This is a genomic window from Gilliamella sp. M0320, from assembly GCF_016101635.1.
GTDB classification, from domain to species: Bacteria; Pseudomonadota; Gammaproteobacteria; order Enterobacterales; family Orbaceae; genus Gilliamella; species Gilliamella apis.
Map to the genome: position 1 here is coordinate 115,344 of NZ_JACFQD010000005.1, position 114,936 is coordinate 230,279.

General features: G+C 35.4%; 96 protein-coding genes, 1 tRNA gene, 1 other RNA gene and 2 pseudogenes (1 of these 100 cut by a window edge). 54 read left to right on the forward strand and 46 right to left on the reverse strand.

All coding sequences use genetic code 11. From position 1 onward, the window contains the following. The 4 genes from H3T83_RS07730 to H3T83_RS07745 form a co-directional block, all read left to right on the forward strand. Nucleotides 1-719 carry the 3' portion of a pyrimidine-nucleoside phosphorylase gene (locus H3T83_RS07730; RefSeq protein ID WP_198215480.1) on the forward strand. 583 nt of this gene lie to the left of the window's left edge, so 719 of the gene's 1,302 nt are visible here — the last part of the coding sequence; its start codon lies beyond the left edge, outside the window; it ends in the stop codon at nucleotides 717-719. 29 nt (nucleotides 720-748) lie between these two features. After that, complete coding sequence (gene ushA / locus H3T83_RS07735; RefSeq protein ID WP_198215481.1) at nucleotides 749-2,434, forward strand: bifunctional UDP-sugar hydrolase/5'-nucleotidase UshA; 1,686 nt, start codon at nucleotides 749-751, stop codon at nucleotides 2,432-2,434. 130 nt (nucleotides 2,435-2,564) lie between these two features. Continuing rightward, nucleotides 2,565-4,112, forward strand: coding sequence for a YjjI family glycine radical enzyme (locus tag H3T83_RS07740; protein WP_198215482.1), 1,548 nt, complete (start codon nucleotides 2,565-2,567; stop codon nucleotides 4,110-4,112). After that, entirely contained in the window at nucleotides 4,087-4,953 is an 867-nt protein-coding gene (locus H3T83_RS07745) for a YjjW family glycine radical enzyme activase (RefSeq protein WP_198215483.1), read from the forward strand. Before H3T83_RS07740 ends, H3T83_RS07745 begins: the two co-directional genes overlap by 26 nt. Nucleotides 4,954-5,165: 212 nt before the next feature. Here the strand turns inward: H3T83_RS07745 and H3T83_RS07750 are convergent, their stop codons facing one another. Then, the gene (locus tag H3T83_RS07750; protein ID WP_198215484.1) at nucleotides 5,166-6,650 is read right to left on the reverse strand and encodes a hypothetical protein; all 1,485 of its coding nucleotides are present in this window, start codon (nucleotides 6,648-6,650) and stop codon (nucleotides 5,166-5,168) included. Nucleotides 6,651-7,285: 635 nt separating this feature from the next. Beyond that, nucleotides 7,286-9,455, reverse strand: a pseudogene (locus H3T83_RS07755) (Tex family protein); the annotation flags it as partial. A 44-nt stretch (nucleotides 9,456-9,499) separates the two neighbouring features. Here H3T83_RS07755 and greB point away from each other — a divergent pair. Together greB and H3T83_RS07765 are read left to right on the forward strand one after the other, a co-directional pair. After that, entirely contained in the window at nucleotides 9,500-9,985 is a 486-nt protein-coding gene (gene greB, locus H3T83_RS07760; RefSeq protein ID WP_198215486.1) for a transcription elongation factor GreB, read from the forward strand. Nucleotides 9,986-10,077: 92 nt separating this feature from the next. Next, nucleotides 10,078-11,178 (forward strand): YcbX family protein, encoded by a 1,101-nt coding sequence (locus H3T83_RS07765; protein WP_198215487.1) that lies wholly within the window; start codon nucleotides 10,078-10,080, stop codon nucleotides 11,176-11,178. 249 nt (nucleotides 11,179-11,427) lie between these two features. Here the strand turns inward: H3T83_RS07765 and H3T83_RS07770 are convergent, their stop codons facing one another. Together H3T83_RS07770 and ilvC are read right to left on the reverse strand one after the other, a co-directional pair. Then, a complete protein-coding gene (locus tag H3T83_RS07770; RefSeq protein ID WP_081300010.1) occupies nucleotides 11,428-12,009 on the reverse strand; it encodes a cell division protein ZapC in 582 nt (193 codons plus the stop codon). A gap of 293 nt (nucleotides 12,010-12,302) precedes the next feature. Further along, a complete protein-coding gene (gene ilvC, locus H3T83_RS07775) occupies nucleotides 12,303-13,781 on the reverse strand; it encodes a ketol-acid reductoisomerase (RefSeq protein ID WP_065650927.1) in 1,479 nt (492 codons plus the stop codon). A 177-nt stretch (nucleotides 13,782-13,958) separates the two neighbouring features. Between ilvC and H3T83_RS07780 the strand changes: the two genes are divergently transcribed. The 7 genes from H3T83_RS07780 to ruvC all read left to right on the forward strand — a co-directional run bounded on the left by H3T83_RS07780 (nucleotide 13,959) and on the right by ruvC (nucleotide 19,357). After that, nucleotides 13,959-14,186, forward strand: a complete 228-nt coding sequence (locus H3T83_RS07780; RefSeq protein WP_034901581.1) for a YhdT family protein — start codon at nucleotides 13,959-13,961, stop codon at nucleotides 14,184-14,186. Between the two features lie 11 nt (nucleotides 14,187-14,197). Then, nucleotides 14,198-15,649, forward strand: coding sequence for a sodium/pantothenate symporter (gene panF, locus H3T83_RS07785; RefSeq protein WP_198215488.1), 1,452 nt, complete (start codon nucleotides 14,198-14,200; stop codon nucleotides 15,647-15,649). Continuing rightward, nucleotides 15,624-16,490, forward strand: a complete 867-nt coding sequence (gene prmA / locus H3T83_RS07790; protein WP_198215489.1) for a 50S ribosomal protein L11 methyltransferase — start codon at nucleotides 15,624-15,626, stop codon at nucleotides 16,488-16,490. The genes panF and prmA overlap by 26 nt, the downstream gene beginning before the upstream one ends. A gap of 35 nt (nucleotides 16,491-16,525) precedes the next feature. Beyond that, nucleotides 16,526-17,524, forward strand: a complete 999-nt coding sequence (gene dusB / locus H3T83_RS07795; RefSeq protein ID WP_082205056.1) for a tRNA dihydrouridine synthase DusB — start codon at nucleotides 16,526-16,528, stop codon at nucleotides 17,522-17,524. Between the two features lie 16 nt (nucleotides 17,525-17,540). Beyond that, nucleotides 17,541-17,837, forward strand: coding sequence for a DNA-binding transcriptional regulator Fis (gene fis / locus H3T83_RS07800; protein WP_034883623.1), 297 nt, complete (start codon nucleotides 17,541-17,543; stop codon nucleotides 17,835-17,837). Between the two features lie 288 nt (nucleotides 17,838-18,125). Continuing rightward, nucleotides 18,126-18,869 (forward strand): YebC/PmpR family DNA-binding transcriptional regulator, encoded by a 744-nt coding sequence (locus tag H3T83_RS07805; protein WP_034901594.1) that lies wholly within the window; start codon nucleotides 18,126-18,128, stop codon nucleotides 18,867-18,869. After that, nucleotides 18,869-19,357 carry a crossover junction endodeoxyribonuclease RuvC gene (gene ruvC / locus H3T83_RS07810; RefSeq protein WP_034901596.1) on the forward strand — a complete coding sequence of 163 codons (489 nt, stop codon included), beginning with the start codon at nucleotides 18,869-18,871 and terminating at the stop codon, nucleotides 19,355-19,357. Before H3T83_RS07805 ends, ruvC begins: the two co-directional genes overlap by 1 nt. A 179-nt stretch (nucleotides 19,358-19,536) precedes the next feature. On the opposite strand, the gene H3T83_RS07815 is transcribed toward ruvC, so the two are convergent. Both H3T83_RS07815 and H3T83_RS07820 read right to left on the reverse strand, forming a co-directional pair. Continuing rightward, the gene (locus tag H3T83_RS07815) at nucleotides 19,537-22,746 is read right to left on the reverse strand and encodes an efflux RND transporter permease subunit (RefSeq protein ID WP_198215490.1); all 3,210 of its coding nucleotides are present in this window, start codon (nucleotides 22,744-22,746) and stop codon (nucleotides 19,537-19,539) included. 19 nt (nucleotides 22,747-22,765) lie between these two features. Then, nucleotides 22,766-23,959 carry an efflux RND transporter periplasmic adaptor subunit gene (locus tag H3T83_RS07820; protein WP_198215491.1) on the reverse strand — a complete coding sequence of 398 codons (1,194 nt, stop codon included), beginning with the start codon at nucleotides 23,957-23,959 and terminating at the stop codon, nucleotides 22,766-22,768. Between the two features lie 367 nt (nucleotides 23,960-24,326). Between H3T83_RS07820 and zipA the strand changes: the two genes are divergently transcribed. The 4 genes from zipA (at nucleotide 24,327) to H3T83_RS07840 (ending at nucleotide 28,292) form a co-directional block, all read left to right on the forward strand. Continuing rightward, nucleotides 24,327-25,259, forward strand: coding sequence for a cell division protein ZipA (zipA, locus tag H3T83_RS07825; RefSeq protein ID WP_065650995.1), 933 nt, complete (start codon nucleotides 24,327-24,329; stop codon nucleotides 25,257-25,259). A 177-nt stretch (nucleotides 25,260-25,436) separates the two neighbouring features. Next, on the forward strand, nucleotides 25,437-27,509 hold the full coding sequence (gene ligA, locus H3T83_RS07830) for an NAD-dependent DNA ligase LigA (protein ID WP_065650932.1): 2,073 nt from the start codon (nucleotides 25,437-25,439) through the stop codon (nucleotides 27,507-27,509). Nucleotides 27,510-27,578: 69 nt separating this feature from the next. After that, the gene (luxS, locus tag H3T83_RS07835) at nucleotides 27,579-28,094 is read left to right on the forward strand and encodes an S-ribosylhomocysteine lyase (protein WP_198215492.1); all 516 of its coding nucleotides are present in this window, start codon (nucleotides 27,579-27,581) and stop codon (nucleotides 28,092-28,094) included. A gap of 9 nt (nucleotides 28,095-28,103) precedes the next feature. Further along, nucleotides 28,104-28,292: a 2-hydroxymuconate tautomerase gene (locus tag H3T83_RS07840; protein WP_034901609.1), complete on the forward strand. Its 189-nt coding sequence runs from the start codon at nucleotides 28,104-28,106 to the stop codon at nucleotides 28,290-28,292. A 128-nt stretch (nucleotides 28,293-28,420) separates the two neighbouring features. Here H3T83_RS07840 and ribA read toward each other — a convergent pair whose 3' ends face one another. Beyond that, complete coding sequence (gene ribA, locus H3T83_RS07845; RefSeq protein WP_034901611.1) at nucleotides 28,421-29,026, reverse strand: GTP cyclohydrolase II; 606 nt, start codon at nucleotides 29,024-29,026, stop codon at nucleotides 28,421-28,423. A gap of 101 nt (nucleotides 29,027-29,127) precedes the next feature. Between ribA and H3T83_RS07850 the strand changes: the two genes are divergently transcribed. The 6 genes from H3T83_RS07850 to H3T83_RS07875 all read left to right on the forward strand — a co-directional run bounded on the left by H3T83_RS07850 (nucleotide 29,128) and on the right by H3T83_RS07875 (nucleotide 34,851). Then, complete coding sequence (locus H3T83_RS07850) at nucleotides 29,128-29,847, forward strand: phosphatase PAP2 family protein (RefSeq protein WP_065578424.1); 720 nt, start codon at nucleotides 29,128-29,130, stop codon at nucleotides 29,845-29,847. A 77-nt stretch (nucleotides 29,848-29,924) separates the two neighbouring features. Then, nucleotides 29,925-30,230, forward strand: coding sequence for a LapA family protein (locus H3T83_RS07855; RefSeq protein ID WP_034901614.1), 306 nt, complete (start codon nucleotides 29,925-29,927; stop codon nucleotides 30,228-30,230). 11 nt (nucleotides 30,231-30,241) lie between these two features. After that, nucleotides 30,242-31,420 carry a lipopolysaccharide assembly protein LapB gene (lapB, locus tag H3T83_RS07860; protein WP_198215493.1) on the forward strand — a complete coding sequence of 393 codons (1,179 nt, stop codon included), beginning with the start codon at nucleotides 30,242-30,244 and terminating at the stop codon, nucleotides 31,418-31,420. An 11-nt stretch (nucleotides 31,421-31,431) separates the two neighbouring features. Continuing rightward, complete coding sequence (locus H3T83_RS07865) at nucleotides 31,432-32,214, forward strand: YchF/TatD family DNA exonuclease (RefSeq protein ID WP_198215494.1); 783 nt, start codon at nucleotides 31,432-31,434, stop codon at nucleotides 32,212-32,214. Then, nucleotides 32,207-33,319 carry a cupin domain-containing protein gene (locus H3T83_RS07870; RefSeq protein ID WP_198215495.1) on the forward strand — a complete coding sequence of 371 codons (1,113 nt, stop codon included), beginning with the start codon at nucleotides 32,207-32,209 and terminating at the stop codon, nucleotides 33,317-33,319. The genes H3T83_RS07865 and H3T83_RS07870 overlap by 8 nt, the downstream gene beginning before the upstream one ends. 290 nt (nucleotides 33,320-33,609) lie before the next feature. Then, entirely contained in the window at nucleotides 33,610-34,851 is a 1,242-nt protein-coding gene (locus H3T83_RS07875; protein WP_065650936.1) for an MFS transporter, read from the forward strand. 61 nt (nucleotides 34,852-34,912) lie between these two features. Here the strand turns inward: H3T83_RS07875 and H3T83_RS07880 are convergent, their stop codons facing one another. The 3 genes from H3T83_RS07880 to H3T83_RS07890 all read right to left on the reverse strand — a co-directional run bounded on the left by H3T83_RS07880 (nucleotide 34,913) and on the right by H3T83_RS07890 (nucleotide 37,317). Beyond that, nucleotides 34,913-35,392, reverse strand: a complete 480-nt coding sequence (locus tag H3T83_RS07880) for a hypothetical protein (protein WP_065650937.1) — start codon at nucleotides 35,390-35,392, stop codon at nucleotides 34,913-34,915. Between the two features lie 180 nt (nucleotides 35,393-35,572). Continuing rightward, a complete protein-coding gene (locus H3T83_RS07885) occupies nucleotides 35,573-36,460 on the reverse strand; it encodes an SDR family oxidoreductase (RefSeq protein WP_198215496.1) in 888 nt (295 codons plus the stop codon). A 419-nt stretch (nucleotides 36,461-36,879) separates the two neighbouring features. Continuing rightward, nucleotides 36,880-37,317 (reverse strand): hypothetical protein, encoded by a 438-nt coding sequence (locus H3T83_RS07890; RefSeq protein ID WP_198198558.1) that lies wholly within the window; start codon nucleotides 37,315-37,317, stop codon nucleotides 36,880-36,882. Between the two features lie 492 nt (nucleotides 37,318-37,809). Here H3T83_RS07890 and ilvG point away from each other — a divergent pair, with 492 nt between their 5' ends. The 5 genes from ilvG to ilvA all read left to right on the forward strand — a co-directional run bounded on the left by ilvG (nucleotide 37,810) and on the right by ilvA (nucleotide 44,321). After that, nucleotides 37,810-39,486, forward strand: coding sequence for an acetolactate synthase 2 catalytic subunit (ilvG, locus tag H3T83_RS07895; RefSeq protein ID WP_198215497.1), 1,677 nt, complete (start codon nucleotides 37,810-37,812; stop codon nucleotides 39,484-39,486). A gap of 3 nt (nucleotides 39,487-39,489) precedes the next feature. Beyond that, the gene (ilvM, locus tag H3T83_RS07900; protein ID WP_065578432.1) at nucleotides 39,490-39,720 is read left to right on the forward strand and encodes an acetolactate synthase 2 small subunit; all 231 of its coding nucleotides are present in this window, start codon (nucleotides 39,490-39,492) and stop codon (nucleotides 39,718-39,720) included. Between the two features lie 157 nt (nucleotides 39,721-39,877). Continuing rightward, a complete protein-coding gene (locus H3T83_RS07905) occupies nucleotides 39,878-40,807 on the forward strand; it encodes a branched-chain amino acid transaminase (protein WP_198215498.1) in 930 nt (309 codons plus the stop codon). A 123-nt stretch (nucleotides 40,808-40,930) separates the two neighbouring features. Then, nucleotides 40,931-42,781 (forward strand): dihydroxy-acid dehydratase, encoded by a 1,851-nt coding sequence (ilvD, locus tag H3T83_RS07910; RefSeq protein WP_065578434.1) that lies wholly within the window; start codon nucleotides 40,931-40,933, stop codon nucleotides 42,779-42,781. A gap of 1 nt (nucleotide 42,782) precedes the next feature. Then, nucleotides 42,783-44,321: a threonine ammonia-lyase, biosynthetic gene (gene ilvA / locus H3T83_RS07915; protein ID WP_370528023.1), complete on the forward strand. Its 1,539-nt coding sequence runs from the start codon at nucleotides 42,783-42,785 to the stop codon at nucleotides 44,319-44,321. Between the two features lie 1,012 nt (nucleotides 44,322-45,333). Here the strand turns inward: ilvA and H3T83_RS07920 are convergent. Then, nucleotides 45,334-46,731: a hypothetical protein gene (locus tag H3T83_RS07920; protein WP_198215500.1), complete on the reverse strand. Its 1,398-nt coding sequence runs from the start codon at nucleotides 46,729-46,731 to the stop codon at nucleotides 45,334-45,336. 980 nt (nucleotides 46,732-47,711) lie between these two features. On the opposite strand from H3T83_RS07920, the pseudogene H3T83_RS11400 reads away from it, so the two are divergent. Next, nucleotides 47,712-48,044 (forward strand): annotated as a pseudogene (locus tag H3T83_RS11400) (CbrC family protein). A 213-nt stretch (nucleotides 48,045-48,257) separates the two neighbouring features. On the opposite strand, the gene H3T83_RS07935 reads toward H3T83_RS11400, so the two are convergent. Continuing rightward, nucleotides 48,258-49,181 carry an L-lactate dehydrogenase gene (locus H3T83_RS07935; RefSeq protein WP_065578437.1) on the reverse strand — a complete coding sequence of 308 codons (924 nt, stop codon included), beginning with the start codon at nucleotides 49,179-49,181 and terminating at the stop codon, nucleotides 48,258-48,260. A gap of 235 nt (nucleotides 49,182-49,416) precedes the next feature. Between H3T83_RS07935 and H3T83_RS07940 the strand changes: the two genes are divergently transcribed. The 5 genes from H3T83_RS07940 (at nucleotide 49,417) to H3T83_RS07960 (ending at nucleotide 55,291) form a co-directional block, all read left to right on the forward strand. Next, a complete protein-coding gene (locus H3T83_RS07940; protein ID WP_065650942.1) occupies nucleotides 49,417-51,429 on the forward strand; it encodes an autotransporter outer membrane beta-barrel domain-containing protein in 2,013 nt (670 codons plus the stop codon). 387 nt (nucleotides 51,430-51,816) lie between these two features. Beyond that, nucleotides 51,817-52,695 (forward strand): metal ABC transporter substrate-binding protein, encoded by an 879-nt coding sequence (locus tag H3T83_RS07945; RefSeq protein ID WP_086321044.1) that lies wholly within the window; start codon nucleotides 51,817-51,819, stop codon nucleotides 52,693-52,695. Then, entirely contained in the window at nucleotides 52,695-53,591 is an 897-nt protein-coding gene (locus H3T83_RS07950) for a manganese/iron ABC transporter ATP-binding protein (RefSeq protein WP_065650944.1), read from the forward strand. Before H3T83_RS07945 ends, H3T83_RS07950 begins: the two co-directional genes overlap by 1 nt. Then, complete coding sequence (locus H3T83_RS07955; protein WP_065578440.1) at nucleotides 53,592-54,458, forward strand: metal ABC transporter permease; 867 nt, start codon at nucleotides 53,592-53,594, stop codon at nucleotides 54,456-54,458. It abuts the gene before it with no gap. Further along, nucleotides 54,455-55,291 (forward strand): metal ABC transporter permease, encoded by an 837-nt coding sequence (locus H3T83_RS07960; RefSeq protein ID WP_065650945.1) that lies wholly within the window; start codon nucleotides 54,455-54,457, stop codon nucleotides 55,289-55,291. Before H3T83_RS07955 ends, H3T83_RS07960 begins: the two co-directional genes overlap by 4 nt. Before the next feature lie 59 nt (nucleotides 55,292-55,350). Here H3T83_RS07960 and dnaB read toward each other — a convergent pair whose 3' ends face one another. Genes dnaB through H3T83_RS07975 form a run of 3 tightly spaced genes read right to left on the reverse strand, consistent with a single transcriptional unit; the run spans nucleotide 55,351 to nucleotide 58,610 of the window. Then, complete coding sequence (dnaB, locus tag H3T83_RS07965; RefSeq protein WP_086321043.1) at nucleotides 55,351-56,775, reverse strand: replicative DNA helicase; 1,425 nt, start codon at nucleotides 56,773-56,775, stop codon at nucleotides 55,351-55,353. 49 nt (nucleotides 56,776-56,824) lie between these two features. Next, nucleotides 56,825-57,616, reverse strand: coding sequence for a tRNA pseudouridine(38-40) synthase TruA (gene truA / locus H3T83_RS07970; RefSeq protein ID WP_198215501.1), 792 nt, complete (start codon nucleotides 57,614-57,616; stop codon nucleotides 56,825-56,827). After that, nucleotides 57,603-58,610: an aspartate-semialdehyde dehydrogenase gene (locus H3T83_RS07975; protein WP_198215502.1), complete on the reverse strand. Its 1,008-nt coding sequence runs from the start codon at nucleotides 58,608-58,610 to the stop codon at nucleotides 57,603-57,605. The genes truA and H3T83_RS07975 overlap by 14 nt, the downstream gene beginning before the upstream one ends. Before the next feature lie 177 nt (nucleotides 58,611-58,787). Here H3T83_RS07975 and H3T83_RS07980 point away from each other — a divergent pair, with 177 nt between their 5' ends. Continuing rightward, nucleotides 58,788-59,837: a LacI family DNA-binding transcriptional regulator gene (locus H3T83_RS07980; RefSeq protein ID WP_198215503.1), complete on the forward strand. Its 1,050-nt coding sequence runs from the start codon at nucleotides 58,788-58,790 to the stop codon at nucleotides 59,835-59,837. Between the two features lie 29 nt (nucleotides 59,838-59,866). Here H3T83_RS07980 and truB read toward each other — a convergent pair whose 3' ends face one another. The 11 genes from truB to H3T83_RS08035 all read right to left on the reverse strand — a co-directional run bounded on the left by truB (nucleotide 59,867) and on the right by H3T83_RS08035 (nucleotide 72,998). Next, a complete protein-coding gene (gene truB / locus H3T83_RS07985; RefSeq protein WP_198215504.1) occupies nucleotides 59,867-60,769 on the reverse strand; it encodes a tRNA pseudouridine(55) synthase TruB in 903 nt (300 codons plus the stop codon). Nucleotides 60,770-60,835: 66 nt separating this feature from the next. Further along, nucleotides 60,836-61,213, reverse strand: coding sequence for a 30S ribosome-binding factor RbfA (gene rbfA / locus H3T83_RS07990; RefSeq protein ID WP_034882735.1), 378 nt, complete (start codon nucleotides 61,211-61,213; stop codon nucleotides 60,836-60,838). Between the two features lie 66 nt (nucleotides 61,214-61,279). Then, complete coding sequence (gene infB / locus H3T83_RS07995; protein ID WP_086321001.1) at nucleotides 61,280-63,931, reverse strand: translation initiation factor IF-2; 2,652 nt, start codon at nucleotides 63,929-63,931, stop codon at nucleotides 61,280-61,282. Nucleotides 63,932-63,948: 17 nt separating this feature from the next. Beyond that, nucleotides 63,949-65,424, reverse strand: coding sequence for a transcription termination factor NusA (nusA, locus tag H3T83_RS08000; RefSeq protein WP_065614089.1), 1,476 nt, complete (start codon nucleotides 65,422-65,424; stop codon nucleotides 63,949-63,951). Nucleotides 65,425-65,440: 16 nt separating this feature from the next. Beyond that, complete coding sequence (gene rimP, locus H3T83_RS08005) at nucleotides 65,441-65,902, reverse strand: ribosome maturation factor RimP (RefSeq protein WP_065578449.1); 462 nt, start codon at nucleotides 65,900-65,902, stop codon at nucleotides 65,441-65,443. Nucleotides 65,903-66,092: 190 nt separating this feature from the next. Then, nucleotides 66,093-66,169, reverse strand: a tRNA-Met gene (locus tag H3T83_RS08010). A 217-nt stretch (nucleotides 66,170-66,386) separates the two neighbouring features. Further along, a complete protein-coding gene (trpA, locus tag H3T83_RS08015; RefSeq protein ID WP_086356791.1) occupies nucleotides 66,387-67,193 on the reverse strand; it encodes a tryptophan synthase subunit alpha in 807 nt (268 codons plus the stop codon). Next, nucleotides 67,190-68,383: a tryptophan synthase subunit beta gene (gene trpB / locus H3T83_RS08020; RefSeq protein WP_110453657.1), complete on the reverse strand. Its 1,194-nt coding sequence runs from the start codon at nucleotides 68,381-68,383 to the stop codon at nucleotides 67,190-67,192. Before trpB ends, trpA begins: the two co-directional genes overlap by 4 nt. 23 nt (nucleotides 68,384-68,406) lie before the next feature. After that, complete coding sequence (gene trpCF / locus H3T83_RS08025) at nucleotides 68,407-69,789, reverse strand: bifunctional indole-3-glycerol-phosphate synthase TrpC/phosphoribosylanthranilate isomerase TrpF (RefSeq protein WP_232351137.1); 1,383 nt, start codon at nucleotides 69,787-69,789, stop codon at nucleotides 68,407-68,409. A gap of 15 nt (nucleotides 69,790-69,804) precedes the next feature. Beyond that, complete coding sequence (trpD, locus tag H3T83_RS08030) at nucleotides 69,805-71,436, reverse strand: bifunctional anthranilate synthase glutamate amidotransferase component TrpG/anthranilate phosphoribosyltransferase TrpD (RefSeq protein WP_198215506.1); 1,632 nt, start codon at nucleotides 71,434-71,436, stop codon at nucleotides 69,805-69,807. Next, nucleotides 71,436-72,998, reverse strand: coding sequence for an anthranilate synthase component 1 (locus H3T83_RS08035; protein ID WP_065578454.1), 1,563 nt, complete (start codon nucleotides 72,996-72,998; stop codon nucleotides 71,436-71,438). The genes trpD and H3T83_RS08035 overlap by 1 nt, the downstream gene beginning before the upstream one ends. A gap of 403 nt (nucleotides 72,999-73,401) precedes the next feature. On the opposite strand from H3T83_RS08035, the gene H3T83_RS08040 reads away from it, so the two are divergent. Together H3T83_RS08040 and H3T83_RS08045 are read left to right on the forward strand one after the other, a co-directional pair. After that, nucleotides 73,402-74,310 carry an SPFH domain-containing protein gene (locus H3T83_RS08040; protein WP_065578455.1) on the forward strand — a complete coding sequence of 303 codons (909 nt, stop codon included), beginning with the start codon at nucleotides 73,402-73,404 and terminating at the stop codon, nucleotides 74,308-74,310. Between the two features lie 103 nt (nucleotides 74,311-74,413). Next, entirely contained in the window at nucleotides 74,414-74,878 is a 465-nt protein-coding gene (locus tag H3T83_RS08045; RefSeq protein WP_198198573.1) for an NfeD family protein, read from the forward strand. A 229-nt stretch (nucleotides 74,879-75,107) separates the two neighbouring features. Here H3T83_RS08045 and H3T83_RS08050 read toward each other — a convergent pair whose 3' ends face one another. The 7 genes from H3T83_RS08050 to dapD form a co-directional block, all read right to left on the reverse strand. Continuing rightward, the gene (locus H3T83_RS08050; RefSeq protein ID WP_198215507.1) at nucleotides 75,108-76,787 is read right to left on the reverse strand and encodes a bifunctional UDP-sugar hydrolase/5'-nucleotidase; all 1,680 of its coding nucleotides are present in this window, start codon (nucleotides 76,785-76,787) and stop codon (nucleotides 75,108-75,110) included. 247 nt (nucleotides 76,788-77,034) lie between these two features. Then, on the reverse strand, nucleotides 77,035-79,182 hold the full coding sequence (locus H3T83_RS08055; protein WP_232351138.1) for a carbon starvation CstA family protein: 2,148 nt from the start codon (nucleotides 79,180-79,182) through the stop codon (nucleotides 77,035-77,037). 285 nt (nucleotides 79,183-79,467) lie between these two features. Next, nucleotides 79,468-80,187, reverse strand: coding sequence for a two-component system response regulator BtsR (gene btsR / locus H3T83_RS08060; RefSeq protein WP_065614083.1), 720 nt, complete (start codon nucleotides 80,185-80,187; stop codon nucleotides 79,468-79,470). Next, nucleotides 80,187-81,881 (reverse strand): sensor histidine kinase, encoded by a 1,695-nt coding sequence (locus H3T83_RS08065; protein ID WP_065650958.1) that lies wholly within the window; start codon nucleotides 81,879-81,881, stop codon nucleotides 80,187-80,189. Before H3T83_RS08065 ends, btsR begins: the two co-directional genes overlap by 1 nt. A gap of 53 nt (nucleotides 81,882-81,934) precedes the next feature. Further along, on the reverse strand, nucleotides 81,935-84,211 hold the full coding sequence (gene bglX / locus H3T83_RS08070; protein ID WP_110453662.1) for a beta-glucosidase BglX: 2,277 nt from the start codon (nucleotides 84,209-84,211) through the stop codon (nucleotides 81,935-81,937). A gap of 260 nt (nucleotides 84,212-84,471) precedes the next feature. After that, entirely contained in the window at nucleotides 84,472-84,963 is a 492-nt protein-coding gene (locus tag H3T83_RS08075) for a YajQ family cyclic di-GMP-binding protein (protein ID WP_034903574.1), read from the reverse strand. A 103-nt stretch (nucleotides 84,964-85,066) separates the two neighbouring features. Next, on the reverse strand, nucleotides 85,067-85,891 hold the full coding sequence (dapD, locus tag H3T83_RS08080; protein WP_198215508.1) for a 2,3,4,5-tetrahydropyridine-2,6-dicarboxylate N-succinyltransferase: 825 nt from the start codon (nucleotides 85,889-85,891) through the stop codon (nucleotides 85,067-85,069). A gap of 218 nt (nucleotides 85,892-86,109) precedes the next feature. Here dapD and H3T83_RS08085 point away from each other — a divergent pair, with 218 nt between their 5' ends. Genes H3T83_RS08085 through H3T83_RS08100 form a run of 4 tightly spaced genes read left to right on the forward strand, consistent with a single transcriptional unit; the run spans nucleotide 86,110 to nucleotide 87,880 of the window. After that, entirely contained in the window at nucleotides 86,110-86,586 is a 477-nt protein-coding gene (locus H3T83_RS08085; RefSeq protein ID WP_198215509.1) for a prepilin-type N-terminal cleavage/methylation domain-containing protein, read from the forward strand. After that, a complete protein-coding gene (locus H3T83_RS08090; RefSeq protein ID WP_086365094.1) occupies nucleotides 86,580-87,143 on the forward strand; it encodes a prepilin peptidase-dependent protein in 564 nt (187 codons plus the stop codon). The genes H3T83_RS08085 and H3T83_RS08090 overlap by 7 nt, the downstream gene beginning before the upstream one ends. A 40-nt stretch (nucleotides 87,144-87,183) precedes the next feature. Continuing rightward, nucleotides 87,184-87,564 (forward strand): DUF2509 family protein, encoded by a 381-nt coding sequence (locus tag H3T83_RS08095; RefSeq protein ID WP_165754933.1) that lies wholly within the window; start codon nucleotides 87,184-87,186, stop codon nucleotides 87,562-87,564. Further along, nucleotides 87,557-87,880 (forward strand): prepilin-type N-terminal cleavage/methylation domain-containing protein, encoded by a 324-nt coding sequence (locus H3T83_RS08100; RefSeq protein ID WP_198215510.1) that lies wholly within the window; start codon nucleotides 87,557-87,559, stop codon nucleotides 87,878-87,880. Before H3T83_RS08095 ends, H3T83_RS08100 begins: the two co-directional genes overlap by 8 nt. On the opposite strand, the gene H3T83_RS11455 is transcribed toward H3T83_RS08100, so the two are convergent. Further along, entirely contained in the window at nucleotides 87,852-87,986 is a 135-nt protein-coding gene (locus H3T83_RS11455; protein ID WP_255518727.1) for a hypothetical protein, read from the reverse strand. The genes H3T83_RS08100 and H3T83_RS11455 overlap by 29 nt on opposite strands. A 183-nt stretch (nucleotides 87,987-88,169) precedes the next feature. Then, a complete protein-coding gene (locus H3T83_RS08105; protein ID WP_198215511.1) occupies nucleotides 88,170-88,919 on the reverse strand; it encodes an alpha/beta fold hydrolase in 750 nt (249 codons plus the stop codon). Nucleotides 88,920-89,040: 121 nt separating this feature from the next. Here H3T83_RS08105 and H3T83_RS08110 point away from each other — a divergent pair, with 121 nt between their 5' ends. From H3T83_RS08110 to H3T83_RS08170, 13 genes are all read left to right on the forward strand, one after another. Continuing rightward, the gene (locus tag H3T83_RS08110; RefSeq protein WP_198215512.1) at nucleotides 89,041-90,981 is read left to right on the forward strand and encodes an exoribonuclease II; all 1,941 of its coding nucleotides are present in this window, start codon (nucleotides 89,041-89,043) and stop codon (nucleotides 90,979-90,981) included. A gap of 186 nt (nucleotides 90,982-91,167) precedes the next feature. Next, nucleotides 91,168-91,410: a YecH family metal-binding protein gene (locus H3T83_RS08115; RefSeq protein ID WP_065578465.1), complete on the forward strand. Its 243-nt coding sequence runs from the start codon at nucleotides 91,168-91,170 to the stop codon at nucleotides 91,408-91,410. 168 nt (nucleotides 91,411-91,578) lie between these two features. Next, nucleotides 91,579-92,244, forward strand: a complete 666-nt coding sequence (locus H3T83_RS08120) for a hypothetical protein (RefSeq protein WP_086320990.1) — start codon at nucleotides 91,579-91,581, stop codon at nucleotides 92,242-92,244. A 71-nt stretch (nucleotides 92,245-92,315) separates the two neighbouring features. After that, nucleotides 92,316-93,824: a glucan biosynthesis protein G gene (locus H3T83_RS08125; RefSeq protein ID WP_065578513.1), complete on the forward strand. Its 1,509-nt coding sequence runs from the start codon at nucleotides 92,316-92,318 to the stop codon at nucleotides 93,822-93,824. A gap of 21 nt (nucleotides 93,825-93,845) precedes the next feature. Beyond that, nucleotides 93,846-96,206 (forward strand): glucans biosynthesis glucosyltransferase MdoH, encoded by a 2,361-nt coding sequence (gene mdoH / locus H3T83_RS08130; RefSeq protein ID WP_198215513.1) that lies wholly within the window; start codon nucleotides 93,846-93,848, stop codon nucleotides 96,204-96,206. Nucleotides 96,207-96,269: 63 nt separating this feature from the next. Continuing rightward, nucleotides 96,270-97,244: an elongation factor P--(R)-beta-lysine ligase gene (gene epmA, locus H3T83_RS08135; protein ID WP_065650967.1), complete on the forward strand. Its 975-nt coding sequence runs from the start codon at nucleotides 96,270-96,272 to the stop codon at nucleotides 97,242-97,244. Nucleotides 97,245-97,246: 2 nt separating this feature from the next. Continuing rightward, nucleotides 97,247-98,620 carry a DNA recombination protein RmuC gene (rmuC, locus tag H3T83_RS08140; protein ID WP_198215514.1) on the forward strand — a complete coding sequence of 458 codons (1,374 nt, stop codon included), beginning with the start codon at nucleotides 97,247-97,249 and terminating at the stop codon, nucleotides 98,618-98,620. Between the two features lie 118 nt (nucleotides 98,621-98,738). Continuing rightward, nucleotides 98,739-98,984 (forward strand): exodeoxyribonuclease VII small subunit, encoded by a 246-nt coding sequence (gene xseB, locus H3T83_RS08145; protein ID WP_065578470.1) that lies wholly within the window; start codon nucleotides 98,739-98,741, stop codon nucleotides 98,982-98,984. Then, on the forward strand, nucleotides 98,977-99,846 hold the full coding sequence (gene ispA / locus H3T83_RS08150; RefSeq protein WP_086361517.1) for a (2E,6E)-farnesyl diphosphate synthase: 870 nt from the start codon (nucleotides 98,977-98,979) through the stop codon (nucleotides 99,844-99,846). Before xseB ends, ispA begins: the two co-directional genes overlap by 8 nt. A gap of 12 nt (nucleotides 99,847-99,858) precedes the next feature. Next, nucleotides 99,859-101,724: a 1-deoxy-D-xylulose-5-phosphate synthase gene (gene dxs, locus H3T83_RS08155; protein ID WP_232351140.1), complete on the forward strand. Its 1,866-nt coding sequence runs from the start codon at nucleotides 99,859-99,861 to the stop codon at nucleotides 101,722-101,724. A gap of 7 nt (nucleotides 101,725-101,731) precedes the next feature. Next, nucleotides 101,732-102,016, forward strand: coding sequence for a cell division protein ZapA (zapA, locus tag H3T83_RS08160; RefSeq protein ID WP_034903801.1), 285 nt, complete (start codon nucleotides 101,732-101,734; stop codon nucleotides 102,014-102,016). A 65-nt stretch (nucleotides 102,017-102,081) separates the two neighbouring features. Then, nucleotides 102,082-102,264: non-coding RNA, 6S RNA (gene ssrS / locus H3T83_RS08165), on the forward strand. 28 nt (nucleotides 102,265-102,292) lie between these two features. After that, nucleotides 102,293-102,832, forward strand: a complete 540-nt coding sequence (locus tag H3T83_RS08170; protein ID WP_086354071.1) for a 5-formyltetrahydrofolate cyclo-ligase — start codon at nucleotides 102,293-102,295, stop codon at nucleotides 102,830-102,832. 31 nt (nucleotides 102,833-102,863) lie between these two features. Here the strand turns inward: H3T83_RS08170 and H3T83_RS08175 are convergent, their stop codons facing one another. From H3T83_RS08175 to H3T83_RS08225, 11 genes are all read right to left on the reverse strand, one after another. After that, nucleotides 102,864-103,472: a zeta toxin family protein gene (locus H3T83_RS08175; RefSeq protein ID WP_110453670.1), complete on the reverse strand. Its 609-nt coding sequence runs from the start codon at nucleotides 103,470-103,472 to the stop codon at nucleotides 102,864-102,866. Between the two features lie 11 nt (nucleotides 103,473-103,483). Then, nucleotides 103,484-104,341 (reverse strand): class II fructose-bisphosphate aldolase, encoded by an 858-nt coding sequence (locus tag H3T83_RS08180; RefSeq protein WP_065578474.1) that lies wholly within the window; start codon nucleotides 104,339-104,341, stop codon nucleotides 103,484-103,486. Nucleotides 104,342-104,352: 11 nt separating this feature from the next. Next, entirely contained in the window at nucleotides 104,353-104,754 is a 402-nt protein-coding gene (locus H3T83_RS08185) for a hypothetical protein (RefSeq protein ID WP_198215515.1), read from the reverse strand. A 13-nt stretch (nucleotides 104,755-104,767) separates the two neighbouring features. Further along, nucleotides 104,768-106,057 (reverse strand): PTS sugar transporter subunit IIC, encoded by a 1,290-nt coding sequence (locus tag H3T83_RS08190; RefSeq protein ID WP_086320981.1) that lies wholly within the window; start codon nucleotides 106,055-106,057, stop codon nucleotides 104,768-104,770. 20 nt (nucleotides 106,058-106,077) lie between these two features. After that, nucleotides 106,078-106,380 carry a PTS sugar transporter subunit IIB gene (locus H3T83_RS08195; protein ID WP_034901817.1) on the reverse strand — a complete coding sequence of 101 codons (303 nt, stop codon included), beginning with the start codon at nucleotides 106,378-106,380 and terminating at the stop codon, nucleotides 106,078-106,080. A gap of 21 nt (nucleotides 106,381-106,401) precedes the next feature. Further along, nucleotides 106,402-108,498 (reverse strand): BglG family transcription antiterminator, encoded by a 2,097-nt coding sequence (locus tag H3T83_RS08200; RefSeq protein ID WP_198215516.1) that lies wholly within the window; start codon nucleotides 108,496-108,498, stop codon nucleotides 106,402-106,404. Nucleotides 108,499-108,777: 279 nt separating this feature from the next. Then, nucleotides 108,778-109,371 (reverse strand): hypothetical protein, encoded by a 594-nt coding sequence (locus H3T83_RS08205; protein WP_034901813.1) that lies wholly within the window; start codon nucleotides 109,369-109,371, stop codon nucleotides 108,778-108,780. A 13-nt stretch (nucleotides 109,372-109,384) separates the two neighbouring features. After that, complete coding sequence (gene rlmB, locus H3T83_RS08210; RefSeq protein WP_065650974.1) at nucleotides 109,385-110,137, reverse strand: 23S rRNA (guanosine(2251)-2'-O)-methyltransferase RlmB; 753 nt, start codon at nucleotides 110,135-110,137, stop codon at nucleotides 109,385-109,387. 3 nt (nucleotides 110,138-110,140) lie between these two features. Next, nucleotides 110,141-112,582 carry a ribonuclease R gene (gene rnr, locus H3T83_RS08215; protein WP_198215517.1) on the reverse strand — a complete coding sequence of 814 codons (2,442 nt, stop codon included), beginning with the start codon at nucleotides 112,580-112,582 and terminating at the stop codon, nucleotides 110,141-110,143. A gap of 249 nt (nucleotides 112,583-112,831) precedes the next feature. Further along, on the reverse strand, nucleotides 112,832-113,335 hold the full coding sequence (locus tag H3T83_RS08220) for a hypothetical protein (RefSeq protein ID WP_065650976.1): 504 nt from the start codon (nucleotides 113,333-113,335) through the stop codon (nucleotides 112,832-112,834). Between the two features lie 33 nt (nucleotides 113,336-113,368). Beyond that, complete coding sequence (locus H3T83_RS08225; protein WP_034901806.1) at nucleotides 113,369-114,649, reverse strand: hypothetical protein; 1,281 nt, start codon at nucleotides 114,647-114,649, stop codon at nucleotides 113,369-113,371. Between the last annotated feature and the right edge of the window lie 287 nt (nucleotides 114,650-114,936).

Sequence of the window (114,936 nt, forward strand, 5' to 3'; positions counted from 1 at the left end):
CTATTGTTTTAGATGTTAAAACTGGTGACGGTGCTTTAATGAAAAGCATGGAAGACTCAGAAAAATTAGCTCATGAAATGGTCAATATTGGTAATCAAATTGGTCGTAGGACTATGGCGATTATCTCTGATATGTCTCAACCGTTAGGCTATGCTATTGGTAATGCATTAGAAGTTAAAGAAGCCATAGATACTTTAAATGGCCATGGCCCTGCTGATTTAACTGAACTCGTTTTAACGCTTGGCAGTCAAATGGTGGTATTAGCCAATAAAGCTAAAACATTAGATGAAGCAAGAGAAAAACTACAAGAAGTGATTAAAAATGGTAAGGCTATTGAAAAATTTAAAACGCTAATTGAGGCTCAAGGTGGTGATAGTTCGGTGGTTGATCATCCGGAAAAATTAGCTAATGCTCCTTACCAAATTGATTTACCAGCGCAAAAAGCAGGTTATGTATCACGGATTATTGCAGACCAAATTGGTATTGCTGCGATGCAACTGGGTGCAGGTCGAGCAACTAAAGAAGATGTTATCGATCCTGCGGTTGGTATCGTACTACATAAAAAAGTCGGCGATAAAGTTGAAATAGGTGAAGCACTGTTAACTATTCACGCAAGTAGTGATCGTATTGATACAATAAAACAAAAACTGTATGACAATATTACTATTAGTGATAGCGCTGAACAGCCACAATTAATTTTTAAAGTAATTACGGAATAGCTTTAATAAATACGGATTCAGGAGGCATCATGCATCGTTTAAAATTAAACAAAAAACTGTCACTACTTGTTATTTTAAGTCTGTTTTCAGTCAATTCATTCGCAGCTGTTGCTACCAAACAGTCTACGGCACCTGCTTGGGAAAAAGACAAGTCCTACTCTTTTACTATTTTACATACTAACGATCATCATGGCCGTTTTTGGCAAAATGATATTGGTGAATATGGTTTAGCAGCACAAAAAACTGTTGTTGACCAAATAAGAAAAGAAGTAGCAGAAAAAGGCGGAAAATTACTTTTACTTTCTGGCGGTGACATTAATACTGGTGTTCCTGAATCTGATGTGTTACAAGCAAAACCCGATTTTATCGGTATGAATGAGGTTGGCTATGATGCAATGGCAGTAGGTAACCACGAATTTGATCATCCGTTAGCAATTATTCGTGAACAACAAAAATGGGCTCATTTCCCATTTTTATCAGCAAATACTTACTTCAAAAATACCGATAATCGTGTTTTTGATGCCTATAAAATATTTGATTTAAATGGTATTAAAGTTGCAGTATTTGGTTTAACTACTGATGACACTATTTTCCTTGCTTCGCCTAAAAATACCGATGGTGTTGAATTTCGTAAAACGCTACCAGAAGCTGAAAAAGTTATTAGCCAAATTAAAAGCAGTGAACGTCCAGATATGATTATTGCGGTTACTCATATGGGGCATTATGAAAATGGTGAGCATGGTTCAATGGCTCCAGGTGATGTTGAACTAGCCCGAGGATTAAAAGCTGGTGAACTAGATATGATTGTCGGTGGCCACTCGCAAAACCCAGTATGTATGGCTAGCCCTAATAAACGTATTACCGAATATGTCCCAGGAACACCTTGCGCTCCAGATCAACAAAATGGTACGTGGATTGTTCAAGCACATGAATGGGGGAAATATGTTGGTCGTGCTGACTTCGTATTCTTAAACGGTAAAATTACCCTCAAAAATTATCAGTTAATTCCAATTAATTTAAAAAAAGAAGTTGATAACGGTAACGATACCAAACGTCTTGAATATTACACCAGTGAAATCGAACAGGATAAAAAATTGTTGGAAACACTAAAACCCTATCAGGAACAAGGTAAACAACAATTACTCATTAAAAGTGGTGAGTTAACCGGTCGTTTAGAGGGCGATCGTAACGTAGTTAGATATCAACAAAGTAATATGGGGCAACTATTACTTAGTGCCTTTATTGAAAAGACGAATGCCGATATTGGTATTATGTCTGGTGGTATGATTCGTGACTCACTTATAGAAGGCGATATTACTTATCGAGATATTTTGAAAGTTGAACCATTTGGTAATAGTGTTGTTTACTTTGAATTAACCGGCAGTGAATTAATCGATTATCTTAAAGTTGCATTAGGCAAAAAACAGGGTTCAGGTGGTTATACTCATTTAAAAAATATTAGCCTAACTAAAACTGGCGATATTATCAGCGACATCAAAATTAATAATGAACCAATTGATTTGCAAAAATCATATCGAATTGCAACATTAGACTTTTTAGCCGCTGGTGGGGATGGTTACCCTATCGTCAACAACTCGCCAACTTATGTAGATACAGGTTATCGAGATGCCGATGCAGTAAAACAATATTTTGAAGCACATTCACCAATTAATGCAGCCGATTATCAACCGTCTAACCTTATTTTAGAAAAATAATTTTACGGTTTAAAACAGAAATATAAAAACTAATAGCACTGATAATCATAATTCTCAGTGCTAATAATTAAATGATTAGTCATAAAGATTTAATTTTTGCTCTCAGCATATAGGTAATATAGAGGTATTTATGAACATGACAGAATTTCAAAAGAATTGTTACGATATAGTGACCGATGCCAATTTGTCACCTAAACAAAAAGCGAACCTTCTCGCATTAGCCGCAGAAAATAATTTACCCTATGTTGATTTAGATAGTGAAACACAAAATGCGCTCAATGAACGGGTAATTTGTGATATGTACGAAGGACATGCACCGTATAAACCTCGTTATGTATTACCGGATTATGCAAAATTTCTTAAGCAAGGATCGGAATATTTAGAACTTGAACCAGCAAAAAACTTTGATGATGCACTAAATATGTTAACCATTGCTTATCATCATGTTCCTTCTGTCACTGGTATGCCGGTTTATTTAGGCTGTTTAGATCAAGTGTTACTTCCTTATGTTGGCAATTTAACAGAAGAAGAGCTCTATCCACGGTTAAAACGTTTTTGGATTATGCTAGATCGTAATCTTCCTGATGCCTTTATGCATGCTAACATTGGTCCAACCGATAATGTGATCTGTCGGGTTATTTTACGTGTTGATCGCGAACTTAAACAAGTTGCACCTAATTTAACCTTTATTTATGACGAAGATATTACACCAGAATCTTTACTTAACACCGCAATTGAGAACATTTGCCACACAGCCAAACCACATATTGCTAATAATATGATGATTAAAAAGGATTTTGATGACAAAGGTTATGGTGTTGTGAGTTGTTATAACTCTCTTCCTGTTGCTGGTGGTGGTAGCACTTTATCAAGAATCAATTTAAAAGAGGTTGCGTTAAAAAGTAAAAGCATCACTGACTTTTTACAAAATACTTTACCTTATTATTGCCAATTGCAATTAAATTTGATCAAAGCAAGATCAGAATTTCTTTATGAAAAATCTAATTTCTTCCAAAATAGTTTTTTAGTGAAGGAAGGATTAATTGACGCTACCCGATTTGCACCAATGTTCGGTATTTATGCCATGGCTGAAGCAGTCAATATTCTCCAAGAAAAATCTAACTTAGCCGGTCGTTATGGCGTCGATAAAGATGCTAATCAACTGGCCACCACTATTTCTCAACAATTAGCCGACTTTATTGACAGCCATACAATTAAGCATGCATGGCAAGGTAAAGCAATGTTACATGCACAATCAGGTATCAGCTCAGATAGAGGCGCTACGCCAGGTTTACGTATTCCTTATGGTCATGAACCCGATCCAGTAACCCATATTATGGCATTATTCAAACACCATAAATATTATACTTCTGGCATTAGTGATATTTTAACGGTTGATGAAACAATAAAAAACAATCCTCTAGCCTTAGTACAAATTTGTAAAGCCGCGTTTAAATTTGGTTTTCGTGAATTTACCGCTAATATCAGTGGTAATGATCTGGTACGTGTAACTGGCTATATGGTGAGATTATCAGATATCAAAAAATACAAACAAGAGGGATCGCGAATTAATACCACCTTTTTAGGTAGTGAAGCGGCCGAAGATACTGAAAATAACAGCTACCTATGCCGAACACCTCGGGTAATCAGTCATGAACAAGTCATGGGCAATCGTTAATAAACTGTTACCCTTTTCTTGTGTTGATGGACCGGGAAACCGGTTAGTCATCTTTTTACAAGGCTGTAATTTCAAATGTTTAAATTGCCACAATCCTTATACCATTTCACGGTGTAAGGATTGTGGTGATTGCGTTACGACCTGTCCACATCAAGCGTTAACATTTATCAATAACAAAGTGATTTGGCAATCTTCAAATTGTCAGCAATGTGATACCTGTATTAATACTTGTAGTTATCAATCCACACCAATGACCTATAACTACAATGTTGAAGATATTCTACTCGAAATTCGTAAATACTTACCTTTTCTAAATGGCATTACAATTAGCGGTGGTGAAGCGACATTACAATTACCTTTTATTAAAAAATTATTTCAAGCAATTAAACAAGCAGATGATTTAAAACACCTGACTTGTTTTATTGATAGTAATGGTTACTTAGCAAAAACTGGCTGGCAAAAAGTTGAAAGAGTCATGGATGGTGCGATGATCGATCTGAAAGCTTGGGATACTCAAGTGCATAAAAAACTTACTGGTCGGGATAATGATCGCGTCAAACAGACCATTGAATATCTTGCCCAAATAGAAAAACTGCATGAAGTCCGGTTTTTAGTGATTCCTGCGCATACTGATTTGCAAAACAGTGCTAAACAACTTGCTGATTTTCTAATAAGACTCAATCCACAAATTAAAGTCAGAATTAATGCTTTTCATAATCATGGTGTACATGGCATAGCCAAAACATGGCCAGCGGCTACACAACAGCAAATCGAATCTTTTGCTGCTAAATTAAAACATTATGGATTACAGAATATTATTTTGCCGAGTGTATATTTGTAATATTTTGAAAACAAGATCATAAACGAAGCGACTAGTGGCAATAACTATCTACCTTAAAAGGTCTACAAGCTCAAAAAATTGAAGTTTTTCGTTTGGCTATAATATTAAGAATATATTAGAGTAATAAATTTATTTAACTAAAACGCATCAAAAGAAGTTTCATTACAAAATATTAGCAATTTTGTAATGAAACATAAAATATCGCAAAATTATCAGTACTTAACACACATAGTAAAAGCGGAATCTGGCTCTACAATAACATTACCTTCAACAGAACCAATACTATAACGCCTTGTCCAACCATTGTTATCTTTTAATTGCGACAATTCGTAAGTGAAATAAAAGTCATAAGCAACAAAGTGTTTTAAAGAATTCGTTATATCTGCCATCATATCTCTTCCTGAATTATCAATACCATTAGGCGCATATGGATACAGTTTTCCCCACTCGGATATTAATCCTTCACCGATAGCTCTTTTATAACCGTTTTGAGGTATATACCAATTTTCATTATTTGTTACACCAGTAGCTAAAAATGAATTGGTTAATTCGGCTCTAGATGGTAATCGGTCGTTATTAGCAGTGCACAACCTTTCAGCGGTATTATAATCTACCCAATTTAACTGTTGTTGGTATATATACATCCAATGATTTAATGAAAAACGATAATAAAACTGAGCTTTAGTCTGATTATTCTTTACCAATATTATAAATTGATCATCTTTTGCGGGAGCATTGTCAGTAAATTTAAATTCACTTTTTGAATCTGGATTTGAACTCCTTGCAGTACTTATTAAAGCACCATTAGGATTTTTAACTAATGTATAAGTATAATTAGATATTGCATTTACGGGTACAATTCTAAATCTTGCTTCAGGAAATGCAGTAGTAGGGAAATGATGACCTGTTGAATCAGTAGCTGAAGCTTTAAATCCTGAATGTAAAACAAATTGATCTGGATTGTAAGCATCTGTACGATTGATAGTATCTGCACCGTACGACAACCAATTATCCGTTTCGCTCCAACCACCTTTTGCAATTATGGCTAATACCCCTGGTCTAATATAACAAATACCATCGTTAGCTTTTACGGTAAATGTTTTTGAAATTTCTTTAGGCTGGGATTCGGCGGGATTACCATACTGAGTTTTAGCAGAAATACTAAAAGTAAGTTTTAGTGTTGAATCACCTTTATAAGTAGCTGAATTACAAATATTACTACCTAATGGAGCTGTTGAATCAGAAGGAATTATATTATTATTACTATCACGCCATTCAGCTGTTACACTATCCACTTTAAAATTATTGCTACTTCCCAAATAATCACCGTCAATATCAATAATATCATCATTAGTCATAGTCGAAAAATCAACATCAAACGAATACATACTTGGTGAAGTATCAAAGGCAACTGATATTTGATTAGATGAACCAGGAGTAATAACTAGAGGATCACTGTTTGGTACCTGCAATTTTAGTTGAATACCATTAAGCGCTTTTGTACCACCTGACACTTGAATCTCAGGAGCATTACCATGAATATACATTTGCGTAGTCACGGAGAATGATAAAATTGCAAATAGATTATTGGAAAAAATCAATAACATTAATAGAAATAATCTCTTTTTGAAAAATAATTTCAAAGAAATTTTTTTTAAAACAACAGTACAATTATTCATCGCTACTCCTCTACTCATAAACTTCTCCGCCTATCCGAATAAGATTATTGATTTGAAGCATTAGTGAATTAACAATTTTTATAAGTTGTTCAAAAATTGTTACCCGTTAATATCAGAGCTAAGACAATTAAAATCGTTATTTTTCTAACAGAAATTCATCCATATCTAATACACGGCTCGAACAAAATAATTTGACTACAACAATTTGATTGTTGTTTAAGACTTAAATCGTAACATCCTAAATTTTAAAACTTGTAAAATAAGAACATCAGACAAAATTTGGAAAAGCTAAAAAGGTAAGACTCAATAAAGAAACTGAATTTGAAAACAGTTAATAATTAATTCAAATTCAGTAGTAACATTATTATATATGATTATACTTTGATAAGGGAATAGTAAAAAAAATTATTTTCCGTTTATTAATACTAATTCATTGAAGAATTTAAAATTAAAGATACTAATTAAGTTATATCTCAATAATCAAAAAGGGGATAAATCCCCTCTTTTTATTTTGATATATAATTACTTGCCTTTTTTAAATGCCGCAGCAAATGCATTCCCCATAGCACTGTTAGTCAGCGTGGCAGCAGATTGATTTTTATTAGATACCTTATTGTTAGCCGATCTGCTACTATCAAGTTTCGGCGTAGCTGTATCATCTAAACGCATTGATAAAGCAATACGTTTTCGGGCAATATCAACTTCTATTACTTTCACTTTAACAATATCGCCTGCTTTTACTATGCTTCGCGGATCATCAACAAATCGATCTGATAATGCTGAAATATGAACTAGACCATCTTGATGCACACCGATATCCACAAAAGCGCCAAAATTAGTCACATTAGTTACCGCACCTTCCATAACCATACCGATTTTTAGGTCTTCCATTGTTTCAATATTATCGGCAAATTGTGCAGTTTTAAATTCTGGCCGAGGATCGCGCCCTGGTTTATCTAATTCTTTAATAATATCCGTTACTGTCGGCACACCAAAATGGTCATCGACATAATCAACCGCTTTTAATGATTTTAGATAGTTTGAATCACCTAAAATATCTTTTAAAGATTTATGGTTTTTAGCTAAAATTCGCTCAACCACAGGGTAAGCTTCCGGATGAACAGCCGATGCATCAAGTGGGTTAGTACCTTCCATAATTCTTAAAAAACCGGCACATTGTTCAAAAGCTTTGGGACCTAATCGTGGCACTTTTAATAATTGTTTTCTATCGGCAAATTTACCGTTTTCGTTACGCCAATCGACAATATTTTGAGCAATTACTTTATTAAGGCCGGCAATACGTGCAAGTAGCATCATTGAAGCGGTATTTAAGTTAACCCCTACCGCATTAACCCCATCTTCAACCACCGCATCAAGTTTTTTCGCAAGTTGAGTTTGGCTTACATCATGTTGATATTGACCAACACCTATCGATTTTGGATCAATTTTCACTAATTCAGCTAATGGATCTTGTAAGCGTCGAGCAATTGAAACTGCTCCCCGAATTGATACATCTAAATCAGGAAACTCTTGTGCCGCAAGTTCTGAAGCCGAATAAACAGATGCACCAGCTTCACTTACAACTACTTTTTGACCTTTGACTTCTGGATATTTTTTCTGAACATCAAGATAAAAACGTTCAGTCTCTCGTGAAGCAGTACCATTACCGATTGCGACAAGTTCAACTTGATATTTTATACATAACGCAGCAACAACCATTGCCGCTTTATCCGCCTGACCGGTATGAGGATAGATAGTTTCGGTAGCAACTAATTTTCCGGTGGCATCAACAACGGCAATTTTAACACCAGTTCGCAAACCTGGATCCATCCCCATGGTGACTTTCATGCCCGCCGGTGCCGCCATTAACATATCGTGTAGATTAGCGGCGAAAACATCAATAGCTTCTTCTTCGGCTCGTTCTCGCAGCGTAGTCATAAGTTCAGTTTCCATGTGCATTAAGATTTTAATGCGCCATGTCCAATTGATCACAGCTTTTCGCCATTTGTCGGCTAATTGATCATTAAATCTAATGCCTAAATGTTCGGTGATAATCTGCTCACAATAGCTTTCTTTAGGTGCTTCTTCATATTGAGGATCTGCATTTAAAGAAAGTTGTAAAAATCCTTCATTTCGACCACGAAACATGGCTAAGGCCCGATGTGAAGGCACTTTTGAAATAAGTTCACTTTGAGCAAAATAATCTCTAAATTTAGCGCCTTCTTCCTCTTTACCGGTAATAACTTGAGAAACAAGGTGGGCATTATTCCAAAGATAATGACGAACTTTAGCGAGTAAAGTCGCATCTTCAGCAAAACGCTCCATTAAGATATAACGCGCACCATCTAATGCTGATTTAGTATCAGCTACGCCTTTTTCTGGATCAATATATTTTTCAGCTTCTGCTTCTGGATTGAGATCTGGGCGTTGCCATAAATCATCAGCAAGTGGCTCAAGACCCGCTTCTATGGCTATTTGTCCGCGTGTGCGACGTTTTGGTTTATAAGGGAGATAGAGATCTTCTAATTCGGTTTTACTAAGTGTTTGAGTGATTTTTTGACTTAATTCGGGAGTTAATTTTCCTTGTTCCTCAATTGATTTTAAAATCGTCTGTTTACGATCCTCTAGTTCTCGCAAATAACTTAAACGACTATCCAAAGTACGTAACTGGGTATCATCTAATCCTCCCGTTACCTCTTTACGATAGCGAGCAATAAATGGCACGGTGCTTCCATCGTCTAATAATTGAATGGCTGCTAAAACTTGTTCTGGTTTTACGGTTAATTCACCCGCTATAATATGGCTAATTTGATTATTTATCATGGTATCTCTGTATATCTTGTCGATTAACGGAATTTAAATTCATCATGCAAAAAGCTAATTATATAACAAGAGAAGGCTACTTGGCACTCGATCGTGAACTGAAATATTTATGGAAAGAAGAAAGACCAAGAGTAACCCAAGCGGTATCTGATGCGGCCGCACTTGGCGATCGTAGTGAGAATGCCGAATATATCTATGGAAAAAGACGACTAAGAGAAATTGATAGACGAGTACGATTCTTGACTAAACGCTTAGAGATCTTAAAAATTGTCGATCCTGATCCGCATCAAGAAGGTAAGGTTTTTTTTGGCGCATGGGTCAAATTAGAAGATGAATTTGGAGAATTGCACATTTATCGTATTGTTGGCGCTGATGAATTTGATCCGAAAAAAAATTGGATATCAATTAATAGTCCTGTTGCTAGAGCGTTAATAGGTCATAAAATTGACGATGAAATATCAGTTGTAACACCTAATGGTAAAACGTATTACGTTATTGTTGATATCAGTTATCAAAAATTAGATGATTAAGTAAATTAAAATAATTTACCGTATTTATTCTGCTACTATGAGAAATTGGCTATATAATTTTATTTAATAATAAATTTAAATTTTTAAACATAATGATCAAAGTTAACCAACTATTTATCTATCCGATTAAATCAATGCAAGGTATTGCATTAACAGTAGCCAATAGTATTGATGGTGGTTTTGAACATGACCGCGTTTTGATGTTAAGTGAACCTGATGGCACTTTTATTACGGCTAGACAATATCCAGAACTGTTGAAACTAAAAACCAAATTACACAATAATCAGATAGAGGTTTCGCTGCCAACTAACGAATCAATAATTATTGATTTTGATGAGTTTTCATTAAGCAATGAAGCCACAGAGGTCTGGGGAAATCACTTCACTTCCCATATTGCACCAATAAAAGTTAATCAATTTTTTAGTAATATTCTCGAAAAAGATGTACAAATACGCTGGATAGGTAAACATCTAACCAGAAAAACTAAACGCTATCCTGATGTACCGGTAAGCTTTGCTGATGGTTATCCTTATTTATTATTAAATCAAGCTTCATTCAATTATCTGGAACAACAGTGCTCGGAAAAATTAGATATTCGCCAATTTCGTGGCAATATTATTATTGATGGAGCTACTCCGTTTGCTGAAGATGGCTGGAAAACGATTAAAATAGGCGAAGTAATTTTTGATATCGTTAAACCTTGTACTCGTTGTGTATTAACCACATTCAATATCAATTCAGCCAAAGCATTAGCTAATAATGAACCATTGAGAACTTTAAGTTACTTTAGAGCGGATCGAGAAGGTAAAATCGATTTCGGCATGAATATGATTGCTCGCAATCATGGCACTGTATCTATTGGTGATAAAATTGAGATACTTGAGCGGCAACCAACTAAAAATTACATAAAAAACTTTCCTAAACAAGCAACAAAAGACTCTCAACCGTGTACAATTACATTCGAAGATAAAAAAATTGTTGGTAATAATCAGCAAACAATTTTAGAACAACTTGAACAACATCATATTTCACTACCTAATTCTTGTCGAGCCGGTGTATGTGGTCGCTGCTCAGTATTATTAAAAGAAGGGAATGTAAAATCATTAACTCAATCAGCAGTAAAACAAAATAAACGTATTCTTGCTTGTAGTTGTATACCAAAAGGTGATATCACTATAGAACTGTCAAAATGAGAATAACTTTTCTTGCAGAACGAGAAATTTATTAAAATTATAATATAGATAAAAGGTTATTATGGATGTTTAGAAAGTTATTTTTATTTATATTTCTGTGTTCGCGCTCTACAGCTGTAGTTTCTTTGAATCATTATAAAATGCGATTTAAGCTTTTTTTCAATAATATTAAATTGATACTAAGATTACCATGTTATAAATGAATAAATGAGTAGAGGTAGCTACTCATTTAAAATAAAATTATGTTAATTAAGAAATAGCTTTTAATTCTAATTGTTCATGCTCAGAACCTATTGAATTTTCTGTTTCTACTAGTGTGTTAACTAAAGCTAATCTGTCATTCATCACTTTGATTGCTTCTGAAAAGTAAAAGGTTTTGTTCATCGCTATAAACGTTGGTTGAGCAATAATACAAAGTGAGGCGTTCTCACCCGCTTCAACCACCAATAAACATATTTGTTGGCCTGTTTCTTGCATATTTACAGTAACAATATCTGCCACTTTAGGCTGGTAGAGCATTGGCTGTTGAGAAAAATACCAGCTTTTAGGCATTTGTGGCTTTAAAAAGTTTGCGGCAACAATTGCATTAATGGATAATTCAATTTTTTGTGAGTCAGTTAACGCCAATGATTGACAGCTATCATAAAACTGGTAGTAAGCCGTTGCATCATCAACTGAAAAAGAAAACTCATTAAATACATCTGGGATTAATATTTTGCTAGCATAATTACAACGAAATAGCATTTCAGATGAAATTTCAAGCATTAAACTGTCATATTCATTATCAAAATACCAACGCCAGCTATCTGTTGGTCGAAAAGCCATTTTCATTGATATTTTATCCTTTCAAATTGAACTAAATTTGAACAAAATATACCATAATTTATATAAAAAATAAATAAAAATTTAAAATAAAAAAATTTTAATTATTTAATTTTTAAAAATTTTATTGCAATTCATCAAAGATCCAAATGATCTAAGTTAGATCCAAATATAGATCTTAATGATCCTTTCGGATCAAATTTAATTTGAATAGAAATAGTACGTTCATATAATTGTAATTAACAAATTTTTAGCATAAAAAAAGGTGCTATTTAGCACCTTTTAGTAATCAGTTGATAAAATTAACTTGCAACATTAATACGCTTCATATCAGTCATATAGCTACGAAGTTTACGTCCAATAACTTCGATTGGATGATGACGAATAGCCTCGTTAACATCACGTAATTGCGCATTATCAACACTGCCTTCAGGGATTGCTTTACCTAAATCACCTGCTTGTAACATTGGCATAAATTTCTCTTTTAATAATGGTACAGCAGCATTGGCAAATAAATAGTTACCATATTCAGCGGTGTCTGAAATAACAACATTCATTTCATATAGTCGTTTACGGGCAATAGTATTTGCAATAAGTGGTAACTCATGTAATGATTCATAATATGCTGATTCAGGTAAAATTCCAGACTCCAGCATAGTTTCAAATGCTAGTTCAACACCAGCTTTAACCATAGCAACCATTACAACACCTTGATCGAAATAAGCTTGTTCATCGATCTTACCTTGATATTCTGCCGCTTTTTCAAATGCAGTTTCACCAGTTTCTTTACGCCATTTCAATAAATTAACATCATCATTAGCCCAATCTCTCATCATAGTAGATGAAAACTCACCAGAAATGATGTCATCCATATGTTTACGATAAAGATCAGTCATGATCACTTTTAATTCTTTAGCTAATGCATTAGCACGTAATTTAGCTGGATTTGATAAACGATCCATCATTAAGGTAATACCACCTTGTTTTAATGCTTCAGTGATCGTTTCCCAACCAAATTGCAATAATTTACACGCATATGCAGGATCTACGCCATCAGCGACCAATTTATCGAAACAAAGTAATGATCCAGTTTGTAACATTCCACATAAAATAGTTTGTTCACCCATTAGATCTGATTTAACTTCAGCAACAAAAGAGGATTGTAAAACACCGGCACGATGACCACCTGTTGCAGCCGCCCATGCTTTAGCAATTGCTAGACCTTCGCCTTTCGGATCATTTTCTGGATGCACAGCAATCAAGGTTGGGACGCCAAATCCACGTTTATATTCTTCACGAACTTCTGTTCCTGGGCATTTTGGCGCAACCATAACAACAGTAATATCTGGACGGATTTTTTCACCAACTTCAACGATATTAAAACCATGTGAATAACCTAATGCCGCATCTTTTTTCATTAATGGTTGTACAGCTTGTACTACAGCAGAATGTTGTTTATCAGGAGTAAGGTTGATAACCAAATCAGCTGTTGGAATTAATTCTTCATAAGTTCCTACTTTAAAACCATTTTCAGTAGCTTTTTTCCATGATGCTCTTTTTTCATCAATGGCTTCTTTACGTAATGCATAAGCGATATCTAAACCAGAATCACGCATATTTAGTCCTTGGTTAAGACCTTGTGCACCACAACCTACGATGACAATTTTTTTGCCTTTTAAAAAATTAGCTTCTGATGCAAATTCATCACGCGCCATAAAACGACATTGACCTAATTGTTCTAATTTTTCGCGTAAATTTAGTGTATTAAAATAATTTGACATTATTCTCTCCATGAGTTGAGTTACTTATAATCAAGTTGTAAGAACTATACCGTAAAAGTATAATTGCGGAAATTGATATATTTAAAATATTATGTTGCATAAATTGCAACATACTTGCTAAGTTAACTACTTTCTTTTACTCTAAGCCACCCCAAATCACTTAACCATTTATTTAATATGGATACTCGTTACAAGCAAGCTAATAAAGAAGCAAAACTTTCATTGCTACTGACTATCATTTACTTCGCTGCATGGGTAATTACTGCATATACTGTCAAAAATCAAACCGGATTTTTGGGTTTACCATTATGGTTTGAACTATCCTGTATATTTGTACCATTGGGTTTTATCTTGCTGTGTTTTGCTATAGTAAAAAAACAATTTAAAAATATTCCACTAGAATAGGCCAGTAAACCGTGCAACTAGATATTATTCTCCCTCTTGTTATTTATCTTATATTTGTATTTGCGTTATCAATTTATGCATATGCAAAACGAAAAAAAATGAACCAATTTACTGATTATTTTATTGGTAATCGGACTATGGGCGGTTTTTTACTGGCAATGACTTTAGCTGCAACTTATATCAGTGCCAGTTCTTTTATCGGTGGACCAGGGGCTGCTTATAAATATGGTCTCGGTTGGGTTCTGTTGTCGATGATTCAAGTTCCAACCGTATTATTATCACTTGGTATTCTTGGCAAAAAATTCGCAATTCTAGCGCGTAAATACAATGCAATAACGCTAAGTGATATGCTCTATTCTCATTATAAAAGCAAGCTAATTGTATGGTTTGCCAGTATAGCTCTTATTGCGGCTTTTATTGGTGCAATGACCGTACAATTTGTCGGTGGGGCCCGATTGTTACAATCATCTGTAGGTATTCCCTATGATATAGGATTACTTATTTTTGGTATCGGTACAGTAATTTATACTGCCTTTGGCGGGTTTAGAGCCAGCATATTAAATGATGCATTTCAAGGGTTGGTAATGATAATTGGCGCTATTTTGCTATTAGTTGCCATTATTTATGCTGGTGGTGGCATTACAAATATTATGGATCGTTTAAATCAGATCGATCCTGCTTTATTAACACCTCAAGGCCCTGACAATTTTATGGACTTCCCTTTTATGGCTTCGTTCTGGGTTCTAGTCTGCTTTGGGGTTGTTGGTTTACCACATACTGCTGTTCGTTGCATGGCTTATAAAGATAGTAAAGCGGTTCATCAAGGCATTATTATTGGTACTACAGTTGTAACAATCATCATGTTAACTATGCATTTATCTGGTGCCCTTGGAAGAGCAATAATAAGTGATTTAACGATTCCAGACCAAATTGTGCCAACATTAATTATAAAGGTTTTACCACCTTTAGCCGCAGGAATTTTTTTGGCAGCACCATTATCAGCAATTATGTCCACCATTAATGCACAATTATTACAAGTTTCATCAGTAATTATTAAAGACCTATTCTTAACGATGAGACCAAATACTAAATTTAGTGATAAAATGCTTACTCGCATATCAATTATCATAACCTTTATTTTTGGTGGTTTATTAATTGTCGCTGCATGGAACCCACCAGAAATGATTATATGGCTAAATTTGTTAGCTTTTGGTGGACTTGAAGCGGTATTTTTATGGCCTCTAGTACTCGGACTATATTGGAAAAAAGCTAATTCAACAGGGGCATTGTGCTCGATGATTTCTGGTGCTATAAGCTACACACTACTTGCTGTTTATAACATTAAAATTTATGCTTTCCATCCAATAGTACCTTCATTACTTATTGGATTAGTTATATTTATTATTGCCAATCATTTGGGCCAAATAGGAAAAAATTATGCCTTGGATTCAACTCAGAATTAACACTACTAGTGATTTAGCTGAAAGCATTAGCGAACAATTAGAAGAATCAGGGGCAGTGTCAGTCACTTTTCAAGATACTTTTGATAACCCTGTTTTTGAACCTTTACCTGGCGAAACAAAACTTTGGGGGAATACCGATGTTGTCGGATTATATGATGCTGAAACAGATATTGACGAGTTAAAAGCAATTTTAAATCTTGAGCAATACTCTTATAAAATCGAACAATTGGAAGATAAAGACTGGGAACGAGAATGGATGGATAATTTCCATCCAATGCAATTTGGTAAACGATTGTGGATCTGCCCTAGCTGGCGTGAAATACCAGATCCCAATGCGGTTAATGTAATGTTAGATCCAGGTTTAGCCTTCGGTACAGGTACTCACCCTACGACAGCTTTATGCTTAACTTGGCTAGATAGTCTCGATCTTAATAACAAAATTGTGATCGATTATGGATGTGGTTCAGGTATTTTAGCCATTGCTGCGTTAAAATTAGGGGCAGCAAGAGTTATAGGCATTGATATTGATCCTCAAGCGATCCAAGCAAGTCGAGACAATGCTGAGCGCAACAAAGTAAGTAGAAAGATTGAGCTTTATTTAGCAAAAGATATTCCTGATAATTTACAAGCGGATGTGGTAGTAGCTAACATATTGGCTGGACCATTGAAAGAACTTAAACCACAGATTAGTAAATTAGTAAAACCATCAGGAGAACTTGGACTATCTGGTATCTTAGCTAATCAATCGCAAAGCGTATGTGATGCATATCAAGCTGAGTTTGTACTTGATCCGGTTATTGAACAAGATGAATGGTGCCGTATAACTGGTAAAAAATTATAAAAAATTAACATTACCCCTTTTAACTTCGAGAAAAAATGCGTAATATAGCCGGCCTTAATTCGCTTAGTATCGGAAAGGTCAACTTAAAAAACAATCTGATTGCAGCCCCCATGGCAGGAATAAGTGACAAACCGTTTCGCAACTTATGTCACAAATTTGGTGCAGGGATGACTGTCTCTGAAATGTTTTTAGCAAATTCTGACGTTTGGCATACTGATAAATCAGCATTAAGAATGATTTCAAGTGATGATGTCGGTATACGTGCAGTTCAAATCGTTGGCTCAGACCCGGATGAAATGGCAAGAGCTGCTGAATTTAACGTCAAGCATGGCGCTCAGTTAATTGACATCAATATGGGATGTCCGGCTAAAAAAGTGAATAAAAAATTAGCTGGATCTGCTTTAATGCAGTATCCAGAACTGATAAAAACTATTTTGCAGAAAGTTGTTGGTGCTGTTGATGTACCAGTAACATTAAAAACTCGGACTGGATGGGATAAAAATAATAGAAATTGCATTGAAATCGCACAAATTGCGCAAGATTGTGGCATAAAGGCCATTACTATTCATGGGCGAAGTCGTGCATGCTTATTCAATGGAAAGGCCGAATATGAATCCATTAAAGCAGTTAAAGAAAAGGTAACTATTCCGGTAATTGCCAATGGTGATATTTGTACCCCAGAACAAGCAAAAGATGTTTTTAAATATACGCAAGCTGATGGTATAATGATCGGCCGAGCGGCACAAGGGCGACCTTGGATATTTGAAGAAATTGCATTCTATTTAGCACACGGACAGTTAAAGAAAAATAAGTCAATTGATGAAGTTGAGCAAATAGTGTTAACACACCTTGAAGAACTTTATCAATTCTATGGAGAATACAAAGGATTACGGATTGCCAGAAAGCATGTAAATTGGTATACCAAGAACTATGCTGGCAGTGATCAATTCAGGCGCTTATTTAGTGTACTTAGCAATACAAGTGAGCAAGTAAAAACACTAAAAGCATTTTTTAGTCAAATTAGAAACAAATAAAAGAGTTAAATATACTATGTCAGAACAACGCGTTACAGCTGCAGCACTTAAATTTACAACTGTAAACTCACAAGACCAAATAACACAAAAACCTTTGCGGGATTCGGTAAAACAAGCTTTAAAAAACTATTTATCACAATTAAATGGTGAAGATCCTACTGATCTATACGAATTAGTGTTAGCTGAAGTTGAACACCCATTCCTTGATATGGTTATGCAATATACTCGTGGCAATCAAACTCGAGCAGCAAATATGCTTGGTATCAACCGTGGTACTTTACGCAAAAAATTAAAACAATATGGAATGAGTTAGTCGATACTTAAACATATATTGTTAGATAATTTAAAAGCGCCTAATCAATAAGGCGCTTTTTGTTTGTTAATTTTTTTCCTATGCTATATTTCTCTTTGTTGATAAGAAATAAAAATTAAATTTACCTTTTGATGAAAATCAGTTCATTTCATTTTCATACTTTAAGTGTAAATAAGAAAAATTCTGATTATATTCAAGTATAAAATCAATAAATAGATTGATAATGAACTTTAGTTAAAAGTTTGTTAAAATAGCACGATTTTTAAATTATTTAATCTGGAGAATTTTATGGCAGGTCATAGTAAATGGGCCAATACCAAACATCGCAAAGCAGCTCAAGATGCTAAGCGCGGTAAAATCTTTACCAAAATTATTCGCGAACTTGTAACCGCAGCAAAACTTGGTGGTGGCGATCCAGCGTCTAACCCTCGTCTACGTGCTGCTATGGACAAAGCATTATCTAACAACATGACTCGAGATACCATGAACAGAGCAATTGCTCGTGGTGTCGGTGGTGAAGATGATACAAATATGGAAACTATCATCTATGAAGGTTATGGACCTGCAGGTACTGCAGTAATGGTTGAATGCTTAAGTGACAACCGAAACCGAACTGTATCTGAAGTTCGTCACGCTTTTACTAAAACTGGTGGTAACTTAGGTACTGATGGTTCAGTGTCTTATTTATTTACTAAAAAAGGTGTGATCTCTTATCCTGCTGGAACTGATGAAGATCAAGTAATGGATGCTGCGCTTGAAGCTGGTGCGGATGATGTGGTTACTTATGATGATGGTGCAATTGATGTATTTACTACACCAGAATCATTCGGTGAAGTTAAAGATGCACTTGATGCAGCCGGTTTAGTAGCTGAATCTGCCGAAGTTTCAATGATTCCAGCAACCAAAGTTGATCTTGATATTGAGTCTGCACCAAAACTACTACGTCTTATCGACATGCTTGAAGATTGTGATGATGTTCAAGAGGTTTATCATAACGGAGAAGTGTCAGACGAAGTTGCTGCAACACTCTAATGACTATCATTCTGGGTATTGACCCAGGCTCTCGTTTGACGGGTTATGGCGTAATTCGTCAGACGGGACGACAACTTACCTATCTTGGCAGTGGCTGTATTCGCACTGCTGTCGATGATTTACCCACACGATTAAAACGTGTCTATGCAGGTGTAAGTGAAATTATTCTTCAATTTCAACCGGACATGTTTGCTATAGAACAAGTCTTTATGGCACGTAATGCCGATTCTGCTTTAAAATTAGGCCAAGCACGAGGATCTGCAATTGTTGCTGCAGTCAATCATGATTTACCTGTTTTTGAATATGCTGCTCGCTTGGTTAAGCAAAGTGTGGTTGGCACTGGGGCTGCCGACAAAAAACAAGTTCAACATATGGTTAAACTACTATTGAAATTACCAGCAAGTCCTCAGGCGGATGCGGCAGATGCACTAGCCATAGCAATTACCCATGCCCATATGAGTCAACAATTAATCAAATCACATAGATAACCTGAAACTATTCTTTATTAATGTCCTGCTTTTATAGCCTAAAAACCCCTTTCCTCAACTTTTATTTCAACCGAATAAAAACATTAAATTAAAATATCAAATAAGCAATCAATTAAAAGTTAGATAAAAAAAAGCACCAATATTATTGGTGCTTCAAGTTCATATTAATTATTCATTAACTATTTCTCTGTTTTACCAGTATAGTTAGCTGGCAACACCACTTTATTCTTATGTTTAGTGAATAATTTCGTTATAAATAAGAAGAATAACGGAACATAGAATATTGCTAAGAACGTTGCCGTTAACATACCACCAATAACCCCTGTACCTACCGCTTTCTGACTTACAGAACCGGCACCGCTACTGGTAGCCAGTGGATAAACACCGAGGATAAAGGCAAATGAAGTCATTAAAATTGGGCGTAAACGTAAGCGACAAGCTTCTAATGTTGCATCAATTAATGACTTACCTTCTTTTTCTAACGCATCTTTAGCAAATTCTACGATCAAAATAGCATTCTTAGCTGATAGACCCATCGTTGTTAATAGACCAACGATAAAGTAGATATCATTATCAAGGCCTCTAAACATAGTTGCATATACGGTACCAATAATACCTAATGGGATAACGAACAAGATAGAAATAGGTACAGTCCAACTTTCATATAATGCAGCTAATGATAAGAACACTACAATAAGTGAGATAAGATAAAGTGTTGTCGTTTGTGAACCTGTTTGACGTTCTTGGTAAGAAATATCTGTCCAATCATACGAGAAACCTTTTGGTAAGTTTTTAGATAATTTTTCCATTATTGCCATAGCTTGTCCAGAACTCATACCTGGTGCAGCTGATCCACTGATGCCCATCGCTGCAACTCCATCATAACGAACTAAAGATGGCGAACCATAACTCTTAGTTGTAGTGGCAAATGCATCATAAGGAACCATTTCACCTTTTTGATTTTTAACATGCCAAAAGCTGAAATCATCAGGTAACATTCGATAAGCTGAATCAGATTGTAAATAGACTTTTTTAACCCGATTGTTATAAACAAAATCATCAATATAAGCAGAACCCAATGCTGTTGAGAGTACGGTATTTACGCTACTTACTGCAACACCAAGTGCTTGGGCCGTTTCAAAATCAACATTAATCTTATATTGTGGAACATCTAGCATACTACCTGGACGAACTTGTTGTAGATTAGGATTCTGTGCAGCTTGACCCAATAATTGGAAAAATGCCCCCATCAGTGCCTCATGGCCAAGTCCAGCGGTATCTTTTAACATGTAAGAAAAACCATTTGCCATACCAAGTGATGGCACAGCCGGTACATTAGTAATAATGACACGACCTTCAGTAACAGTAGAAGCAAATCCCCAACCACTACCAACTAATGCATCCACTTTTTGATCCGGGCGTTTCCGTTCATCCCAATCTTTTAAGCGAATAAAACCTAGTCCCATGTTTTGTCCACGACCAACCATACTAAAACCAGCAACGGTAAAGATTTCCTTAACTGAATCAGCTTTTTCATTCATATAAAATTGAGAGGTTTTGTTCAATACACCCATGGTTTGTTCTAATGTCGCACCAGGTGGTAACTCAACCATTACAATCAACACCCCCTGATCTTCATTTGGTAAGAAACCAGTTGGTAAACGGTTAAAGCCAAACACTAAGCCAACAACTATTAAGACATAGCAAACAAATGAAATCAACGGATAACGAATAAATTTAATCACACCTTTTTCATAGGCATGTAAACTCTTGTTATATAAATTATTAAACTTATTAAAAAACCATTTAGTTCCGATTGAAAGCCAGCTAAATGGAGGTATGCTTTCTAATTTTTCGCCTAACGTAGTTATCTTAACTTTATTTTTCGATGGTGCTTTTAAAATTTGCGCACAAAGAGCTGGTGTTAATACAATTGCCATCAATACTGATAAAGCCATCGATGTTACAATTGTGATTGAAAATTGACGATAGATCCCCCCTGCTGCACCACCATAAAATGCCATTGGTACAAATACCGCTGATAGTACCACGGCGATACCCACTAGTGCCGAAGTAATTTGTTCCATCGATTTGACAGTAGCATCATAAGGCGAAAGTCCTTCGTCATGCATAATACGTTCAACGTTCTCAATTACCACGATGGCATCATCGACCAGAAGACCGATAGCAAGCACCATAGCAAACATGGATAACGTATTAATGGTAAATCCACATATATATAAAACTGCAAACGTACCTAACAATACAACTGGTACGGTGATAGTTGGAATAAGTGTAGAACGCAGATTTTGTAAAAAAACATACATAACGATAACAACCAATATGATTGCTTCAATTAATGTATGAACTACGTTATTAATCGATAACTTAACGAACGGAGTTGTATCATAAGGATAGGCAAATTTGATATCCTCAGGAAAAATCTGTGATAACTCTTGAATTTTTTGGTCAACTTTTGCTGATGTATCGAGCTGGTTTGCACCTGTCGCCAAATAAATACCTAAACCAGCTGATGGTTTACCGTCATAACGTGAAAGAAAGTTATAATCAGCCGCGCCAATTTCAACCTTGGCGACATCTTTTAATAAGATGTTTGAACCATCTGTGTTAACTCGAACTAAAATATTTTGAAATTGCTCAGGTGTTTTTAACCGTGATTGAGCTGTAATGGTTGCATTAAGCTCTTGTCCTTCCGTTGCAGGTAAAGCACCAAGTTGCCCTGCTGTAACCTGCGCATTTTGCGCCTGAATGGCAGCAATAATTTCTTCAATAGATAGATTAAAATAATTAAGTTTGTTTGGATCTAACCAAATACGCATTGCATATTCAGAACCAAATAACTGAGTATCACCGACTCCTTGTACACGACGTATCTGATCTTGTACCGTTGAATAAATAAAGTCAGCAATATCTGCTTGTGTTTTTTGAGGATTAGTAGAATAGAAACCAATAACTTTTAAGAAGTTGGTATTATTTTTAGCAACCGACACCCCATTTTTTTGCACACTTTCTGGCAGACGTGATTTTATACTCTCTACTTTATTTAAAACTTGCACTTGCGCAAAATCAGGGCTAGTACCCGGTGCAAAGGTCAAAGTTGTTTGTACAACCCCCTGGGCACTACTGGTTGATTTCATATAAATCAAATTATCCAAACCAGTTAAGTTTTGCTCAATTAATTGGGTAACCGTATTTTCAATGGTTTGTGCATCAGCCCCTGGATAAACAGCAGAAACAGTAACAGCTGGCGGCGCGATATCAGGATATTGTTCAACAGCGAGTAGCTTAATACATAAAGCACCGCCCAGCATCATCATGATAGCAATTACCCATGCAAAAACAGGTCTATCAATAAAAAACTTAGCCATAATTAACTCTACCCCTGTTTTATTTCACGCTGCTTTTGATGATATTGTCTAATTGCTCTTGAGAAAGCGTAGCTGGTTTGTCTACCGCTTGAGCCTTCATTGGTTGCCCCCTTTCTACTGCGGTTAAATTAAGTAAACCTGTAGTAATCACTTGTTCACCAACATCAATACCACTGGTAACAACCCAATAACCACTTATACCTGTATAAATTTTAATGTCTTGACGATATTCAACAGTATTATCTGGTTTTAAAATCTTAGCAGTATACTGACCTTTTTGGTTACTAGTAATGCCTTGTTGCGGAACCAACACCGCATTTTTAATTGTACCTAATGTCAATTGTGGTTTTACAAACATCCCCGGTAAGATTTTTCCTTCAGCATTAGAAAATTGCGATCGTAGAGTAACAGTTCCTGTCGTTTCATTAACCGTCATATCTGAAAATTTAATATTTCCTGGTAAAGCGTATTTTGAACCATCATTAAAAAATAACTCAACATTGTCACCTTGAGCTGGCTCATAAATAATATTTTCATCTTGAAGATATTTATTATAACGAGTTGCAGCTTCAGTCATATCAACATAGATAGGATCAAGTTGTTGTACCAAAGCTAATGGAGCAGGTTGTCCTGCTGATACTAATGCCCCTTCTGTCACACTTGATTTACCAATATAACCATCAATTGGCGAGTATACTTTAGTGTAGTCTAAATTAACTTTGGCAGCGTGCTCTGCTGCTTGAGCAACTAAAACACTTGCCTCAGCTTGTTTGGCATCAGCAGCAGCTTTATCATATTCTTGTTGACTGATTGATTTGGTATTCAAAAGTCCTGCGTAACGTTTTAAGGTTAGTTGAGCTATATTAGCGTTAGCTTTAGCGCTAGCTACACTGGCCACTGCACTATCATAATTAGCTTGATAAATAGCAGGATCAATTTGATAAAGTGATTGACCAGCTTTAACGTTTGAACTTTCTTCAAATTCTCGATTTAGTACAATCCCACTAACCTGTGGTCGGATTTCAGCGATTTGGGAAGCAACAACCCGTCCAGGTAAGTTTATTTTTAGGGTATAGTTTAAAGGTTCAACTTTAAAAACAGTTACCTTTGGTAATTGGCCAGCACCATCTTGTGATTGATTATTATCACAACTGGCTAATAATAGACTAGTTAATGCCACTGGCAGAGTAAGTAATAGCTTATTAAATCTCATATAAAAAAGACCTCGGTAACTTAATAATTATTTTTTAAATAAAAACAATGAATATTATTCAAAAGTGATCGGAGATTTTACAAAAAATATGCATAGATTGTAAGAGTCTTAACGCCTTAATAGCACAGAGTTCTAAAAATTAACTGACTTATTGGATTTAAAAGCGAATTTATAAAAAATTTCTATTGATAATTATGATTATTTGTAGAAATAAAGTAATATATACAAATAGTTTTTCGCGCTGTAATAAGTAAGTATGGATTTAACTTAAAAGTAAAAAAATTTCATTATGGTATTTTTTAATCCTTTTTTTTCAATTATATTATTGAATAATTTGAATCTATATTTAATTTAATTCTGAGTGGGTATTATGGATAATTTACGTACTGTTCTAATTGTGGTTGCATCCTTGGTCATTATTGCATTATTAATTCATGGGCTTTGGATCAATAAAAAAGAACGTTCTTCTTTATTTAAGTTAGGCAAAAAAGATAAATTCACAACACATACTCAGCAATATGAAGACATCTATAATGATGATGAAGATGATGTGATTTTACTAACGCCAAAAAGCAAAACAAAACAGGATGATACTAATGTCCATGTTAATGAAGGATTAGTAAAAGAAGAAGAACAACTGCCTCGTCAAGTCGACCTGTTTTCAGATGATGACGACCAACAACCGAAAATCGATATTAAGGTTTCTAATGAATCGACTAGCGATTTTCAATCGAATAGCTTTACTGCTCAACCAGTTAAAGAAAATACTGAAAATGAAAAACCAACTAAAAAAGTTGGTGAGGATATCATAACCGAGCATTCTCAATCGGATGAAAAACTTGAAAAACAAGAAAAAATTACGATAGACGATAGTGAAGAAGCTAAAACTGAAATTATTGTATTAAATGTTACTGGCTTAAATGGCAAGGAACTACAAGGTGATATGCTATTAGCTAGCATCATGCAATCAGGATTCCAATTTGGTGATATGCGTATTTTTCATCGCCATGTTGACCCTGCCGGTAATGGACCAATATTATTTAGTTTGGCGAATATGATCAGTCCAGGACATCTAGATCCTGAAACTATGCACGAATTTACAACACCTGGCGTATCGATTTTTATGGTTGCGCCAACTCATGGAAACAATCAACAAAATTTCAAATTAATGCTACAAACTGCGCAACGTATCGCTGATGATGTTAATGGTGTAGTTTTAGATGATGAACATCACATGATGACACCACAAAAAATCGATAGTTATAAAGAACGCATAAAGAAAGCTTGTAATGAAATTTAAGCTAGCAGTTTAAAATTCCTCATTTTTGCTACTATTCCGCTAAAAAATTAGCGGAATAGTCTGGCTTATATTAGTTAATTGACAATTTTTATTAAAATCTATTGTTCTAAAATACCTATAAATACTATTTTATTAATAAATTTAAAAACCTTCATGTTAATTTAAGAGTTTAAAATCATGCCACAATCAAATATAACTGAACATTCAGTATCGCAATCTGGATCTCACCAAAATGTAATAAAACAGATCTCGACTTTACGTAACCTGATAAGACATCATGAATACTGTTATTATGTGCTGGATACACCTGAAATACCAGATGTGGAATATGATAAATTAATCAAACAGCTACAAAATCTAGAGCTCACTCATCCCGAACTCATTACCCCTGACTCACCAACTCAACGTGTTGGGGGAGCCCCATTATCACAATTTTCTTCGATCAAACATCAACTGCCTATGTTATCTCTGGATAATGTTTTTGATGAATCAAGTTTTATCGCTTTTAATAAAAGAATAAAAGATCGCTTAGAGCTAGATGAAGATCAAGCCGTTGAATACTGTTGCGAGCTAAAACTTGATGGATTAGCTGTAAGTCTGATATATGAAAATGGCCAATTTATTCAAGCTGCTACACGAGGTGATGGCACAACTGGCGAAGATATTACCGCCAATGTACGAACCATAAAAACCATTCCTCTCGTATTGCAAGGTGAAAATATACCACCTCGTTTAGAAGTTCGTGGTGAAGTGTTTATGACACATAAAGGCTTTACTAAATTGAATGCAGAGGCGGAAAAACGCAACGAAAAAATATTTGCGAATCCAAGGAATGCTGCGGCAGGTTCATTAAGACAGTTAGATCCAAAAATCACAGCCAAAAGACCGCTTACTTTTTTCTGTTATGGCGTTGGTATTTATGAAGGAGCTGACTTACCGAATACTCATTATGCAAGACTAATGCAATTTAAAGCTTGGGGTCTACCAGTAAGTGACAAAGTTCAAATTCGCCATGGTGCAGAAGAAGCACTAGATTATTTTAAGCAAATTGGCGAGCAAAGAATGTCATTAGATTTTGATATTGATGGTGTTGTAATTAAAGTAAATAGCATTGCTGAACAAGAACAACTTGGTTTCGTTGCTCGTGCACCTCGTTGGGCTACCGCATTCAAATTTCCAGCACAAGAAGAAGTAACAAAGCTAAATAAAGTCGACTTTCAAGTTGGGCGTACTGGTGCGATAACGCCTGTGGCAAGATTAGAGCCAGTTTCAGTTGCAGGTGTAATTGTAAGCAATGCCACACTGCATAACAGTGATGAAATTATCCGTTTAGGTATTCGTGAGGGTGATTATGTCACCGTTCGTCGAGCTGGCGATGTTATTCCTCAAATTGTCGCAGTAATTAAAGATCGAAGACCTGTTGATACTAAAGAAATTATTTTTCCAACTCACTGCCCGATTTGTGGTTCAATCATTGTCCGTGATGAAGGAGAAGCGATATCTCGTTGCGCCGGAGGATTAATTTGTCAGGCACAACGTAAAGAGGCCTTAAAACATTTTGTTTCTCGCCGAGCAATGAATGTCGAAGGTTTTGGCGATAAAATAATTGAACAATTGGTTGACAAAGAATATGTCAAAACACCTGCAGATCTTTATAAACTCACAGTACCAATTTTATGTTCATTAGACAAAGTTGGTGAAAAATTAGCTAATAATTTAATGAACGCATTAGATAAATCAAAAAATACGAGTTTAAATCGATTTATTTTTGCACTTGGTATTCCTAATGTTGGTGAAGTAACTGCAGAAAATTTAGTTAATCAATTAGGAAATTTAACAGCAATTGAAAACGCATCTTTGGAACAATTACAATCGGTAAATGATATTGGTGCTGTAATTGCAGAAAGTATTATCGACTTCTTTCAAGAACCTCATAACCGCACGGTAATTGATCAATTAATTAGTGAGGAAATTGGTATACACTGGCCAGATGTAGAAGTAGAACTGTTAACAACAGATTCTCCGTTTTCTAACAAAACCATTGTGTTAACAGGAACTCTATCATTATTAACGCGCGATGAAGCAAAAACCAAATTAAAACAACTTGGTGCTAAAGTAACGGGTAGTGTTTCCAAAAAAACCGACTTAGTAATTGCTGGAGAGTCAGCCGGTTCAAAATTAGCCAAAGCGCAAGAACTTGGAATAAAAGTGATTGATGAACAAGAATTGATAAATTTATTAAATCAATGAATATAAAATAGTGGAATATATTAAGCTAATCAAGCAAAATGGCTTAATCCCAAACTCAAGGAGAAAATTATGCCTTTATTAGACAGTTTTAAAGTTGATCATACTAAAATGAAAGCGCCTTTTGTGCGAATCGCTAAAACCATGGCAACCCCAAAAGGTGACGATATTACAGTATTTGATCTTCGCTTTACTATACCTAATAAAGCACTACTACCTGAAAAAGGTATTCATACTTTAGAGCACTTATTTGCAGGCTTTATGCGTGATCATTTAAATAGTGATAAAGTTGAAATTATTGACATCTCACCAATGGGCTGCCGAACCGGTTTTTATATGAGTTTAATTGGTAAACCAGAAGAATCTTTAGTTGTTAATGCATGGTTACAGGCTATGCATGATGTTATGAATGTAAAATCTCAATCGCAAATCCCAGAGCTGAATGAATATCAATGCGGAACTTATACCATGCACTCTTTAGATGAAGCCAAAGTGATTGCTGAAAAAATTATCCAAACTGGAATTGAAATATGTCATAATCAAGACATTGCATTAACTGATGAGCAACTTGCCACCATTAATAATTAGGAAATATTCATGCCAAATGTAGTTATTGATTTTTTAGAAGGACGCACCATTGAACAAAAACGTGAAATGGCTAAACGAGTAACTGATGCAATTGTTGAAACGCTTAACTGTAAACCAGAGGCGGTACAAATTATTATGCATGAAGTATCAAAAGACCAAATTGCCAATGGTGGCGTACTAAGATGCGACAAAGATTAATAAATTAATTTATTTGTAAATAAAAATTAACCTCAAAATCGATAATAGATTTTGAGGTTAAACGATTAAATAATTACAACAACTAAATTAAAAATATAGCAACTCCGTAAAATTCTCTTTTTAAAGAGTTAATGATTACAGTGGTGTAAATGTAGTATATGTCCTAATTTATTAGCTTTAGTCGCTAAATAATGTTCATTGCTTGGATTTTCTCCCACTTCTAAAGGCACTCGTTCAGTAACGTTAATTCCCGCTTGTTCAAGAACTTTTATCTTTTCCGGATTGTTAGTTAATAATCGAACTTGAGACACATTTAGTAACCTAAGCATATCTGCACATAAGGTGAAATCACGTTCATCAGCAGCAAAGCCTAATTGTTCATTGGCCTCAACCGTATCTAAGCCCTGATCTTGTAGGGCATAAGCCCTAATTTTATTTAGCAAACCAATATTACGCCCTTCTTGACGATGATAAATCAAGACACCTTTACCCTCTTTAGCTATCTGCTTCAATGCAGCTTCTAATTGAAAACCACAATCACATCGTAAACTAAATAATGCATCGCCCGTCAAACATTCAGAATGAACACGTGTTAATATGGATGAATGATCATTAATGTCACCAAACACTAATGCGACATGATCCTTACCTGTTGCAATTTCTTCAAAACCAACAATAGTAAAACATCCCCACGGGGTTGGTAGTTTAGCTTGTGCAACATGTTTTAATTGCATTATTATCTCCAAGTTTCATCACAACATGATTAAGATTTTTTAAAAGAAAATCGTGTTTCCATGTTAAAATAAATAAAATTTTATGCTTAATTGAGTTTTAAATGGGGTTAGTAATAAAAAAAACAATAGTGCCATTGATCTTATTTCTGATTATACCGTTATCTGTTATAACCGTAAATTGGCAGTGGCAACCAACGTCAATAAATAATATATCTAAATATTTATTTTGGGTAACTGAAACAGCTAGTTTTCCGTGGGCAATAATAACATCTGGGCTGTTTTTTTTACTCTTTTACCTAAAACTTGTTAATAAAAATAAAAAAACATTATTACTATTATGGTTAGTTTTAGTCAGTGCAATGTTAGGTGGGCAAGTTGTTAAGAGTATCATCAAACAACAAACTGCTGAATCCAGACCTTATGTTATATGGTTAGATAAAGAGTTTAATCTTGATGAAAAGCAATTTTATTCACAAACAAGAGCAGAACGTAAAGCTAATATTGAAAAATTATTAGCCAATTCAACCATTATTCCTACATGGTTATCTAATCATTGGCAAAGTGAAACAGGTTATGCTTTTCCTTCTGGGCACACTTTATTTGCAGCCACTTGGGCTTTATTAGCCATAACGCTACTAAGTTTTAAACGACATTTTTTTATTGTATCAATCATTACTATTTGGTCATTGCTCATTGAAACGAGTCGACTATTATTAGGCATGCATTCAGCTTATGATTTAATATTAGGGATATTGCTAGCTTGGTTAATTTCACTTATCTGCTGTTTTTATGTTAAAAAATGGCATATAGTAATGGAATAAAGCAAAAGAAAAGAATAGTTTTAAAGAAAAGAATTAGGTAATATCAATTTTTTAATAAAAATAATAAGGTTAGCATTATGAAATTAGTAATATCAATTTTATTGATAATTCTTATTTTCGCCATTTCGATAACTATAGGTTCAGCTAATAATCAAATAGTAACTTTTAACTATTTAATTGCTAAAACTGAAGTCAGATTATCTGTATTACTGGCAATATTATTTGGTTCAGGTTTTTTAGTTGGCTGGATATTAACTGGAATATATTTCTTAAAATCTAAATTCCAACATTCATCGACGAAACGTAAATTGAATAAATTGCAAAAAAGATATGATGAAGACATATCTAATCATCAGAAAATGAATTTAACCAATACCAATTAAAATAGGTAATTATGTTTGAATTGTTATTTCTGTTACTGCCAATAGCCGCTGCCTATGGCTGGTATATGGGTGACAGAAATGCCAAACAAAAATATTTAAATCAATCGAATCGATTATCTCGAGAATACGTGGATGGTCTAAATTTTCTTTTGTCTAATCAAAAAGATAAAGCTGTTGATATTTTCCTTGATCTACTTAAAGAAGATGAAGGTACCCTCGAAGCGCATCTAACACTAGGAAACCTATTCCGTTCACGTGGCGAAGTTGATCGCGCTATACGTATTCACCAAGCATTAATGGAAAGTTCATCATTAACATTTGATCAACGATTATTAGCAATTCAGCAACTTGGACGAGACTATATGGTTGCGGGGCTTTATGACCGTGCCGAAGAGATGTTTTTACAATTAATTGATGAAGAAGACTTCCAGCAACATGCTCTACAACAGTTACTTATCATTTATCAATCTACAAGCGAATGGAACAATGCGATTAATATCGCAACCAGACTGGTAAAACTTGGCAATGAAAAATATAAGATCGAAATCGCCCAATTTTACTGTGAATTAGCAGCACTCGCTATCGCTGATGATGATTTAGAACAAGCATACAACCTATTAAAAAAATCTGCTACTGCCGATGCTAATTGTGCTCGTACTTCATTAATGCTTGGACGAGTATTCATGGTTCAAAACAAACTCGAACAAGCAATTGAATCTTTCCAACAAATAATAAACCAAGACAAAGCTTTTATTGGCGAAGCCTTACCTCTATTAAAAACATGTTATACTCAAATAAGTCAGCCACAACTATTCAAACAGTTTTTAGAAATTTGTGTCAAACAAGACACTGGTAATGTAGCAGAACTGATGCTTGCCGATATTGTTGAAAAAAATAATGGGCTAGATGCGGCTCAATATTACCTTTATCGTGAATTATTAAAACACCCAAATCTTAAAGGTTTTTACCGATTAATGGATTACCATGTAGCTGATGCTGAACAAGGAAAAGCCAAACAAAGTCTATTACTTCTTCGAAATATGGTAGGCGAACAAATAAAATCAGTTCCTAATTACCGGTGTCAAAAATGTGGATTTACCGTTAATACTCTCTATTGGTTGTGCCCAAGTTGTCGCTCATGGTCAACCATAAAACCTGTTCGTGATTTCGAACATCATTCAAATAATTAAAAGAGTTTAATATGTTTCTAATTGATTCGCACTGTCATTTAGACAGTTTGGACTATACTAATAAAACGCTTGATAGCGTTTTGCAAGAAGCACTACACAATGATGTGAAACATTGTCTAAGTGTTGCAACAACATTGTCAGGTTATGAATCGATGAAAGCAATGCTAATGCCATATAAAAAACAGTGCTCGTTTTCATGTGGTATTCACCCACTTAATTTAGATGATGAACCTTACGACACCGAGCGTTTTGCTCGTCTTGCACAAGAAGATAATGTTATCGCTCTTGGCGAAACAGGTCTTGATTATTACTATCAACAAGATAATCTTGAATTACAGCAATACAATTTTATACAACACATTCACTTAGGTAAACAATTAAAAAAACCAATAATCGTCCATACCCGTAACGCCAAACAAGATACCCTAAAAATATTAAAAGAAGAGCAAGCTTACGCGGGTGTCTTACATTGTTTTACTGAAGATATTGATACAGCTAAAGCTTTATTAGATATTGGTTTTTATATTTCATTTTCAGGGATTATCACCTTTAAAAATGCCGAATCTCTGCGAGAAGTAGCAAAATTTGTGCCTTTAGATCGCATTTTGATTGAGACTGATTCTCCCTATTTAGCGCCCGTTCCCTATCGAGGGAAAGAAAATCAGCCCGCTTATGTTAAAGAGGTAGCTAATTATTTAGCTGCACTAAAAGGTGTAACTCTTGATACTATTGCACAACAAACTACAACAAACTTTTGTCAATTATTCAATTTAAAAGGAGTAATTAATGAGTAACAAATTAACAATCAATTGGGATGATTTTTTAACTAATTATTGGCAAAAAAAACCAGTTATTTTACGTAATGCTTTTAGTAATTTTATCGATCCTATCTCCCCTGAAGAACTAGCTGGTCTTGCCATGGAAGAAGAAATTGAAAGTCGAATTGTTACTAACAAAAATGGAAAATGGGACGCAAAATATGGGCCATTTATTGACTATAGTGACTTAGGTGAAGATCATTGGAGCCTACTGGTCCAAGCTGTCGATCATTGGCATGAGCAAGCAGCTACTTTAGTTGAACCGTTTAAATGCATTCCACAATGGCAATTTGAAGACCTAATGATATCTTATGCAACCCAAGGTGCTGGCGTTGGCCCTCATATTGATAATTATGATGTATTTATCATTCAAGGTAAAGGCCGCCGTCGTTGGCAAGTTGGTGATCGTAATCCTAATTATAAACAATTTAGTGCTCATAAAGCTTTATTACATGTTGAAGATTATCAACCTATTATTGATGAGGAAATTACTGCTGGAGATATTTTATATATTCCAATTGGTTTTCCACATAATGGGATATCGATTGGCGAATCACTTAGTTATTCGGTAGGATTTAGAACCCAAACATCACAAGACTTATTAAGTGGATTTGCTGATTATGTAATTGATAACTTACCTAATGGCATCTTCTATCAAGACCCTGACTTAAAGTTACCTAGCGATCCGTATCTAATCCAACCATATGAAATTGAAAAGCTTAAAAGTCAAATGATTGATTTAATAAATAATCCAGCTTTATTTAATGATTGGTTTGGTAAACATATCACAATGCCTATGCATGAACTAAATATCATTCCTGTTGAACCAGCTTATGATTTAGATGAATTCGAAGCAATTCTCAAAGCTGGAGCTGAACTCTACCGAGTTCCTAGTATCCGTATCTTAAAAATCGGTGATAGCGCTTATATCAACGGAAAAAAAATACCTTTACCAATGACAACAATTAATTTGTTATGTGAAACTGAAGTACTTTGCTATGAGCAAATACAAGACGATGTAACCTTAGATGTCATGTTAAAATTTGTTAATCTTGGTTATTGGTATTTTGCCGAAGAATAAAATTTTCATCTTAACAAAATCGGTTACTAAGCTATCGGCTAACATCCGTAAAATGGCAAAATTATCGACTAATTTGTCTAAAAAATTAGATATTTTTCAATATTAAACAGATAATTTTGCCAAAACAACAATAAATAAAATAAAAGCTGATATTTTTGGATTTTCATTTAGCTTTTTACCATTTTTAAGTATATACTTGCCCCCGCTTTTTGAGCCCCTTCGTTTAATGATGAGTTAAACAAAATAACGCTTAGATTGAACCACTATCTTTTTATTGACTTGAGGTAAACATGAATATTAATGCAAGCATGACCAACCAAGCTGAGAGTGAAAGCGCACAAACAACTCCTTATCAAAAACGTACTTTATTTGCATCAACAGTAGGATATGCATTAGACGGTTTAGATATGATGATTTTAGGTGTTTGTTTTAGCCTAATTGCAACTACTTTTAACCTAACCAAATCCGATCTAGGTACATTAACTTCGGCGACATTATTAGGGGCTGTATTAGGTGGAATTCTTTTCGGCGTACTTGCTGATAAATTTGGCCGTGTTAGAGTATTTTCATGGACAATTTTAATCTTCTCATTATTTACGGGCCTTTGTGCTATTTCACCAAATTATGAAAGCTTTTTAATTTTTCGCTTTCTTAGTGGCCTTGGTTTGGGAGGTGAATTTGGTATAGGCATGACATTAGTATCAGAAAGTTGGCCTAAAAACAAACGTTCCAGAGCAACTTCAATTGTGGCATTAGGCTTTCAAGTGGGGATAATTCTTGCCGCCCTAACGGTTAATTTTATTGGTGAAGTGCATGGTTGGCGCTGGGCATTTGCCATGGGTGTATTACCTGCACTATTTGTTGCATGGACGCGTAAAGGTTTAAAAGAGCCTGAAATTTGGCAAAACTTAAAAGATCAAAATAAAAATAAAATAGCCATCGGAAAACTATTTAAAACCCCTAGAATCACAGCTACCACTATAGGTTTAACTATTGCTTGTGCAGTACAAAATTTTGGGTTTTATGGATTAATGGTTTGGATGCCTAATATGATTGCGACTGAATTAAAACTACCATTCAAAAATACGATGTTTTGGACCATATCAACCACGATTGGTATGTCATTAGGAATCTTAATTTTCGGTTGGTTATGTGATAAATTTGGTCGTCGCCCATCTTATATAATATTTTTACTTATATCAGCTATTTCAATATGGTTCTATTTTCACCAAACTGATATGTTAGTTTTAATACTATTTGGTTCAGTTATTGGCTTTTTTGTTAATGGTATGATGGGTGGATATGGAGCTTTGTTGGCTGAACATTATACAACGGATGCCCGTTCAAGTGCTGAAAACATTATATTTAACGTTGGTCGTGGTATTGCGGGTGTATCGCAAGTACTCATTGCCTATTTAGCGACTGTTTACTCCATCAGTTATGCATTAGCACTACTTTCTGGAGCTTACTTGTTATCAGCAATAGCCTTTATCTTCTTAATTCCAGAAACCAAAGGCAAAGCATTAGAGTAATTACATAAAAAAACAGGGCTTTTAGCCCTGTTTTGCTAATAAAAATACTAATTATTTTTAACTATTTTGCATCACAATCAGCTGATTTTAAGTGTATACTAAACACCATTTCATCTTTAATATAATAATTGTGAATCGCACCATCGGGGAAAGCATTTTTAAAGTCTTTCATTTCGCTATTATCTGAACAATAAAGAGTTTTTAATGCATCAGCAGTAACTTTTTTACTTTGGTCAATATCCAAATCATCTTTAGATACATCCATTACATATTTATAGTTAATTGAATTATTCTCTTTATAAAGATCAACTAGGTTAGAATATTCATTCACTTTTACTGGTAGTAAACGTTTAGCTTCACTAATATATTTATCCTGAGCTTTACTTAGATCTGGCTTAGTTGCCTGCGTATCATTTGAAACTGGTGCAGTTTTTGCTGGCTCACTATTAGTACTATTATCAGCTGGTTTAGATTTTGAATCATCACAACCAAATAGAGCAGCAGCTATAAAGATCAATGCTGAATATTTTAAACCTTTCATATAAATTCCTTATTATAAAATTAATTAATCACTTAATTAGATGAAGAAGACTATTAAATTGTAAATTATAACTATAAAAAAATACACAACTTTAATAGTAAAGAAGAAAGAAAAAATCATTTTTATACAATATATAAAAAGGGCTACAATAGCCCTTTAACATATTGTAATTATTATAAATTAATTAATATGCATACCACCAGTTACACCATATACTTCGGCGGTGGTATAGCTTGATTCTTCTGATGCTAAATGCACATACACGCCAGCTAGTTCTACCGGTTGCCCCGCACGTTTTAATGGTGTTTGTTTACCAAACTCTGGAATCACTTCACTTGGTTGACCACCACAAATTTGTAATGGTGTCCATACTGGACCTGGTGCTACACAATTAACACGAATACCTTTACTACCTAATTGCGCAGCTAAGCCACGAGTGAACGCGATAATCGCCGTTTTGGTTGAAGCATAATCCAATAAGTTACCACTTGGTTGGTAAGCTTGCACCGAAGAAGTGGTAATAATCGTCGAACCTGGTTTTAAATAACCCAATGCGTCTTTGGTTACCCAAAATAGTGAAAACACATTGATTTCAAAGGTTTTAATGATTTGTTCCGTAGTCAATTGCATAATATCTTCTACAGCTGTTTGTTTACCAGCCACTAAGGTTAGATTATCAAGCCCACCTAATTTTTTATGCGCTTCATCAACTAATTTTTTGCAAAATACCTCATCACTTAAATCGCCTGGAATCAACACTGCTTTACGCCCTACAGATTCGATAACTTTCGCTACATCTTCAGCATCTTTTTGTTCCGCCGGCAAATAGTTAATTGCTACATCAGCACCTTCTTTTGCATAAGCAATAGCTGCTGCACGACCAATCCCTGAATCACCACCAGTAACCAACATTTTTCGACCTTCTAACCGTTGATGACCTTGATAACTTTTTTCGCCACAATCAGGCACTGGATTCATTTCATATTGTAAGCCAGGAGGAGTTTGTTTTTGTTTAGGAAACTTGTCATGATGATATTTGGTTGTGGGATTATAGGTTTGCTTACTCATAATTTTCTCCTAAGTTAGACATGTATTTGTAGACAAATTCAATATAACTTAAATAAAATCAATTAATAATCACAAAATCCTATTGCCAGACATATTTTATATCTTTAAAATACTTAATTAATTCAATTAATTATATTAACCGATAACACACTGTAAAAAATAATAACCATTGATAACCAAAAAAATTTGAGAATAAAGTAACAGTGACTTCCTTGAATGGCCTAGCGAGGACAGAAGAAACTTATGCTAAAACCATGACTGATGATAAATTGAACAACAAAAATAGTGTAACAAATAAATTAACATTAAGCTAGCAATGCAAGTTTAATAATAATTATTTATTAGTTGGGCAATTAGTCACAACTACTGTTAGCACTCTTTACTCATCTATATATAAGATTATTTCTAATTACTTTTACTTAACTCCCATGACAATCTGCTGGGGTTAATTCAACCACGATAATCTCTTTATTATCAATAAAATAATGATAGTTTGCACCATCCGGAAATGCTGTTTTTAACTGCTGCATTTCTTCATTATTTTCACAATAAGCCTTAAACAAGGCTTGACGGATAGTATCAAGAGTACTTGGCAATAATAACGTATATTCAGAGGTATTTTTAACCTCATATTGATAATTGACGATATTACGATCTTTATCTTTATCGATACCAATTAAAGTCGTTAACTCATCAATCGCAATGGGTAAAGATTTCTTGATAGGTTCAATCATTGCATTTTGTACCGCAACAAGTGATTCATCATTAACATTATCTACGGTATTTTCTTTCGCTTTCTCACAGCCAAACATTAAAACACTTACCAGCAAAAATGTAACCAATTTAAGTATTTTCATATAGGTATCTCTTAATGAGTAATAAATAATGATTAGCAATACAAGGTTAAAAAAGTTAGTTTACTTTTAAGCTCAATGATTGATATTTATACACTAACCAGCCATAAAATGCCAAACTAAAACCAAAATTAATCTTTTTTAAGACTTAAAAAACCCCTTTCCTCAAAAATTTTTTCAAACAATAAACATACTAATTAAAACTGCTTTTAAAAAAAGCATAAAAAAGAGTTGCACTTTTTTTTAAAACGAGTATTTTGATTAAATATTTTTAAAAAATGACAAAATAATTACAAAAAAATTATGAATTTTTCACTCATCCTCGTCCTCATTAACATTATTGTCAGCGTGGTCATTATTCCAACGCGGGGGCGTCTTTTGAGTTAAATATATGGTTACCATATTTCAAAAACCCCCGCCCCAAAAAGCGGGGGTTTTTTTATGAACAATTTTGACATTAAAAATAAATGAGCAAAAGTAACAAGTGAGGAATAAATGTTAGGAACACAGTGGATAGTAAAAACCTTAAAAGAAAAAGGCATTACCACCGTTTTTGGATATCCTGGTGGTCAAATTATGCCTCTATACGATGCACTTTATGATGGTGGAATTGAACACGTACTATGCCGTCATGAACAAGGTGCCGCAATGGCAGCCATTGGTTATGCTCGCGCTACCGGCAAAATTGGAGTTTGTATTGCAACATCAGGCCCTGGTGCAACCAATATTATTACAGGCCTTGCTGATGCATTAATTGATTCAGTACCCGTTATAGCCATTACCGGACAAGTTCCAACTACATTAATTGGCACTGATGCCTTTCAAGAAGTTGATGTTTTAGGCTTATCCTTAGCTTGCACCAAACATAGCTATTTAATTGATGATGCCACCCAGTTGCCGAATACCTTACAAGAGGCTTTCAATTTAGCCAATTCGGGCAGGCCGGGACCAATATTAATTGACATCCCAAAAGATATCCAACTTGCCGAACATGATTACCAAACCTATTTAACACCGACAACCATAAAAACTCCTTCTGATAATAGTCAATTATATCCAATTTCATCTAACGAGATTGCCCTTGCTAAACAAATGATTTGCCAAGCCGAAAAACCAATGCTTTATATTGGTGGTGGCGTTGGACTATCGAATGCAATTGCAGAAATGCGCGAGTTTATGAACTCAACGCAAATACCTAGTGTATCGACATTAAAAGGACTCGGCGTTGCTGATCTTAACAATCCTTATTACTTAGGATTAATAGGTATGCATGGCGCCAAAGCAGCTAATTTAGCAGTGCAAGAATGTGATTTATTGATTGCTTTAGGCGTTAGATTTGACGATCGAGTAACAGGCAAACTCAATGAATTTGCTAAACATGCTAAAGTCATTCATATTGATATTGATCAGTCTGAAATCAATAAATTACGCCAAAGCCATTTAGGATTGCAAGGTGATATCAAACATGTTTTACCAATGCTTCATCAAACTGTCTCTATTAAAGATTGGCACGAGAGAATTAAACAATTAAAGGCGCAACACCCTACCCGCTACGATCATCCAGGGGAAGCTATCTATGCACCGGCATTACTAAAACGTATTTCAGAAAGAAGACCTGTCAACAGCGTAATTACCACTGATGTCGGTCAACACCAAATGTGGACAGCGCAACATATGAGTTTTAATCATCCACAAAACTTTATTACTTCCAGTGGATTAGGAACAATGGGCTTCGGTCTACCCGCTGCAATAGGAGCACAAATGTCCAGACCTGAAGATATGGTAATTTGTGTATCTGGTGATGGTTCTTTTATGATGAATGTACAAGAATTAACCACAATAAAACGTAAAAAATTGCCAGTGAAAATTGTGTTAATTGATAATCAACGCTTAGGTATGGTCAGACAATGGCAAGAGCTTTTTTTTAATGAAAGATATAGCGAAACCAATTTATCGGATAACCCAGACTTTCTAATGTTAGCTAAAGCATTTGATATTCCGGGACAAATGATCAGCAAAAAAGCGGAAATCGAACCAGCACTTGATAATCTATTTAATTCATCCGGTGCTTACTTACTGCATGTATGTATTGATGAACTAGAAAACGTATGGCCACTAGTACCACCAGGGGCAGCAAATGAAAATATGTTAGATAAAAGTAATAAGGAGTAAGTGATGAATCAATTAGCGACACATCAATTTACTATAAAAGCCAATGATAAATTGGGTTCTCTTGAACGCATTTTACGCGTTGTTCGCCACCGTGGCGGACATATACAACAGATGCAAATGCAATCAATTGATAATCATTTATTTATCTTAAATCTAACATTAACTACGGAACGATCGCTATCATCATTACAAAGCCAAATTGGCAAATTGGAAGATGTTATAGCGATTGAATAAAGCTTACAATAAACCTTATTCAAACAATAGGTTAAATAAAAAAGAGTATTTTTTATAGAAGTTAAACAAACAAAAAAGTGATGTATAATGCTTACCATTAAATGAATAAAAGCAGTATACATGCTTAACAAAAGTAAATTTAAGAGGAAAACAAAAAATGGGTACTACAGCAAAATCTGATTATATTTGGTTAAATGGCGAAATGGTTCCATGGGCAGATGCGAAAATTCACGTTATGTCACATGCCCTGCATTATGGTACTTCAGTATTCGAAGGTGTCCGTTGTTATGAAACAAACAAAGGGCCAGCAATTTTTCGTCATAAAGAACATGCACAGCGCCTATTGAATTCAGCTAAAATTTATCGTTTTCCTGTTCCTTATTCACTTGAAGAGATCATGGAAGCAACCCGCCAAGTAATTAAGAAAAACAATTTAAAAAGCGCATACATTCGTCCATTAGCATTTATTGGTGATGTTGGTATGGGTGTTATTCCTTCTGCAGGTTATCAAACAGATGTTATGATTGCCGCATTCCCATGGGGAGCCTACCTTGGTGAAGACGCCTTAGAACAAGGTATTGATGCAATGGTATCATCATGGAACCGTTTTGCTCCAAATACCATTCCAGCAGCAGCAAAAGCTGGTGGTAACTACTTATCTTCACTACTTATCGGATCTGAAGCTCGTGCTAATGGCTTCCAAGAAGGGATTGCATTAGACGTTAACGGTCAGCTTTCTGAAGGTTCAGGTGAAAACCTATTTATCGTTAAAGACGGTATCTTATTTACCCCATTACTATCATCATCTGCACTTCCAGGGATCACTCGTGATGCCATCATTACCCTTGCTCGTGATTTAGGCATTGAAGTACGTGAACAGACTCTATCTCGTGAATCACTATATCTTGCTGACGAAGTGTTTATGACCGGTACTGCGGCCGAAATCACACCTGTACGAAGTGTTGATCGTATTCAAGTTGGTATTGGTCGTTGTGGCCCAATCACTAAACAAATCCAACAAACATTCTTCGGATTGTTCGATGGGAAAACTGAAGATAAATATGGTTGGTTAGATCTAATTAAATAAGCATTGATAAGTACCGCCGATTTAGATTAATTCGGCGGTGTCATCATTTTACTATTTATTAAGAACTCAAAAATGTACCGATAGAAATCGGTCGCTTGCATTAGGAAAAATTGGGAGCAACAAATGCCTAAATATCGTTCGGCAACCTCAGTTGAAGGTCGCAATATGGCAGGCGCCCGCGCCTTATGGCGTGCAACAGGCGTAAAAAATGAAGACTTTGGTAAACCCATCATTGCAGTGGTTAATTCATTCACACAATTCGTACCTGGCCATGTCCACTTAAAAGATATTGGTCAACTAGTGGCAAAAGAAATTGAAGCTTGTGGAGGTATTGCCAAAGAGTTTAATACTATTGCTGTTGATGATGGTATCGCTATGGGCCATGGTGGTATGCTTTATTCATTACCATCTCGAGAACTCATTGCCGATTCAGTTGAATATATGGTTAATGCACACTGTGCTGATGCTATGATTTGTATCTCAAATTGTGACAAAATTACCCCTGGGATGTTAATGGCGTCACTGCGCTTAAACATTCCAACCGTATTTGTTTCGGGTGGTCCAATGGAAGCCGGTAAAACTAAACTGTCAGATCAAATCATCAAACTCGACTTAGTTGATGCTATGATCCAAAGTGCTAATCCTACTGTTAGCGATGCTGACAGCGAGGCTATTGAACAATCAGCCTGCCCGACTTGTGGATCATGCTCGGGGATGTTTACTGCTAACTCAATGAACTGTTTAACTGAAGCGTTAGGTCTCTCATTACCAGGGAATGGCTCACTGGTTGCCACCCACAAACAACGTGAACAACTTTTCTTAAATGCAGCTAAGCGCATTGTTGAAATAACCAAACAGTATTACGAGCATGATGATGTAGCTTATTTACCTCGTTCAATTGCAACTAAAGCTGCTTATGAAAATGCTATGTCACTTGATATCGCCATGGGTGGTTCAACAAATACCGTATTACATTTACTTGCCACAGCGCAAGAAGGTGAAATAGACTTTACCATGTCAGACATCGACAGATTATCGCGCAAAGTTCCTCATCTATGTAAAGTTGCGCCAAGTACCGCAATTTATCATATGGAAGATGTCCACCGTGCCGGGGGGGTGGTCTCCATCATGTCTGAATTGGACAAAGCAGGATTACTAAACCGTAACGTACATAACGTACTTGGTTTAAGTTTACAAGAAACCTTTGCCAAATATGATATTACGCAAACAACTGACGAAGCCGTCAAAAAAATGTATCGCAGTGGTCCGGCAGGCATTCGCACCACCAAGGCCTTCTCTCAAGATTGTTATTGGGATAGCTTAGATGATGATCGTGAAAATGGCTGTATTCGTGATAAAGCACATGCTTATAGCCAAGATGGTGGATTAGCAACCCTTTACGGTAACGTCGCCCAAGATGGCGCTATTGTAAAAACCGCCAGTGTTGCTGCCGAAAACCTAGTCTTCCGTGGTCCGGCCAAAGTTTATGAAAGCCAAGAAGATGCTGTTGATGCAATTTTAGGTGGCAAAGTAGTGGCAGGCGATGTGGTAGTGATTGTCTACGAAGGACCAAAAGGTGGACCAGGTATGCAAGAGATGCTCTATCCGACAAGTTACTTAAAATCAATGGGGCTTGGTAAAGCCTGTGCATTAATCACTGATGGTCGTTTTTCTGGTGGTTCATCGGGATTATCTATTGGTCACATTTCACCAGAAGCTGCTAATGGTGGGGTGATTGGTCTTGTTCGTGATGGCGATATTATCGATATCGACATCCCAAATCGTAAATTAGAGCTCATCGTACCAGAAGATGAATTAGAACGTCGCCGTGTCGCAGAACTTGCTCGTGGTGATAAAGCCTTTACTCCTCATAATCGTGACCGTTATGTCTCATATGCACTAAAAGCTTATGCTAGCTTAGCAACTAGTGCAGACAAAGGTGCGGTACGTGATAAAAGCAAATTAGGTGGTTAATGTGAATCAACAAGCTAACAAACTAACCGGCGCTGATTATTTAAAAGCTACACTATGCAGTGCCGTGTATGATGTCGCCCAAGTGACGCCACTGGAACATATGGAAAAAATCTCCACTCGTTTAAAAAATCAAATTTTTGTTAAACGGGAGGATCGTCAATTAGTCCATAGTTTCAAAATTCGTGGCGCCCAAGCCATGATAGCCAGCTTAAGCCCTGAAGAACGTAAATGTGGTGTAGTTGCCGCATCAGCCGGTAATCATGCCCAAGGTGTTGCATTTTCAGCAACTAAATTAGGGATTAAATCGCTAATTGTCATGCCATTAAATACGGCAGATATCAAAGTCGAAGCCGTAAAAGACTTTGGTGGTGAAGTATTACTTTATGGAGCCAATTTTGACGAAGCTAAAGCCAAAGCAATGGAGCTGGCCAAGCAACAAAATCGGATTTTTATTCCACCTTTTGATCATCCACTAGTTATCGCCGGTCAAGGCAGTATTGCTATGGAACTGCTGCAACAAAATGCCAAGCTTGACCGCATTTTTGTGCCTGTCGGTGGTGGCGGACTCGCTGCTGGCATTGCCGTATTAATTAAGCAAATCATGCCATCAATAAAAGTGATTGCGGTTGAACCTGAAGATGCGGCCTGCTTAAAAGCGGCTTTAGTTGCAGGACATCCAGTCGATCTTGATCGGGTTGGTTTATTTGCTGAAGGTGTTGCAGTTAAACGAATTGGTGATGAAACATTTAGACTCTGTCAGCAGTATATTGACGATATCATTACTGTTGATAGCGATGAAATCTGTGCGGCAGTTAAAGATCTATTTGATAATGTACGTGCCATTGCAGAACCATCGGGCGCAGTAGCATTAGCTGGTCTTAAAAAGTATGTCGAACAAAATAACATCTGTGGTGAAAATTTAGCCCACATTTTATCTGGAGCTAACTTAAACTTCCATAATCTACGTTATGTATCTGAACGTTGTGAATTGGGTGAAAAACGTGAAGTACTCTTAGCGGTAACTATACCTGAACAAAAGGGAAGCTTTTTAAAATTTTGCCAATTATTAGGTGGACGAGCAGTCACAGAATTCAACTACCGCTATCATGACGACAAATCAGCTCGCATATTTGTTGGCGTTAAAATTGCCAAAAGCAATGAAAAAGACGAAATCATGCAAGAACTCAGCGCAGCTGGTTATCAAGTTGTCGATCTCACTGATGACGAAATGGCCAAACTACATGTTCGTTATATGATTGGTGGCAAACCATGTCAACCTCTTAATGAACAAGTTTACAGTTTTGAGTTTCCTGAATCACAAGGTGCTTTGCTTAAGTTTTTACAAACGCTAGGTACTAACTGGAATATATCAATGTTCCATTATCGTAGTCACGGTACCGATTATGGCCGAGTATTAGCTGCTTTTGAAATAGATAAATCTAGCCATACAACCTTTACAAAACATTTAACCGAATTGGATTATGGTTTTAATAATGAAACTGAAAATCCATCACTTAAATTATTCTTAACCAATGAATAATTAAACTGCCCCTAAAATAAATTAGGGGCACTTTTGCCTAATAAATAGCATATAATTTAGTAATTAATAATGATGATTTTAATCTGTTTTTTAACAAAAATACTATGTTAAGTGTTATAGTTAAGATATGGGTTATTAAAAAACTGCCTCAATTTTTTAAAGCTTAAAAATAGCTTTCCTTAATTTAATCCGTCCATCTCTACATTACACATAGCTAAACGATAAAACCATTCAGATTTCATTACTTCACCAATTTAGTAAAAATAAAAAGTTAAGGTAAAAGTGAATAAATGTAAATTGGATAACCATTGTTGGAAACAGGGGATTTATTGAAGGCTCCTGTAAACGCGTCCACAACTAAATATTTCTCGTCATTGCCATTACTAATCGTCCAATAGTCGTAGGCAAAGGTAAAGTACATAAATTATTATAATTGAAAATAATATTTAACAATTGCATTCTCATCACTTCCAACTAACTCAAATACCTGCAGCAAAGAGGATTTAGATACATTACTTGGTTCGTCTGAACTCCGTTACGATAATTGAGCGACTGGACCAGTTAGAGTGACTTGAAAGCTTGTACTTGTTACTTCCAATATAGTAACAGTAATACCAGCTTGGAAAACGGAAGGAGGTCATTTCAAAAAAACAGGACTAACTATCTTTAAATCAAAATATACCCAATCCCTCATAGTAAAAAAGTTTTAACCGTAAGATGATTAAATTGAAAATTGAATAATATCAATTTCCAGAATTCCATATTAAAGCTGGATCCGTATACTTATCTATACCATTAACCGATATTTATTGATTAAAATATTTACTGAAAGTCTCTATTCCTCAACAATAACTCCGCCCCAATTGGGGCGGATAGTACTCACCACAAAATCTCTTTTTATCACCCACTTTGTCAGCTTGATTGAAGCTACGAATCAACCACTTTAATAGATTGAATTAAATATTCCGACATTGAAGCTTCAATCTAAAGGATAACAAGTAAAAACTACGCACTAAGGTGTAACACAAGTTACAAGATAAGATTGGTATGAATAATCTGCTATTATGGAACCATTATAGGCAAATACAATAATTTCATATTTATTGGCATCATTTTCGGTACCGTTATCAGTACCATTATTGCTATCACTATCAGTACCGTTATTCGTACCACTATTGATTTTGATGTCGGTAGCCAAATAAGGGATCACACGCGAAAATTGAGCACCTCTGTAACCATACATATAACCCCACTCAGCAAAAAAGCCGTTATCAATTGCACGCGTATGATGATTATCTCGGGAAGGCGATGTAGTGCTGGCGATGTCAGAAACCGGTGCGTTAGTTAGCTCTTGATAATTAGGAACACGGTAACCTATATTCTCACACCAAGATATATTCTTATCTTTAGGTTGAGAGGTTCCTCCTCGATTAACAAACCACTGTTTTAACTGGAAACCATATTTGACGACTTCTTTATTACTTTGAGGGTCTACACCAACTAACTCAAATGTAATAGGTAATACCGGTTTATGTATAGATCTTAAACTACTTGGTTCATCTGAGTCCTGTTGTTTTTCTGTAGCAACTGGACCAGTTAAGGTAACACGAACACTGGTACTTGTTACATCTGTCATTGTAGCTGTGATACCATCATGAGTAACATCCTCCCATAATAAAGCCTTGTTACTACCAATGATGTCTAAATCAAAATATAAATTATTAGCGCCTGTAGTAGGAAAGTTGCGATGATAAGATGATGGGGTAGCAGTTTGAGTAATAAATCCTTTCTTAATATCCCATATTGGTTTAGGACCTGCATAGTCGCCTGAACTAAAAACAAGGTTTGGTGTGGCAAACAAAACTGAAGGCCCGGCCTTCGGATTAATGTAATAAGTCGCATTACTAGAGTTAAAATCACTACTATTAGGTGTTCCATAACGCGTTCTTAATGTTCCGTTAGTACTAGTTAATGTTAACTTATAGGGCGCTTTAGTTCCCATTAATACTTCATTACGCGCAACAGTTTCATTATTTTTATCTACGATAGATAACCTTAGATCACCAGTTACTGTAACATCATCATCCCCATCATCATCCCCCCAATAATTATAAGGTGAACCAATAAGTGCATTTAATCCAATTAAATCAGTATCAATTGGTACGGCCATATCGATATCAGCAAAACTTTCACCAATTTTAGGTAATTCAATAGGGTCATTTGAGTTATATGTTATTGGTGTAAATTTTGTCCCATCAGATAGTGAAATCCACAGTAGATCGTCGATATTTGTAACACGAGTAAGATCGCCGTCAAAGGTTAAGTAAGGTTCATGACCCTGAATAGTATTTGATGTTTGAGATTTTAATGCGTGGCTAAAAAAAGGCGTTATCAATAAAAGAATAAGCAAAATCGTTAAAATAATCCGCCAAAATGAATAAAATAGACTTAACACTTTGAGTAAAGAACTTACGATTTTAAGATAAATAAAACTGTAGTGAAAAACTAAATTTTTACTACTCCTATTAAGCGAACTTAGAACAAGTATGAAGCATGTATTTTCGTGATAATTACAATACATTTTATCAATCCTTTAATTTAATTTAATGATTTACAATATTTTTAAATCTAACTAACTAAACTTTATTCGATTGTTTTAACAAAAAAACGTATTAAAAATGTAGTAACTGAAATAGTCTTTTTAATTTAACTTGTTAACTTCTATAAGAACTTTTACTGAATTGTGTATTAAAATGAGGTTTCAAAGTTTAAATAACTTCCCTCAATTTTTTGAGTAACATACTATTTTCCCCAAAATTAGATCCGTACCTTTTGGAGAGGAGTGTCAGGTATTTGGTTGATAAAACAACCATACTACTTTATCTCACAATCTTTGTGAGATCGATTGCCTCAATGAGGCAAATATTTTATTCACCAGTAGCCTAACTTTATTTTTCAATTCCGAAAATGAAAATTAGACACTAGGAAGTGGTACATAAATCCAAACGTCTATTGAGTATGTCAATAGATAGCGCCATAAAACAGGTTTATAAAGAGCTTTTCGTTTTTGGAACAAACAGAAGCCCAATAATGGTAAACACTATTAAAGTCAGCATTAATCTAATTGTACATACCCCCTCATTTTGATAAGAGTCCATCACAAATTCGGCACTAGTAACGAGCAACTTGCGCCGAAGATATGGCAATCATTATGAGATCATCACACAAACTAACATAATTAGTTAATTAATCAATGAATGATGATAGACGATATTATATACACTACCGTGTATGATTGAAAGTAAGATCATGTTAATTACCCTACAGGGGGCGAATCAATTTTTTAGTTAACACTATATTTTCTCAATGTATTATTAAAGAGTTAATGGTATAGAAACGCAAAAATTTGCTGGTTCATTCAATGATTATATAAGTGTCGAAGTTATACCTAAGGATAAACTTGATGAAGTGTTATATAGAACACCAAATTATATATCTTGGCAACAACAAGTATGGCTATCACAGTGTAATGAACCATGTGCTTTTTTAGCTTATGTTGGTGCAAAAGAGATATTACCTTTTTGAGATGAGCTTATTGAAGATATAGAACAACTGGAACTTTCTGCAGATTTTGTTACAGCTGATTTATCCAAAGATGGGTATATAACTGGATATTTATTTGAATGTCTTCATTGTTCAAAAAAGCGATTACATTTTGATTAAGGATTTAGCGAAGGTGATTGATCAATTGAATCAAGTTTACAAAATTTTAAATACTAAATATCAACGGACGTTTACCTTAATAAAGAATATAAATCGTATATTTAATATTTCATTTAAAAATTTAATTAAATAATTTGTATTGAGGTAACGTTGGGCGTAATCAATAACTGATAATAAGTCTGAAAACGCCCTTATAATCAAAATTTTTAACAATTACAAATTAATATGATCAATGTATCCTTTCACAATATCGACACTATTGGTGAATAATTTTTTTTCGTTGTCATTAAAATCAAGTTCAATAACTTTCTTAATACCATGTTGATCTAAGATTGCCGGTACGCCTATTGCTAAATCTTTATAACCATACTCACCATCTAATACACAACTAAGTGCTAATGCTCGGTGACTATTGGTAAAAATATGTTGGCAGATCTCTGCAATAGTGCTAGCTATACCATATTCAGTACAATGCTTATATTTGACAATTTCAAAGCCTTTGTTTTTAGCTTTTAGTCCAATATCATTAAAATCGATTTTTTTACTTTCTAAATCATTGAGATTGATACCATAAACCGATGAGTGTGACCAAACTGGAAACTGCGAATCACCATGTTCGCCAACAATAAATGCATCAATACTTTGTGGACCAATATCCATCTGTTCTCCCAATAGGCGTCGTAAACGCACGGTATCAAGCCAAACACCAGTACCAATAACTCTATGACGAGGTAAACCAGATAACTTCCAAACTTGATAAGTAATCGCATCACACGGATTAGTAGCAATTAAAAATATTCCTTTAAAGCCACTTTTCATCATACTAGGAATAAGATTAGACATAATTTTAGAAGTACCAGTAAGTTCTTCAGCTCTACTTTTTTGCGCTAATCCGGAGGTAACAGTAATAACGGCAATATCAATATCTGCACAGTCCGTCGATTCACGCAAACTGACTTTAATCATATTTTGTCGATAGGCGGCAGCATCTAACAAATCCTGACCATGACCGTAAGCTAAATCCTTATTAAGATCAACCAGTGCAATTTCTTCACAAAATCCACGATTGACCAATGTATAAGCTGTAGTTGAACCAACATTACCTACACCAATAATCATCACTTTACGTAGTTTCATGTTTAATCCTACCTATTTAAGTTGTCAAATTATAGATATTTCTAACAATGTCATTGATTTCCTATCATCATATACCTTTATCCAACATAAACAACAATTGCCTAACTGTTCATATAAGTATTTATATAAATTTTTTAACAATCATTAATTATAATAATGTAGGCGAATATTTTTTGAGCGGTTAGTGTTTATATGTTAGTCTTTTTGATTAATTAAGGAAAGAAGGAACAAATCAATGAAGAAAAGAGTACTTATAGGACTATCCCTAGCTACCCCCCTAGCTGTTAACGCGCTGAATTTACAAGGCAGCCAAACTTTTACTGAAGAAGTCAATATTCCAATTACTCATGATTTTGAACGCTCTGGAACTGAAGTTTTAGCTGGTATAAATATAACTTCTGGCAGTAACACCATTTTCAAAAATAATGTCACAATAAATATGTCAAGAGACGATATTCATAATCTCGAAAGTGGTGTATACATTCATGGTATTCGATCTTTGAATGGTATAGGCCCTCAGTCATCAACAGTTTTTGATGGTGACCTCAACATTGGTGTAAAAGGGGAAAATATTGATGCTATTGCATTACTTGATAAAAATTCAACAGTTATTATTAATGGAAAAACAACCTTAACTGTTGATAATCCTGATGATTCCGACGCTATTGTGGTATCAAAAGGAAATTTAATATTAAATGGTGAGTCATTTATTAACGGTGATATTTATGCTATTGATAATGGAACAGTTAAAATAAATAATAAATCGATAATAAATGGTGATATATTCACAAATTTTGGTGGTACAGTTATTTTAGACCTAGCTGCTGGATCTAAAATTGTCGGTGAGGTTTCAGCATTTGGTGATCCAGATGATCCCGACTACCCTGGTCAAGATACCACAGGAATCATAAAAATGAATCTGGCCAAAGGCTCTTCTTGGGAAATTGTCGGCGATTACTCTTATATTACTGAACTATCAGGGCAAGGAGATATAACCTTCACTAATTTTACCAGAAGTAATAACTTTGGCGAGCTAGTAATTGAGAATTTAAAAGGTGCTTCAACCTTTAATTTACGCACCGATATTGCTTCACAACAAAGTGATAAAATTATTATCTCAAAATCATCTGACACTAATCGAACTGTCTCAGCAGAAGGCACCCATACGATAAACTTAATAAATAATGGTTCTGCACAAACTACAGGTAATGAAAAGTTAACTTTAGTTGAAATCGATGACAATGCAACAAATACCGCTGAATTTAAAACTAATCATGATGTTGAGCTTGGTGGTTATCAATATAGTTTAAATAAAGATGGGAAAGATTATGTGTTAACTGGTAAGCCGATTACTTCATCAGCTATGGCCAGTGCTGGATTTCTTAATGCCAATTATTTAATGAACTATGTTGAAACTCAAACCCTTTTAAAACGTTTAGGTGATATGCGTACTAGTGGTAAGTTTGGGGATGTTTGGTTACGAGGTTTTACTGGTAAATTAGATTCGTTTTCTGGTGGTAAATTAAGCAAATTTGATATGAGTTACCATGGTTTCCAATTTGGTGCAGATAAACAACTATCTGAAAATTCACCTTTTGTTATTGGGGCTTTTGTCGGGCAAACTTATGGTAATCCGGATTATCGTAATGGTGATGGTTCATTACGTTCATTTAACACCGGGATATATGCAACTTATTTAGATAACAGTGGTTTTTATATTGATAGTGTAGTCAAATATGATCGGCAAAAAAATCACTTTAAAGTTAAAGATACCGCTAATAATCGCATTCAAGGTACAGGGCATTCTAATGGGCTTGGCTTATCAATGGAATTAGGTCAAAAATTCAAAATTAATGATTTTTATATTGAACCACAAACGCAATTCTCTTACAGTCATCAAAATGGTAACACGATTAATGCATCTAATGGGCTTAATGTTAAATTAGGCAACTACTATTCATTACTTGGTCGAGCATCTGCTCTATTTGGCTATGAATATAAATCAGATAAAAATAGCATTAATCTCTATGCTAAAACTGGTATTGTAAGAGAGTTTGATGGCGATACCTACTATAAACTAAATAACCATAAAGAAAGCCACTCATTCAAAGGTAATTGGTGGAATAATGGTGTTGGCATAAACGCCAATTTCAACCAAAAACATAATATCTATTTGGATTTAGAAAGTTCTCCAGGTAATAAATTTGATTTATTACAGGTTAATGGTGGATATCGTTACTCTTTTTAATTCATTATTTAGCTTAAATTTTTATCTATTCATCCCACGTTGATTATTTGGCGTGGGAATTTCCAATTATCTCGCCTTTGACACTACATTAACTATCATTCTAATAGATGTATCTATCTACCCTTTTTTTGTATCTTTATTTAACATTAATCGAATTAGTTATAAAAATAATTTGACTTTCATTAATTAAATGATAATAATTCTCATTAGCATTTAAATATTATAGTTTTGTTATTAGGAGTTTATTTAGAAAAGGATTTCATTCATTTCTAACTAATTTTATCTATAACTTATTTTTATATTTCAATCTAGCTTGAAAAGGTAGTATTTGATAAGGATTCGCTAATGAAATTTAATTTTTTTAAAAGCCGCAGAACATTATTAAACATGATATTAACATCATTGTTAGTTTTAACTGGCTTAGCTAATTCAGCATCGGCTGATGAAAAGAAATTTAAAGTGGTTACCACATTTACCGTCATTCAAGATATTGCCCAAAACGTTGCCGGTGATGCTGCAATTGTTGAATCCATTACTAAGGTAGGAGCTGAAATTCATGAATACGATCCTACCCCAAAAGATATTACTAAAGCTCTTTCTGCTGATTTAGTGCTTTGGAATGGTTTAAACTTGGAACTTTGGTTTAAACGTTTTTTTGAGGATATTAAAGATGTACCTTCAGTTGTAGTTACAGAAGGAATCGATCCAATGCCAATTCAAGAAGGCAGTTATAAAGGTAACCCAAATCCACATGCCTGGATGTCACCAACCTTAGCTTTAACCTATATTGAAAATATTCGAGCCGCTTTTGTTAAATATGATCCTAAAAATGCCGAAATCTATAATAAGAATGCCGCAGATTATGTAGCTAAAATTAAAGCGCTAGATGCCCCACTTCGTGAGCGTTTAGCTAAAATTCCAGAATCACAACGTTGGTTAGTGACTAGTGAAGGGGCATTCAGTTATTTAGCGCGTGATTATAATCTTAAAGAAGCTTACTTATGGCCAATTAATGCCGAGCAACAAGGCACGCCCAAACAAGTTAAAAGCCTTATTGATCTAGTTCGAGCGAATAATATTCCGGTCTTATTTAGTGAAAGCACCATTTCAGATAAACCAGCTAAACAAGTTAGTAAAGAAACCGGTGCTAAATACGGTGGTGTGTTATATGTTGATTCACTTTCAACTCAAGATGGCCCAGTACCAACTTATATCGATTTGTTAAAAGTGACTGTTGAAACAATCGCTAAAGGATTTGAAAAATAATGACTCAAATTTGCTTAAATGTTGATGATATTACCGTGACTTATAATAACGGTCACACCGCAATTCATGATGCAAGCTTTCGCTTAAATGGTGGCACAATCTGTGCGCTGGTTGGCGTTAATGGTAGTGGTAAATCAACACTATTTAAAAGCATTATGGGCATGATAAAACCAACTAAAGGACAAGTGACTTTTAATAATATTTCGGTAAAACAAGCATTGAAGCAAAATATTATTGCCTATGTTCCACAAACTGAGGAAGTCGATTGGGATTTTCCGGTTTTAGTTTCTGATGTGGTGATGATGGGACGTTATGGTCATATGTCTTTTTTACGAATACCGAGTAAAGAAGACAAGAGACAGGTCGATTTAGCACTAGACCGAGTCAATATGTTGGATTTTAAACACCGCCAGATTGGTCAGCTTTCTGGTGGTCAAAAAAAACGTGTTTTTTTAGCAAGAGCTTTGGCTCAGCAAGGTAAGGTATTGTTGTTAGACGAGCCATTTACTGGCGTTGATGTTAAAACAGAAAATGCCATTATCGATCTGCTTAAAGATCTTCGTGATGAAGGCCATTTAATTTTGGTTTCTACCCACAATTTAGGTAGTGTCCCTGAATTTTGTGATCAAGTGGTGTTAATTAACCAAACCGTATTAGCTTTTGGCGAAACAAAAACCACCTTTACACCACAAAATTTGATGACAACTTTTGGTGGTGCTCTACGTTATTTAAGCTTATCAGGTGAACAATTGCATGAGGATGAAGATCCTCGCAAGATGTCGATTTTAACTGATGACGAACGTGCTGCTGTATTTTACGGTGAAGGTAGTGATAGTTCATCTCATCAGGATTTATTAGTCGAACCAACGATAATTGAACCTAAAGGGCAAAACTAAATGGAACTACTTCTAGAACCTTTTACCTATGGCTTTATGTTAAAAGCTATTTGGGTAAGTAGTATAGTTGGCGCCGCTTGTGCATTTTTATCGGCGTTTTTGATGTTAAAAGGCTGGTCTTTAATGGGTGATGCCCTTTCCCACTCTGTAGTACCAGGTGTGGCTGGTGCCTATGCGATCGGCTATCCTTATTCGGTTGGGGCGTTTTTTACAGGATTGTTGGCTGCCTTATCAATAATCATTGTCCGTGCTTTTACTCGTTTAAAAGAAGATGCAATTATAGGTTTTATCTTTTCAACCTTTTTTGCTATTGGCCTTTTAATCATCTCATTAAATCCAACCTCAATTAATGCCCAAACCATTATTTTTGGGAATATTTTGGGAATTGATGATAGTGATATGAGACAAGTGCAAATCATCATTCTGGTTTCATTTATTTTATTACTCTTATTCTGGAAAGATCTGTTAGTGGTGTTTTTTGATGAAACACATGCACGCTCTATTGGTTTAAAACCATTACCATTAAAGATTTTATTCTTCACTATTTTAAGTGCTTGTACGGTTGCAGCTCTGCAAACTGTGGGAGCAATATTAGTCATTGCGATGGTGGTAACGCCAGGAGCAACCGCTTACTTACTCACGGATAGGTTTACAAGGTTATTAATTATTTCAGTGGTTATTGGTGCATCAACTAGTGCAATTGGCGCTTGGATAAGTTATTTTTTAAATGGTGAAACCGGTGGCGTAATTGTGACACTGCAAACCTTAATCTTTTTGACTGCTTTCTTCTTTGCGCCAAGACAAGGATTGATTTCAAACCGTCGTCGAATTAAGCAAGCAAGACGTATTAAAGGGGGAGCAGTATGACTATATTATGGGAGCTTATTTATCATCCCCTAACAATTCCTTTTGTTCAACGTGCTATTCTGGCCGCCTTAGCTACGGGGATTGTTTGTGCTTTGCTGTCATGTTTTTTAGTATTAAAAGGCTGGTCATTAATGGGGGATGCTATTTCTCATGCAGTATTACCTGGTATTGTACTCGCTTATTTAATTGGAATCCCCCTAATGATAGGTGCGTTTGCTTCAGGATTATTTTGTTCTGTCGCTACCGGTTATATTAAGGAAAACAGTCGAATTAAAGAAGATACCGTGATGGGTATTGTTTTTTCGGGAATGTTTGCTTTTGGCTTGGTGTTATTTTCTAAAGTAGAAACATCCCAACATTTAAACCATATTCTATTTGGTAGCGTATTAGGTACTAGTTATCAAGAATTAATACAGATTATTGCTATTGCGGGCATTGTTTCGGTTATAGTGATTGTTAAGCGCCGCGATTTAATGTTGTACTGCTTTGATGCCGTACAAGCCAAAGTGGTTGGTTTACCAGTTAAATTATTGCATTACGGTTTATTAAGTATTTTGGCGCTAACCATTGTTGGATCACTTAAAGCGGCAGGTGTTATCTTAGTTATTGCAATGCTAATTGCCCCAGGTATTACTGCATTTTTGTTAACCAAACGTTTTGAAAAGATGTTAGTGATTGCGGTGATTGTATCAGCTTTTTCGACGGTAACCGGTACATTAATCAGTTTTCATCTAGATGCCTCAACCAGTGCTTGTATTGTGATTTTACAGGCTTTTATCTTTGTTATGGCTCAGTTTTATCGAGTCTATGCTAACCATAAGATAAAACGTTAATTGATCTAGTGTAAATGTTATGTTTTTTCACATTTACACTAGTTATTTAGTTGAGTTTATTATTCATCATCTAAATATTTACCGGCATCAGCATAATTATCAAATCTTGAAAATTGACCTTGGAATTTTAATCTCACTTTACCTATTGGACCATTACGCTGTTTACCTAAGATGATTTCGGCAATACCTTTATGTTCCGACGCTTCATTATAGACTTCATCACGATAGATAAACATAATCACGTCAGCATCTTGTTCAATAGAGCCTGATTCACGTAAGTCAGAGTTAACAGGTCGTTTATCGGCGCGTTGCTCTAAGCTACGGTTAAGCTGCGAAAGTGCAACAACTGGGATTTGCAATTCTTTTGCTAAGGCTTTTAATGAGCGTGAAATTTCAGCGATCTCAAGTGTTCGGTTTTCAGAAATATTAGGTACACGCATAAGCTGTAAATAATCGACCATGATCATACTTAATCCTTTATGTTCACGATAGATTCGTCGTGCCCGTGAACGCAACTCCATCGGTGTTAATCCTGAGGAGTCATCGATATAGATATTTTTCTTCTCAAGGAGTAAGCCCATAGTGCTCGATATTCTAGCCCAGTCATCATCTTGTAGTTGACCTGTACGAATACGAGTTTGGTCGACACGTGATAGCGATGCTAACATACGCATCATAATTTGCTCTGACGGCATCTCAAGACTAAAAATAAGAACTGGTTTTTCTTGCATCATAGCGGCATTTTCACAGAGATTCATGGCAAATGTCGTTTTACCCATTGATGGACGAGCCGCAATAATGATTAAATCTGAACGTTGTAAACCTGCTGTTTTCTTGTCTAGGTCAAGGAAGCCTGTCGATACTCCAGTCACCCCATCATGTGGGCGCTGGAATAGCTCTTCAATTTTTGCTACCGTAGCTTCAAGCACATCGGTAATATTTTTCGGCCCTTCACCTTGCTTGGTACGACTTTCGGCAATTTGGAAAATTTTGCTTTCAGCTAAGTCTAAAATTTCCGTACTATCTCGACCTTCAGTTGAGTAACAGTTGTCGGCTATTTCATTTGAAGCACTAATCAATTCACGCAATATAGCTTGTTGACGAATAATATCGGTATACGCAACCACATTAATCGCACTAGGAGTATTTTTAGAAAGTTCAGCTAAATACGCAAATCCACCAACATCGATCAGTAAATCCTTACTTTCTAAACTTTCAGAAAGTGTAATTAAATCAATCGGAGTACCACGACTGACTAAGGTATGCATTTCTGAAAATATTAATTGATGATGACGAGAATAAAAATCACGGTCAGTAATCATTTCTGCGACAACATCCCAACGTTGATTATCCAACATTAGGCTACCAAGCACAGCTTGTTCTGCCTCAATAGAATGAGGAGGCAACTTTATATTTTGCAATTTTGATTTTTTTGCGTCTTGATTTTTCAGTTCTTTATTCGAACTTGTTTCATCATTTTTCATTGCATTCATCTTTGTAATTTTAAATTCATTTAACCTATAACTAATTAGCTTACTGTATAAATAATGGGCCTAAAGCGCAATCAGGAAGTTGATATTCTAATGGATAATCCACCTGAACTAAATATAATCCTTCAGGTTTTGCCGTTGCTGCTGCTTGGGTACGATCTTTTGCCGCTAATAAAGCTTCGACCCATTGCGGTGATTGATTACCAGCACCAACTTCTAATAAACTGCCAACAATATTACGCACCATATGGTGAACAAAGGCATTAGCTTTAATATCGACAATAACATATTCACCCTGTCTTGTAACTTCAATATGGTGAATATTACGCCATGGAGTCCGTGACTGACATTGCGCAGCTCTAAATGATGAAAAGTCATTTTCACCTAATAAATATTGTGCTGCTTGATGCATAAGCTTTTCATTTAATGGCAAATAATAATGTGACACACCTTTAGCTAAAATAGCCGGACGATAACGATGATTATAAATAATATATCGATAACGGCGAGCTGTTGCGCTAAATCTAGCATGAAAACTATCATCAACACTTTTTGCCCAGCGTACAGCAATATTGTCAGGAAGATGGGAATTGACGCCCATTGTCCATGCTCCTTCAGCACGCTGAGCAGTGGTTTCAAAATGAATGACTTGCCCTGTTGCATGAACTCCGGCATCAGTTCTCCCAGCGCAAAATACCGCGATAGGTTCATTAGCGATTACTGACAAAGCCGATTCTAATCTTTGTTGTACTGAATCAACATGTTGTTGACGTTGCCAACCAAAATAACCGCTACCATCATATTCGATACCTAAGGCAATCTTACAGGTAGTCATTAATTAAGATCTCTAACGTCTCGATTAACATTAAACCACCTAAATAACGGACATTATCCGCCACTGACCAAAATTGGATTTGCTCATAATTACCATAGCTGTGTCGTAAATTAGCGAGTTTGATCGTCAGATTACTTTCAGCATCAGTATTTACTTCGGTTACCGGTGTTGGTAAATCTTCACTTTTTACTTCAACTCCAAATTCATCAAAACGAGCCATATCTAATTCAATTGGTAAACTGCTTGAAACATTAACCGCTTGAGCCAATCCATAAAATACCGGAACAATAACTGATTCAATAGAGATAGGTAAATCATAATTGCTTATCACTTTACGGATTTGATTAATTTGTGAGTTTTCACCTAAACTTAGGTGGTCAGACTCATGGGAAACAGGTAATAAGTTAAAAGCAAGTTGATTGTCAAACAATTGATTATCAACAGGCATACCATTTAGTAACCGAGCACTTTGCCCAGCAAGTTCGTCAACACCGGGTTTGCCATATAGTGATGATGGAATAAAGCTACTTACATGTAGATTAGTTAACAACTTGATATCAGCTAATGACGCCACGCAGCGCAATAATTGACATACCGTTGGGCTAGCTACAGCAATGATGTTTTCATTGCGATATTCGGTTAGTACACTGTTATTTACTTTCGGTACAATTAATGGAATATGATCTTGATCAGCAAAAAAGCCACTAGCATCGATAACAATACAACCTGCTTGTGCGGCTGTTTGAGCATATTTTTCGCTGGTTTTACTGCCGGCAACAAAAAAAGCAAAATGGCATTGGCTCCAATCCATCTGCTCACTATCAATTACCGTTAAATTTTTACCCGCAAAGCGCACAACTTCACCGGCGCTGTTGTCGCTACCGACTAAATAGAGATTTTCAATTTCAATAGTTTTTGAGTTATTTAATAACTCAATTAGCGCAGAACCAACTTGTCCTGTCGCACCAACAATGGCAATATTCCATGCAGACATATGATAAACCCGAATTAAAAAATTTAGTGGCAATTATACCACTATATTGCCAAATATTTCGCAAAAAGATGTTTTCTAACTTTGGAATCTTGCTCGAAAAAATAGATATTAGCTAATTACAATTTCGCTGTTCTTCGTTAAAGTAATTATATCTGTTGTTCGGTTTCAGTAAGAATTATGGCAAAAATTACATTATCAGCGATTGCGAAAAAAGCTAAGGTCTCAGTGGCATCTGTATCTAGAGTACTAAGAACACCTAATATGACATCGTCACAAACCCAATCTGTTGTTTATCAAGCAATGAAAGCCTTAAATGTTGATCTGTCAGAAAACTTGAAAGACTACCAACTAGATCATACCAGTAATAGAATATTAATTATTGATAATCAACTTATTTCAAAAAGTTTAATCAATTACGGTATTGAACAAGCTTTATATGAAGTTAAATTACAATTTTGCTATCTACAATTTTCTTACCAAGACGATAGTGATATTTATCATTTGGTTCATTACATTACTCAAAATCGCTTTATTGGTATTTTAATAATTAATCAAGCACCTTATTTAGAGAATCTATATAGTTATAAAAAATCATTACCGCCAATGGTATTTGTAAATCATTACAAACATAATTTTTCTTGTGTCTATTTTGATCATCTCACAATTGGTTTTAAAACAACGCAACAGTTAATTAAAAAAGGTAACCAACGGATCGCTATTTTTGTTAATAGCGATAAAAGCATCAACTCATCTTTTTTCCTCCAAGGTTATCAACAATCCTTTCAACGATATAATTTACCAATTGATTCTGACTATATCATTCAAGGCTGTTTAACTTATGAACATGGACGAGATGCAATTAAAACCTTATTAAATAGTAATAAACCACCAACAGCTATTATTTTTGAAGATTTAAGCAGTTTGTCCTTCTTCGATTCAGATAGTTATCATGCACAAAATTATTTATCTTGTTATCGTTCTCTATTTGGAGCCTTACATCAAGTCAATAAAAGCCAATCAAATCAGTTAAAATCAATGTCAATTGCTTATATTAGCCATAGCAATGAATATCAATATAATGAGTTGGATAAATTGAATAGAATTAACAAACCACTCTATGAAATGGGCAATAAATCAGTATACTTACTTTGTGATTTACTTAAACAAAATATGACATCGTTAGCACGATGCCATATTATTGAAACTGAAGCTTTTTTTATTAACTAATCTTCTATTAATGAAAGGTAATAAAAAAATTAAGAAGTTGAAATCAATCTTTTAGGTGACAATTTATCCAATAGTTGAATACCAGCACCAATAAATTGTTGATCTTGATATATTCTAACTAAAGTTTCTACTGCTACACTGTCAGCTAATTTAATTGTTCTACCTAATAAGATATCGCCACCTTGGCTATCATTCAATTGCACTTTCGGGCTATCTTGTAATGGACTATCTACCGGCATGAGTAATTGTGTTTTATCAGTAATATTTTGTAATTCATCCAAGCTAATCATTTTATCGATTGGATAATTTGACACTTGCAAACGTCTTAAATAAATCACATGAGCTCCACAACCTAGTAACTCACCTAAATCATCAATGATAGTACGGATATAAGTCCCTTTTGAACAATGGATCTCTAACGTTAATTCCTGTTTAGCCGAATCGTATTGAATAAACTGGTTTTCGTAAACCGTGATCGGTCTGGCTTCTCGCTCAATGACAATACCTTGACGAGCATATTCATAAAGCGGCTTACCTTGATATTTTAAAGCCGAAAACATGGTTGGAACTTGTAAAATGTCACCGCGAAAATGAGTTAATGCTTGCTCTATTTGAAGTTGAGTAACATCAACAGGTTTAGTACAGATTATTTGTCCATCAGCATCAGATGTGTCTGTGCGCTCACCCAATTTAGCAATTACTCGATAACGCTTGTCAGAATCTAATAAGTATTGTGAAAATTTAGTTGCTTCGCCAAAACAAATCGGTAGCATTCCCGTTGCTAAAGGATCGAGAGCACCAGTATGACCTGCCTTTTTAGCATTAAATAGTCTTTTCACTTTTTGTAAGGCATCATTTGATGTCATGCCTTGTGGCTTGTCTAATAACAAAACGCCGTGAACATCACGGCGAATTTTCTTTATATTCATCATAGATATTTAAATTGAAACGGATAACACTCCTCAATATTTTTTACAAAAATTGAGTGCTTTTAATTATTAATCTTTATGACGTTCGTTGTCTTGTTTAATCACATCAGAGACTAAACTAGACATCTGCATACCTTTGACAAGCGATTCATCATAAAAGAATTTAATTTCAGGAATAATTCGTAAACGCATGGCTTTACCGATCAACGTTCGAATATACCCTTTTGCATCATTTAAGACATTCAATCCTTGTTCAATAACTTGTGGATCATCATCATTTAAAAAAGTGACAAATACTTTGGCATAAGAGAGATCACGTGAAATATCTACACCAGAAACAGTCACCATGCCTAAGCGTGGATCTTTGATTTCACGCTGTAAAATAATCGCAATCTCTTTTTGTAATTCATGTCCAACTCGAGATGATCGATTAAATGCTTTTGCCATATCTATTTTCCTTAAAATGTGAATAAGCAAGGTTAAAACCTTGCTTATAACATGTTAACGTATTAATTAAATAGTACGTTTGATTTCGACAGTTTCAAAGACTTCGATATTATCACCGACACGAACATCGTTATAGTTACGAACACCAATACCACATTCCATACCATTACGAACTTCGTTAACATCATCTTTGAAGCGACGTAATGATTCAAGTTCGCCTTCATAGATAACCACGTTATCACGTAATACACGAATTGGATTATGGCGTTTAACTACACCTTCAGTTACCATACAACCTGCAATTGCACCAAATTTAGGTGATTTAAAGACATCACGTACTTCGGCAAGGCCAATAATTTCTTGCTTATATTCAGGGGCAAGCATACCGCTCATTGCTTGTTTAACTTCATCAATAAGGTCATAAATAACTGAATAATAACGTAAGTCTAAGTTTTCAGCCTCTACAACTTTACGCGCAGATGCATCAGCACGAACGTTGAAACCTAAAATAATTGCATTAGATGCTGCAGCAAGTGATGCGTCAGTTTCAGTAATACCACCTACACCTGAACCAATAATTTTAACTTTAACTTCATCAGTAGATAGTTTAAGTAATGAATCAGAAATTGCTTCAACAGAACCTTGTACGTCAGCTTTAAGGACGATATTAAGTTCAGATACATCACCTTCAGTCATGTTAGTAAACATGTTTTCAAGTTTAGCTTTCTGTTGACGAGCTAGTTTAACATCACGGAATTTACCTTGACGATATAAGGCTACTTCACGAGCTTTCTTTTCATCACGCACAACCGTCGCTTCATCACCAGCTGACGGTACACCAGAAAGACCTAAAATCTCTACCGGAATTGAAGGACCAGCTTCAGTAACTTCTTTACCTAATTCGTTACGCATCGCACGAATACGTCCATATTCGAAACCACACAGTACAATATCGCCTTTACGTAGTGTACCTGATTGAACTAGTACGGTAGCAACAGAACCACGACCTTTATCAAGGAATGACTCAATAACAACACCGCTTGCCATTCCAGTTTCGTAGGCAGTTAATTCAAGTACTTCAGCTTGTAATAAGATCGCTTCAAGTAGTTGGTCGATACCTGTACCTGCTTTAGCTGAAACATGAACAAACTGAGTATCACCACCCCAATCTTCTGACATAACGCCATATTGAGCCAGTTCACCTTTCACGCGCTCAGGATCGGCTTCTGGTTTATCAATCTTATTTACAGCAACAACGATTGGCACATTCGCAGCTTTAGCATGCTGAATAGCTTCAATTGTTTGTGGCATTACACCATCATCGGCAGCAACAACAAGTACCACGATATCCGTTGCTTTAGCACCCCGAGCACGCATTGAAGTAAATGCAGCATGGCCAGGAGTATCTAAGAAAGTGATTTCACCACTTGAGGTTTTAACATGGTAAGCACCAATATGCTGAGTAATACCACCGGCTTCACCTGAAGCAACTTTCGCTTTACGAATATAGTCAAGAAGTGATGTTTTACCATGGTCGACGTGTCCCATGATAGTCACAACTGGAGCGCGTGATACTTTTTCAGCACCTGTATCACGGTCGCTCATTAGTGATTCTTCAAGTTCGTTTTCACGACGAAGTACCACTTTGTGTCCCATTTCTTCAGCTACCAATTGTGCTGTTTCTTGGTCAATAACCTGATTAATAGTTGCCATTGCCCCCATTTTCATCATGGTTTTGATAACTTCTGAGCCTTTTACAGCCATTTTGTTGGCTAGCTCGGCAACAGTGATGGTTTCACCAATAATTACATCTCGGTTAACAGCCTGAACTGGTTTGTTAAAACCTTGTTGTAAAGTACTTTTGCCTTTTTTCTTGTGGTTACCACGAGTTACAGCTCGAGCTTCTTCACGTTCAGCTTTACCTTCAGATAATTTGCTAGCTTTTTTCTGTTTAGTCTGTTTAGTACCACGACCACGACCTCGACCACCTTCGACTTCACGATCGGTATCATCTTCAGCCGCACGAGCGTATTTAGAGGTAGTTACGTGATAATCTTCATCATCACTGTTATTATTGGTTTCTTCTGTTTCATTATATTGTTCAGCAAGTTTGCGCGCTTCTTCCGCCATACGTTTAGCTTCTTCTTCAAGTTTACGGCGGTTTTCTTCTTCAGCTTTACGTTTAATTTCGTTAGCTTCAGCTTCTAAACGTGCTTTTTCTTCCTGTGCTTTTTTCACTTTTGGATCAGCGGCTTGTTCTTGAGCAGCTTTAGCTTTTTGTTCTTGACTACGCTTTTTAGCTTCTGCTTCTTCACGTTTCTTTTGTTCTTCAGCAGCTAATTTTGCCTTTTGTTCGACTTCTTTACGCGCTTTTAATTCAGCTTCTTGTTTGGCTTTTTGTTCCGCTTCAAGACGTGCTTTTTCTAACTCAGCGGGATCTTGTTTAACAATAGTTCGTTTTTTACGAACTTCAACTTTAATTTCTTTACTTTTACCACCGCCACTTGACACATTAAGTGTTGAATGTGTTTTACGTTGCAAAGTTAATTTTGTTGGGCCTTGCTGAGGTTTTAAATGCGCAAGCAAAGCTTCTTTTTCCTTTTGAGTCACAGTGTCAGATGCGGTTTTTTTCATACCAGCATCAGCAAACTGTTGCAAAAGCGTTTCCACTGGAGTTTTTATCTCTTGAGCCAGTGTTTCGATTGATACTTTGGTCATGTATTACTTTCCCTCAATTATTCATTTGCAAACCAACAAATATTACGGGCAGCCATAATAAAATCGCCAGCTTGTGTGCTTGTTAAACCTTCAATATCCGCAAGATCATCTGTACCTTGTTCAGCTAAATCTTCTAAAGTTACCACATCTCGTTGTGCTAATTGATAGGCTAATTCTTGTGTCATACCTGGTAGATCTAATAAATCTTGGGCAGGTCGTTTATCACCACTATGAGCAAGCGCAATAGTTGTTAATGCATCTTTTGCTCGATTTCTTAATGCTTCAACCAGCTCTTCATCAAGTTCATCAATTTCTAATAACTCTTCAACTGGTACATAAGCTAGTTCTTCTAATGAAGTAAAACCTTCTTCAACTAAAAGCTGGGCAAGATCTTCTTCAATATCTAAATGTTTCATTAGATTATTAATTGCTGCAAAAGATTCAGCTTGATGTTTTTCTTGCAAATCTTCTGTGCTCATGACATTTAACGTCCAACCAGTAAGTTGTGATGCTAAACGAATATTTTGTCCGTTACGACCAATAGCTTGTGGTAATGTTTCAGCATTAACTGCGACATCCATAGTGTGTTTATCTTCATCAACCACGATTGACACAACATCGGCTGGCGCCATAGCATTGATAACATATTGTGCAGGATTATCATCCCAAAGAACGATATCAATACGCTCACCACCAAATTCATTTGAAACCGCTTGAACACGTGCGCCTCGCATACCAACACAAGCACCAACAGGATCAATACGACGGTCGTTACTGCTAACCGCAATTTTAGCACGGGAACCAGGATCACGAGATACACCTTTAATGTCTATCATCTCTTCACCGATTTCCGGCACTTCAATGCGGAATAACTCTTCCATCATTTGTGGATTTGAACGACTAACACAAAGTTGTGCTGGTTTATTATCTTGTTCAACAAGATATAAAATACCACGTACACGATCACCAATTCGGAAATTTTCACGAGGTAACATATCATGGCGAGACATCATTGCATCAGCGTTATTACCTAAATCAAGGATAACACTATCACGATTGGTCTTTTTAACAATACCAGTCACGATATCACCGATTCGGTTTCTAAACATGTCAATCACCATTGCACGCTCAGCTTCACGTACTTTTTGGACAATAACTTGTTTAGCGGTTTGGGTTGTAATACGGTCAAACGCGACTGACTCAATTTGTTCTTCTACATAATCACCTAATTTTACATCAGGATCTTCAAACTGTGCTGCTTCAAGGGTTATTTCTTTGGTAGGTTGAGTGACTTCATTCACTACTAACCAACGACGAAACGTATCATAATCGCCAGTTTTATGATCGATTTTTACAATAACGTCGATATCAACAGTATGTTTCTTTTTAGTGGCCGTCGCTAATGCGGTTTCTAGTGCTTCGAAAATCTTATCTCGGGTAAGAGCTTTTTCATTAGATACTGCTTCAACAACAGCTAAAATTTCTTTATTCATCCTTTACACCTGTACTCTATTTAAGGTTAAAATTTGGTACAATGTTTGCTTTTTGAATATTACTAAAAGCAAACACTTCATCATTTCCATCTACATTAAACGTAATCATTTCATTCTCAATGGATTTAATCTGTCCTTTCCACTTGCGACGATTGGCAACCGGAATACGCAAACTGACGATGACTTCTTCACCAACAAAACGTTGATAGTGTTCAAGCGTAAACAAAGGCCTATCCATACCTGGAGATGAAACTTCAAGATTGTAGGCATCTGTAATAGGGTCTTCAACATCAAGTACCGCACTAATTTGTCGACTAACATCAGCACAATCATCAACGGTAATACCATTTTCACTATCAATATATACGCGTAAAACGGGATAACGACCACGAATATATTCAATACCAACTAGCTCAAAACCAAGTGCATTAACTGGTTCTTGAATGATATCGGTCAATTGCTGTTCTAAATTAGCCAAACAAACCTCCACTGCAGAAAATAAAAAAGGGCATAAAGCCCAACATTCCTTTTAAACTTGCGTTTAAATCATAACATATAAAAAAACCCCGACAAGCGAGGCTACATTTAAAATTTAATATAATGAAGCCACTTGATTCGAACTTTCAGACAATAAAAATGGGATAGATTAATATGAATGAAAATTTAAGTGGTTGCGGGGGCTGGATTTGAACCAACGACCTTCGGGTTATGAGCCCGACGAGCTACCAAGCTGCTCCACCCCGCGATAGATGGCTGAAGATTATACTGTCTTTTGTAAAAATTGCAACCGAAAATCATAGCATAATTAACAAAAAGACCTTAAAGTTATTGAAAACTAAATTGCTATGATTTTGTGTCGCAACTAATTACAATTAATCTAAAGTTAAGGTTAATATAAGTACAATTATTGTTTTTTCAAGTAATAAATTCCGCTGAATAATCAGCGGATAGTTTTACTATTATTATTTTTGCGTTGCAGCTTTCATCGTTTTAACGAAACTAGCTAGTTCGCTCAACATTTTCGCTGGATTATTAAGGTTATTTTCAATAATTTTCACCGTTGCCGATCCTGCAATTGCGCCAGCAGCACCAGCTTTAATTGCTTCACTCACTTGAGTTGGTTCTGAAATACCAAATCCTTGAATCGCAGGGGGGGCTTTAAACTCCGTCAATTTTTCCAGTAAATGAGTTAACGGTTTATTTGCACGATTTTCAGTACCAGTTACACCAGCTCGTGAGACTAAATAAGTATAACCTTTACCATGCTTAGCAATATTTTTTATCACCTCATCATCAGCATTAGGTGGACAGATAAATATCGGAGCTATGCCATGTTTTTCTGCAGCACCAGTAAACTCTTGTGCATATTCAACCGGTAAATCGGCAACTAATACAGAATCAACACCAGCTTTGGCGCATTTAGCATAAAAGTTATCAATACCATTTTTAAAAACTAAATTGGCATAGATTAATAATCCGATAGGAATATCTGGGTTACTAGTTCGAATGTTAGTTAAGATTTCGAAGCATTTTTCAACGGTTATACCACCATTAAAAGCACGAATATTAGCATTTTGAATTGTTGGTCCATCCGCCATTGGATCAGAAAAAGGAATACCTAATTCTAACGCATCAGCCCCTGCATCAATCATGGTTTGAATAATTTGACTTGAAAGTTGTGGGTTTGGGTCACCAACCGGAACAAAAGGAACAAATGCACCACGTTTTTCGACTGTTAAGCGGTCAAACAGTTTTTGATAACGACTCATTCTATTTCTCCTTTTGCTTTTAATATATCATAAACCGTAAAGATATCTTTATCACCACGACCAGATAGATTGACAATTAATAGTTGTTCTTTGTTTGGATTTTCTTTAATCATTTTCAGTGCATAAGCTAATGCATGTGATGACTCTAATGCAGGAATAATGCCTTCACTACGAGATAATGCTTTGAAGGCTTCAAGCGCCTCATCATCAGTAACAGAGACATATTCCGCTCGACCAATACTATCTAAATATGCATGTTGTGGACCTACCGCTGGAAAATCAAGACCAGCAGAAATCGAATAAGACTCTTCAATTTGCCCTTCATCCGTTTGCATCATTGGTGTTTTCATACCAAAGTAGATACCGAGTTTACCATGTTTTAACGATGCACCATGTTCACCACTTTCAATACCATGCCCACCTGGCTCTACACCAATTAATCTAACTGATTTATCATCAATAAAATTAGCAAACATACCAATTGCGTTTGAACCACCACCAACACAGGCGATTACTGCATCAGGCAAACGCCCTTCTTTTTCCATAATTTGTTGTTTTGCTTCACGACTAATCATTTGTTGAAATTCACGCACAATGGTCGGAAATGGATGAGGTCCAGCAGCTGTACCTAACATATAGTGTGCGGTTTCATAACTACCAGACCAATCACGTAATGCTTCATTACAAGCATCTTTTAACGTGGCGGAACCCGTTTCAACTGGAATGACGGTAGCCCCCATTAATCGCATTCTAAATACATTTGGAGCTTGGCGTTGAACATCTTTTGCACCCATGTAGATTCGGCATTTTAAACCTAATAATGCGCAAGCTAATGCTGAAGCGACACCGTGCTGACCAGCACCAGTTTCGGCAATAATTTCGGTTTTACCCATTCTTTTAGCTAGTAATGCTTGGCCTAGGACTTGGTTAGTTTTATGGGCTCCACCATGAACTAAATCTTCTCGTTTTAAATATAGTTTTGTTTTGGTACCTGCAGTAAGATTTTTACACAATGTTAATGCGGTTGGGCGACCTGCATAGTTAACCAAAAGGTCATTAAATTCTTTTTGAAAACTCGGATCGTGTATCGCCGATATAAAAGCATCCTCAAGTTGTTCTAGTACTGGCATTAATATTTGCGGTACATATTGACCACCAAACTCGCCAAAATAAGGATTTAATTTAGACATAACCATTCCTTCAATATAATTAGTTAAATTTGTTCAAATACTGCTGTAATTTTTTGTTTATCTTTAATTCCGGGTGAAACTTCAACGCCCGAGTTAAGGTCAACACCAACAACATCAGTAGCGAGTGCTTCACTTACATTTTGTGGATTAATACCACCAGCTAAAATGACGTTACTTAAATCTTTGCCACGTAACAGCGACCAATTAAAACTTTTACCTGTTCCACCGGCGCCATTATCAAATATATAACGAGAGACTAATGGATTATCATGGTTCGGAATACTATCACTAATACTTAATGCTTTCCAAATTTGACAGGCTACTGGCAATTTTTGGCGAAGTGTTTGAATATAATTATCATCCTCATGACCATGTAATTGCACTGCGAAAAGTGATAATTGTTGCGCTATCTGGCAAACTTCGTCTATATCGCTATTTTTAAAAACACCCACCCAATTTAGCGGAGCTGCTGCTATAACACTTCGTGCTTTAGTTGCTGTAATATATCTTGGTGAATTAGAGACAAAAATTAATCCGCCACAAATCGCGCCAGCTTGATAGACAGTTATTGCGTCCTGCGCTCTGGTTAAACCACAGACTTTATTTTCACCTAACATCACTTTACGAATAGCTAGGTTTAAATTTGACTCAGACATTAACGCGCTACCAATTAAAAAACCGTTAGCATAATGGCTAAGATCTTTAACTTGATTATGAGTGTAAATACCCGATTCACTGATAATAATTCGATCATCAGGGATAGATTTAGATAATGTTTTTACTCGATTTAAATCTACTGACAGATCACGAAGATTACGATTATTAATACCAATAACTTTGGCGCCAAGATTAATGGCTCGCTCAACTTCTTGTTCCGTACTGGCTTCAGTCAAAATTCCCATATTAAGTTGATGAGCAATTTGGCTAAGATGGCGATACTCATCATCATTTACCACTGATAACATTAATAAGATAGCATCCGCTTGATAATATCGCGCTAAGTAAATTTGATATTCATCGATAATAAAATCTTTGCAAAGTACTGGTTGTGTGACTTCATTACGTACCATAGGCAAAAATTCAAAGCTACCTTGAAAATATTTTTCATCAGTTAAAACTGAAATCGCTGAAGCATAATCTTTATAAACTTTAGCAATAGTTGCCGGATCAAAATCATCACGAATTAAGCCTTTAGATGGTGACGCTTTTTTACATTCTAAGATAAATACCGTTTTCGGTTGTGTTAATGCTTGATAAAAATCACGATCACTCGGTACAACTTTGCTTTTAAAGTTAGCCAGTGGATTTTTAGCTTGTTGTTCAGCCAGCCATAGTTGTTTATCTTCAATGATTTTTTTTAATACTGTTGCCATTTCAACATTTTCGGTTAATGCTGCAATTGCCATGTTATTCTCCACTTATTATCTTGCTGCTAACTTTTGTAATAGCTCATAAGCCTTGCCACTATGCATCAATTCAATTGCACGTTGAGCATTTTGTTTTAAGTCTGGTTCACCAAATAAGCTAATTAACATTGCTACATTAGCCGCGATAGCCGCTTCATGAGCTGGTTTACCATGTCCTTGTAAAATAGCTAACAACAAATCACGATTCATTTCCGGTGTACCACCTTCAATATCTTTTAAAGTATATTGTTGTAAACCAAAATCTTGTGGTGTCAGGGTGAAATAGCGAATTTCGCCGTTTTTTACTTCAGCAACTTGGGTTTCGCCATGAATAGCCACTTCATCCATACCTGCACCGTGTACCACATAAGCATGGGTATAGTTCAACATTTTTAATGTTTCTGCAATCGGTTTTATCAAATCAGGATGATAAACACCGAGTAAAATACGTTTTGGTCGAGATGGATTAATCAACGGCCCAAGAACGTTAAAAATTGTCCGTGTTTTTAATTGCTGACGCACTGGAGCAGCATGACGAAAGCCTGAATGATATTGTTGAGCAAATAAGAAACATACTCCTAATTCATCAAGCGCTTTACGTGAGGCTTCCGCTGACATGTTTAATTTGATACCTAAAGCAGATAGTACATCGGAAGATCCTGATTTACTTGATACCCCTCGATTACCATGTTTAGCAACTTTATACCCTAAGGCTGCAGTAACAAAAGCACTAGCTGTTGATATATTAATACTATTAGTGCCATCACCACCGGTACCAACAATATCGGTAAAATCATAATCAGGAGCTTCAAAAGCATCAGCATTTTCAAGTAAGGCTTGCGCAGCACCAGCAATTTCATCCGGTTTTTCACCTCGTACTTTCATACTTATAATCGCAGTTGCCAAAACTGTTGGTTCAATCTTACCTTGAATAATTAAGCTAAATAGTATTTTACTTTCTTCTTGTGACAATACTTGTCCTAAGTACAATTTATTTAAAATCGGTTGAATATTGTATTCTTGCTTATCGACAATTGCCTCTTGTCTTGCCTGTGGTTGTTTTTGGACTGGATTAAGTGCCCATTCAATGGTTTGCTCTAATAATTTTACCCCTTGAATGGTTAAAATCGATTCAGGATGAAATTGAAAACCACAAACCCGATCCTCATCATTACGTACTGCCATAACAATGTTATTACACATGGCATTAATCGTTAATGTTTTCGGTATATTTTCACCTTTTAAAGAGTGATAACGAGCCACCGGTAATGGATTTGGTAAGCCTTTAAACATAGCTTGACCATCATGTTCAATTAATGAGGCTTTACCATGCAAAATATCACCAGCTGGTACAATCATACCACCATAAGATTCGACAATCGCTTGATGGCCTAAGCAGATACCAATAATCGGTAATTTCCCTTTTAAACGTTTTAGTAATTCAGGCATTGAACCTGCTTCACTTGGCGTACCTGGACCTGGCGATAACATTAAGATAGGATTTTGCATTTGTGATAATTTTTCGATAATCACATCCGCCGGAATAGTGTTGCGATAAATTGTCACGTTATGTTGATTATGACGTAACTGATCAACCAAGTTATAAGTAAACGAATCAACATTATCAATAAATAAGATATTAGCCATTAGAATACACCTTCTACATTATGCGCTGCCATAATCGCGCGAACAACAGCACGAGCTTTGTTACGTGATTCGTCCGATTCTGATTGTGGTTCTGAGTCTAAAACCACCCCACCACCTGCTTGCACCGTGGCAATGCCATCTTCAACATAAGCACTACGGATAACAATACAGGTATCAAGATCACCATTAGCAGTAAAATACCCAACAGCCCCACCATAACTCCCTCGTTTTATCTTTTCCGATTCAGCAATCAACTGCATTGCTCTAACTTTTGGTGCGCCAGTTAATGTCCCCATATTCATGGTGGCTTGATAAGCATGCAACGCATCAAGATCTTGCCTTAGCTGACCAACAATTCGCGAAACCAAATGCATAACATAGGAATAACGATCCACTTTTAATAACTCTTTGGTATATCGGCTTCCCGGCTGGCAAATACGAGCTAAATCATTACGGGCTAAATCAACCAGCATTAAGTGTTCAGCCAACTCTTTTTTATCAGTGCGCATTTCAAGTTCTAGTCGGCTATCCAAATCATAATCAATCTCACCACTTGCGGATAAACCACGAGGTCGAGTACCGGCAATAGGGTAAATTTCAACTTGATTATTGGTCTTGTTATATTTAAGGGCACTTTCTGGTGATGCACCAAACAGAACAAAATCGCTATCTTGCATATAAAACATATATGGACTTGGATTGGTATTTTTTAACACTTGGTAAGCAGATAATGGTTCAGGGCATGGTAATGAAAAACGTCTTGAAGGAACGGCTTGGAAAATTTCACCTTGTTGGATAGCATCCTGCATTTTTTTAACTATGGTATTGAAATCATCATCACTCTTATTACATGAAACATTTATTTCTGCTAAAGATTGAGTCTTAATCGCTTTCATCGGTTGATTAAGTTTACTTTGCAACTCAGTTAAGCGTTGATTCAAGCGTTTTGTCTCATCAGGACAAGAAGTAAATGCCGTTGCTTTTAACAATGAAACACGGTCTTTATGATTAATTTCAAGTAATGTTTCAGCTAAATAAAAGCGAAAGTCTTGGCAACGTTGTTCGGTTGGTAGCAGAGGTAAATCTTCAAAGCCAGCAACAAGATCATAAGCAAATAAACCACCGACAAACACTGCATCAGAACTCGCTTGTTGTGGGATATTAACGATGTTTAATAATGTTCTTAGTGCATCAAAAATTGATAATGACTTTAAGCGAGAATCTTCATCTTGCAAATTATCAATAGCCGGAAAAACTAGCTGAAGATTATGTTCATCTAATTGTGTTTTAGCGACGTTATCAGGAAAAGCTTGTAGTAATAAAGGTAATAATTTTTGTCCGTTACTGGTTAAAGCTTGAAAAGTGACTTGGTTATTGAGTGCAGAAATAGTCAAAGCGCTATCAACTATCATTACACTTTTGATACCTTGCTTATTATCAATTTCAGCTGATTCCAGTAACAATGTTGCCGGTTTGTTATCACAAAGTTGATAAAATACCTGAGTCGGATCCTGATAATAACCAATGGTTTTAATTATCTGTGTTAATGTAGGCTTATTCATTGTTGACTCTCTTTTATAAAATTATTTTTATCTTTGCAAAACTAAAAAACCCGCACTGAGCGGGTATTATGAAAATAGGACATCATCACATCACCCGCAAAAAGTGATGCGCCACCAACCCAAAACGGTAGTTTGTTGACAATGAGTTAATATGGATTGCTGATTTATCATTATTGTATCTGCTAAAAAAGATTTTGTACTATTAAACTAGTTCATTGGTGTGTTGTCAAGTGAATATTTTGTGTACATTTAAATTAAGTCTACCTGTACCAATCAGAAGGTCTTTACACAGTAAACAGTTTTCTATTTTTTAATAAACGAATTAAAACTAGCCAAACAAGATTTTAGTCTTTAAAATGAGCAACTCCGATAAATTATTAATAAAAATTAGAGATTTTGATCTATGCCAATCTTTTTTATTCTTATTGCAGTAATCGTTTTACTTGCAGTTGTAACAGTTTTTAAAGCTATCACTATTGTTCCACAAGGATACCAATATACTATCGAGCGTTTCGGTAAATATACTCATACCTTAGAACCGGGTTTAAATATTATTATTCCTTTTATGGATGGTGTAGGCCGTAAAATTAATATGATGGAACAAGTGCTTGATATTCCATCACAAGAAGTTATTTCTAAAGATAATGCAAATGTGCAAATTGACGCTGTTTGCTTTATTCAAGTACAAGAAGCAGCAAGAGCCGCTTATCAAGTTAATCAACTTGAACGTGCAGTGATTAATTTAATGATGACGAATATCCGTACTGTACTTGGTAGTATGGAGCTTGATGAGATGTTATCACAACGTGACCATATTAACTCAAAACTACTTAGTATTGTCGATGATGCAACTAGCCCATGGGGAATAAAAATTACCCGTATTGAAATTCGTGATGTTCGTCCACCGGCAGAACTAATTGCAGCCATGAATGCGCAGATGAAAGCTGAACGTAATAAACGTGCAGAAATTCTTGAAGCAGAAGGTGTTCGTCAAGCGGCTATTTTACGATCTGAAGGTGAAAAACAGTCAGAAATTTTAAAAGCTGAAGGTGAAAAACAAGCAGCATTTTTACAAGCTGAAGCACGCGAACGTGCAGCCGAAGCGGAAGCTAAAGCAACACAAATGGTTTCGGACGCTATTGCAGCTGGTAATATTAATGCCATCAACTACTTTGTTGCGCAAAAATATACTGAAGCGTTACAACAAATTGGAGCTTCAGATAACAGCAAAGTGGTAATGATGCCACTTGATGCATCTAGCTTAATGGGTAGCATTGGTGGTATTGCTGAATTAATCAAAAATACTAAATAGGCTGTACTAAATTAAATTTAAGTAAATCATATTCCCTAACTGATAATAAATTGGTTAGGAATATGATAGGAAATATAATTCAATTAATAATAGGTAACAACCAATGACAGATTTTTTAATGGTTATTTATAATTCTCCTCACTGGATATTTATTGCTTTAGGTGGTATTTTGCTGATTGCTGAGTTATTAGGAACCGGTGGATATGCACTTTGGAGTGGGATTGCTGCCATTATCGTTGGTTTAATTGCTTGGGTTTTACCGCTGTCTTGGTCTGTTTTATGGATTTTGTTTGCTATTTTTACGTTAATATCTGCTTATCTTTGGTGGGTATGGTTAAAAAGACGCGATAACAACAAATCTAATAAAGTTGAAATCAATCAACCACAACAAGAACTAATTGGTATTAGGACAATCGTTACTGATGCCATTACTAATGGTTCTGGACGAGTAAAAATAAAAGACGGCACATGGTCAGCGAAATGTAATCAAGATCTAGAAGTAGGTCATCCAGTTGAAGTTGTTGCAGTTGAGGGCATAATACTGAAAGTAAAGGCACTCAATAAATAAATCAATAATTAAATACGAGTCAATGGCTCGTATTTTTTTGTTTATCATAAAACATAATCAATTAGATAAATCGATTACTAAATATCCTTTACAGTAAAAAATATTGGTAATTATCACAATAAGATAATTACCGTTAATCCAGCTCCAATATAGAATTTAAAGAGCTTATAACAGTAATTATCATTTTACTAAAAACTAGTGTAAACATAAGCCAATAAGAATGCTAACACTAATTCGATTGTTTAGGATCAATACCAATAACTTGCCAATTGTGATTTGATTCATCGGTAATCTTACCTTTCTTCACATCAGTAATATATTTAATGGTCATATTACGAATGGTGCCTTCTTCATCACCTAAAGCGGTACGAGAATTCCAAATTGGCTCGACTCGGCGCCCTTCTAATGGACCACCTTTTTTCACCAACATTTCATAACGATAAGCATTCATACCTAGTTTGAGTTTCATATCATCAGTAATAACTTTACCATTTAAAAGTGTTAGATTTTTAATTCGATGCCCTACTGGTTCACTTAAATCAATAATATATTTAACGCCACCAAACATATCATAAGTCATATATTTAGATGCGCCTCGCACTGAATCATATTGATAATTTTTATCCGTTGGTTGTACTTGAGCAAAATATGCCGCTGACCATTCCATATAATCTTTAAGATCCTTTCCGGTAACTTCAAAAATAGAGGTTTCACCAGCAGTATATTGATAATTGTTAGCAATATCTTTGCGAGCGATTGGCCCTTTATTTAATATCGCTTTTTTATTATCGACTAAAACAGCAGTCACATCGGCGCCACTGTAATACAGTTGTACAGAATTAAGTAAATTAGTTAAACCACTTTCTTGCAAGTAAACCGCTGGTATACCATGTATTATCTCTTGTGGTACAAGATCTTGATCTGTTTCACCAATAACTTGATTAGAAATCTCTCTTAATTGTTGATGATAAGGCGAATAAATTTTTTCGATTTCAGGATCAGCTGGATAAGTTTTTACCGGTAATGTTTGCGATTTTTTCGCTTTTAACGTTTTTTTATTGCCATCAATATCAAATTTAAGATCAACCACCGATACTACTGTACCATAGCGATGGGGTTCAGTAATAACAACATTATTAATGACTTTTTCACTAATATTTTGATGATTATGTCCGGCAATAATTACGTCAAGCTCGGGTAACTGATTAGCAACATCGGCAACACCTGTACCAGGTTTATTGTTTTCATTATCTAATCCCATATGGGTAACTAAAACAATAGCATCAACTGATTGTTGTTTGAGATTAGCAATTTGTTTTTTTATTTCCGGTATTGGCATAGTAAATTCCATTTGATTTACATAACCAGTTTTATTCTCATATTCTGGAACAAAAGGCGTAGTTGCACCAATAAAGCCAATCTTAATACCTTCTTTCTCAATAATGGTTGTGGCGGGTAAATAAGGTTTAACGGAATCTTTATAATAAATATTAGCTGCTAAAGATTGGCCTTTAAATTCAGAAATTACTTTATCGACTATCGGCATACCAAAATTAAATTCATGATTGCCAAGTACCATAATGTCATAATGCATGGCATTTAATGCCGCAATAGCCGGATGATTTTGCACATTATAAAATCGTTCAATTTGATTATCTTGAATAATATCACCAGCATCAACCACTATGACATTTTCATGTAGTGAACGGTACTCCTTTAAAAACGAAGATATCTGCGCATAAGAGCCTGAAGAGTCTGCTTTGTCAGTACCATAATCCCATGGCAACATTCGCCCATGCACATCTGACGTTGCTAAAATAGAAACACCAACTTCTTTTGCATTAACCTGAAATACACAACCTAATATGAATAAACCGCTTAACAAAGCACTTTTTTTGCTTACCAACATCCTTATCTCCTATCACTATTATGTAAAATTAACATCCTAATTAATTTAAATCGTTTTTATAAAAACAGTCTATTATTCTAAATTATTATTTTTTCAATTAAAGCGTTTTTATAAAAAACAAGATGCTTAATCAGTGATAAAAAATGCCTAACGATAGTGACTATTGTTAGGCAAAATAAGGAGTATGAAAGTTATTTCCATAAATAGACAGAATGTTACTTTAATTTAACATTCTGTTTACTGTTAATTAATGTGACATCGTAGTTTTAACACCACCTTCAGGAATAGGCACATAAGCGGTTTCTTTATCAGTTCTTTGTTTATTATTACGCACTTTAAGTGCAGTTTTAATACCAAAGAAGATAATGCTATACACAACCACTAAGAACAAGATACTTAAACCTGCGTTAGTGTAGTTATTAATGACAATATGATGCATATTATCAATTTGTTGTGCAGTTAATTCGCTGCCTTCTGCAATACGACGATTATACTCATTTGCTAAATAGAAGAATCCTTCTAAATTAGGATCATTACTAAATAGTTTAAGTCCCAATGCCCAAGTAGTACAAATCAATAACCAAACGGCAGGAATAATAGTCACCCAAACAAATTGAGCTCGTTTCATTTTAATTAATACAACTGTAGCTAATACTAATGCTACGGCTGCTAACATTTGGTTTGAAATACCAAATAATGGCCATAAGCTCTTAACACCGCCTAATGGATCAACCACACCTTGGTAAAGTAGATATCCCCATAAACCAACACATCCTAAAGTACCAATAAAGCCCGCAATAAGTGAATCGGTTTTTTTCAAGAATGGTACAAAGTTACCTAATAAGTCTTGTAACATGAAACGTCCAGAACGAGTTCCTGCATCAAGCGCTGTTAGAATAAATAGTGCTTCAAATAAGATACCGAAGTGATACCAGAAGCCCATATTTGCGCCTGGAAGAATTTGATGGAACACATGCGCAATACCTACGGCTAAAGTTGGTGCACCACCGGCACGATTTAATACTGATGGTTCGCCAATATCTTTGGCTGTTTGTAAAATTTGCTCAGGTGAAATCACAAATCCCCATGAACTAACTGTAGCCGCAGCGTGTGCTGTCACATCTTGTAGTTGAGACATTATCATCGCCGCATCGCCAGTACCTAATTTATGTAAATCAGGCATAGTTATTCCTAGCGCAGCTGGTGGAGTATTCATAGCAAAATATAAACCTGGCTCAATAATTGATGCAGCCACTAAAGCCATAATAGCCACGAAAGATTCCATTAACATAGCACCGTAACCGATAAAACGTGCATCCGTTTCATTAGCAAGTAATTTTGGTGTTGTACCGGATGAAATTAAGGCATGGAAACCAGAAACAGCACCACAAGCAATAGTAATAAATAAGAATGGGAATAAAGAACCTTTCCAAACAGGACCTGTGCCATCAACATATTTAGTTACATCTGGCATTTTTAAATCAGGATTTAAAATAACAATACCAATAGCTAAACCAACGATTACACCAATTTTTAAGAAAGTGGCGAGATAATCACGCGGAGCTAAAATTAACCATACAGGCAACATCGCAGAAACTAATGCATAACCAACTAAAGTAAAAGTAATCGTGGTTGCTTTGAAAGTTAATGCTGGCCCCCAATATGGGTCATGAGCAATAACACCACCAAACCAGATAGACAAAATTAGTAATACAATACCAATTATTGAAACTTCTAAAACACGGCCTGGTCTGAGGTATCGCATATAAATACCCATAAATAATGCGATTGGCACTGTAGAACAAACAGTAAATACGCCCCACGGGCTTTCAGCTAATGCTTTAACAACAATCAATGCTAATACGGCTAAAATAATTAGCATGATTAAGAAACAACCAAATAAGGCTATTGTTCCAGGAATTGGTCCCATCTCTTCTTTTATCATTTCACCTAAAGATGAACCATTACGGCGTGATGATAAAAATAGCACCATAAAGTCTTGTACTGCGCCAGCAAATACCACACCAGCCAATAACCATAGAGTACCCGGTAAATAACCTACTTGTGCTGCAAGTACAGGGCCTACAAGCGGTCCAGCACCGGCTATTGCCGCAAAATGGTGTCCAAATAAGACATATTTATTGGTTGGCACAAAATTTAAACCATCATTGTTAATCACAGCTGGCGTTGCCCGTGTTGGATCTAACTGCATTACTTTATTGGCGATATACAAACTATAATATCGATAAGCAACGAGATAAACAGACACTGCAGCAGCAACAATCCACAATGCACTAATATGTTCCCCTCGACGTAGTGCGATGACGGCTAAACAGCAGGCACCAACGATAGCAAGAATAACCCAGGGTATATGCTTTAGTATTCTATTATTCATAATAATTCTCTTTATCGCTTTAAGATTAATATCATCTATTCAATTTTTAACTTAATTATCTAGTTAAAAAGGTAGATAAAATTTATTGATATTAACTTCAAATTGTTTTTGAATTTGGTTGTATTGAATCATGAGATAAAGCTTACTTTATGCTCAAGGGTATAGTAATTTTTTAGTGAATTGAATGGTATAGGAAATTTAGTTACAGGTTAAAACGACTATATGAGTGGTTAAAAATGGTTGGTAAACGGTATCTCTATCGATGAAATAAACCAGAATAAATGATTATAGTCCTAATATCTCTTTAAGCGATTTTAAATATCGACGACTCACCGGCACAGCAACATCATTATTTAAAATAATATCAACACTACCTGCTTCATTAAAGCGAATCTCTTTTAACTTTTTTAAATTGACTAAATATTGTCGATGACAACGAATTAGTGAAGTTTTATCTTCTAAGGTTTTTAGCGTAAGCTCAGTGAAATATTCATTATTGTTTTGATTAAACACATAAATACCACTAACTTTAGATGAAATATAAAAAACATCATCATTAGATAGCAAATAGATTCGATTATGGCCAATACAAGGTATATATTTTAACTGTTGATCAATACCTGATAATTGATTTATATCAGCTACAGGACATTTTTTATGCAAACGGCTTAATGTTTTATTTAGCCTATCTTGTTCAATAGGTTTTAATAGATAATCAAAAGCTTGTTCTTCAAAAGCTTTTACAGCAAACTCGCTATAAGCAGTTAAAAAAACAATATGAGGCATAGTTTGTGGATCAAGCATTGATAACATTTCAAGACCATTTATCTTTGGCATTTGAATATCAAGAAAAACGACATCAGGTGCTAATCGATGAATTTCACGTATAGCATCCATGGCATTATTACATTCTGCGACAATATTAATTTGGCTATCGTTTTCTAGCAAACAACGTAAATTTTCGCGAGCAAGTAATTCATCATCAACAATAATCACATTTAACATTAAACTACGACATCCTCTAGCAAAGGCAAAGATAACATTACATTTGTGTATTCGTCTGGTTTACAGATTATCTTTATACCATAGTTTTCACCATAGCGGATCTTAATTCGTTTATCCACTAAATTAAGACCAAGTCCTTTATTATCTTTTTTATTTTCTCGATAATTACCTGCATTATCAATAACCTCTAAAATTAAAGTCTGGTCATTTGCATAGGCTCTAATCGTTACTTCTCCTTGACTAATTAATTGTGAAGTACCATGTTTAATAGCATTTTCAACAATTGGTTGTAATGAAAATGCTGGTAATTGCGCATATTCGAGTTGTTCAGGAATATCAAAATTTATACTTAACTGCTCCATAAACCGCATTTTTTCGATCTGTAGGTAAGCATTTACATGCTCTATTTCATCTTTTAACGTTACTATTTCATCAGTACGTTTTAAGTTTTTACGGAAAAAAGTTGATAAGTTTTGCACTAGTTGCGATGCTTGTTCTTTATCACGCCTAATAATAGCCAGTAAAGTATTTAAGGCATTAAATAAGAAGTGAGGATTTACTTGGGCATGTAATAGTTTAATCTCAGTTTTAGACAATAACTGTTTGTAGTACTCATTTTGCCCGGCCAATATTTGCGCAGATAATAAGCTAGCAATACCTTCACCTAAAGTTCTATTTATTGAGCTAAATAATGTATTTTTAGCTTCATAAAGTTTAATGGTGCCAACTACATTATTATTTTCACCACGAAGAGGAATAACCAGAGTTGCCCCTAAACGACAATTTTTATTGATTGAACATTGATAAGGTTGATGTGTACCGTCAAGATATTTAATATCATTTTGCTCAATCGCTTCTAAAGTAACATTTGAAGTAATTTTCGTACCTGGTAAGTGATGATCGTCACCAACTCCAATAAAAGCAAGAATTTTTTCCCGATCGGTTATTGATACAGCACCGATATCTAATTCTTGATAAATAATCTCTGCGACTTTGGTACTATTTTCTTGATTGAAACCTTCACGCAATAGACCTTCAGTACTCACTGCGATTTTAAGAGCTTTGGCCGAAAAAGCCGATGTATAGCGTTCGAAAATCGCCCGTCTATCTAGTAAAATTCGCATAAACATTGCAGCTCCAATACTATTGGCGACAATCATTGGTGCAGCAATGCTTCGCACTGCATGTAAAACAACATCAAAAGGTCTCGATATTAATAGTACTTGAATCATTTCTAATGATTCAACCAGAACACCTAATACCCCAACTAAAAAGGGATTATAAACTAAATCAATTCGGCCTTTTTTCATTAAAGTATAATGAAGTAATCCACTAATTAAACCAGTCAAGATAGTCGATAACATACAACTTTCAGCCGTAATACCACCTAATGTATAACGATGAATACCGCCAGTTAAACCAACTAAAAGCCCTACTACCGGACCACCAAGCAACCCGCCTAAAATAGCTCCAATAGCACGAGTATTGGCAATAGTATCTTCAATATGTAAACCAAAATAGCTACCCATAATGCAAAATAATGAAAAAATAAAATAACAGACTAATTTATGAGGTAAATGGATAGTGACTTGCATTAAAGGAATGACAATCGGGGTTTTACTCAACAAATAAGCTATAACCAAATATACGCACATCTGTTGTAAAAGCTGTAGTACAAGATCAAACTCAAACATAACAATAACCACGGCACAAAACCGCCGACCGAAGTCGACGGAGAATGCTAACTTTAATTATCAAGTAAAGTAAATGTTTGCTTATCTTTAGTTGTAGAATCAGCGCCTACAAACACATTAAATTTACCGGGTTCTGCAACATATTGCATTTTATCATTCCAGAATTTCAACATGTCATATTTGATAACAAATTTCACTTGACCTTTTTCGTGCGGTTTAAGAGTTATAGATTCAAAACCAATTAATTCTTTTACCGGTCGGCTTACTGATGCTGTCACATCTTGCAAATAGAACTGCACCACTTGTGAACCTTCTCTTTCACCAGTATTTTCCACATTAGCAATAACTTCAATTTCTCCATTTGGTGACATTTCAGTTTTTGATAATGAAAAATCAATAGTAAAATCAGTATAACTTAAGCCAAAACCAAATGGAAATAAAGGCTCATTAGGGCTATCAAAATAAGATGTTGTGTATTTACCCATATTAACCGTACCATGTGGTCGACCTGTTTTTAAATGGCTATAATAAACAGGAATTTGGCCAACATTATCAGGGAAAGACATCGGTAATTTAGCTGATGGATTATAGTCTCCAAACAGCACATCAGCCACAGCATTCCCCCCTTCAGTACCTAAAAACCACGTTTCAAGCATAGCATCAGCTTGCTGATATTCTTCTTTCACAGTAAGTGGACGGCCATTCATTAAAGCAATGATCAGTGGTTTACCAGTAGCTTTTAATGCTTTAATTAATCGTTTTTGACTAGCTTGAAGATTAAGATCGGTTCGGCTTGATGATTCATGTGCCATGCCTTGTGCTTCGCCAACAAAAACTACAACAACATCTGATTTTTTAGCTTGAGCAACAGCTTCGGCTATCATCTTATTAGCTGGTCGTTTATCAAATTTGCTGCTCTCACCATATAAATTTAAAAATTTATCAAGGTTAGGATCATCCGAAAGATTCGCACCCCATGCGTAACTCACTAACTTGGGATTTGCGATGGCATTTTTAATGCCTTCTAACGGTGTTACCGCTAAATTAGCACGCCCAGCACCTGACCAGCTACCTAAAATATCTCGTTTTGAATCAGCCAATGGTCCTATGACAGCTATTTTTTTATTTTTGTCTAACGGTAATAAATTATTTTCATTTTTTAACAATACAATACTACGACGAGCTACATCTCTGGCTTCAGTACGATGTAGGCGATCGTTAGCAAACATAGTCTCAATATCAAAATTAGGATCTAAATTTCGATGCGGATTTTTAAACAACCCCATATCATATTTAAGCTCTAACACATGGCGACAAGCTTGATTAATCAGATCTTCTGAGATAGCACCTTCATCAACCAATTCAGGTAAAAACTGTAAAAAGTATTCATCATTCATACTCACATCAATACCCGCTTTGATGGCAATACGTACCGCATCTTTTGCATCAGTTGCAACGCCGTGATTAATTAATTCACGAATAGCGCCATGGTCACTAACAACCACTCCATCAAAATGCCACTGATTACGTAATACATCAGTTAATAACCAATGATTAGCTGTAGCAGGAATACCATTTACACTAACAAGAGCAACCATAACCGCTCGGCTGCCGGCATCAATAGCCGCTTTATAAGGCACAAGATATTCTTGGAACATTTTGCGTTCACTCATATCGGTGCTGTTATATTCACGCCCAGCTTCAACCGCCCCATAAAGTGCGAAATGTTTAACTGTTGTGACTAATGATTTTTTATCAGCTAAGGATTGTTTTTGCATTTTTTCAACAAAAATTCGCCCAGCTTCTGAAGCTAAATAAGGGTCTTCTCCAAATCCTTCCGAAACTCGTCCCCATCTAGGATCACGGGTAATATCCACCATTGGCGCCCAAGTAACGTTAAGTCCATCAGACGTTGCTTCATCAGCTGATACCTCAGCCACTTTAGCGAAGGCATTACGATCCCAAGTTGCTGCTAAACCTAAATTAATTGGAAATACTGTACGATGGCCATGGACAATATCAAAACCAAAATAGACTGGAATTTTGTTTGGCGATTTTAAAGCTCTTTCCTGCATTCTGGATAGATCGGGTTCCACAACAGTATTAAAAATGCCACCGATTTCACCCGCTTCGATTTGATCAAGTACTTTGTCTAAGGTTAGATCACCGCCGACACTGATTAATCGCAATTGTCCCACTTTTTCTTTAATAGTCATTTTTGATAATAAGTTATCAATAAATACTTTCTTATCTTCATCATTGGGATTTTGTGCAAATAAAGGACATGAAAAAATAAAAAAAACAAAAAAGAAAACTAATTTTTTCAGCATAATAAGTATTGTTATAATATAAGAGGATAGACAAGGTGATAGAATAACGTATTTAGTTAAAAAAATCTCGTTATTTGAAATAATGCCTCACCAAAAATAAAAATAAAAGCACATATTATTAAAAATTTAGATGCAAAAAAGTGCTTTCCTCAATATTTTTAAAAGTTGATTCTGTGGATAAGCAAAAACATATTGCCGAAAAATTTTATCCAAATGTTGTCAAAAATAATGTCGGCAATAATAAAGATTGGAATGATTGATTAGTCGCGGAAATTAGTAAATTGAAATGGTTGACCTAACTCACCATTTTTAACTAGTGCCATAGTTGCTTGTAAATCATCACGTGATTTTCCAGTAACGCGAACTTGGTCACCTTGTACTTGCGCTTGTACTTTAATTTTACTATCTTTGATTAATTTAACTATTTTTTTAGCTAATTCTTTATCGATACCTTGTTTAAGCTTAACTGTAATACTATAAAACTTACCGCTATGTTCCATCTCTTCTGGAATTTCTAGCGCGCCACCATCAATACCACGCTTAGCTAACTTATCACGTAAAATATCCAGTAACTGTTGTACTTGGAAATCTGATTGGCTCGTCGCTTTGATAGTTTCATTTTTCTCATTAAGCTCAAATGATGCTTCGACATTTTTGAAATCCCAACGTGTTGCCAATTCGCGAGTCGCATTGTCGACCCCATTTTTGACTTCTGGCATTTGAATTTCTGACACAATATCAAAAGAAGGCATAAATTTTCCTCTTCTAATCGTTATAAGATATAACTTACTTTAAACAACTCATTTTATTGTTACCGTAACATTTACGGTAGCTTTAATAGATAGATTAATAAAATTAATCAATAGTACGAAGTAATTCGTTAATACCGACTTTACCTAATGTTTTAGCATCTACTTTTTTAACGATTACTGCACAATAAAGGCTGTATTTACCATCTTTAGTTGGTAAGTTACCTGATACCACCACAGAACCAGCCGGTACGCGACCATAGTGAACTTCACCAGTTGCACGATCATAAATTTTAGTACTTTGACCAATAAATACACCCATTGAGATAACGCTGCCCTCTTCGACAATCACACCTTCAACAATTTCACTACGGGCGCCGATAAAACAGTTATCTTCAATAATAGTTGGGTTTGCTTGTAACGGCTCTAATACACCACCAATTCCAACACCACCTGATAAGTGAACATTTTTACCAATTTGCGCACATGAACCAACGGTTACCCATGTATCAACCATAGTCCCCTCATCAACATAAGCACCGATGTTTACATATGAAGGCATTAATACTGTATTACGAGCTACATAAGCACCTTTGCGTGCAATTGCTGATGGAACTACGCGGAAACCTTCTTGTTGGAAACGCGCTTCATCATACCCAGCAAATTTCAACGGTACTTTGTCATAATAATTAGTTGCGCCACCATCAATAAGTTGATTTTCATTAATACGGAATGAAAGCAACACTGCTTTTTTTAACCATTGATGAGTTACCCAATCGCCATTAATCTTTTCTGCGACACGCATTTTACCGCTGTCTAATAAAGCGATACATTGGTTGATCGCATCACGCGTCACTGTATCAACATTTGAAGGAGTAATTTCAGCACGACGTTCAAATGCTGCCTCAATAATAGTTTGTAATTGTTGCATTTCTTGTTTCCTTTAACTTTAAGTCCGTTAGCAAATTTAATTGGCCTAACAGTATAATATAATATGCCACTATTTTTAAGTGGTTTATCGTATCATTAAGCTCTCTCAAAAAAAGTTAATTATTTGGAATGCCTTTCACAAAATCTTAGTAAAAGTTAATAGCGTGATTTTATTTAGATATAAAGTTTAATTCTCGTTAAATTTCTCAATAAAAAATAATGCAAAACAGCGGATTTTCTTTATTAGAGCTTTTATTTGTTATCAGTATTAGTGCTATTTTAGCCGCAATTGGTGTACAACATTGGCAAGAGTTACAACTGCGTAATGAACTAGCAACCACCACAAAACAGCTAGCCTATTTTTTAGAAGAGGCTCAAGCCAGAGCTTACAATACTAACGAAAACTATCACGTATATTATTTTTTTCAGCCTTGGTGTTTAAATATCAGCAAAGGGGAAAAACCAGCCACTTGCCAAGAAGGCACCACCTATTTTATGAAGCCTAACAATTCCGTTGAATTAAGTGATTTAACTGATAAAAAAGCTATCTCCTTTTGGGGCCGGAAAAATATGGCGCAAACAGGTACAATCGAATTACACAACGCCATTGGTACCACGCAAATTATCATTTCATATCGTGGACGAATTCGATTTTGTAAAAAGAATAGTTATTTGCCAGGACTACCTAGATGTTAAAACAAAATGGATTTTCATTATTTGAAATATTGTTGAGTATAGCTTTTTCTAGTCTAATTTTTATTGGTATCACCTCATTCTATAGTAAATTACAAACTATATTACTGGAGAAAAATCTACATATTCATTTAGAAAAGAATATCCATCAAGGGTTAGTTAGTATAACCAAAGATCTAAAACGTGCTGGTTTTATTGCCAATAGCCCCGAAAAAATGAAACAACATCCAATTGAAATCAATACTTCAAACAATTGTTATATTTTCCGTTATGATAGTGAGATTCGCAATGATTGGATTTATGATCGTAATACGCCAAGTAAATCAGACATTTTTGCTTATCGTTTCTACAAAAATAATTTGGAATATAAAGTTGGTTCAATAAGTTGTGAGGGTGTAAATTGGGAGAAAATATTCGATCCACATGACATTAAAATAACGCAATTTTCAATAAAACAGCAAAATAACTATTTTGTAATAAATATTGCTGCTCAATTAAAGAAGAACAAAAAAATAATCTATCAAACGGTAACCATTATCAAGAATGAAAATCCATTTTAATAAAAAAACAACACAGATAGATGGCTTTAGCACGCTAATAATGGTAATTATTTTAACCATAGTCGGACTCATTTTATTAACTGGTTTTCAAGCTATAGTTAATTCATTAAAAAAAAACTATTTAATTGAGATTCAATATTATCGCCAGTTTAACCTAGCGAGCTCTAGTTTAAATTGGGCAATTCAGCAGACCTGGCAACTTCCGACCGAAGAGTGGCAATGCTTATCTGATGCGCAATATCATTTAACAGCATGTATAAAAAAATCACGATTAAAAGTGGATAACTATACCTTAGTACGCGCCCAAGCTGATGACTATTATCTTTATATGTTAACGCATTTTGCAGATAATCACTTGATTATTGAAAAAGGACATTGGCTAGATTATTGTCCAGAAAAAAGGTTAGTTGATTGTGAATAGAAAAAACATAGCTGGATTTAGCTTAATTGAAGTCATGATATCATGCTTAATGTTTGCCATCATTATGCTAGGTTTTAGTGGTTATTTAACCGCAATTATTAGTCAACACCACTATTTCCAAAAACAGTTTAAAGCGGAGCAAATCGCCTTTGCTTTACTTGATAGTTATCCTCATACTGTACCGCAAATCATACCGAATAATTGGCAATATCAAATTTATAGCCAACCTTATAGTACATCTTGTCGGATAGTTTTTATTAATGTTACTCCTCCTAATCATAAAACAATTAAACAGCAACGTTTACTATGTGATTAATGTTCATTGCTAAAAATATATCACGCTGTTTATTTTCTATTTTTTCATTCCATGCTACGGCAATATCCCATCCCGTTTGCGCTAATTCTAGCGTGATGAGTTTCATTCCTTTAGATAAAAATAGCTATGCATGTTTGTTGATTGAATTTACCAAACAACAATCTTATTTTTTAGTATTATTGCTTATTTAATCTAGCAATCTTTAGTTTAAATGAAAAAAATAAAAATCAGCAACCATCAATTAAACAATGGTGCTTCTGATTAATTTTTATTAATGAAATAATTATGATCAGTCAGCTAACCAAGGATATAAAAGTTGCAATACTTGCTCTGTTTTTTCCGCATGAACATTATGGCCAGCACCGGCTACTGTTTCAATTTGCGCATTAGGAAATTGGCTAAAAATGGCAGGATAATCCTTATCAGTAATATAGTTAGAATTTCCTCCACGAATAAATAAAGTAGGAATATCACAAGCTGAAATAATTTGCCAATCACAAATATTGTCATACTGATTAATAATTACATCAGCATTAAATAGCCAACGCTCATGTTTAAAGGATTTGAGCAAAAATAAAATCGTTGGTTCACTTAAACCATGTTGTCTCATGACTTCAGCGATTTGCTTTCTATCAACTAATTGTTGAACAATGCATTGTGCCAATGCTTTTATGACCGGAGTATTAATTGTTTGAGTATATTTAACTGGCGCAATATCAATTACACAGATTTTAGTAATTTGTTGTGGAATTAATTGGCTTAGTTGCAAAGCAACTTTTCCCCCCATCGAATGACCAATTAAGATTAAGTTTTGTAATTGCAAATCATGGCAGAGTTCCACGATATCTTCCGCCATAGCTTGATAGTTCATGATATTTGACCATGGCGATTGGCCATGATTACGTAAATCAACTTGTATAGTTTGATAATTTGCAACGAGGTCTTTAGCTAGCATGTTTAAGTTATCTAAACTACCAAATAGCCCATGCATTAATAAAATCGGTTGTTTATTGCCTTGTAATTTATAATTTAATTTCATGTTTTAACTCTATTTATTGCAACTGACTCCAATAGCCAGTCATTGATGAACAATTCAATAACTCCTAAAAGCATAACTATGATAGAATTTAGTCTAAATTTTTCAATTAATATTAAGCCATATGTTTCAAAATAACCCATTACTCGCCCAACTTAAACAAGAATTATACGAACAAAAACCGCGTGTTGAAGGTATCGTCCGAGCGCACGAAAAAGGATTTGGTTTTTTAGATGTTGATAATAAAACCAATTATTTTATTCCGGTTGCCAAAATGAAGCAGCTTTGCCATGGAGATAAAGTATCGGGAACTATCATCAGCAATAATGATAAAGAGTCATTTGAACCTGAAACATTAATTGAAAGTAGCTTACAAAAATTTATTGGTAAAATCGGCTTTTTAGATCGCGCTATGGTGATTTATCCTGAAAATATGCCAACAAATTTTGCCATACGCTGTAAAGTTAATCCTCAAGTTGCGCAAAAATTAAAAGAAGGTGATTGGGTTGTTGCTACATTGCAATCACATCCATTAGAAAAAGATAAAAATCATTTTTCTGCTGAAGTAACCAAATTTATCGCCAGTTCTGATTCAATTTATCAATTATGGCTCAAAACTTTGGCGCGTTACGATTTAGAAGATAAAGCACCTCAAGAGGAAGCTTTCACAATATCTGAGTCTGAACAGGAAAATCGTCAAGAGTTAACTGATGTACCATTTTTCACGGTTGATAATGAAAATACCGAAGATATGGATGATGCCATTGCAATTTCTCAAGATGAAATTGGTAACTATCAGCTAATGATCGCCATCGCCGACCCTACCGCGTATATTCCTCAAGATAGTGAAGTCGATAATATCGCTAAAATTCGAAACTTCACCACTTATCTACCAGACTTTAATATTCCTATGTTATCAACACAGTTGGCGGACAATCTATGTTCATTAAAAGCCAATGAAAAACGACCAGCCATGGTTTGTAAAATTAACATTGATAAAAATGGTCAATTTGCTAATGATGATATTAGTTTCACTCCTGCATGGATTGAATCGAAAGCTAAACTTGCTTACAACAATGTTTCTGATTTCTTAGAAGGTCGAAGTGATTTAAATATCGATGATGCCACGATAAAAAAACAACTTAAATTACTATCAGAACTAGCAAAAGCACGTATAGATTGGCGACAACAAAATGCGTTAGTATTTAAAGCCAATAATGATTATCGATTCGTACTAGATGATAATCGCCAAGTAAAAAACATCATTAAAGAATTACGTGGTATTGGTAATAACATTGTTGAAGAAGTGATGATTATTGCCAATTTAGCTCTAACTATGTATTTGCAAGAAAAAGTAGGCACTGGGGTGTTTAATACCCATTCAGGTTTTGATAGCAAATACATTGAACAGATCTTAAAAATATTAGCCGATAATGGCATCACTGATTTCGATAAAGAATCACTAATGACATTTGCAGGATATGTCAAATTACGTCGATTAATTGATGATAATGACTTCCTATCGGCAAGGTTAAGAAAATTCCAAACTCCAGCTGATTTTTCATTAACACCAGAACCACACTTTGGCTTAGGATTTACAGCTTATGCAACCTGGACATCACCAATTCGCAAATATGGTGATATGATAAACCATCGTTTACTTAAAGCTTCGCTTAAAGAGCAACCATTCATTGCGCCAACTTCAGAACAACTACAAAGTATGTCTGATCGTCGAAAAAAATTACGTTTAGCTGAACGTGATATCGCCGAAAATCTTTATAGCCAATACCTAACCAATAAACAAGGAAAACGCTTTAATGCTGAAATAATTGATATTAACCGAGGTGGTGCTCGAGTCCGATTGACCGAGATAGGGGCATTCGCATTTTTACCTCTCTCCATGATTCATAACGTTCGTGATGAAATAACCTTAAATCTTGATGAGGGTTCAATTAAAATTAAAGATGAGCTTGTACTTAAACTAGCTGATACAATATCAGTTGTACTCCAACAGGTTAAAACTGAAAACAACTCGATTATTGTAAAAATCGATGAAAATAAATAAAGATTATCTTATCAATTTAACCTTTTTCACACTAATTATTTAACCCTGATAATAATCAGGGTTAATCTAAATACAATTAATGATATTTTTAATATTTAACCTCTTTTTTTTATTAAAAATATCTGCTATCTTTCACCGCTTAAAAATAATAATTAGCGCGAGATAAAAACAATTTAGGAGAGGGAAATGATATCAATTCACGGTCATGAAGTACTACAGATGATGGATGGAAACGATTATACCGAATCATCTTTACTTAATGCTATCAATGAAAAGTTTGGTACCGAAGCTAGATTTCATACCTGTTCTAACTCCGATATGAATGCCGAGCAGCTTATTGCTTTTTTAAAAGCAAAAGGAAAATTTAAGCCAGCTTTAACCGATGATTCACAATTTACTGTTGATATAAAAAAAATGTGCCGACATTAAACAAAATCAGCAAAAGAATATTTAGTGCGTTTTTTACTAAATTAATGTAATCATCTAGTGTTTTTAAAAGAATAAGAGTATATAATTTCGCGTTACGACTTCACTAGAAAGTGTTAAGTTGCTCAACCTGAATTTTCAACTCAAGAATATGTTCATGGAATTTGATATATGAAAATAAGTAATATCCTTACATGTGCCATTGTCTTTATTCTTGCCACAGGCTGTGTAAAAAACAATATGTCTAAAACAAAAAATAATGGCAAAAATATTGAAGTCGATTCGTTAGCAATATTACAAGAACAAACAGAACAAAATAATCCGTTTGTATCTAATGCCAAAAATCAATTACTTCAATTAGTTGGCGATAAACAGTTTGACAGTTATATAAAAAAACACGGTATTTTAGACTGTAAAGATGACAGTAACGAATCTTCCTGTGTGTTAAATTTTTATCTTAACGAATTTTATAAGTTAAAATATGATATTCAACTCAAAAAAGTGATTGAAGAAAATCAAGCCGAACATAAAATTGAGTTAAAGAAAATTAATCCAACCGACAATAATCTAAACAATTACTGTCAATGGTCAGCAGATTTTGTTGCAGCAGTTTACAGCAAAGATACAGAAAATATAACTAATCGCTATCAACCATTATTTAGAATGTCAGAACAAGATTTGGCTGCATTACAAACTAAAATTCTCAAAGATAATTACTCGCATTTTTTAATTGATGAAAATCCAAGTATTCTTGACGAAATGAAAACCGATTATCTTGAAAATTGTTTAAGTAGTCCTAAAGACAATATTATCAATTACATTAATATTTTTAGATAATACTTAAGTGAGTCTTTTTTATGTACAATTTATTACCTATTAGTCGATTTAGTAAAACATTAACTTGTAAGATGTTATGCATAGCATCGATATCTTGTTTGAGTTTTTCTTCATGGGCTTTTACTTTTAATGATGTAGTGGCAAAAGCAGAAAAATTATCAAAAAAGTCTTATGTCCAACCATCTAAAAATATTCCTAGTGAGCTATCTTCACTACAATTTGCTGATTATCAAAAAATTTCTTTTAAACATGATAAAGCTTATTGGAATGATCGTAAGAGTCGTTTTAAACTTGAGTTTTATCATGAAGGTATGTATTTCGACACGCCGGTTAAAATTAACGAAATTGTAAATAATCAAGTTAATGAAATAAAATACAATCCAGATTATTTTGACTTGAGCAAACTCAATTTAGATAATTTAAACACCAAAAATCTTGGTTTTGCCGGTTTTAAAGTTCATTATCCAATTAATAAACCAACGAAAACCGATGATGAAATATTTACTGCGCTTGGTGGTAGTTACTTCCGTGCCGTTGGTAAAGATCAACGTTATGGCCTTTCTGCAAGGGGGCTTGCCATCGATACAGGTGAAATGTCAGGAGAGGAATTTCCTCGATTTAAAGAATATTGGATTGAACGTCCAGACCCAAACCAAAAGCATTTAGTCATTTATGCATTACTCGACTCTCAAAGTGTGACAGGTGCTTATAAAATTACTTTAGTACCAAGTATTGATACAACAGTCACAGTAGAAGCTAAAGTATTTTTCCGTGATTCAGTTAAAAAATTAGGTATTGCGCCATTAACTAGTATGTTCTTATATGGTCCAAATCAACCTTCACCACTACTTAATTATCGTCCAGCAATGCATGACTCAAACGGGTTATCTATTTTGGCCAATAATAACGAGTGGATTTGGCGCCCTTTAAACAATCCAAAACGTTTATCGTTTTCATCATATAGTTTAGAAAATCCGAAAGGCTTTGGCCTAATCCAACGAGATAAAGGTTTTGATGATTATCAAGATTTAGATGACCATTACGAACTAAGACCAAGTGTTTGGGTTGAAATCTTAAATGATTGGCAAAAAGGACGAGTTGAACTTGTCGAAATTCCAACTGCAGATGAAACAAATGATAATATTGTTTCCTTCTGGGTTCCGGAAAAACAGTACAAAAGTGGTGATCAACTTACTTTTAAATATCGATTACACTACACACTAAACGAACAAAATCGCTATCCAGCTAACGTTGCTAGAGCTGAAAGTACTCGTTTATCGCTAGGTGATATCAAACAAGCTAATTTAATTCGTAAACTTGATGGTTCTAATGCTTATGTTATTGATTTTACTGGTCCTCAGTTATCAGACAAAAAGCCTGTTAAAGTTATTTCAAGCATTAATAACGGATCAATTGTTAGTTGCGACACTCAATACAATTCAGTGACTAAAGGTTGGCGTGTTATTATACGGTTTAACGTTGAAGATAACAAAAAAGCAACCGATCTGCGAGTTCAGCTCGCTTCTCAAACGGGTGAAGTTTTGTCCGAAACATGGAGCGGACAATATCCTGCTCAATAATTATAATAATCAGCCAATAATATGAAAAAAGATTACTTTGAAAATCTTCCTGACGCCGAAATTTGGCGTCAGAAATCGGAAAACAATAACTCACTTGTCAATGATGTCGAATTCTTAAAATATCGATTGAATCAAGTCGGCAATACTGAATATTTTAATGAAACAAGACAACAACAACCTAGTTATCCCAAAGTTGAACGTGTATCAGTACAACCACAAATTTGGGATGAACACTATACAGCTAAATCAAAACCACGTGTAAATATTATCGCACTTATTCGTCGTTTAATTATGTTTGCGCTTATTGCCGTGCAAACTTACTATGGTACGACTTATTTATCATCACTTTTGCCGTATCAAAGCTGGCAAAAGATTAGTTTTATGGCAAATTGGGAAATCAATCCGGAACTGGCTATCTATAGTATCATCCCTTATATCATACAAGGTTTTGTTATTGGTCTCTTCGCTATATTATTTTGTTGGATTTCAATCGGTTTTTGGACCAGTATCATGGGCCTTATTTTAGCGGTGATAAAAAAAGACCGTTATACCATTGCTATTCCTAACGATCCTGCATCCCATATTGACGCAAAACATCGTACGGCATTAGTCATGCCTATTTGTAATGAAGATGTTTCACGAGTATTCGCAGGACTTGAAGCTACCTATGAATCACTGGTTGAAACGGGACATGCTCAATGTTGTGATTTTTATATTCTTAGCGACACGAACGATCCTGATTTGTATGTTAATGAATTAAAGGCTTGGGCTGATTTTAATGCTAAAAAAGCAGATAATGGTTGTAATATTTTCTATCGTCATCGTAAACGTCGTGTGAAACGTAAAAGCGGTAATATTGATGACTTTTGTCGTCGCTGGGGACATCAATATGAGTACATGATGATTCTTGATGCTGATAGTATTATGACTGGCGATTGTATCTTAAAAATGGTTGCCATGATGGAAATGAATCCGACAGCAGGTATATTACAATCACCACCAAAATCAGTCAGAATGACAACCTTATACGGCCGTATTCAACAATTTGCCAATCAAATTTATAGCGATATTTTTTGCTCAGGTACTCACTTCTGGCAACTAAGTGAAGCCCAATATTGGGGTCACAATGCTATGATTCGCCTCAAACCATTTATTGAACACTGTATTTTATCACCATTGCAAAAACGTAAAGGCCCGATTCATATCTTATCGCATGATCTGGTTGAAGCAACTTTAATGCGCCGAGCTGGTTATGGCGTATGGATTGCGTATGATATGAATGGTAGCTATGAAGAGTTACCAGGAAACATGATAGAAGATCTCAAACGAGATAATCGTTGGTGTATGGGTAATCTGATCAATCTTCGCTTAATATTCAAAAGTGGCATTACTTTAACCCACCGAGTTATGTTTTTAACCAGTGGTATGGCTTATATTTCATCATTATTGTGGTTGATATTTTTAATTTTCTCCACACTATTATTATTAGTGTTCAATATTTCTGAACCACAATATTTTTTCCAACCCAACCAATTTTACCCAACCTGGCCAAGGTGGGATGAACAATTAGCTATTCAACTACTTTCAACTACGATGGTATTGTTGTTTGCACCTAAATTATTTAGCTACGGAATTATTATAGCCAGAACAGGGGCAAAAGATGTAGGCGGGATATTTAAACTAACCTTATCAATTCTTATTGAAATGGTGTGGTCAATGATCCTTGCACCAATCCGTATGATCTTCCATAGCAAATTCGTTGTTAAAGCATGGCTTGGTAGCAAAATCCAATGGAAGTCACCATCACGAAGTGATGATGCCTTAACTTGGGGGGAATCATTCTATTTTTGTTGGCCTTTATCATTATTAGGGATTGTGTGGTTATGCGTGATTATTTGGTTAAATCCACAATTTACCTATTGGTATATCGCAATTTTAATCCCATTAACTATTTCACCACTGGTAATTCGCGTTTCTGGATTATCTAGTATTGGTATGAAAGCTAAAAAAGCGGGGTTATTTTTAACTCCTGAAGAAACCCACCCTTCACGTGCAGTAAAACTTACTGGTGACTATTTAACGCAAACTGAAGCTGCTTTTATAGAACATGGCTTTGTTATGGCACTTGTCGATCCTATTTATAATGCGTTAGCCTGTGCATTATCGACTTCTCGTCATTTACCTAATACAAAAAATCAGCAATTGCGCCAACAACTGATTGAGCACTATCAGCAAGTGGATTTAGAAAAAATCAGTAAAGAACAACAATTAGCAATTTTAGAAGACCCAATTATTCTTTCTGCACTTCATTGTCACATCTGGCATCAGCAAGAAAAATACGACAATTTGTTCTCATTATGGCAAAATGAACGCCAGCAATAAGAGATAGGGCTTAATGCCCTATTTCTTCTTTTAGTAATTAATCAAAATCCATGGATATTTTTTATGACTTGGCAACCTACTGCATCAATTAATAATTTACTTAAGCGCGCTAAAATTGTATCTCAAGTAAGACAGTTTTTCGCTGATCGCTGTATATTAGAAGTCGAGACGCCAACCTTAAGCCAATATGCAGTAACAGATGTGCATCTTAGCTCATTTCATACCTTATTTTTAAAACCTGGTGAAACCAATGAACAACAAGGACAAAAAATGTCATTAATCACCAGCCCTGAATATCATATGAAGCGTTTATTAGCGGCTGGCAGTGGCCCTATTTATCAAATCTGTAAATGTTTTCGTAATCATGAAGAAGTGAGTCGCTATCATAACCCTGAATTTACTATGCTAGAGTGGTATCGCATCCAATTTGATATGATGCAAATGATTAATGAGGTAGACGATCTATTACAAAACGTTCTAGATTGCGAACCAGCCGAGCGTATCTCCTATCAAAAAGCATTTCAACGTCATCTAAATATTGACCCATTGGAAGCTGATCAAGCAAGCCTAATTGATGCGATTAAAAAGCTTAATATCGAGCTTAATACTGATGATTATGATCGAGACACTTTATTACAATGCTTATTTAGTTTTGGCGTCGAACCTCATATTGGTCAAGAAAAGCCCGTTGCAGTATATAATTTTCCAGCATCTCAAGCAGCATTAGCAGCGATCAGTCCGGAAGACCATCGAGTCGCCAGCCGTTTTGAGTTTTATTATAAAGGGATAGAACTAGCTAATGGATTTAAAGAGTTAACCAATCCACAAGAACAAAAGATGCGTTTTGAACAAAATAATATTGATCGGGCAAATCAAAACTTACCACCACAAAATATTGATATTGAGTTAATTGCGGCTATGGAAGCAGGTTTGCCTGATTGTGCCGGTGTTGCCGTAGGACTTGACCGCTTAATTATGTTAGCACTTGATGCCATGAATTTAGATGATGTCATTTCATTCACTTTTGCAAGGGCTTGATCATGTTTGGAAGTTTAGACTTAAGTGAATGGATAGCGATAATAATTGCTATTATCGCCATTGCTTTATTAATCGCTTTATTAAAAACTCAATTTAGAGCCAATAATCTACATGCCTTATTTGATTTACAACTGAATCAGAAAAAACAAGAAAATCAGGTTTTAACCACTCAAATAACACAGTTGGAACAAGAGTTAAATCAATACCAACAACAAAATATCGCCCAAAATATCAAAATTAGCGAATTGCAAACACGTTTAGAAGAGACGATGAATGCCGCTCACCAACGGCAAACCATCCTTGAACAAAGTGAGCAACGTTTAACAACTCAGTTCGAAAATTTGGCTAATCGAATTTTTGAGCAAAGTGGTAAAAAGATTGAGCAACAAAATAAACAAAGTTTAGATTTTCTACTTTCACCACTAAAACAACAACTAGAAGGCTTTCAAAAGCAGGTTCAAGACAGCTTTGGACAAGAAGCCAAAGAGCGTCATACTCTCACCCATGAAATCCGCAATTTGCAACAGCTTAATGAATTAATGACTAAGGAAGCTACTAATTTAACTAATGCACTAAAAGGCAATAACAAAACTCAAGGTAATTGGGGAGAGTTCATTCTTAGTCAAATTTTGGATAACTCAGGACTCCGCTTAGGACATGAATATCACACTCAGGTTAATTTAACCAATGAAAATAATCAACGATTACAACCAGATGTAATTGTTCATTTACCTCAAGGCGGTGATGTTGTCATTGATTCAAAAGTTACTTTAGTTGCCTATGAACGTTATTTTAACAGCGATGATGATGATATTAGAACTAAGGCTATTGCCGATCATTTAGCTTCAGTACGTAATCATCTAAAACAGCTTAGCCAAAAAGATTATCACAAACTAATTGGTATCAATTCATTAGATTATGTATTAATGTTTATTCCAGTTGAACCAGCATTTTTGTCAGCAATTGATCAAGATCCGTCATTAATTAATGATGCTTTAAAAAATAATATTATGATTGTTAGTCCAACAACCTTATTGGTAGCGTTAAGAACTATTCATAATTTATGGCGATTTGAATACCAAAATCGTAATGCCGAACTTATTGCTGATAGAGCAAGTAAACTATATGATAAAGTTCGCGGTTTTATTGAGGATATGGAAAACCTAGGTAACTGTTTAGATAAAGCACAACAGACCTATCAAAATTCAATGAACAAACTATCTAAAGGACGAGGTAATGTTATTGGTCAAATAGAACGATTCAGAGAATTAGGAATTGAAGTTAAAAAACCGATCAATCCTGATATAGCCCAACTATCAGTTGATGAACTTGAACGTGAACAAGAAGATTATCCATCTTACCATGATACCCAATAAAACTAATCGCAACTCATTGGTTAATGATGTTTTAATTAATGTAATAATTTAACTTAAATATCTTAATTCACCATCAGAAAAAATACGTGTATACTCATTTAACACAAAGGGGGACGATATGGCAAAAAAACAAGATAAAGAAGCAAGTTTTGAAGAAACTATCCAACAACTTGAAGCAATTGTCACTCAACTTGAAAATGGTGATTTACCATTAGATGAAGCTTTAAATGAGTTTGAAAAAGGCATCAAATTAGCCCGTTCTGGTCAAAAACAACTTAATGAGGCTGAACAACGCATCCAAATTTTGTTATCTGAAAATAGTGATGCTCAATTATCTGAATTTTCAATTGATAATAATGAATAGCACAAAACCATTACAAGAACGTATTGATAATTATTTAACAACATATATTTCGCAATTTGCCCCTTCAAACTTGCAACAGGCGATGAGCTATAGTCTGCTTGCCGGAGGCAAACGAATCCGTCCTATTCTAGTTTATCTAACTGGGCAGATGTTTAATTGTCCTTTAGATAAACTTGATCCTATTGCAGCTGCTATCGAATCAATGCATACTTATTCTCTAATTCATGATGATCTACCTGCCATGGATAATGACAACCTCAGGCGAGGAAAACCTACTTGTCATATTCAATTTGGTCAAGCAGAAGCCATTCTTGCTGGCGATGCCTTACAATCACTAGCTTTCAGTTTATTATGCGAAAATCAACATATTGATAATCAAAGTAAAATTAATATGATTAGCGAACTCGCTAACGCCAGTGGACTTGCAGGTATGTGCTTAGGTCAATCACTTGATTTGCAAGCAGAACATCAAAAGGTAACCCTTGAACATTTACAAAATATCCATAATTATAAAACCGGTGCTTTAATTCAAGCAGCAGTTAGGCTTGGAGCTTATGCTAGTGGTGAGGTAGCCAAACCCTATTATCAAATCTTAGATGACTATGCTCAAGCTATTGGATTAGCATTTCAAATTCAAGATGACATTTTAGATGTTATTGGTGAACAAGAACTAATGGGCAAACCACAGGGCTCAGATATTGCACTTGAAAAAAGTACTTATCCGGCATTAGTTGGCTTACAAAATGCAATTGAAATGACAAACACATTATATCGGCAAGCTATCGATAGTCTGCGGCAAATACCTTATAATAGCCAACCATTACAAGATCTTGCTGGTTTTATTATTAATCGAAATAGTTAACCTAATAACTAGATGATAAAAATGAATTTAGATAAATTTCCTTTATTAAAGCAAATCAATTTTCCCACGGATCTTAAACGTTATCCGCTATCACAATTGCCAGAGATTTGTCAGGAATTACGACAATTTTTATTAGATAGTGTTAGTCAATCTAGTGGTCATTTAGCTTCAGGTTTAGGTGTAGTCGAATTAACCGTCGCTTTACATTACGTCTATAACACACCATTTGATAAAGTTATATGGGATGTAGGGCATCAAGCTTATCCGCATAAAATCCTTACTGGTCGACGAGCTCAGATGCTAACCATTCGCCAAAAAGGTGGATTGCACCCTTTTCCTCATCGTCATGAAAGTGCATACGATGTGTTAACTACTGGCCATTCATCAACATCTATTAGTGCCGCGCTAGGTATTGCTATTGCTGAACAACAAAAGCAATCAGGACAAAAAGTAGCAGCAATTATTGGTGATGGTGCATTAACCGCAGGTATGGCATTTGAAGCAATGAATCACGCAGGTCATATAAAACCTGATATGTTAGTCATTGTTAATGATAACGATATGTCGATTTCTGAAAACACCGGCGCACTTAATCAGCATTTAGCGCAAATTTTATCAAGTAAAGCTTATACCTCTTTTCGTGAAAGTGGTAAAAAAGTCCTTTCGAATATTCCGCCATTAAAAGAATTATTCAAAAAAACCGAAGAACATTTAAAAGGATTAGTTACTCCAGCCATTTTATTTGAAGAATTAGGCTTCAATTACATTGGCCCAGTAGATGGTCATGATGTCGAAACACTTGTAGCTACCTTGCAAAATGTGAGGCAGTTAAAAGGACCACAACTACTGCACATTATTACTCAAAAAGGTAAAGGCTATGGCCCTGCCGAACAAAACCCAACTTTATGGCATGGTGTTCCCAAATTTAATCCTAATGAAGGAACTTTACCGATTTCAAAGAAAGTTGCACCAACCTATTCCAAAATATTCGGTGATTGGCTGTGTGAGATAGCTGAAAATGATAAACGTTTAATGGCAATTACTCCTGCCATGAGCGAAGGCTCTGGTATGACTGAATTTGCAAAACGCTATCCCAAACAATTTTTCGATGTAGCCATTGCTGAGCAGCATGCGGTAACATTAGCCGCAGGCTTTGCTATTAGTGAATTAAAACCGGTAGTAGCTATCTATTCTACTTTTTTGCAACGTGCATATGATCAAGTGATCCATGATATTGCTATCCAAAATTTACCTGTCCTGTTTGCTATAGATAGAGCAGGCATTGTTGGAGCTGATGGTGAAACCCATCAAGGTGCTTTCGATTTAAGTTTTCTACGCTGTATTCCTAATCTTGTTATTATGACTCCGAGTGATGAAAACGAATGTCGACAAATGCTTTATACAGGTTATTTACATAATGGCCCATCAGCGGTACGTTATCCTCGTGGTGAAGGATGTGGTGCTAGCTTACAACCACTCTCTCCAATACCATTGGGACAATCGAAATACTGTCGAGAAGGTGAAAATATTGCTTTACTCAATTTTGGCACATTATTACCTGAAGCTTTACAAGCAGCTGATCAAATAAATGCTACAGTGATAGATATGCGTTTTGTAAAACCACTAGATGAAAAAGTCCTTTTGCACATTAGTCAAAGCCATAATATACTTGTCACCATTGAGGAGAACAGTATCAAAGGTGGGGCTGGAAGCGCCGTCAATGAATTTTTGTTATCGAAAAAAATAAAATGTGATATTTTAAACATCGGATTGCCTGATGTGTTTATTCCACAAGGATCGCAACAAGAAATGCGTGATGAAGTTGGATTAAACGCCAAACATATAATCGACAAAATTAATACATTTATAAAACTATAGGTTAAATATGGAAACTCAAGCTGTCACGGTTCAGATTTTTGGGCGAACGTTAAAGTTTAATTGCCCAGTCGAAGAAGTTGACGCACTCACAAATGCGGCTAAAGATTTAGATGCACGCTTAACAAACTTACGAGAAAAATCACCACAAGTTGGTAGTGATCAACTAATCATGACTGCTGCGCTAAATATATCTTATGAACTAACGAAAGAGAAAGAAAAAAGCGACGAGTTCGCTAATAGATTAAAAATGCTACAGCAGTTACTTGATTCCGCTTTAAATACCAACAATTAGTTAGCTTTAACGTAAATATTCAACAAAGACTATTGTATGATTTTCTAAATTTTGTATTATATTAATTATCTCTGAGATGTTCGGGATAAGGGTTAGTCCCCTGAGCCGATATTCTTTAATTTAGAGTGGTGTGATTTTTAATTGGTGAGTATGCCTAATTTAATTAGGAAACCTAAAAATTAAAACATGCTATTCACCTTGAACCTTGGGTTCAAGGGTTACGACCCTAACGACATCTTGGAGTGATTCTTTCTTCTCTTTTTCAATAGATAACTAATGAATATTCGGCAAGCGATACGTCAAAAAAGACGTGAATTATCTCCACAACAACGCAATAATGCGCAGCGAATTATTTATCAAAAAATTGAAACTCATCCAGCTTTAAATCAAGCTAAAAACATCGCTATTTTTTTGTCATTTGATGGGGAAGTCGATACAAAACCGATTATTGAATATTTATGGCAACAAAACAAATCGGTCTATTTACCGGTACCGATAGCTGAACAGCAACTACTCTTTTTAAATTACTCGCCGAATACACCATTGATAAAAAATAAATTCGGCATTTTAGAACCAGCAATCAATGAAACCAGTAGCATAACGATAGAGCAACTTGATATTGTCTTTACCCCACTGGTGGCTTTTGACGAGCGCGGTTATCGCATGGGGATGGGTGGAGGCTATTATGACCGAGCATTAGCCAATTACCAAAAGCAGCAAATCTTACCGATTGGGCTCGCATTTGCCTGCCAAAAATTGGCCAAGATTGATAATCAACCTTGGGATATTAAATTGCCAGAAATAATTTATGCTTAAAGGCTAAAGGTAATTCGTCCTCTATATTTCATTAGGTGATAATCTTTTTCAATTTATTCAATAAATCAGCATAATTTACTTTACTAAAATCATCTACATTCATTTCAAACAATGTCCCTAATGCAAATTTATCATATTGTCTATCATGGCAAATTTGATAAAACTTTTCTTTGGTTATCAAATCATCGGCAAGATTACGATCAGCTAATTCGTCACCATAATGATAGTGGGTCATAATATGCGATAAATGACGTTCTAAAGAGCGATCACGCTTATATCGGCGTTGCCAAAGAATATCAAAATTAGCCACCAAGCGAATGGTTATTACCTGATAATGGTAGCGATTAGCAAAATCGTTTAACTGATTTTTTTGCTTATCGCTAAATGGATATTCCGAAATAATGATCTTCTTGCCAGCATCCATATACCACTGCAACACCCCGTAATAAAAATGCCAAACTTTTTGTTCTAAGACATTTTTCTCAGCAAGTGAATTAAACCCAACGGAGTCGGCATACAACTCCTTTGCTTCATCGGGCGTCAACAGCAAACTGTTGGTGAATTGTTGCTGCAATAGATGGATCAAATATGTTTTTCCGGTACAAGGACAACCAGCAAGTAAGATCAGATATTTGGGCATATAAGATTACCTTAGTTAATACGTTGATTAACATTGAGAAACAAACTCATTTTATGTTTGACAATATCTTTAACTGCTTGATTAGCAGGAATCACATTATGCCTTAGCGACTTATTAACTTCAGTTTGAGCAAACTGATCTTTAGCAACTTGTGTCCAATTAACTAACAACTCAGTACCGACATTGAATTTACGAATGCCGTTGTTAATCAGCTCAGGGTAATCTTCCTCCTTCACACCGGTACCACCGTGAATAACTAATGGAATATCAACCATTGCATGAATCTCTTTAAGTAACGGAATATTGACTTCAGTTTTCGATTTAAACTGACCGTGATTAGTCCCGATTGCTACCGCTAAAGCATCAATTCCCGTGGCCTGTACAAAGGCCAAAGCATCACTAGGTCTAGTGTAAACTTTATCGTTAACTTCAACGTGAATGCCCTCTTCGGTGCCACCAATAGTGCCAAGCTCGCCTTCTACCGACACACCTCGAGCATGGGCATATTCAACCACAGCTCGAGTTTTTAGTATATTCTCTTTAAACGGTAAAGATGAACCATCAAACATTACCGAGGTAAACCCACTATCAATCGCCTGTTTGATATCATCAAAATTTTTAGCATGATCAAGGTGCAAAACCGCATCGACAATTTCTTCATCAGCGATGGCTTTTATGGTATTGACCAAGACTTTAAAACCAATATAACGAGCGGTATCAACACTTGTTTGGATAATAATCGGTGCGCCAACCTCTTTCGCCGCTCGAAGCATATCGGGTAGCATTTCTAAATTATGCGTGTTAAATGCGCCAACAGTAAAATTAAGTTTAGTCGCTAATTCGGTTACCGCTTTAAGTGTAGTGTACATAACTTTTTCCTTTAATTTCGTTGAATTGTAGCTAATTTGGCAATATTGCGCATTTCATCCATTTTATTCATCCAAAAGTCGATATCGGTAATTGATCCTGATTTTGCTGCCTCTGCACGTTTATGGTTATACAAACTCATTAGGATTTTATATCCTTCACCAATTGATCTCTTTTGTTGCATGCTGGTTTCTAAATACTCCATAGCCAAATCAACACGCCTTAACTGGTTATACAGTATTCCTATTTGTTCATTACAACTGGCCAATAATTGAACATTATCGGTATGGGTAAGTTGTTGTTTGAGTTCATTAATCTGATGTTCAATTTGAGCAATCTCATCAGCTGTAAGCTCTCTTAGAGTTGATGGTTCTATTTGAACAGATGGTTTATTCTTTTTAAAAAAGTTAAACATGGTCACCTCTTAATTAAAAATTCTTCAATAATGGGCTCAAAATCCAAGCATAAAGCAAGGCCACCGTAACGGTATCCACATCAGTCGCTGTGGCATTAACAAATCCCATTTGATTAAAGATAGTGACTAACAGCGCGGGTAATAAAGTGATAAATATGCCATGAGCTATTCCACCAATTAAAGCGCCACGACGTCCACCTACGGCATTACCAAAGATCCCCGCGGTACCACCAGCAAAAAAGTTAGTTAGCATGCCAGGAAGAATCATCGCAAGGCCAAAGAAAGGTAAAGTTAACATCGCAATTACCGTACCAATAGTGGTCGTAATAAAACCAAGAATAACAGCATTAGGGCTATAGGGGAAAAACACTGGACAATCAAGCGCAGGTATTGCATTAGGAACAATCTTCATGGCGATCCCTCTAAAAGCTGGCACGATTTCACCCAGTAATAACCTAACTCCGGCTAATAACACATAAATACCAACTACAAATATGATTGCTTGAGTAAATGCATAAATGATATAGTTTTGACCGCCAGATAGTGTCGAAGCATATTCTTCACCCGCAAAAAGCACGGTGATAATATATAAAGGCAGCATTACCACCATAACTGATAAATAGGTATCTTGTAAAAACTCAAACGATTTTGGTAATTTTATATCTTCAATTGAGCGTTTATTTTCCCCTTTCTCACCAACAACATAAGCAACACCCGCCTCGAACAGATAACCAATAGTACAAAAATGCCCAAGTGCGATATCATTCGAACCAGTAACTTTACGAATAATAGGTTGAGCAATCGCTGGCATAAAGACGGCAAAAAGTGCACCAATAACACCACCGACTAAAATCAAGCTCACACCTGAAAGACCAGCGAAACTACCAAACACGGTTGTCATGGTTGCCATCCAAAGAATAGCCTGGCCAGTTAAAAAGATATATTTAAAACGCGTAAAACGGGCAATTAAAATATTAAAAATAAATATCATTAAAAAGGTTAAGGCAATATCTCTACCCAAACCTAATTGATTCATGGCTTGACCATTGATTGCCTCAATGGAAGGAATAATGCCTTGCATATCAAAGCCAGCTGTAAAAATTTGACCAAAATAACTCAAACTACCAACAATAATACTTGATCCGGCATTGAGCACCTGAAAACCAAGTAGAGTTTTTAGCGTTCCTGATATAGTTTGCCCTACCGATTTTTTTTGCAGAATAAGACCAAGCATAGCAATTAAACTAATTGTGATAGATGCTTGAGTTAGAATATTATCAATAATGAAGTTAATTACGTTCATAATGCTCTCCTTTTTGCTTATTAAAGCAATCCTTTCTCTTGTAAGATCGGACTTAATTTTTCATCAATTTCCGACTTCGAAACGATATTTTTTAGGTATACAATCGAGGTGTGGTCACTAATATTAAATTTAGCAAATTGCGAACGAAAATTTTCTGCGGTAATAATAATGTCGACATTCATCGACGCGGCAGAAGAAATATCCGTATGATCTAACTTGGCATCAATACCTTTAGCTTTTAGTACATCTTCAGTTGCCATTTGGGCAGCAAAACTACTACCAAGACCGGCACCACAAACAAATAAAATAGATAACTGACTCATCGGGGATCCTCCTATAGCTTATTAAGTTAAAGCTGGGGTTGGTTCATTAAATAAAATCGCTTTAAATTGCGAGACACAATCACACATTAATAAGCGTTCAAGCTTACTTTCATCATTAATCAGTTCGATCAAACTGCGCATAATATTGAGGTGAGAAAAGGAATCGATAGCCGCCAGACAAAATATAATCTTAACTGGCCCCATATCCTGATTACCAAAATCGACAGGATCACGCATGGTCATCACACTAAGTCCTAATTGATTAACACCATCTTCAGGCCGAGCATGCGCTAAAGCCAAATTTTTGCCGATAACGATATACGGACCATATTGTTCAAGCGAGCTAATCATGGCATCGACATAATTTTTTGAAATATAGTTTTTCTGCAAAAGCGGTTGAGCAACAAAAGTGATAGCTTGCTGCCAATTAGAGCAAGTTTGTTGCAATATAATGTCATCATCGGTAAGAATATCTTTCAACATAGGTTGGATTTTCCTTTTATTGATTTTAAGATTATTAATAGCTAAACACTTCTCCAATTGGTTATAAATTGGTGCAGACACCACTCCGCCACTCTCTTCAATTAAATTAACTAAAGCATAAAAAAGATCAGTGGCATCAGTGCAGTGATTAACCATACGTTGGTGATCACGATTTTTAGCTAAAAAATCTGTAATGATAGAGTGATTTTTTTCTTTTAATATGGGTTCTAACACCAAAACAGGGTGTTCATAATGTGATAATGGAAAAGTCGAAAAAATCAAATCGAAATCAAGTTGCTTCAATAAATGCTGATCATTACGAGCCAAAATAGCCAAAATCTCGATATTGAAAAATTCTTTAAGTGATTGAGCTAAAAGATTAGAGGTCGCAATACCGTGATCACAAATGACCACCGCTTTAAAATAGTAACTTCGCTCTTGGTTGATCTCACTGGCGAAAGCAGAAAAATGAATGGTTAAAAAAGCAACTTCATCTTCAGATACTTTATTGCTTAAAGTGGTCTCAAGATTTTGGATAAATTGTGCAATAGCCGAATAGATAACACCATAATTCTGTTTAATATTATCTAATAACGGATTAATAATATGGATATTATTGCTCACCCGTGCGATTAACCCGGCTAAATGCTTACATAAATTTTCGTATAACTGTTCTTGTTTAATAGAAAACGGAATTTGTGTCTTTTCCTCAACATAATTGACCAATTTAATCGCCAATAATTGTGCATTTAACCAATCGATAGAATTATTGATATCCTTAGTATTAAAGGTCTCTAACATATAAATGATATATTGCTGTTCTTGACGACTAACTTGTAAAGCTGCGTGCTGACAAACCAACCGAATAAATTGATTAATACTGCCGGAATCATTATGAATAAAATCAGATCGAATCTTAGTGAGATGGTGATGTTGTTGATTACGAATAACCCAAATTGCAGTAAAAATAACAATTTGCTGTTTATAAATTTCATCATGAACTTGACTCATTGTTTGTTCAGCAAGCTCAAATAATTTATTAATCAACATTTGCGGAATGTAACTAAATAACAACTGTTGAATTAAACTTAACTCTTTTAACGGCTGCTCATAATTGAGATTACTGGCATATTGATTTATCACCTCATACATCATTAAACGAATTGAACGTTCTAATCCAACTAATTGCATTCCTAATTTAGATTGACTCACCAACTCAATATCATATTTTTTTAAACGCAATTTAAGTTTACGAATATCTTCGTCTAACACACTTTTAGAAACATAATAACTATTCTCTTTTTGGCTTAAAATGGTAGGTGTAACTGAAAAAGCAATAGCTAACAATAGATCAAATTGACGTTCTTCTTTGCTTAAAATAGGGGAAACAGGTAATTGTTGTAAGGCAAGCCTAACTAACTGCTTTTGTTCACGGCTACCCTTGATAATAAAACCTTTATTACGGATTGAGGAGATAAGCGGCAACGCCCTTTTATGTAAAAATTCATTTATTTCTCGTATCTCATTTCGCATTGTGCGAGTACTTATCTGAAACTCTTCCGACAATGTATCAATAGTTAATGGATAATCAATAGATATGAATTTTCTAAATACTGCAATTGTTCTTGTTCGCATAAAACCATTCACCTATTTACTTCATAAATTTAGTATAAGTGAGTGATAGTGACATACCTAGTTGGTATTTTTGCAAATAATCATTGCAAAAATTAATTATGGATTAGGTATTTAAAGTTAAGATGGCGGTGTTTTTTTAAACAATAAGGTGATTTAAAGGCAGGAGAATATATCAATAACGGCATACTAACTATGCCATATCGAAGGCAAATTTATGGCAAATGAATCAAAAAATTATGCATTTGCCACTAAATAAAATTGAATAAATGATAGGCTAAATCATTTTTTCTTTTTCAAAATCACCGCCATCAAAGGACGGTGACAATGATAAATCGTCGCCGGCTTTAACATAATCAACTCTGCCAAAGGTATCGTCCAATCAGGAATGACGGTGTTTTCTAAGTGATCAGGATCGATCGTATTATCAATATCAAATAGCTGGGTATTAGCGAATAACGCCTCTTTTTTGGCAATATCGACATCATCACTGTCGCTAAGCATGTTGCAGTTTTCTAATATCTCTTGAGCAAATTGTTCTGGCCAATCTTCGGCAAAATGCTTTAATTTAGCTAAGCTTGAAATATGTCTTAACATGTCTCGGAACAACAACAAATAGACCATTTGAACGTTGCGACCTGACAAGTTAGCCAACTGTTCATCGGATAACGTAGTATTGATAACACTTGGGCCCCATTTAAAAAATAGCATAGCTATGTAGAATTTAACGATCCGTTTAATTGGCGCGTATTTTGCTTTAACTAACTTATCAATTTCACGAGATAATTGCATAGTCGGATAACCGACATGATTACGTCCATTCAAATCTCGCTCTGAAAGCGTTGGCTCACTCTGTTTTTTCAATAATCCTAACATGTTATAACTCTTACTATCTATTTTTTTGTCTAACTATTTCAAATAAACAAACGCCAGTGGCAACCGACACATTAAGTGAAGAGACAATTCCTGCCATAGGAATACTGACTAGCTCATCGCAATGCTCTTTGGTTAATCGACGCATACCCTCACCTTCTGCGCCCATTACTAATGCCAGTGGCAAGGCGTTTGAATTTTTATAAAAATCGGTTTGATAAAGTGTACTTGTCGCTTCGCCAGCGGTGCCCACAATCCAAACTTGGTATTCATCTTGTAACATCCGCATAGTTCGAGCAAGATTTGTCACTCTAACAACGGGTACACTCTCTGCCGCACCACATGCGACTTTCTGGGCAGTTGAATTAAGTGGTGCTGAGCGATCCTTTGGCACAATAATAAAACTCACGCCTGCAGCGTCAGCGGTACGAATGCAGGCACCTAAATTATGCGGATCGGTCACACCATCTAAAATTAAAATAACCGGATTGGGATGTTGTTCCATCAATAATGGGATATCATTTTCCTGATAACCACGGTTTGGTTTAACCATTGCCAAAATACCTTGATGCACGCCATTTCTGGTTTTTTCATCTAAGTACTGTCTATTGGTCACTTTCACCGCTAAACCCAACTGTTCTAACTCATGAACAAGGGCATTTAGGCGCTTATCTTCTCGGCCTTTAGCGATAAAAACTTCAATAATTCTTTCAGGCGCACGCGTTAACAAAGCTTCAATCGCATGGATACCGTATACTGTTTCACTCATCTATTAATTACTCTTTTTTCTCTTATTACTTGATGTCGATGCTGATTTAGATTTAGTCTTAGATGCCGCTTTAGATTTTGCTTTAGCTTTTGTGCGCTTTTTACTTTTTACTTTAGCTTCTGCTTTATTTGCTACTTTAGCGTTCGCTTTTTTCTTTTTGCTATCTGTTGGACTTTTAGCTTTGCGTTTTACTGGTAAATCAGCAGCAAAACTTATATCAGCTTTATTAGCTTTATCTTTTGCCGTCTTACCTTGGCGTTGTGGCTTATTATTACTGCCAACCAAAGAAAAATCAATTTTACGCTCTTCTGGGTTAACATTATCGACTTTTACTTGAACTTTATCACCTAAACGATAACTAAAGCGAGTATTTTCACCAATTAAACGGTTACGTGATGCATCATAAATATAATAATCATTTTCCAGTGACGAGACATGCACTAAACCATCAATAAACAGATCATCTAACCGGACAAAAAAGCCGAAATTAACCACACTCGAAATAGTTCCATTAAACACCTCGCCAACATGATCTTGCATATAATCACATTTTAACCAGTCAACCACATCACGAACAGCTTCATCCGCACGGCGCTCAGTCATCGAACAGTGCTCACCAAAATAAAGCATTTCGCTAGTGGTATAACGATGCCCACCAGTTTTACTGGTTTTATGTTGTTCATTCGCCAGTACCCATTTAATAGCACGATGTAATAATAAATCAGGATAACGACGAATTGGCGAGGTAAAATGTGCATACTCCTCAAGCGCTAACCCGAAGTGCCCACGATTTTCAGGATCGTAAATCGCTTGCTTCATCGATCGTAAAATCACCGTCTGCAACATCTCATGGTCAGGTCGGGCTTCAACTTCAACCATTAACTTAGCAATATCTTTTGGTTTGGGATTATTACCGCCACCGAGAGATAAACCGAGTTCACTTAAAATACTGCGTAAATTGTTCATGCGATCTTCATCCGGTCTATCATGCACGCGGAATAAAGACGGAATTTCAGCATTAATGACCAATTTTGCCGCAGCAACATTGGCTAAAATCATACACTCCTCAATAATTTTATGTGCTTCATTACGCTGGACTAATTCAATACTCTCAATACGTTTATCTGCATTAAAAATGAATTTTGGCTCTTCTGACTCAAAACCAATCGCGCCACGAGTAACTCGAGCATTGTCTAATACCTTATATAAGCCATAAAGATTTTCAAGATGAGGTACTAACTCTCGATAATGCTCACGTAACTCTTTATCACCTTCTAAAATTTTGGCAACCTTAGTATAAGTTAAGCGTGCATGAGAGTTCATTACTGCTTCATAAAATTGATAACCAGTTAAACGTCCTTTATTTGACACTGTCATTTCACAGACTAAACATAAACGATCAACTTGTGGATTGAGAGAACAAAGGCCATTAGATAACACTTCTGGTAACATTGGCACCACTCGTGATGGAAAATAGACTGACGTACCTCGTAAGCAAGCCTCTTTATCTAAAGCTTTACCGTTGCGAACATAATAACTCACATCAGCAATTGCTACCCATAATCGATAGCCACCGCCACGATTTTTTTGACAATAAACCGCATCATCAAAATCACGGGCATCTTCACCATCAATGGTTACTAACGGCAACTCGCGTAGATCTTTACGGCCTTTTTTAGCGCTTTCTGGCACTTGCTCACTAAATTTGCTAGCCTCTTTTTCAACCACTTTAGGAAATTCATAAGGGATTTCATGATTACGTAATGAAATATCGATAGCTAAATTGGTTCCCATAATCTCGCCAAGAACTTCCTTAATCACGCCGACTGCTTTTTGACGACGCTCAGGTCGTTGCTGTAATTCAACCACAACCACCGAGCCCATTCTGACAGTACGATTTGGTTTACCTGCGATCAAAATATCAAAATTCAAACGACTGTCATCCGGCACCACAAAGCCAACGCCTTGCTCAATAAAATAACGACCAACAATTTGATTAGTGCGGGGTTCTAAAATCCGCACCACGCGCGCTTCAGTCTTACCTCGGTATTGACTGTTGATTGGCTGAGCCAATATAACATCACCTTGTAAAACCTTTTTCATCTGCTCATGTGACAAGAAATAGTCTTCCGGCTTACCTTCAACTCGCAGAAAACCATAGCCATCACGATGTGCAATCACACTACCCTTAACCATATCGAATTTTTCCGGTAAGGCATAACACTTACGACGTGTAAACACCACTTGGCCATCACGTTCCATCGCCCGCAATCTGCGATGTAAAGCCTCTTTCTGCTCATCAGATTTGATTGATACGGCATTAGCTATTTTCTCTAAGCTGGCTGGTTTTGCTTCTTGGGTTAGATAATCCAAAATCAGTTCACGGCTGGCAATCGGTGAGTCATATTTTTGTGCCTCACGATCGTAAAATGGATCTTTTATCATATGGAGCGTCCTGTGATCGAATGTTGAGTTTAGAATAACATAGAGTTGCATAACTTAAAATCAAGATTACTTTTTTGCAGTGCAAAAGCCTTTATTCTCAACATGTTTATAATTATTAATTCTTAAGATTTATGATTAATAAATAGGAGATGGTGATAAGGTAATTTATCGAAATGAAATATAAATATAATTTATACCTATTATTTAGTTTTTTTGCTTATTTTTTGACCGAAAAATTGCCCCAGTACGCTACGCGTAACTGGAAACAATTTTTCTTTGCAGCGTCTCTATAAAATATTGTTCAGTTGCCTGTCTATATTTATCTTTTTGCCAATTAAGCAAAAATTGACGCTCTTCTTCAGTCAACCATAATGGAATTAATTCCTTACTTAAAAAATCTTTAGAATGCTTATTTTTGCAATTTATTGATAATAATTCTGAAGTATTCTTTTTATACCAACGGTTATAAGAATTTCTATCGACATGCCAAAGATTTTTATAGCTATAACCAAATTGGCAATTAGCTAAACCATTCGGCAACAAACTTTCCAATTTTTTGGTTGGTAACCCAGCACGTAATATTTTTTGATTAGATAAACTTTTATATTTATAAAGGCACAAATTAAGATCCAAATTTAACCGAGTCACGGCGAGATAAAGGGATACGCCATAAAGCTGAGCAAAGATACCTTCTCGGAAAAAGTAGATATAATCAGTTTGTTGGCTTAATTTTAATTTTTGTTCTATATTCATAAATTTAGATTTTTCATATTAAATAAATATATTTTAATCACCACGACAAACACCGGTTGTGCTTGGATATCTTGGCTCCTGAATATCAATTTGACCTGTCTTACCCCTTACTCGGTAAACTAACTGATTTCGCAATAGCTCAGCAGTCCATAAATCACCATCAGGACGCCAAACTCCACCATAGTTTTTCGTAATACCCCATTCACTCATAAATGTACCCACTGCCCTTATAAAATGAGAACCATTATTAGTCAGTTCAGAAGTTGTATATAAATATTTTAACCGAAAATCGCTATTCAATGCTTGCGCTTGAGTAACTTTATTTATCCCGCTACAAAAACTTAATACATTAAATCCTCTAGACATACTTACATACTTTGAATCACTAAACACAATTGCCTTACCTGTTCCTTTCCTAGGCCATTTTTTAGGCACAGGAATAGTAAAATTATCGAACCATTCCCAATAACGACCGTTATAATATTCCATTGTTATTGTTGGCGTTCCATTTTGAATAAATTGGCTTTTTTGCTCAGCGATGTAATTTATCGTACAATTTGAACCAAAACCACCAATTGTCGATAAGTTTATTTTGCCACCACCATTAGACGTATAGCAACGATAACGACTTTGATCCGATCCGCTACCGACTAAGGTAAAAGCTGCATTCTGAAAACCAGTTGTTGGAAAACCACTACTTCGAGAAAAACCATAGGTATTATTAAAGACATTGGGATCATGATCACCAAAGTGAGTCATTTCATTCGGTCGTAAATAACATATTTGCCCATTTGGAATTATCCTATACTCTACCGAACTACTGCCATAGTAACGATTTCTAGGTAAACCATATTGAGTATTGGCCTGAATATTCGAGACTTCTACGCGTAATTTATAAGGTCCGCCACAATTCCAAAGCTCCCAACTTAACTTATCATTAGGTATTTGAATACCATTCTCGAACCAAGTTGCTTTAATTGTTCCAGTGACATAACCGCCAACTTGATCACCATCAATATCATCAACCTTAAGTGCTGATGGATTATGTGCAACTCCATCCGTAGGGGTAGCAAAAGCCCAAACATCATTGAAATGCATTCCTTTAGGTGCTCGCAAGGTAAGATCAGTATCCCAGGCACTGATCCATTCAGTACCGCCTTGTCCATTACGATTTGGAAAATTAATCCCCATAATTTGCCGTAAATCGGTTAATGGTGTTACGCCATCAGCTAATAAAATATACGGCGAATTACCGGTTATCATTTTTTCTGTTTGAGCCGAATATAAAGATAAAGCCCATACATTATTTACCAATAGCAGACTACTTAGAATAAAAATTACTTGTGCAAATAGTGTTTGATACCTAGTTAAATTTGTCGCTTTTTGTCTATTTTTATGTTGCTGAATATTTAACGCGATGTTTGCTATATAAGTTTTTAGATTATAGAAAGATAAGTTTATGGTAGATTTTAATTGTAAAACTTGTTTAGCCTGAAAAATGGCTACAATATTATTTTGGCTGGCTGGCTGGCTGGCTGGCTGGCTGGCTGGCTGGCTGGCTGGCTGGCTGGCTGGCTGGCTGGCTGGCTGGCTGGCTGGCT

Bases quoted from the DNA above. Each gene is read 5' to 3' on its own strand.
- ushA (WP_198215481.1), top strand. From the start codon at position 749: ATGCATCGTTTAAAATTAAACAAAAAACTGTCACTACTTGTTATTTTA.
- H3T83_RS07740 (WP_198215482.1), top strand. From the start codon at position 2,565: ATGAACATGACAGAATTTCAAAAGAATTGTTACGATATAGTGACCGAT.
- H3T83_RS07745 (WP_198215483.1), top strand. From the start codon at position 4,087: ATGAACAAGTCATGGGCAATCGTTAATAAACTGTTACCCTTTTCTTGT.
- H3T83_RS07750 (WP_198215484.1), bottom strand. From the start codon at position 6,650: ATGAGTAGAGGAGTAGCGATGAATAATTGTACTGTTGTTTTAAAAAAA.
- greB (WP_198215486.1), top strand. From the start codon at position 9,500: ATGCAAAAAGCTAATTATATAACAAGAGAAGGCTACTTGGCACTCGAT.
- H3T83_RS07765 (WP_198215487.1), top strand. From the start codon at position 10,078: ATGATCAAAGTTAACCAACTATTTATCTATCCGATTAAATCAATGCAA.
- H3T83_RS07770 (WP_081300010.1), bottom strand. From the start codon at position 12,009: ATGAAAATGGCTTTTCGACCAACAGATAGCTGGCGTTGGTATTTTGAT.
- ilvC (WP_065650927.1), bottom strand. From the start codon at position 13,781: ATGTCAAATTATTTTAATACACTAAATTTACGCGAAAAATTAGAACAA.
- H3T83_RS07780 (WP_034901581.1), top strand. From the start codon at position 13,959: ATGGATACTCGTTACAAGCAAGCTAATAAAGAAGCAAAACTTTCATTG.
- prmA (WP_198215489.1), top strand. From the start codon at position 15,624: ATGCCTTGGATTCAACTCAGAATTAACACTACTAGTGATTTAGCTGAA.
- dusB (WP_082205056.1), top strand. From the start codon at position 16,526: ATGCGTAATATAGCCGGCCTTAATTCGCTTAGTATCGGAAAGGTCAAC.
- fis (WP_034883623.1), top strand. From the start codon at position 17,541: ATGTCAGAACAACGCGTTACAGCTGCAGCACTTAAATTTACAACTGTA.
- H3T83_RS07805 (WP_034901594.1), top strand. From the start codon at position 18,126: ATGGCAGGTCATAGTAAATGGGCCAATACCAAACATCGCAAAGCAGCT.
- ruvC (WP_034901596.1), top strand. From the start codon at position 18,869: ATGACTATCATTCTGGGTATTGACCCAGGCTCTCGTTTGACGGGTTAT.
- H3T83_RS07815 (WP_198215490.1), bottom strand. From the start codon at position 22,746: ATGGCTAAGTTTTTTATTGATAGACCTGTTTTTGCATGGGTAATTGCT.
- H3T83_RS07820 (WP_198215491.1), bottom strand. From the start codon at position 23,959: ATGAGATTTAATAAGCTATTACTTACTCTGCCAGTGGCATTAACTAGT.
- ligA (WP_065650932.1), top strand. From the start codon at position 25,437: ATGCCACAATCAAATATAACTGAACATTCAGTATCGCAATCTGGATCT.
- luxS (WP_198215492.1), top strand. From the start codon at position 27,579: ATGCCTTTATTAGACAGTTTTAAAGTTGATCATACTAAAATGAAAGCG.
- H3T83_RS07840 (WP_034901609.1), top strand. From the start codon at position 28,104: ATGCCAAATGTAGTTATTGATTTTTTAGAAGGACGCACCATTGAACAA.
- ribA (WP_034901611.1), bottom strand. From the start codon at position 29,026: ATGCAATTAAAACATGTTGCACAAGCTAAACTACCAACCCCGTGGGGA.
- H3T83_RS07850 (WP_065578424.1), top strand. From the start codon at position 29,128: ATGGGGTTAGTAATAAAAAAAACAATAGTGCCATTGATCTTATTTCTG.
- H3T83_RS07855 (WP_034901614.1), top strand. From the start codon at position 29,925: ATGAAATTAGTAATATCAATTTTATTGATAATTCTTATTTTCGCCATT.
- lapB (WP_198215493.1), top strand. From the start codon at position 30,242: ATGTTTGAATTGTTATTTCTGTTACTGCCAATAGCCGCTGCCTATGGC.
- H3T83_RS07865 (WP_198215494.1), top strand. From the start codon at position 31,432: ATGTTTCTAATTGATTCGCACTGTCATTTAGACAGTTTGGACTATACT.
- H3T83_RS07870 (WP_198215495.1), top strand. From the start codon at position 32,207: ATGAGTAACAAATTAACAATCAATTGGGATGATTTTTTAACTAATTAT.
- H3T83_RS07875 (WP_065650936.1), top strand. From the start codon at position 33,610: ATGAATATTAATGCAAGCATGACCAACCAAGCTGAGAGTGAAAGCGCA.
- H3T83_RS07880 (WP_065650937.1), bottom strand. From the start codon at position 35,392: ATGAAAGGTTTAAAATATTCAGCATTGATCTTTATAGCTGCTGCTCTA.
- H3T83_RS07885 (WP_198215496.1), bottom strand. From the start codon at position 36,460: ATGAGTAAGCAAACCTATAATCCCACAACCAAATATCATCATGACAAG.
- H3T83_RS07890 (WP_198198558.1), bottom strand. From the start codon at position 37,317: ATGAAAATACTTAAATTGGTTACATTTTTGCTGGTAAGTGTTTTAATG.
- ilvG (WP_198215497.1), top strand. From the start codon at position 37,810: ATGTTAGGAACACAGTGGATAGTAAAAACCTTAAAAGAAAAAGGCATT.
- ilvM (WP_065578432.1), top strand. From the start codon at position 39,490: ATGAATCAATTAGCGACACATCAATTTACTATAAAAGCCAATGATAAA.
- H3T83_RS07905 (WP_198215498.1), top strand. From the start codon at position 39,878: ATGGGTACTACAGCAAAATCTGATTATATTTGGTTAAATGGCGAAATG.
- ilvD (WP_065578434.1), top strand. From the start codon at position 40,931: ATGCCTAAATATCGTTCGGCAACCTCAGTTGAAGGTCGCAATATGGCA.
- H3T83_RS07935 (WP_065578437.1), bottom strand. From the start codon at position 49,181: ATGAAACTACGTAAAGTGATGATTATTGGTGTAGGTAATGTTGGTTCA.
- H3T83_RS07940 (WP_065650942.1), top strand. From the start codon at position 49,417: ATGAAGAAAAGAGTACTTATAGGACTATCCCTAGCTACCCCCCTAGCT.
- H3T83_RS07945 (WP_086321044.1), top strand. From the start codon at position 51,817: ATGATATTAACATCATTGTTAGTTTTAACTGGCTTAGCTAATTCAGCA.
- H3T83_RS07950 (WP_065650944.1), top strand. From the start codon at position 52,695: ATGACTCAAATTTGCTTAAATGTTGATGATATTACCGTGACTTATAAT.
- H3T83_RS07955 (WP_065578440.1), top strand. From the start codon at position 53,592: ATGGAACTACTTCTAGAACCTTTTACCTATGGCTTTATGTTAAAAGCT.
- H3T83_RS07960 (WP_065650945.1), top strand. From the start codon at position 54,455: ATGACTATATTATGGGAGCTTATTTATCATCCCCTAACAATTCCTTTT.
- dnaB (WP_086321043.1), bottom strand. From the start codon at position 56,775: ATGAAAAATGATGAAACAAGTTCGAATAAAGAACTGAAAAATCAAGAC.
- truA (WP_198215501.1), bottom strand. From the start codon at position 57,616: ATGACTACCTGTAAGATTGCCTTAGGTATCGAATATGATGGTAGCGGT.
- H3T83_RS07975 (WP_198215502.1), bottom strand. From the start codon at position 58,610: ATGTCTGCATGGAATATTGCCATTGTTGGTGCGACAGGACAAGTTGGT.
- H3T83_RS07980 (WP_198215503.1), top strand. From the start codon at position 58,788: ATGGCAAAAATTACATTATCAGCGATTGCGAAAAAAGCTAAGGTCTCA.
- truB (WP_198215504.1), bottom strand. From the start codon at position 60,769: ATGATGAATATAAAGAAAATTCGCCGTGATGTTCACGGCGTTTTGTTA.
- rbfA (WP_034882735.1), bottom strand. From the start codon at position 61,213: ATGGCAAAAGCATTTAATCGATCATCTCGAGTTGGACATGAATTACAA.
- infB (WP_086321001.1), bottom strand. From the start codon at position 63,931: ATGACCAAAGTATCAATCGAAACACTGGCTCAAGAGATAAAAACTCCA.
- nusA (WP_065614089.1), bottom strand. From the start codon at position 65,424: ATGAATAAAGAAATTTTAGCTGTTGTTGAAGCAGTATCTAATGAAAAA.
- trpA (WP_086356791.1), bottom strand. From the start codon at position 67,193: ATGAGTCGTTATCAAAAACTGTTTGACCGCTTAACAGTCGAAAAACGT.
- trpB (WP_110453657.1), bottom strand. From the start codon at position 68,383: ATGTCTAAATTAAATCCTTATTTTGGCGAGTTTGGTGGTCAATATGTA.
- trpCF (WP_232351137.1), bottom strand. From the start codon at position 69,789: ATGGCAATTGCAGCATTAACCGAAAATGTTGAAATGGCAACAGTATTA.
- trpD (WP_198215506.1), bottom strand. From the start codon at position 71,436: ATGGCTAATATCTTATTTATTGATAATGTTGATTCGTTTACTTATAAC.
- H3T83_RS08035 (WP_065578454.1), bottom strand. From the start codon at position 72,998: ATGAATAAGCCTACATTAACACAGATAATTAAAACCATTGGTTATTAT.
- H3T83_RS08040 (WP_065578455.1), top strand. From the start codon at position 73,402: ATGCCAATCTTTTTTATTCTTATTGCAGTAATCGTTTTACTTGCAGTT.
- H3T83_RS08045 (WP_198198573.1), top strand. From the start codon at position 74,414: ATGACAGATTTTTTAATGGTTATTTATAATTCTCCTCACTGGATATTT.
- H3T83_RS08050 (WP_198215507.1), bottom strand. From the start codon at position 76,787: ATGTTGGTAAGCAAAAAAAGTGCTTTGTTAAGCGGTTTATTCATATTA.
- H3T83_RS08055 (WP_232351138.1), bottom strand. From the start codon at position 79,182: ATGAATAATAGAATACTAAAGCATATACCCTGGGTTATTCTTGCTATC.
- btsR (WP_065614083.1), bottom strand. From the start codon at position 80,187: ATGTTAAATGTGATTATTGTTGATGATGAATTACTTGCTCGCGAAAAT.
- H3T83_RS08065 (WP_065650958.1), bottom strand. From the start codon at position 81,881: ATGTTTGAGTTTGATCTTGTACTACAGCTTTTACAACAGATGTGCGTA.
- bglX (WP_110453662.1), bottom strand. From the start codon at position 84,211: ATGCTGAAAAAATTAGTTTTCTTTTTTGTTTTTTTTATTTTTTCATGT.
- H3T83_RS08075 (WP_034903574.1), bottom strand. From the start codon at position 84,963: ATGCCTTCTTTTGATATTGTGTCAGAAATTCAAATGCCAGAAGTCAAA.
- dapD (WP_198215508.1), bottom strand. From the start codon at position 85,891: ATGCAACAATTACAAACTATTATTGAGGCAGCATTTGAACGTCGTGCT.
- H3T83_RS08085 (WP_198215509.1), top strand. From the start codon at position 86,110: ATGCAAAACAGCGGATTTTCTTTATTAGAGCTTTTATTTGTTATCAGT.
- H3T83_RS08090 (WP_086365094.1), top strand. From the start codon at position 86,580: ATGTTAAAACAAAATGGATTTTCATTATTTGAAATATTGTTGAGTATA.
- H3T83_RS08095 (WP_165754933.1), top strand. From the start codon at position 87,184: ATGGTAATTATTTTAACCATAGTCGGACTCATTTTATTAACTGGTTTT.
- H3T83_RS11455 (WP_255518727.1), bottom strand. From the start codon at position 87,986: ATGAAACTCATCACGCTAGAATTAGCGCAAACGGGATGGGATATTGCC.
- H3T83_RS08105 (WP_198215511.1), bottom strand. From the start codon at position 88,919: ATGAAATTAAATTATAAATTACAAGGCAATAAACAACCGATTTTATTA.
- H3T83_RS08110 (WP_198215512.1), top strand. From the start codon at position 89,041: ATGTTTCAAAATAACCCATTACTCGCCCAACTTAAACAAGAATTATAC.
- H3T83_RS08115 (WP_065578465.1), top strand. From the start codon at position 91,168: ATGATATCAATTCACGGTCATGAAGTACTACAGATGATGGATGGAAAC.
- H3T83_RS08120 (WP_086320990.1), top strand. From the start codon at position 91,579: ATGAAAATAAGTAATATCCTTACATGTGCCATTGTCTTTATTCTTGCC.
- H3T83_RS08125 (WP_065578513.1), top strand. From the start codon at position 92,316: ATGTTATGCATAGCATCGATATCTTGTTTGAGTTTTTCTTCATGGGCT.
- mdoH (WP_198215513.1), top strand. From the start codon at position 93,846: ATGAAAAAAGATTACTTTGAAAATCTTCCTGACGCCGAAATTTGGCGT.
- epmA (WP_065650967.1), top strand. From the start codon at position 96,270: ATGACTTGGCAACCTACTGCATCAATTAATAATTTACTTAAGCGCGCT.
- rmuC (WP_198215514.1), top strand. From the start codon at position 97,247: ATGTTTGGAAGTTTAGACTTAAGTGAATGGATAGCGATAATAATTGCT.
- xseB (WP_065578470.1), top strand. From the start codon at position 98,739: ATGGCAAAAAAACAAGATAAAGAAGCAAGTTTTGAAGAAACTATCCAA.
- ispA (WP_086361517.1), top strand. From the start codon at position 98,977: ATGAATAGCACAAAACCATTACAAGAACGTATTGATAATTATTTAACA.
- dxs (WP_232351140.1), top strand. From the start codon at position 99,859: ATGATAAAAATGAATTTAGATAAATTTCCTTTATTAAAGCAAATCAAT.
- zapA (WP_034903801.1), top strand. From the start codon at position 101,732: ATGGAAACTCAAGCTGTCACGGTTCAGATTTTTGGGCGAACGTTAAAG.
- H3T83_RS08170 (WP_086354071.1), top strand. From the start codon at position 102,293: ATGAATATTCGGCAAGCGATACGTCAAAAAAGACGTGAATTATCTCCA.
- H3T83_RS08175 (WP_110453670.1), bottom strand. From the start codon at position 103,472: ATGCCCAAATATCTGATCTTACTTGCTGGTTGTCCTTGTACCGGAAAA.
- H3T83_RS08180 (WP_065578474.1), bottom strand. From the start codon at position 104,341: ATGTACACTACACTTAAAGCGGTAACCGAATTAGCGACTAAACTTAAT.
- H3T83_RS08185 (WP_198215515.1), bottom strand. From the start codon at position 104,754: ATGTTTAACTTTTTTAAAAAGAATAAACCATCTGTTCAAATAGAACCA.
- H3T83_RS08190 (WP_086320981.1), bottom strand. From the start codon at position 106,057: ATGAACGTAATTAACTTCATTATTGATAATATTCTAACTCAAGCATCT.
- H3T83_RS08195 (WP_034901817.1), bottom strand. From the start codon at position 106,380: ATGAGTCAGTTATCTATTTTATTTGTTTGTGGTGCCGGTCTTGGTAGT.
- H3T83_RS08200 (WP_198215516.1), bottom strand. From the start codon at position 108,498: ATGCGAACAAGAACAATTGCAGTATTTAGAAAATTCATATCTATTGAT.
- H3T83_RS08205 (WP_034901813.1), bottom strand. From the start codon at position 109,371: ATGTTAGGATTATTGAAAAAACAGAGTGAGCCAACGCTTTCAGAGCGA.
- rlmB (WP_065650974.1), bottom strand. From the start codon at position 110,137: ATGAGTGAAACAGTATACGGTATCCATGCGATTGAAGCTTTGTTAACG.
- rnr (WP_198215517.1), bottom strand. From the start codon at position 112,582: ATGATAAAAGATCCATTTTACGATCGTGAGGCACAAAAATATGACTCA.
- H3T83_RS08220 (WP_065650976.1), bottom strand. From the start codon at position 113,335: ATGAATATAGAACAAAAATTAAAATTAAGCCAACAAACTGATTATATC.